Below are 114,791 nucleotides of genomic sequence, written 5' to 3'. Positions count from 1 at the left end.
GACCAGATAGTCGGCCAGCCGCAGGCTATGGTCGCGGCTTTCGATCTGGCATGGCCCACTAACGAAGACGAACGGCAGGTCGGAGGCGAACGTCACCGCGCCGACGGTCACGCGCCGGATAGGCGATGGCGCAAGCGTCATGACTGCGCCTTGACGAAACGTCGCACCATCTGACCTCGCCAAAGCCAGTACCCCGGGTGATAATTGAAGAAAAACCAACCGAACCCGCGAGATGCCAGCAGTGCAGGGATCGCCATCGGATCGTTTTGATCGCGCATTCCGCGATAAAAGTCAGTATCTGCCGCGTATCGATCGGATTCACTGCCGCCACCGGCAATACCGTAAGCGTTATCGTGTAATTGACAGCCCCGATTGCGATTATATTTGCGGTGATCCAAGAGGTGGCAATAGTTGCGTTCAGGCGGTTTTTCGTCAGTCGGCATGCGGGAAGTAGGCGGCGATCGTGACGATATTCAAGCGCAAAGTCTTTTACGTCGGCGGCTTCGATCCCCGCGGCGTGCGTTTTTATTACAATCTCGCCAAGGAACAGCTTGGCCGCTATGCCGACAAGACCGGTGAGACCGTCGCTATCTCGCGTCGCCGCAACGCCTCGCCGATCCGCAGCGACTGGACGATCCGCAACGATACCGCTGACGCGACCACCGACTATAGCTTCCTGCGGTGGGAGGACATCGTCCAGCAGGCGTGGATCCGCAATCCGGTCCAGCTCGGCCTGCGCGCCGCCCGTGTCTATGCCGGGTATTTCCGCCTGTTCGATTTCGCCACCGTCAGGAAGCTCGCCACCGGCCCGCTGGTGACGATGCTCTATCCGCCGATCCTCAGCATCCTGCTGCCCTTGCTGCTCGCGCTGCCGGTGTTCCTGATCGCGCTGCTCTGGCTGCCGTGGTGGCTCGCGCTCGGCCTTGGCCTCGTCATCGGCGGCGCGGGCGCGATCCCGCTGCTCGACGCAATCCGCGCGCCGTGGCTGCTGAGGTTCGCCGTGTTCAACGGCGAGTTCGGCGACGGCGAGGGCAGCCCAGCGCTCCAGGCACGGCTCGACGCGTTCGCCGACGAGATTGCGAAGGACCTGCACGGCGATCATGACGAGGTGCTGCTGGTCAGCCACAGCAACGGCTCGATCCTGGCGATGCTGCTGATGGCGCGGCTGCTCAAGCGCTATGACGGCATTCTGCCGGCGAACTTCGTGCTCGTCACCTATGGCCACTGCATCCCGCTGGTCGCCTGCCGCCGCGACGCGGTGCGGTTTCACGCGCGGCTTCGGTACCTGTCGCGCCAGGATTTCCGCTGGATCGACATCGGCTCGCCGCCCGACGGCGCGGCGTTCTTCGGGGCGAACCCGCTGCTGCTGGTCGGCCCGTCGCCGCGCCCGCGGATCGAGCTGCTCAGTCCGCGCTTCCACCGGTTCTACGAGCCCGAAACCTATCACAAGGGCTGGCGCAACAAATACGAGATTCATTTCGACTATCTGCGCGTCGGCGACCGCGTGAGCCCGCTCGATCTGCCCAGCCTCACCGCATCCGCGCGCGGCATCGAGGCGTCGGTCGTGGCGTTCCGGACGATCGCATGAGCGTTCGCTTCACGCCGCCCTATCCACAGCCGCACGCCACCAGATCCTCGCTGTTCAAGCGGTTCCTGCGCGGCTGGAATTCGTGGATCCACGTCCTGTTCGACAAGAGCTACACGATGAAGATGGGCGAGATGCATCTGCCCGCGCTGTCGTTCTACATCGCCAACGAGCTGCCGCTGGTCCGCCGTATCCTCGAGACCGATGCGGCAATATTTCCCAAGCACGCCTTTCTCCACGACCTGCTCGATCCGCTGATCGGCAATTCGGTGTTCTCGTCGAACGGGCAGGACTGGCGCGATCAGCGCGCGATGGTGAACCCCGCGTTCGGCCATACCGCGCTGAAGGGCGTGTTCCCGATGATGGCCGCGGCGGTCGACGATCTGCTCGCGACGATGCGCGGCCTCGACCTGGCGAAGCCGGTGGCGATCGATCCGCTGGCGACGCACATCGCCGCCGACGTGATCTTCCGCACGATGTTTTCGCAGCCACTCGATGCGGCCGGCGCGCGCGAAATCTTCGAGGCGTTCCACGAGTATCAGAAGCAGGCGCAGCGCAGCGCGATGCTGCGGCTCTATCGCCTGCCGGGGCTCGGCTATCTCGGCCGGGCGCGTCGCGCCGCCGCACGAATCCACGCGGTGTTCGCGGGGATCGTCGCCGAGCGCTACGCGGCAACGCATGCGCGCGGCGAACGCGGCGCGGACATCCTCCAGTCGCTGATCGATGCGCGCCATCCGCGGACCGGCGCAGCGTTCACCGAGCACGAGGTGATGGAGCAGGTCTCGACGATCTTCCTCGCCGGGCACGAGACTGCGGCGAGTGCGATCACCTGGGCGCTGTACCTGCTCGCGCGCGACCCGGCGTTGCAGGATGCGATCCGCGCGGAGGCGGGGGAGGGGCCGCTCACCTACGAGTCGCTGAAGTGCCTGAGCGTGACGCGCAACGTCTTCCGCGAGACGCTGCGGCTCTATCCGCCGCTGAGTTTCCTCGTGCGCAGCGTCACCTGTCCGGTCGACATGCGCGACAAGCATCTCGATCCCGGCGCGATGCTGGTCGTGTCGCCGTGGCTGGTCCAGCGCAACCGCGACAATTTCCCCGAGCCGCACGGCTTCGATCCCGATCGCTTCGACGATCCCACGCAAGCCGACGCGTGTCGCCACGCCTATCTCCCGTTCGGCAAGGGGCCGCGGGTGTGCATCGGCGCGGGGTTCGCACAACAGGAGGCGTTGCTGACGCTGGCGGGGATCGTCCGCACGTTCGATCTCGCGACGATCCCCGGCGACGATCCCGAACCGATCAGCCGCCTGACGCTGCGCGCGGGCAACGGCGTCCGGCTGAGGCTGACGCTGCGCTAATGATCGTCCTTCCGCTCAATCCGCCGCGATCGGACCCTTGGGAGGATCGGGGCGGCGGGTGAACCAGACCAGCACGATCAGCGCGAGGCATAGCCACGACGACAGTCGGAACAGGTCGGTCGACGCAAGCAGATACGCCTGCCCGACCAGCTGACGCGTGACGACGGCGGCGGATTGCACGTCGGTCAGCCCCATCCGTGCCAGCCCCTCGCGCGCCAGCTGATATGGCGAGCCCGCGCCGACCGCCTCCGACAAGCGGCTCTGGTGCAACGTCTCGCGTCGGTCCCACGCGGTGGTGATCAGCGACGCCGCGAAGCTACCCGCGGTGATGCGGACGAAGTTCGAGATGCCGGTCGCCGACGGCAGCCGCTCGGCGGGGATGCGGTCGAACGAGATCGTCAGCATCGAGAGGAAGAACGTGCTCATCGCGATCCCCTGGACCAGCATCGGCAGCATCAGGTCGTAGAAGCTCGCATAGGTCGTGTAGCCCGAGCGCAGATAATAGGAGTAGCCGAACGCTGCGAACGCCACGCTGGCGAGGATGCGCGCGTCGAACTTGCCCGCGAGCTTGGCGACGAACGGCGTCAGGATCACCGCGACCGCACCGCTGGGGGCGGCAACCAGTCCGGCCCAGGTCGCGGTATAGCCCATCTGCGTCTGCAACCAGAGCGGCAGCAACAGCGTGTTGGCGAAGAACACCGCATAACCGAGGCAGAACGCGGTCGTGCCGATCGCGAAATTGCGGTTCTTGAACAGCGTCAGGTTCACCGCGGGGTTGGCGTCGGTGAGCTCCCAGATCAGCCAGCCGACAAAGCCGATCGCGGCGACGATGGTGGCGATGACGATCCGGTCGGCGGCGAACCAGTCGTCGTTCTTGCCGAGATCGAGCACGATCTGGAGCGCACCGACCCACACAACCAGCAGGATCAGCCCGACCTGATCGATCGGCAGCTTTCGCGTCGGCGTGTCGCGTTTGCCCAGCTTGTTCCAGCAGATGAACGCGGTGAACACGCCGAACGGCACGTTGATCAGGAAAATCCAGCTCCAGTGATAGTTATCGGAGATGTAGCCGCCGAGGATCGGTCCCATGATCGGCGCGACGAGCGTCGTCATCGACCAGATCGCGAGCGCGGTGCCGCGTTTATGCGCGGGGAAGATCGCGATCAGCAGCGCCTGGCTGCCGGGGATCATCGGCCCCGAGACGGCGCCCTGGAGGACGCGGAAACCGATCAGCGAGGGCAGGTCCCACGCGATCCCGCACAGGAACGAGGCGATCGTGAAGAGCGCGACGGACACGCAGAACGTCCGCACCACGCCGAACCGGCCCATCAGCCATCCGGTGAGTGGCACCGCAACGCCGTTGGCGACGGCAAACGCGGTCACGATCCAGGTCGAGTTGTCGCTCGACACGCCGAGGTTGCCGGCGATCGTCGGCAGCGAGACGTTGGCGATCGTGGTGTCGAGCACCTGCATGAACGTGCCGAGCGCGAGCGCGAACGCGGTGAGCGCGAGCGATCCGCCGAGGAGCGGGGCAGGGCCGGTGGTGGAGGCGGCGGCCATCAGTTGGCGCTCCGGTCAGGGTACGCCACCCCAACTAGGCCACCACCCCGGCGGAGGCCGGGGCCCAGTTGGGGAACGTTGCTAAAGGAGGACAGCACTCCGTTACGACCACCTCTCCAACTGGGCCCCGGCCTGCGCCGGGGTGGTGCAGTATGTGAAGCCATTCCCAGCAAGAGACGTGTTCTCCCGCGAAGGCGGGAGCCCAGACTGGGCTCCCGCCTTCGCGGGAGAACAAGAAGGCGGGGGCCGAATGCAGGCCGGCACGCCACACCCTGATAACGCCCAAGCATCACCGGTTCGCCGCGATGATCTGCCGGATCTTCGCCTCGACCGCAGCATCGCCCGCGCCCGTCGCCAGCCCCTTATACGCCGCCACGGCAGGCCGCCCGACCATCGTCCCCGACTTGTCCGCCGTCGCGACGATCGCGTTCACCGACAGCCCGACCCGCAACGGGTTGCGCCGCAGCTCGCCCTTGTCGAGCGCGATCCGTACCGGCACGCGCTGGGTGATCTTGATCCAGTTTCCGCTCGCATTCTGCGGCGGGAGCAGCGCGAATGCGTTGCCGCTGCCTGCGCCCAGCCCAACGACGTGGCCATGATAGACCAGGTCGTCGCCGTACATATCCGCGGTCACCGTCGCTGCTTGCCCGATCCGCAGATCGCGCAACTGCGTCTCGCGGAAGTTCGCATCGACCCACACGCGGTCGAGCGGCACCACCGCCATCAACGGCATCCCCGCCGACACCTGCTGCCCGAGCTGCACAGTCCGCTGTGCCACCACGCCGTCGATCGGCGCGACCACATGCATGTGGCTCCGCGTGATCGCCGCGCGGCGATAGGCCGCGATCGCCGCCATCACCGCCGGGTTGTTCGACACGGTGGTGCCGGCAACGCCGCTACGCGACTGCGCCTGCTGGCTACGCGCGAGTTGCAGCGTCGCGCTCGCCACCTTCACCTGATCCGCCGCATGGCTCAGTTCCTCACCCGAGATCGCGCCCTCGGCCGCCGCGCCACGCCGCCGCGCGAGGTCGTTCCGCGCCCGCGCCAGCTCGGCTTCCGCCTGCACGACCGCGGCTCCGGTCTCGTTCACCTTCGAAAAATCCGACCGGGTCGACCGCACCGCCCGCGCCAATTCCGCCTCGGCCGAGGCGACACCGACATCCGCGGTCGCCGCATCAAGATCGATCAGCGGCTGGCCCGCCTTAACCACCTGCGTATTGTCGGCATGGATCGCGGTCACCTGTCCCGGATCGCGCGCGGTGATCGAGACGACGTCGCCCGCGACATACGCGTCGTCGGTCTCCTGCTCGGGCGCGGCGAGCAGGAAATGGAACACCGCCCACACGATCGCGCCGATCAGCACGACCACGCCGAGGATCGTCAGCGCACGCTTGCGACGCTGCGGATTGCCCGCAGGCGCAACAGGCTCGGCAGCGGGGAAGTCTGCGTATCGGTCATCGTGTCACACCCTGAAAATCGAAACCACCACCCAGCGCCAGCACCAGCTGGACGCGGTGTTGCGCAGAATTGGCGGCAAGATCGGCATCGGCCTGTTCGGCGGCGAGCAACCGCACGTCGTTGTCGACCAGATCGAGCCGGCTATCGAGTCCGCTCGACACGCGGATCGCGTTCAGCCGCCCGGTCTCGGCATAGCCGCGCACCACCTCGCGTTGTCGCTGTCGGTCGGCATCCAGTGCCCCGATCCGCGCGACCGCATCCGCCGCCTCGCGCACCGCACCGATCACGCGGTCGTTATAGTCCGCCGTCGCCAGATCGAGCGCCGCGGTCGCTCCCGCCAGATCCGCCTTCAACCGGCCGCTATCGAAGATCGGCAGGTGGATCGCCGGCCCGACGCCGACCGTCCCGGCATCGAGCGACACCAGATTGCCAAGCCCGATCGCCTGGAACCCTGCCATCGCCGCCAGATTCACGTTCGGATAAAAGGCGCGCCGTGCCACCTGACGTCCCGCCGCCGCCGCCTCGATCCGCGCCTGCGCCGCCGCGATATCGGCCCGCCGTACGAGCAGATCGGCGGGTACCGACGCCGGCAACGGCAATACCGCATCGAGCTTCAACGCGGTCGCACCGATCGTCGCCGGATAGTCCACCCCGCGTCCCGCCAGCGCCGCCAGAGCGTTCTTCGCGAGCACCTGCGCCGCCTGCGCGCGCACCAAAGCCTGTCGCGCCTGCGCCAGCAACGTCGTCGCCGCCTGCGCATCCAGCTTGCTGCCGAGCTTGTTGCGGATCCGCACGTTGACCAGCCGCAGCGTGTTCTCGCGCGTCGCGATCGTCCGCGTCGCGATCCCCGCCTGCGCCTCGGCGCGTTCGAGGTCGATATAGGTCTGCACCACCGCCCCCGACAGCGCCAGCCGCGCCGCCGCCAGATCGAGCGCGGCCGCGCGCACTGACGCGCGTGCGCCAACGATCGCAGCCTTCTGCCGCCCGAACAGATCGAGGTTCCACGACAGGTTCGCCGCCACCGTCCCGACGAACCGCGTCGACCCCGCATAGGGCGGCGGGATCGTGTAGCGCCCACTCAGCCGCGCATATTGTTCCTGCGCATCGAGCGTCACGTTCGGGCCGTTCTCCGCGCGGTTCGTCGACAAGACCGCCTGCGCCTGCGCGACCCGTGCGAGGGCGGCATCGAGCGACGGATTGCCCGCTACCGCATCGGTCACCAGCCGGTCGAGTTGGCGGTCGCCGAACCCGCGCCACCAATCGGCGGCGATGACCGGTGCAGCGGTCATCGCCGCCGCGTCCGACAGCCCAAGCGACGGCCCGGCAAGCGGCGCCACCGCGGTTTGCGACTCCGGGATCGCACATCCCGCCAGCGATCCCGCCAGCGTGGTGGCCAGCAACAGCCTCGTTCGGGTCATGCTTCTCGGTCCTCGATCGCTGCGGACTCGAGCGTCCCGCGCAGTTTCTGCATCAGCCCAATCATCGTTTCGACCTCGCTGCGATCCCAGTCCACCAACACGCGGTTCCAATAGGCTACCGCCCGATCGCGACAGTCCAGCGTCACGGCCGTCCCTTCCGGGGTGAGCATCAAATTCACGACGCGACGATCGTCGGTCGCTCGTGTGCGGGTGACCCAACCCTGCTGCTCCAGCGTATCGACCAGCCGGGTTGTCGCACCCCGATCGTGGGCCAGATCGCGCGCCAGATCCGCGCAAGTGTTCGCGCGACCGAACCAGATCGAGACCATTGCCGACCATTGCGTCACGCTTGGTCCCGCACCGGCGAACAGCGGCTCGAGCGCACCCTGCACTCCTTGATTGATACGCCGCGCGAGGAAGCCCAGCGAGCAATCCGGACCGAACGCCTCTGTCGTATAAAAATCCATGTAGTTGCCTTGGCAACCATTGCCGATGCAGTCAATCCACGTTGCCCGATACGGTAAGGATCACACCCTTGCACGTCCTTCCGCCCCGGCTATGGTACGGCAACGTTGCTGCCCGTTCCGGCAACCGTCTCACCGGCCTGATCGGGCACGCGGGGAGAGTAAGGCCTCGGTATCGGTGGGCGCCGCAGGGTGACCAGCCGTCGATCGCGAGCCCGACCCGCTCATCACCCGCACCACGAAGAGGCAATCCGTCCTATGACCGTGGAGAGTATGTTCATCGATTCCGGCGTGGTGGTCGCCGGCAAACTCGTTCTTGCCGGATGGACGGTGGCGGATGGCGATCCGGTCGCGATCCGCCTGGAGACGGCTGACGGTCGCGTCGGCGAGGCGGCGGTCGAATGCTGCGTAAGGTTCGACCGCGCCGACGTCGCCGCGATGTATGGCCGTCAATCGATCGACGTCGGCTATGTGATCGGCGTCGCGATCGAGCTGTTTGCCGGGCTGGACCTGTTCGAGTCGCGCCTCACGCTGACGGTGCTCGGCGCTGCCGGCAATACGGTCCATAGCCAGCCGTTCGCCGTGGCGAAGCTGGTGGTGGGGCCGGACGGTGTGGCGGCCGACCAGCGCTGGCCGATCGAGCTGATCGTCGACCACGGGCTGTTTGCGCCGGAGATCGCGCGCGCGGTGCGATGGGGGTGAATGGCGGTACCACGGTCGAAACCGCGCAGGTCTTCCTGGATAGCTGGGCACCGGTCGGCAACGGATTGATCCTCAGTGGCTGGATCGAGAATGCGGGAGCCCGACAGGTCGTGATCCTGACCGATACGCTCGATGCCGTGCGGGTCTCGGCCGACCTGGCAATTTTCGACAGACCCGATGTCGCCGAGGCAATGCAACGCCGCGGGAGCGTGGTCGAGACGACACACCACGGGTTCCTGACGACGATGCCCTTGGTCGATCGTGCGACGCGGCGGCTGTTCGTGCTGGCCGATCGCGGCGGCACGGCAACGCCGCTCGGTGCGCTCGCGCTGCGCGACGATCGGGTGGACAGCGTGGAGAACGCGCTGAACAATTTTGCGACCTATTTCGGTGGCACCGCGCTGCCCGCACCGGCGACGATGCTGCGCCATGCCGGACCCTTACTGACCGCGCGATCTGCCCATGCCGTCACGCACGAGGTGATACGGCTGTGCGAAGCGGCGGAGCCGCCTCGGCTGTCGGTGATCATCCCGCTATACGCACGGCCGTTCCTGCTGCGCGCGATCCTCGCCAACCAGTCCGCGTATCCCGCGGGCACAGAGTTCATCTACGTCAGCGACGATCCGCGCCAGCACCTGTTCGTCCGCAACTATCTGCACGATCGACGCAGCCTGATCGACCGGCCCACGACCCTGGTGATCAACGGCGGCAATTACGGATTTTCGGTCGCGAACGCGATCGGGGTTGGCGTTTCACGCGCGCCGCTACTGCTGTTCCAGAACTCCGATGTGTGGATCGAGGACGGGCAAGCGCTGACGGTGGCGGCCGCCGATCTGGATCAGGGTCGGTTCGGGATCGTCGGGTTTCGGCTGTTGTACGAGGACGATACGCTGCAACATGACGGTATGGTCCTGCGCAGGGGCCGCCATGTCCACGACCTGTTCGCCGCTGAGCATCCGGGCAAGGGACTGCCTCCCGTGCCCGTCGATCCGGGTAAGCCCGTGACGATCGCGGTGCCAGCGGTCACCGGGGCGATGATGATGATCGCACGCGACTGGTACGAGACGCTGGGCGGGTTCGATCCGGGCTATGTCCGCGGCGATTTCGAGGATGCCGATCTGTGCATGCGCTCGGTCGCAGGCGGTCGCCCGATCGGTCTGGTCCGGAGCGGCGGGATGCGGCATCTCGAACGTCAATCGCTCGTCCTCAGCGGCGGCGAGGCATTGCGCAGCGCGATCACCTATCTCAACTGCATCCGCTTCAACACGCGCTGGCAGCAGGAACTGGCGGCGTGACTATGCGGGTCCTGATCCTAGCGCATGGCCATCCGGCCTTCTCGACCGGCGGCGGCGAGCAGGCAGCGCATGCCCTCTATGCGCGGTTGCTCGGTCGCGACGACATCGCGCCGGTGCTGGTCGCACGCGCGCCGCGAAGCGCGATCGGCCACGATGCGTCGTTCGGCGCATTCGGCGCGAGCCCGACCGAAATCCTCGCCGATCCGCCTGGCCAGGAGCATTTCTCGCTCGAGAGCACGCATTTCACCGTGCTGGAGGCGATGGTCGGACAACTGCTCGAGCGGTTCCAACCCGACATCGTCCATATCGAGCACCTGGCGTATTGGAGCCTCGACGTCGTCGAACTGCTCGCCCGCGCGCGCGTCCCGGTCGTGCTGACGCTGCACGAGTTCCTGCTGATCTGTCACAATGACGGCCAGATGATCAAGACCGACGGCCGGCTCTGTCGCGACGAATCCCCCGTCGCGTGCTCGGCCTGCTTTCCGCATCACAGCGCCGGCGAATTCTATCTCCGCAAGGCGATGATCCTCCAGCGGCTGGCGCCCGTCGCGCGGTTCGTCTCGCCGAGTGCGTTTCTCGCCGACCGCTTCGTCGACTGGGGCCTCGATCGCGCGCGCATCACGGTGATCGACAACCCGCTGTCACCCGATCTGATCGCGCAAGGGGCAGCGGCCGATCCTGGACGATCGAACGATGGTGTGACGCGGATCGGCTTCTTCGGGCAGATCAATCCCTACAAGGGATTGGACGTGCTGCTCGAGGCGGTGTCGCAGATCCCGCCGGCGTTGCGCGGATCGCTCGCGGTCGGCATCCACGGCGCCAACCTCGATATTCAGGGCGATGATTTCCGGACGAGCGTTGCAGCGTTGCTCGATGCCAACGCCGATGTCGTGACCAACAAGGGGCGCTACGCCAACACCGACGTCGCCGCGTTCATGCGCCAGTATGACTGGATTGTCGTGCCCTCGATCTGGTGGGAGAACTCCCCGTCGTCATCCAGGAGGCGCTGATCGCGGGCCGGCCGATCCTGTGCAGCGCGATCGGCGGCATGGCGGAAAAGGTCGCGGGCGACGAGGCCGGCATCACCTTCCAGCCCGGCAACGCGTTCGATCTCGCGCGCACGCTCGTCGATATCGTCGAAGGCCGGATCGTCGCGCCCGACATGGCGGCGGCATATGCGGTCGAAGCGGAAGAGGCGCGGGTGACGCAGTATGTTTCGGTGTTCGCGACCACGCTCGATCCCAGGCGCGCGCTGGCGGAGTAAGGGCAGGGGCGGGATCGCTCCAGACCTGAGTGTCGCGCCACCTCACGATCCTCCCCCGCCAGGGGGAGGTGGCTGGCGCCTGCCAGACGGAGGGGGCGGAAGGCGACATCCGCTGTTGCGTGTCCTCCCCCTCCGTCACCTTCGGTGCCACCTCCCCCTGGCGGGGGAGGATTGAATTCCGCTCGCCCGGACACGCAAAAGGGCCGGGATTGCTCCCGGCCCTTTTCTGTCTCTAAGCGGCAGGACGGGAGTAAATCCCGTCCCCGTCGGTCGCGGTTACCCGCGCCGGCCGCGCTTTCGCCGTCTCGTGGCTAGCTTGCGCTAGCCACGTGCGGCTCAGGCGCCAGCAACCTCGGTCGTGTCGACCTTGATGCCCGCACCCATGGTCGACGAGATCGCGACCTTCTGGACGTACTTGCCCTTGGCGCCGGTCGGCTTGGCCTTGACCACCGCGTCGACCAGTGCGTCGAAGTTCGCGCGCAGGTCTTCCGCCGGGAACGACGCCTTGCCGATGCCCGAATGGATGATGCCGGCCTTCTCGACGCGGTATTCGATCTGGCCGCCCTTGGCTGCCTGAACGGCTGCCGCAACGTTCATCGTCACCGTGCCGAGCTTCGGGTTCGGCATCAGGCCCTTGGGACCCAGCACCTTACCGAGGCGACCGACGATGCCCATCATGTCCGGGGTCGCGATGCAGCGATCGAAATCGATCGTGCCACCCTGGATGATTTCCATCAGATCTTCTGCGCCAACGACGTCTGCGCCTGCTGCGAGGGCCTCTTCAGCCTTCGCGCCGCGGGCGAACACGCCGACGCGGACGGTCTTGCCGGTGCCCTTGGGCAGCGTGACGACGCCGCGGACCATCTGGTCTGCGTGACGCGGATCGACGCCCAGGTTCAGCGCGACTTCGATCGTCTCGTCGAACTTCGACGTGGCGCCCGACCGCGCGAGACCGATGGCCTCGTCGATGCCGTGCAGCTTGACGAGGTCGACCGTGACGGCCTTCTGCTTCTTGCTCAGCTTAGCCATGATATCAGCCCTCCACCACTTCGAGGCCCATTGCGCGGGCGCTGCCTTCGATGATCTTCGTCGCAGCGTCGATATCGTTGGCGTTGAGGTCCTTCATCTTCGTCGTGGCGATCTCGCTCAGCTGGCTGCGCTTGATCGTGCCAGCGACGACCTTGCCCGGCTCCTTCGAACCCGACTTGAGACCAGCGGCCTCTTTGATCAGGTACGATGCCGGCGGGGTCTTGGTCTCGAACGAGAACGAGCGATCCGCATAGACCGTGATGACGGTCGGGATCGGCATGCCCTTCTTCAGTTCGCTCGTGCCGGCGTTGAACGCCTTGCAGAACTCCATGATGTTCACGCCGCGCTGACCCAGCGCAGGCCCGATCGGCGGCGCGGGCTTTGCCTCGCCTGCAGGCACCTGCAGCTTGATGTATCCGGTAATCTTTTTAGCCATGTCACTCTCTTTATGTGAGCCTAGCGGTGATGGCGGCCGTCTCGCGACAGCCTCCCGCAATTCCAACAGTGAAGGTGGAAGCCGGCGCGCATAGCCGAAAACCCGCAAAGCGGCAACACCTGCCCTACCTTACTTCTCCTCCGCGTCTCCGCGCCTCCGCGCGAACCCCGAATCTTCTGCTCTTCGCGCCTTTGCGTAAACAGATCCGGCAGAGTGACACCCGATCCCCACACCCGTCTCCCAAATTAAATCTGTAGCGAAACCGTCACCCGACTGTCGCGACGCGCCCATAGGTGCCGCCTCGGGAGTGACGATCGATCGATCTCGCTAGGGGTTTTCAAGAATGACGATGTTTTCTCGTACCGCCGCACGGCTGTTATGCGGCGCTGTCGGCGTTGCCGTACTCGGTGTATCGCCCGCCTATGCGCAGTCGCTGGTCGCCAAGGACGCCGAGCCGGGTTCAACCGTTCCCGCACCGGCGCCGGAACCCGATCAGGCGACCACCTCCGCCGGCCAGGACGATACGATCGTCGTCACCGGCACCGCCACGCGCTCGGTCGCGCAGATCAGCGGCGTCGACATGCAGAAGATCCTCCCCGGCGTCAGCCCGCTAAAGGCGCTCCAGACATTGCCCGGCGTCACCTTCCTGACCGCCGATCCGTGGGGCAACAACGAGCAGAACATCTCGCTGTTCGTCCACGGCTTCAACGCGCAGCAGCTCGGCTACACGCTCGACGGCCTGCCGCTCGGCGACCAGAATTACGGCAATTACAACGGCCTGTCGCCGCAGCGTGCGATCATTTCGGAGAATGTCTCGCGCGTCACGCTGGCCAGCGGCGCGGGCGATCTCGGCACCGCGTCGACCAGCAACCTCGGCGGCACGATCGACACCTTCTCGAGCGACCCGCGCAAGGAGATGGGCGTCCAGGTCGACCAGACGCTCGGCAGCCATTCGACCTCGCGGCTGTTCGCGCGCGTCGACAGCGGCAATTTCGGGAACGGCAACAGCTTCTACATCTCGGGCTCGCGCCAGAAGGCGAAGGCGTGGGACTTCGATGGCATCCAGGGCGGCTATCAGGCCAATGCGAAGTTCGTCCACGACGATTCGAACGGCAAGCTGACGGTCTACGCGGCCTATTCGGACAAGACCGAGCCGAACGAGGACTCGACCGTCATCACCACCGCGACGCAAGGGACCGCGCCCTATGTCCGCCCGTTCATGTTCCCCAATTTCCAGGGCATGCTCAACTATCTGAACTCGGGCGCGTACAAGGCCGATGGGTCGAACTACCGCAACTATTACGGCGTCGCCGCGCGCACCGATTATCTCGGCTATATCAAATACGACTGGAACGTCAGCGACCGCGTCACCTTCTCGAACCAGGCCTATTATCATCACAATGACGGCGTCGGCATCATCGGCGGCCCGATCGATGTCGCCGGCCTGCCCAAGCTGTTCTCGTTCTATTACCCCGGCCAGAACCTCACGACCGTCTTCGGTGGCTCGGGTCTCGCGACGCGCACCACCGAATACCGCATCGCCCGCGGGGGCCTCGTCTCCACCGTCGGCATCGATCTCGGCGCGCATCACATCGAGTTCGGCGCCTGGTACGAGCATCAGAGCTCGTCCGCCTATCGCCGCTGGTATCCGTTCCCGGTCAACGATCCGACCACGCCCTACCAGCGCCCGCGCGACAATTTGACCCCGCTGATCACGCAATATCACAGCGAAGTCCGCGTCGACGAATATCAGGCGCACATCCGGGACAGCTGGAAGGTCTTGCCGAGCCTGACCATCCAGGGCGGCGTCAAGAGCACGTTCCAGAACGCGTCGCAGCGCGTGCCCGTTCAGCCGATCCCGGGCTCGTTCACCGGCTCGGTCGCGCTGCCGGTCGGCAAGATCGACACGCACAAATACTTCCTGCCGCAGCTCGGCGCGCTGTGGGACGCGACCGACAACGAGCAGGTGTTCGTCAACGTCCAGAAGAACATCCGCCAGTTCCAGACCAGTGCCGCCGCCGGGCTTTCGCCGTTCGCACTCGGTAGCCAGGCCGCGTTCGACCTGTTCAAGCAGGACGTCGAGCCCGAGACCAGCTGGACCTACGAGGGCGGCATCCGCTCGCATCACGCGCTGAACCTCGGCCCGATCACCGCGTTCGAGGGCCAGGTCAGCGTCTATCACGTCGACTTCAGCAACCGCCTGCTCGGCATCAGCCCGACACCCGTGGTCACCGCGGTGGTCAGCGGCGCGGCGATCCTCCAAAACGTCGGCGCGGTGAAGACCGACGGCATCGACATCGCCGGCACGCTTCGCTTCGGCCCGCATTTCTCGTTCTACGACGCGCTGTCGTACAACAACTCGCGCTACGAAGAGAATTACGTCAGCGGCACGACCACCGTCGCCACTGCGGGCAAGAAGGTGCCGGGCAGCCCCGACTGGCTCAACAAGTTCGTCGCCTCGGCCAATTACGGCATCTTCGACGCGCAACTGGTCGGCGACTACATCGGCAAGCGGTTCGCGACCTACACCAACGACCTGTCGGTCGCGTCCTACTTCACGCTGTCCGGCCGCATCGCCGCGCGCGTGCCACTGTCGGAGGGGCAGATCGTCAAGACCGCGACGGTCAGCCTCAACGTGACGAACATCACCAACAAGCGCGCCGCCTCGACGGTCAGCATCGGCGCGGCGAGCGGGACCTTCAACCAGTTCCCGGTCGCCCCCCGCCAGGTGTTCGGCACGATCAGCGTCGGCTTCTAAGCGCAGGCCTCAATCCTCCCCCGCCAGGGGGAGGTGGCACCGAAGGTGACGAAGGGGAGGGCACGGAACAAAGGTTTCGCCGCCCCCGCCGTCCGGCAAGCGCCAGCCACCTCTCCCAAGCGGGGAGGATTCGAAAGCGTCGCCGCAGCCGCACCGGATCGATCACCCCATGCCGGATGCGCACCCGGCATGCGGTACGTGACATGCACCGGCCAGTCGCGCGTCTGGATCACCGCCTGCTACGCACAACCGTCTGGCATAAGCCCGCTCTCCAGCATCAGCACAGTGCACCACCACACCCCACGACCACCGGCTTCGCCCCGAACCATGGCCACCTCGCCTAATCCTGCGAACGATGGCCTACATCGCCCGCGCCATTCTCCAACCGCTCTCGAGCCACTCGGCGCCCGACGCTCCGACGCGCTTGCAATGTAGGATTTCGAGGCAGACCCCCGTGGGATGCCACGCCCGTCCACCCCCGACCAGTTCACCCGCCGCCAGGCCGCGCAGAACGCCGCGTTCCTCGCCGCGCTCCGCCGCACCGGCAACGCTCGCGAAGCCGCCCGCGCGCTCGGCTATAACCGCTCCACCTTCACCAAGCGCCGCGCCATCCACCCCGCCTTCGCCGCAAAATGGGACGCCGCCCTAGCCCTAGCCAATGCCGCCCTGAATCTCCCCTCCCGCCTGCGGGAGGGGTCGGGGAGGGAGTGCCAAAAACGCCGCCCTCCCAACCGCATCCCCCACCACGACAAGAACCGCCAACGGCCGCCTCCAGCTCCGCCGCCCGCCCGCCAACCGCCTCGACCACGCCGCCGAGCAAGCCTTCCTCACAGCGCTCTCCGCCACCGCCAACATCCGCCTCTCGGCCGCCGCCGCCGGCTTCAGCCACTCCGCCTTCTACGCCCGCCGAAAAGCCAGTCCCGCCTTCGCCCGCGAGATGCGCCTCGCGCTGGAGGCCGGCTACGAACAGGTCGAGTCAGCGCTGCTCGCCGGCTCGCTACCCGGCGCGCACGACCACGACGAATGGCGCCACAACGATCCCCCACCGATCCCGCCGATGACCGCGAACCAGGCGCTGCAACTCCTCCACCTCCACGCCAAGACGGTCCACCTCCAGGAGGAACCGCCCCACATCAAGCGCCGCCGCGGAGAATCGAGCGAAGCCCACAGCTACCGCCTGACGGCAATGTACGAAGCCCGCCAAGCCTTGGATCGCGAAGCCTTCGACCTCGCCGAAGCCGCCCGCAACGAACGCGGCGAACCGACGCTGACCAACCCGTATCCGACGCCCAACCCGGTACGCCTGCCGGCGCTCGATCAGGTCACCGGCTGGAGCAAGGCCGACCCGACGAAGGTAGCGCATGATCCGGATGTTGCGCTGTTCGGCGGCTGGCGATTGAAAGACCGGACCTCGTAAAAACATCGAAATCCGTTCCAATAATTTCTTCAAAGCTTGGCGGATTTCGGTCTAGCATCCGCCCAATCGGATGGGGGCATCCGACGATATCGGGGGGATCATGCTCAAATCATGCCGTGCGTCGCTTGCGGCGCTCACCTTGCTACTGGCCGCGGCGTCGCCAGTTCACGCTCAGGAGAAGACGGGGCTCAAGCCCGGCTTCGTTCTCAAACCCGGCACGGCCCGGATCGTCCTGATGCGACCGTCGATCAAGGTCGGCGCGCAGTCGACCGGGGGGATGTTCGAGCCCAATGCGGACTGGACCGATCAGGCGAAGGAAAACCTCGCCGCGGCGCTTTCGAAGGCGCACACCGGGCTCGGCAACAGCGTCGTCGCCTATGCCGAGCCGATCGGCGGCAATCCTGCCAAGGTGGCGGAGTATCAGGAGCTGTTCGGCGCGGTCGCGTCGTCGGTGATCGAGTACCAGTTCTTCCGCGGCAATCGCCTGCCGACCAAGAAGCGCAAGGACCAGTTCGAATGGAGTCTCGGCCCCGATGTCCGTACGCTGCCCGGCCTCGACAAGGCGGACTATGCGCTATTCATCACCACGGAGGATCATTTCGGTTCGACCGGACGAAAGGTGTTGCAGCTGTTTGCAGCGATGGCCAACGTCGGCGTCACCGCGGGCGTACACAAGGGGTTCGCCGGGCTCGTCGACCTGCGCACCGGTGAGCTAGTCTGGCTGAACGCGGACATGCAGATGGGCGGCGACGTTCGCGACGCGCCGGGCGCCGACAAGCGCGTTCGGCAGTTGCTCCAGGGTTTTCCCGGCAAGCCGGTTGAAATTGCCTCTGCTACCGCAACTGCTCCTGCCGCAACGCCAACGCACTGAGATGCGGTGTTCGATGATCGGACTTCTGCTCGCCGGCGTGATGGCAACCGGCGCGGCTGCGGCGGACAAGCGCCTGCCACTGCCGACCTACGGTCAGGCCTATACGCCGACGACGGTCGACGAGCGGGGTATCTGGATGGAAGCCGACGAGGACGAGCGGAGGCTACGCGATTCTCCCTCGGTGATCCGCGATCCGGCACTCAACGCCTATGTTCGCGGCGTATTATGCCGCACCGTCGGCGAGGATCGCTGCAAGTCCGTCCGCATCTATATCGAGCAGGTGCCGGCCTTCAACGCGTCGATGAGCCCCAACGGAACGATGGTGGTGTGGACAGGGCTGTTGCTGCGCGTTCGCAACGAGGCCGAACTGGGATCGATCCTGGGTCACGAGTTCGGCCATTTCGAACTGCGCCATTCATTGAAGGATTATAAGAACCGTCGTCGCGGATCCGACCTGATGGCATGGGCTTCGGTCCTGCTGCGCAACAGCGGTGACATCCGCTACAGCACGGTCGGGCAGTTCTACGCGTTCGATCGCCAGCAGGAGCAGGACGCTGACATGATCGGCTTCCAATATCTCGCGCGGTCGCGCTATCCCTCGTCGGCGTCGGCGGATGTCTGGGATCATATAATGAGCGAAGCCGATGCGACCGCGATCGGTCGTAAGGGTAGGGCGCAGCACAAATACGTCGCAGGCTTCTTCGCGACCCATCCAACCAATCTGGCGCGCGCCACCTATCTCCGCGCGGCATCGATTGAGGCGGCCGATGTAAAGCCGGCATTGGCTGACGCGCATCATGACGCGATGACATCATGGCTACCGGTCTTCCTCAACGACCAGATCAAGCTCAACGATTTCGGCGGGAGCGAATACGTCCTTGCCAATCTCGCTGAAAGCGGCGGCTGGACCACGCCATTGCTTATCGCGCGCGGCGATCTTTACCGCGAGCGAGGCAACCCGCGCGATCTGGTCAGTGCAGCGCAATTCTATCAGGAGGCGATCGCGAAGGGCGACGCACCACCTGAGGCCTATCGCGGGCTTGGCCTGTCGCTGCTGCGCAGCCAGCAGGTCGTCGAGGGTCAGGCGGCGCTCGCGACCTATCTCCGCCTCAAGCCTGCCGCCACCGACGCCGCGCTCATCGCCACTCTGGTTTCACAATAGGGATGACCATGTCCAAGACTTTTGCCGTGCTTGCCGCGGTCGCATCGCTCGCCGTCGCCACGCCGGTCGCGGCGGGCAACAAGCTGATCCCCGCCGGCCAGCGCATCGCAGTCGCCAAGTCGGCGATGACCGTCATGCCCGGCGTCGAATGGAACAAGCTCGCTGAGCGTCCTGGTCGCAATTCGGAAAGCTGGACGCAGGACGGTGACGAACTTAACGAACTGACCTTCTATGGCGGCATCGAGTCCGGCAAACCGTTGTTCCGCGAGGTCGACAAGAAGAACCAGCCGCTCCCCAAAGTGTCGGCGACGATGCTGATCTCCGACATTCCGGTGCTGCTCGAGAACAGCTACCGGATCGCGCTGAGCGCCGCGTCAGTGAAGATCGACGGGATCTGGCCTATTGCGTTCGCCGGCACCAAGGGTGTCCGCTTCACCTACCATTTCTCGAAGCAGAACGAGACGTTGCAACGGCGTGGCGAGGCGCGGGGTGCGATGGTCGGCGGCAAACTGTATATGGTGACGTACGAGGCGCCGAGCCTATATTATTATGATCGTAGCGCGGCGGCTGCTCAGGCTGTGGCGGATAGCGTGCGGCTTTGAGGCGCTTAGCTGCGCAGGCTGGGCTTTGGTATGCACCGGGGCGTAGTTTGGAGTGCAACGTCTGCCTCTTTCCGTCATCCTGACGAAAGTCAGGACCCAGAGCCAAGCAGATTAGCGTTCCGTAACTCTAGATCCTGACTTTCGTCAGGATGACGGAACGAGAAGGGAATGTGTTTAGCATTCCCCAATGCGCGACGCGGGAGTAAATCCCGCGTCGTCGGCCGGGACTTGGGCCCGCCGGCCGGGCTGGCGCCGTCTCGCGATCAGCCCATGGCTGATCGCGTGCGGCTTGGCCTTACTTGCTTCTCTCGACCTGTTCGAATTCCAATTCCACCGGGGTCGCACGCCCGAAGATCGACACCGAAACCTTGACGCGGCTGCGGTCGAAGTCGAGTTCTTCCACAAGCCCGTTGAAGGTCGCGAACGGACCGTCGAGGACCTTGACCTGATCGCCGATCTCGTAGTCGACCTTGACCTTCTGCTTGGGCGCAGCGGCGGCTTCTTCCTTGCTGTTCAGCATCCGCGTGGCTTCCGCCTCGCTGATCGCCTGCGGCTTGCCCATGCTGCCGAGGAAGCCGGTGACCTTCGGCGTGTTCTTCACGAGGTGATACACGTCGTCGTTCATGTTCAGTTTGGCGAGCACATAGCCCGGCATGAACTTGCGCTCGACCGCGATCTTCTTGCCGCGACGGGCCTCGGTGGTGGTTTCGGTCGGGACTTCGATCTGCTCGACGAGCTGTTCGAGACCCATCCGGGTCGCCTCGGCCATGATCGAGTCGCGGACCTTGCCCTCGAAGCCCGAATAGGCGTGAATGATGTACCAGCGCGCCATGACGGAACCTTGCTTACTGAGCGAGTTTGAGAAGGGCGGAGACGATCGCTTGCAGGATCGAGTCGACGCCCAGGAAGAACAGCGCGAGGATCGTCGTCATGATCACCACCATCACGCCGGTCATGACCGTCTCGCGACGCGTCGGCCACGTGACCTTCGCGGTCTCGTTGCGGACCTGCTGGATGAATTCGAGGGGGACGTCTTCGCCACGATGTTCTTCGAACCCGCTGATTGAGAAACTGAGATGCGAGGCATAGACCCACTAGCCGCTCCCTGTGAAGGGCCGCGGCGGCAGGTCCGTCCTCGCTGTCGGAAGCGCGGCAGATAGCTGCCGTCAAAGGTGAAAGCAAGTGCGCGGCAGGAGAGGGGCGGGGCGACGTTCTGGGAGAGCGGTCGCATGGCCGGAGGCATAGCACGTGGGGGGAGAGGTGGCGCGTGGGCGAAGACGTGGCGCATGGCCGGAGAAGTGGCGGGGGAGAGCGCTTGGGTCACTCGATCCCCCGCACGATCGTCTTGCCGGTGCCGGTTTCACCGGCGGCTCCGCTCCCACGGTTTCTTTTTATCGTTCGGCTTGACGACGGCATGGCCGGTGTACGCGCAACGCGGACGAAAAAAAGGCCGGTACGAGACCGGCCATGAAAGTTTTTAGGAGAGGATGCCTGAAAGGCCTGATTGTTGTGCATCGCAGCACATCATAGAGCAATTGCGAAAATTGCATTACGAAATGCATTTTCTGCAATCGTGATGGGCGCGCGAAGGCACCGCGGGAAACGGTGCCGTTCGAAATCGAAATTTAAAGGGGGTGGCAGGAGTGCTCGGATTCGAACCGAGGGCCTTCGGTTTTGGAGACCGACGCTCTAACCAACTGAGCTACACTCCTACACGGACGCGCCCCTTACCCAGCGTTTTCGCGCAGGGCAAGCGCCTCGCGTGCAATTCGTCACCATTAAGAGTGATGCGTTGCGCGCGGTCGTGTTTGCCCGTTAACCGTACGCCGTATCGTGGGATGTAGGAAAGCGTAATCTTATGCGGGTAGGTTTGGGGATGCTGGCGCTGCCGGTCGCGGCGCTGCTGATGGGGGCGGGGCCAGTGCCGGCGCCGGTGCCGGTGCCGCAGGTGCCCGACCTCGGGCCGCAGCTCGAACGCTTCACCTATCCCTGGCCGGTCCAGACGATGGAAGTCGATATCGTCGGTGCGCCCGCACAGATGGCGTTCATGGATATCGCGCCGCAGCGTCCCAATGGCCGCACGGTCGTGCTGCTCCACGGCAAGAATTTCTGCGGCGCGACCTGGGGCAGCACGGCGCGCGCGCTGAGCGAGGTCGGCTACCGGGTGATCGTTCCCGACCAGATCGGCTTCTGCAAATCGTCCAAGCCCCGCGCGGCGCAGTATAGCTTCGAGATGCTCGCGACGTTCACCAAGCGGTTGCTCGAATCGCGCGGCATCACGCAGGCGACGATCGTCGGGCACTCGATGGGCGGCATGCTCGCGATGCGGTACGCCATTCTCTACCCGGCATCGGTCGAGAAGCTGGTGCTCGTCAATCCGCTCGGCCTGAAGGATCGCGGCGAGGAGGGCGTGCCCTATACCGACGTCGATACGCTCTGGGCGAACGAGAAGAAGACGAGCTACGCGTCGATCAAGGCGTATCAGCTCGAGAACTATTACCACGGCGTGTGGAAGCCGTCCTATGATCGCTGGGTCTGGATGCAGGCGGGCATGTACCAGGGGCAGGGCGTGATACAGTGGCGCTCGCGCAGGCCAAGACCAGCGAGATGATCAAGACGCAATCGGTCGCGCATGAGCTGTACCGGATCACGCCGTCGACCACCTTGATCGTCGGGACGCTGGACAAGACCGCGTTCGGCCGGGCGCAGGCCCCCGCGAACTTGCGCAAGTTTCTCGAACCGGTGCCAATGGTCGCACCGCGCGCGGTGAAGCAGATGCCGAATGCGAACCTAGTTATGCTGGAGGGGCTGGGTCACTCGCCGCAGGTCGAGGATTCCGCGCGATTCGAGAAGACGCTGCTAGCGGTGCTCGGGACGCGGCCGCGATAATCGGAACCTCTTGATCCTCCCCCGCCAGGGGGAGGTGGCTGGCGCTTGCCGGGCGGAGGGGAGACAACGTATGTTGAGTTTTCCTCCCCCTCCGTCACCTACGGTGCCACCTCCCCCTGGCGGGGGAGGATTGGGAAGAGTGGCTAACGCGGCGTGGCCATCAGTGGCTTCAAGGTCGGCATCCACCCCCAAGAAACCAATCACCTACCCGCCCCAAACCGATTCCGCCCCGTTGACCGCAACCGACTCCTGACCTATAGGCGCGACCTGTTCTTCGGGAGTGTTTCCCGCCGGGCATGCTTGAACATTGCTGGATGCATTCCAGGACCTGAGGGGCGCTCCCGCGTTCCTATGGTCCTTTTTGTATTCTCAGGCGCCTCATGGCTCCAGCAAAGTAACCACTTGAAAGGTGAAGGCTTCAATGCCGACGATCAACCAGCTGGTCCGCAAGGGCCGCGATCCGCAGAAGGCCAAGTCGAAGGTCCCTGCGATGGAAGCAAATCCGCAGAAGCGTGGCGTTTGCACGCGCGTCTACACGACGACCCCGAAGAAGCCGAACTCGGCTCTGCGCAAGGTGGCCAAGGTTCGCCTGACCAACCAGCGCGAAGTCATCAGCTACATCCCGGGCGAGGGCCACAATCTTCAGGAGCATTCGGTTGTCCTGATCCGTGGCGGTCGTGTCCGCGATCTTCCCGGTGTTCGCTATCACGTCCTGCGCGGCGTGCTCGATACACAGGGTGTGAAGGACCGGCGTCAGTCGCGTTCCAAGTACGGCGCCAAGCGTCCGAAGTAAGCCGGTCAGGTATCTGATCACTAAGGCTGAAGTTTAGAAGGAATACAAAATGGCACGTCGTCGTCGTCCCGAAAAGCGGGTCATCCTGCCTGATCCCAAGTTCGGGGATGAGGTTCTGTCGAAGTTCATGAACAGCGTCATGCTGGACGGCAAGAAGTCCGTCGCAGAGCTGATCGTGTACGGTGCATTCGAAACCGTCGAGAGCCGCGCAAAGCGCGATCCGATCGGCGTTTTCCACGATGCGCTGAACAACGTGAAGCCGGGCATCGAAGTCCGTTCGCGTCGCGTCGGTGGTGCAACGTACCAGGTGCCGGTCGAGGTTCGTCCCGAGCGTGCACAGGCGCTGGCGATTCGCTGGCTGATCGGTGCGGCGCGTTCGCGCAGCGAGAACACGATGGCCGCACGGCTGTCGGGTGAGCTGATGGATGCCGCCAACAACCGTGGCAACGCGGTTAAGAAGCGTGAAGATACGCACCGGATGGCCGAAGCCAACCGTGCATTCTCGCACTACCGCTGGTAACAGCGGGCTTCGTGCCGCTGGTAACAGCGGGCTTTGAAGCCTAGCATTGCTATCCGTGTGACGGGCGGTCTTTCGCCTGTCATGCAAACACCTATATATTGGGGAGCCGGCACGTTCGGCTCCCCATATCCTTAAGGAAGCACGATCATGGCCCGCAGCCATCCGCTCGACCGTTACCGCAACATCGGCATCATGGCGCACATCGACGCCGGTAAGACGACGACGACCGAGCGCATCCTCTATTACACCGGCAAGTCCTACAAGATCGGCGAAGTGCACGAAGGCACCGCGACGATGGATTGGATGGAGCAGGAGCAGGAGCGCGGGATCACGATCACGTCGGCTGCGACCACCTGCAAGTGGCGCGCCGAAGAAGGTAAGGGCGAAGAGCACCTTATCAACATCATCGATACGCCCGGCCACGTCGACTTCACGATCGAAGTCGAGCGTTCGCTCCGCGTGCTCGATGGTGCGGTTGCATGCTTCGACGGCGTTGCCGGCGTCGAGCCGCAGTCCGAGACCGTGTGGCGTCAGGCCGACAAGTACGGCGTGCCGCGCATGTGCTTCGTCAACAAGCTCGACCGCACCGGTGCCGATTTCTACTTCTGCGTGAACTCGATCATCGAGCGTCTCGGTGCGCGTCCGGCTGTGCTGTATCTTCCGATCGGCATGGAAGGCGGCTTCAAGGGCCTCGTCGATCTCGTCGAGAACCGCGCGATCATCTGGCTCGAAGAGAGCCTGGGCGCGAAGTTCGAATATGCCGAGATCCCTGCGGATCTGGTCGAGAAGGCCGCGAAGTATCGCAGCGAGCTGATCGAGATGGCCGTCGAGCAGGACGATGCCCTCATGGAGGCCTACCTCGAAGGCAACGAGCCGAGCGTCGCCGACCTCAAGAAGCTGATCCGCAAGGGTACGCTGAGCATGGCGTTCGTCCCCGTCGTTTGCGGTTCGGCGTTCAAGAACAAGGGCGTTCAGCCTTTGCTCGACGCTGTGGTCGACTATCTGCCTTCGCCGCTCGACGTTCCCGCGATCCAGGGTCTGAAGCTCGACGGCGTGACGCCGGACGAGCGTCCTTCGTCGGACGACGTTCCGTTCTCGGCACTGGCGTTCAAGATCATGAACGATCCGTTCGTCGGTACGCTGACCTTCGCCCGCATCTATTCGGGTAAGCTGGAGACCGCATCGCAGGTCACCAACTCGGTCAAGGACAAGAAGGAAAAGGTCGGTCGCATGCTGCTTATGCATGCGAACAGCCGTGAGGACATCCAGGAGGCTTTCGCTGGCGACATCGTCGCTCTCGCGGGTCTCAAGGATACCACGACCGGTGACACGCTCTGCGCGATGAACGCACCGATCATTCTCGAGCGGATGGAATTCCCCGAGCCCGTGATCGAGCTGTCGGTGGAGCCTAAGACCAAGGCCGACCAGGAGAAGATGGGTGTCGCGCTCAATCGTCTCGCACGGGAAGATCCTTCGTTCCGCGTTTCGTCGGACCCCGAGTCGGGTCAGACCATCATCAAGGGCATGGGCGAGCTCCATCTCGAGATCCTGGTCGATCGCATGAAGCGTGAGTTCAAGGTCGAGGCGAATGTCGGCGCTCCTCAGGTCGCATACCGCGAGTATCTGAAGAAGCCGGTCGACGTCGACTACACGCATAAGAAGCAGTCGGGTGGTACCGGCCAGTTCGGTCGCGTGAAAGTCAAGGTCACGCCGGGCGAGCGCGGTTCGGGCATCACGTTCAAGGACGAGATCAAGGGCGGCAACATTCCGAAGGAATATCTGCCTGCGATCGAGAAGGGCTTCCGCGAAACCGCCGCTTCGGGTTCGCTGGTCGGCTTCCCGATCATCGATTTCGAGATCGTGCTGTATGACGGCGCGTATCACGACGTCGACTCGTCGGCACTGGCGTTCGAAATCTGTGCACGTGGCGCGATGCGCGAAGTCGCACAGAAGTCGGGCATCACGCTGCTCGAGCCGGTCATGAAGGTCGAAGTCGTTACCCCGGAGGATTATCTGGGCGACGTCATCGGCGACATGAACAGCCGTCGTGGCCAGATCCAGGGCACCGACAGCCGCGGCAACGCACAGACGGTCGAGGCGATGGTGCCGCTGGCCAACATGTTCGGCTACGTGAACTCGCTCCGTTCGTTCACGCAGGGCCGCGCGAACTACTCGATGCAGTTCTCGCACTATGACGAAGTGCCGCAGAACGTTGCGGACGAGGTGAAGGCCAAGCTGGCGTAAGCCGAAGGCGCACGGAGCTAGGGCAACCTAGCTCCAAGACGCCGCAAGGCCGGCCGGCCTCGGGCTCGCCCGAGGTCCGACGGCACGGAATTCACTTCCGTGTCGGCCCCCTTCGCAAGGCAGGGGCTGGCGCAACGCTTTAACAGCCGCTATTGGGCCGCGTTCGCGCGGTTCCCGGGGTGGCACCGGAATACGAATCAGAAGGTAGGAAACAATGGCCAAGGCAAAATTTGAGCGGAACAAGCCGCATCTCAACATCGGCACCATCGGTCACGTCGATCATGGCAAGACGTCGCTCACCGCTGCGATCACGAAGGTTCTGGCAGAGACGACCGGCGGTACCGCCGTCGACTTCGCCAACATCGACAAGGCTCCCGAGGAGCGCGAGCGCGGCATCACGATCTCGACCGCACACGTCGAGTACGAGACGGCCAACCGTCACTATGCGCACGTCGATTGCCCGGGTCACGCCGATTATGTGAAGAACATGATCACCGGCGCAGCCCAGATGGACGGCGCGATCCTCGTCGTTTCGGCGACCGATGGCCCGATGCCACAGACCCGTGAGCACATCCTGCTCGCACGCCAGGTCGGCGTGCCCGCAATGGTCGTGTTCATGAACAAGGTCGATCTGGTCGACGACGAGGAAATCCTCGAGCTGGTCGAGATGGAGATCCGCGAGCTGCTCAGCTCGTACGACTTCCCGGGCGACGACATCCCCGTCATCAAGGGTTCGGCTACCTGCGCACTGTCGGGTTCGAACCAGAAGCTCGGCGCCGACGCCGTCACCGAGCTGATGCAGGCCGTCGACGACTACATCCCGCAGCCAGAGCGTCCGCTCGACAAGCCGTTCATGATGCCGATCGAGGACGTGTTCTCGATCTCGGGTCGTGGCACGGTCGTCACCGGCCGCGTCGAGACCGGCATCGTCAAGGTTGGTGAGGAAGTCGAGATCGTCGGCATCCACCCGACCGTCCGCAAGACCACGGTCACGGGCGTCGAGATGTTCCGCAAGCTGCTCGACCAGGGCCAGGCTGGCGATAACGTCGGCGCGCTGATCCGCGGCGTTGCACGCGACGAAGTCGAGCGTGGCCAGGTGCTCTGCAAGCCAGGCACGATCAAGCCGCACACCGACTTCAACTCGGAAGTGTACGTGCTGTCGAAGGAAGAGGGTGGCCGTCACACGCCGTTCTTCGCCAACTACCGCCCGCAGTTCTACTTCCGTACGACGGACGTGACCGGCACCGTCGAGCTGCCTGAGGGCACCGAGATGGTCATGCCAGGCGACAACGTGTCGCTCGGCATCAAGCTGATCGCGCCGATCGCCATGGACGTGGGCCAGCGCTTCACGATCCGTGAAGGCGGCCGTACCGTCGGTGCAGGCGTCGTCAGCCAGATCGACAAGTAAGCATCTTCTCCTTCGGGAGGTGATCGAAGAGCCCGGCTTCTCGCGAGAGAGGCCGGGCTTTTTCGTGTTGGGAGCCATTTCCACGCCAACGCGTGTCGCCGTTTTTGCCGCGATTGCAAGGATCCGACAATCGGCTAGTCTACGCTCGATAAAAGGGAACGAGCTCATGAGGGCGGAATGTCAGTGCGGTCGGCTCGCGGTCGAGCTTCCTGGCCCTACGCCCGCGGTGGTCGCTTGCCATTGTATCGCATGCCAGCGTCGGACCGGATCGCCGTTTGTCGTCCTTGCCTACTATCCGGCAGACCAGCTCACGATCGTCGGCGAAGGCAGGCGGTTCGAGCGAGCGACGGACGAGGGCAATCGCTTCGAGACGTTCTTTTGCGCTGAGTGCGGATCGACTGTCTACGCGCGGGCTGGCAAACACCCGTCGATGATCGGGGTTGCGGTTGGCGCAATAGCAGATCCTGCCTTTCGGGCTCCGGTTCGGTCTGTCTGGGAACAGTCGATGCACGATTGGGTGACGGTGCCGGGCGACGTTCAGCATTTTCCGCGAGGGCGTGGGTAACGGCGTTCGTTGTCGGCGATAGCAGTTCATGGCATAACGCCTGCGGAGAACGCGCAGATGGCTTCCATAAACATATCGCTGCCCGATCCGATGCGCGATTACGTGCAGGAGCGGATCGAACGCGGACAGTACGCCAGCGCTAGCGATTATTTCCGCGACCTGATCGCGCGTGACCAACTTGCCGTCGAGAATGAGGAGCGGTGGCTCCACGAGTTGGACTCGTCGATATCGGGTAGCCTGGCCGAAATGAATGCCGGCGGGGGTGTTGCGCTGGATGTCGCGTGTGATGAGGTGCTGGATGAGCTCAAGGGGGCACGCCGTCAGTCCCGCGCATGAAAGTCGTTTTGTCGTCGCATGCGATCGCGGATCTGAATAGAATCGGTCTGTATATCGCCGCTGACAATCCATCTCGCGCAGTCTCTTTCGTGGTCGAGTTGCGTGAGGTGGCGATGCGACTCGCCGACGTTCCGCTCGGTTTCCCACTGGTGCCGCGCTATGAAACGCACGGCATTCGCCGAAGGTCATGGAAGGGCTACGGCATCCTGTATTCGGCGTTGTCCGACCGGGTGTTCGTCCACCGCATCATCGGCCCCGGGCAGGATTACGACCGCGTGCTCAGCGTGATCTAATCGAGCAGGAGCGGGCAGCTATTTCCGTGAGTGCGCTTCCTGAGTCCTGAAAACCCGCACCCCCGGTTGCATTTCAACCGACTCTCCCGTAATGGCCCGCCTTCGGTTTAAACATCAACCAGCAAGAGCCCGGAAACGGGCCCGCTCTTTCGCATCGGTAGGGACTATGGACAGCAATATCCGCATTCGTCTGAAGGCGTTCGATCACCGTGTGCTCGATCAGGCCACTGGCGACATCGCCGACACCGCACGCCGCACCGGCGCGCTCATCCGCGGTCCGATTCCCCTTCCGACGCGCATCGAAAAGTTCACCGTGAACCGTGGCCCGCACATCGACAAGAAGTCGCGCGAGCAGTTCGAGGTGCGCACGTACAAGCGTATGCTGGATATCGTCCAGCCGACGCCGCAGACGGTCGATGCGCTGATGAAGCTGGACCTCGCCGCTGGCGTTGACGTCGAGATCAAGCTCGCCTAAGGGCTGGCGCGGCGCGGTCGACCGGTAACGGTCCCGCGCCGTTCGACATTGGGATACCGCCGTCGGTGAAAACCGACGGGGCAGCGTCCCCCGTCACGCTTCCGCATTCGCAGAAGCACCAGCCCGGGACGGGGGCACGTTTCGTATTTACCGGGTTGAACCGACTCCATTCAGGGCTTTTGCCGGGGATGGGGTCAGGTGGACGCATCATGGAGCTCGCTCCGGACATGGTCCGCAAGCCCCCGAGGAATAGTCCGACGGGGCCTCTGTCTAGGAAGGGACAAGATCATGCGTACTGGCGTGATCGCGAAGAAGATGGGGATGACCCGCCTGTTCCAGGAAGATGGTCGGCACGTGCCGGTCACCGTTCTGGCACTCGAAGGCAATCAGGTCGTTTCCGTTCGCGAAATGGATCGTGACGGCTACACTGCCGTCCAGCTTGGTGCAGGTGTCGCCAAGTCGAAGAATGTCGCAAAGCCGCAGCGCGGCCATTTCGGCAAGGCCGAAGTGGAGCCCAAGGCTGTCGTCCATGAGTTCCGCGTGAACGCAGACGGCCTGCTCGACGTCGGTGCCGAGATCTCGGCTGACCATTACGTCGCAGGCCAGATCGTCGATATCCAGGGCAAGACCCAGGGTAAGGGCTTCCAGGGTGGCATGAAGCGTTGGGGCTTCGGCGGTCTGCGGGCAACCCACGGCGTGTCGGTCTCGCACCGTTCGCTTGGTTCGACCGGTCAGCGCCAGGATCCGGGCAAGGTCTTCAAGAACAAGAAGATGGCCGGCCACATGGGCGACAAGTACCGCACCCAGCAGAACCTCGAGATCGTATCGACGGACGTCGAGCGTGGTCTCCTGTTCGTCAAGGGTTCGGTTCCTGGCTCAAAGGGCGGCTGGCTCTTCGTCAAGGACTCGGTGAAGGTCGCGCGCCACGCCGACGCACCGTTCCCCGCCGGTCTCAAGACCGCAAACAGCAACACCGCAGCAGACACGCCGGCCGAAACGACCGACGCACCTGCAGCCGACGGCCAGGAGGGCTGAGCGTGAAGATCAAGGTTTCATCTTTCGCCGGCACTGACGCAGCGGACATCGAGCTCAACGACGAGGTCTTCGGCCTCGATCCGCGCGCCGACATCCTGCACCGCGTCGTCACCTGGCAGCTCGAGAAGCGTCGCGAGACGGCTCGTGGCACCCGTGAGCGCGCAGACGTCGCTCGCACCGGCAAGAAGTTCGGTCGCCAGAAGGGCGGCGGTACGGCTCGTCACGGCGATCGTCGCGCACCTGTGTTCATCGGTGGTGGTAAGGCACACGGCGCACGCGTCCGTGACTTCAATCCGTCGCTGAACAAGAAGGTTCGCTCGCTCGGCCTGCGCATGGCTCTCAGCAGCCACGCCAAGGCGGGTTCGCTGGTCATCATGGACAGCCTGGCTGTCGAGGGTGGCAAGACCAAGACGCTGCAGGGCGATCTCGCAAAGCTCGGCTTCGGCAAGCGTGCGCTCGTCATCGACGGCGACATGGTCGACACCAGCTTCGCATTCGCTGCGGGCAACCTGTACGAAGTGAACGTGATGCCGGCTGCCGGCGCGAACGTTTACGACATCCTGAAGCATGACACGCTGGTGCTGACGCGCGCCGCTGTCGAAAAGCTGGAGGCGCGCTTCCATGGCTAAGAAGCAGAAGGCGGGCATCGATAATCGTCATTACGACGTTATTCTAGCCCCGCACATCACCGAGAAGACGACGACCCTGTCGGAGTTCAACGCGGTTGTGTTCAAGGTATCGAACGATGCCACGAAGCCCGAGATCAAGGCGGCCGTTGAGGCGCTGTTCGACGTGAACGTCGTCGGCGTGAACACGCTCGTCCAGAAGGGCAAGACCAAGAAGTGGAAGGGCACGAACTACTCGCGCTCCGACATGAAAAAGGCAATCGTGACGTTGAAGGACGGTCAGTCCATCGACGTGACGACGGGGATCTGAGGCCATGGCACTCAAGCATTATAATCCGACATCGCCGGCACGCCGCGGTCTCATCCTGGTCGACAAGTCGTCGCTCTGGAAGGGCCGCCCCGTCAAGGCGCTGACCGAAGGTAAGCACAAGACCGGCGGTCGTAACAACAAGGGCCATGTGACCTCGCGCGGCATCGCCGGCGGTCACAAGCAGAAGTACCGCTACATCGACTTCAAGCGTCGCAAGTGGGACGTCGAAGGCACCGTCGAGCGGATCGAGTATGATCCCAACCGCACCGCGTTCATCGCCCTGGTCAAGTACCCGGACGAGGAACTCGCCTACATCCTGGCGCCGCAGCGTCTGGCCGTCGGCGACAAGGTCCTCGCGGCCAAGAAGACCGACGTGAAGCCAGGCAATGCCATGGAACTCGGTCAGATGCCGGTCGGCACCATCGTCCACAACGTGGAGATGAAGCCGATGAAGGGTGGCCAGATCGCCCGTTCGGCCGGCACGTACGTGCAGGTCGTCGGTCGCGACAAGGGCATGGTGATGGTCCGCCTGAACTCGGGCGAGCAGCGCTACATCCGCAGCGATTGCATGGCGACGGTTGGCGCGGTCTCGAACCCCGACAACCAGAACCAGAACCTGGGCAAGGCAGGCCGTTCGCGCTGGATGGGTATCCGTCCTCTGACGCGCGGCGTCGCCAAGAACCCGGTCGACCATCCGCACGGCGGTGGTGAAGGCCGTACCTCGGGTGGTCGTCATCCGGTTACGCCTTGGGGCAAGCCGACGAAGGGTGCGCGCACGCGTCATAACAAGTCGACCGACAAGATGATCATCCGGTCGCGTCATTCGACGAAGAGGAAGGGCTAACATGGCTCGTTCAGTCTGGAAGGGCCCCTTCGTGGACCTTCATCTGCTCAAGAAGGCAGAAACCGCCCAGGACACCAACGCGCGTTCGCCGATCAAGACCTGGTCGCGTCGCTCGACGATCCTGCCGTCGTTCGTGGGTCTCACGTTCAACGTCTATAACGGCCGCAAGTTCGTGCCCGTCTCGGTCAACGAAGACATGGTCGGCATGAAGCTCGGTGAGTTCGCGCCCACGCGCTACTTCCCCGGCCACTCCGCCGACAAGAAGGGCAAGCGCTGATGTCTAAGCAAGTCAGCCCGCGCAAGGTCGCGGACAACGAGGCGCTTTCGGTCGGTACGCAGATCCGTGGTTCCGCGCAGAAGCTCGGCCTCGTGGCTGCGCTGATCCGTGGCAAGAAGGTCGGCGATGCGATGAACATCCTCGCCTTCTCGACCAAGGGCATGGCGATCGAAGCGCGCAAGGTGCTGGCCTCGGCCATCGCCAACGCCGAGAACAACCATAACCTCGACGTCGACGCGCTCGTCGTCGCCGAGGCTTCGGTCGGCAAGTCGATCACGATGAAGCGCTTCGCTACCCGCGGCCGCGGCAAGTCGACCCGCATTCTCAAGCCATTCAGCCGTCTGCGCATCGTCGTGCGCGAGCAGGAAGAAGCATAATGGGTCAGAAGAGCAACCCCATCGGTCTGCGTCTGCAGATCAACCGTACCTGGGATAGCCGCTGGTACGCCGAAGGCGCCGACTATGGTCGGCTCCTGCTCGAGGATCTCAAGATCCGCGCATTCATCATGAAGACGCTGCCGCAGGCCGCGATCTCCAAGGTGGTCATCGAGCGTCCGGCCAAGCTGGCCCGCATCTCCATCTTCGCTGCACGCCCCGGCGTGATCATCGGCAAGAAGGGTGCGGACATCGAGAAGCTGCGTTCGACGATCGGCAAGATGACGTCGTCGACCGTGTCGCTGAACATCGTCGAGATCCGCAAGCCGGAAGTCGATGCGCGTCTCGTCGCGCAGGGCATCGCCGATCAGCTCGAGCGTCGTATCGCCTTCCGTCGCGCCATGAAGCGTGCGGTCCAGTCGGCGATGCGTCTCGGTGCCGAAGGCATCCGGGTGAACTGCGGTGGCCGTCTTGGCGGCGCCGAGATCGCACGGTCGGAGAGCTATCGTGAGGGTCGGGTTCCGTTGCACACGCTGCGCGCGAACATCGATTATGCCGAGGCTACGGCGCACACGTCTTACGGCGTTTGCGGCGTGAAGGTCTGGGTCTTCAAGGGCGAGATTCTCGGCAACGATCCGACGTCGTACGACCGCATCATGATGGAGGCTCAGACCTCCGGTGTGCGGCCGCAGCGCGACGATCGTCGCTAAGGGGCAGGAACAGACATGCTGCAACCAAAAAGACCAAGTTCCGGAAGGCCTTCAAGGGCAAGATTTCGGGCGACGCCAAGAGTGGCTTCTCGCTCAATTTCGGCTCCTACGGCCTCAAGGCGATGGAACCCGACCGGATCACCGCACGCCAGATCGAGGCGGCCCGCCGCGCGATCACGCGTCACATGAAGCGCCAGGGGCGTTTGTGGATCCGCATCTTCCCAGACCTTCCGGTCTCGGGAAAGCCAGCCGAAGTCCGCATGGGTAAGGGCAAGGGCGCGCCGGAATACTGGGCCGCTCGCGTCAAGCCGGGTCGGATCCTGTTCGAGCTCGACGGCGTCGACGGCAAGATCGCCGCCGAGGCGTTCGAGCGGGCGGCCATGAAGCTGCCGATCAAGGTAAAGGTCGTTGCCCGCCTGGGCGACACCTCGCATCTGGGAGGCGAGTAAGATCATGGCTCGTATCGACGACATGAAAACCAAGAGCGACGACCAGCTGTCGGAGTCGCTCGGCGAACTAAAGCGCGAGCAGTTCAACCTGCGCTTCCAGGCCGCCACGAACCAGCTCGAAAAGCCGAGCCGCGTTCGTGAGGTCCGCCGCGACATCGCTCGCATCAAGACCCTGCAGGCTCAGCGCACCAGCGCTGAAGCCGCGAAGTAAGGAACGTATCATGCCGAAGCGCGTGCTGACCGGTCTGGTCGTGTCCGACAAGGGCGACAAGACGGTGGTCGTGAACGTCGAGCGTAAGGTGAAGCACCCGCTCTACGGGAAGATCATCCGTCGCTCGAAGAAGTATCATGCTCATGACGAGAGCAACGAGTTCAAGCAGGGCGAGACCGTGCGGATCGAAGAGACCGCACCGATTTCCAAGCTGAAGACCTGGAAGGTGATCGAGCGGGTCAACACCCACGCGACGCCGGAGCGGGCTTCGGCCGAGGGCTGAACTGGTACGCTCCAAGCCCCGTCATCCCAGCGAAAGCCGGGATCTCGTGGTGAGGGGCGATCTGCTCGAACCGGTTCCCGTCATCCTGACGAAAGTCAGGATCCAGAGCCAGGAGCGTAACGCTTCATAACTCTGGATCCCAGCTTTCGCTGGGATGGCGGTTTACATTGGAACCTTGTGTTCCATCGACGGAACGGCTAAGCGGCCGCTCCTCCCCGTTGCGGTTCGTCCGTGGCGGGGTGATTTTTTAGGCGGGGTTCGGTCGGTATCGACCCCAGAGACAGAGAAGGGATACGGATCCATGATCCAGATGCAGTCCAATCTCGACGTCGCTGACAACAGCGGCGCGAAGCGGGTGCAGTGCATCAAGGTGCTTGGGGGTTCCAAGCGTCGTGTTGCAGGCGTTGGCGACATCATCGTCGTCAGCATCAAGGAAGCGCAGCCACGTGGCCGTGTGAAGAAGGGCGACGTTCACCGCGCGGTGATCGTGCGTACCGCCAAGGATATCCGCCGTGCAGACGGTACGGTCATCCGCTTCGACGGCAATGCCGCGGTGCTGGTCAACAAGAACGAGGAGCCGATCGGCACCCGTATCTTCGGCCCAGTCGTTCGCGAGCTGCGCGGCAAGAAGCACATGAAGATCATCAGCCTCGCGCCGGAGGTGCTGTAATGGCGTCGCAGCGTATCAAGAAGGGTGACAAGGTCATCGTCCTGTCCGGCAAGGACAAGGGCAAGACCGGTGAAGTCACCGTCTCCATGCCGAAGACCGACAAGGTCGTCGTATCGGGCGTCAACATCGCCGTGCGCCACACCAAGCCGACTCAGGGTGACCCGCAGGGTGGCCTGATCCGCAAGGAAGCACCGATGCACGTTTCGAAGGTCGCGCACGTGACCGCCGACGGCAAGCCGACCCGCGTCCGCTTCGAGGAGCAGGACGGCAAGAAGGTCCGCGTCGCCGTCAAGACCGGGGAGAAGATCAATGGTTGATCAGAACACTGGCGAGCAGGCCGGCACCGAGGCCGTCTACGTCGCGCGCATGCGCAAGCTGTACGACGAGACGATCATCAAGGCGATGACCGAGAAGTTCGGTTACAAGAACGTCATGGAGATCCCGCGGCTCGACAAGATCGTGCTGAACATGGGCGTCGGCGAAGCCACGCAGGACAAGAAGAAGGTCGACCAGGCTGCTTCCGAAATGGAGCTGATCGCCGGCCAGAAGCCTGTCGTGACGAAGGCAAAGAAGTCGATCGCGCAGTTCAAGCTGCGTGAAGGTATGCCGATCGGCGTGAAGGTCACCCTTCGCCGCGAGCGCATGTACGAGTTCCTCGACCGTTTCATCACGATCGCTCTTCCCCGCGTCCGCGATTTTCGCGGTCTCAACCCGAAGAGCTTCGATGGCCGTGGCAACTATGCCTGCGGTATCAAGGAGCAGATCGTTTTCCCAGAAATCAGCTATGACCGGGTCGACAAGATCCGCGGCATGGATGTGATCGTGACGACGACCGCAAAGACCGACGACGAGGCTCGCGAGCTTCTCCGTCTGTTCGGTTTCCCGTTCCCGATCGAAGACGACGCTGCCGACGAGAAGAAGGCAGCTTAATCTAAGTCCCCCTCCCGCTTGCGGGAGGGGTCAGAGAGGGGCCTCGCGCCTAACGGGCGTTGGTCCTTCCCTCCCCAACCCCTCCCGCAAGCGGGAGGGGAGCTAGCAAAGAAAGAACTTAAGTCGATGGCGAAACTGAGTTCAGTCAACAAGAACGAGCGCCGCAAGCGCATGGTCAAGCAGTATGCCCCGAAGTACGCGGCACTGAAGGCAATCGCAGCGGACAAGACGCTCGACGACGGTGAGCGTCTGATCGCTCGCCTCAAGATGGCGGCACTGCCGCGCAACGCGAACCCGACCCGCATCCGTAACCGGTGCGAGCTGACCGGTCGCCCGCGCGCCTATTACCGCAAGTTCCGGCTCTGCCGTATTCAGCTGCGCGATCTGGCCAACAAGGGCCTCATCCCCGGCGTCACGAAGTCGAGCTGGTAAGGACTAAATCATGGCAGTGACCGATCCCCTGGGTGATTTGCTCACCCGTATCCGTAATGGCCAGCGCGCGAAGAAGGACTCCGTCCTCACGCCGGCGTCGAAGCTGCGCGTCCGCGTGCTCGACGTTCTGCAGCGCGAAGGCTATATCCGTGGCTACAGCGAAGAGCAGATGGGCCCCGCGGCCGGCCTTCGCATCGAACTGAAGTATTTCGAGGGCCAGCCTGCGATCAAGCATGTCGCACGCGTCTCGAAGCCCGGCCGTCGCGTCTATTCCGGCTCGCAGGAACTCCCGCGCGTCCGTAACGGCCTCGGCATCACCATCGTCTCGACGCCCCGCGGCGTGCTGTCGGATTCCGAAGCACGCGAGCAGAACGTCGGCGGCGAAGTCCTCGCGGAGGTGTTCTGATGAGCCGCATTGGTAAGAAGCCGGTCACCGTACCGGCGGGCATCACGCCGACCATCGAGAACAAGCAGCTGACCATGAAGGGCCCCAAGGGTACCCTCAAGATGCCGCTTCGCGACGAGATCAGCTACACGATCGAAGACGGCGGCATTTCGGTGCAGCCGGCCAACGACACCAAGCGCGCGCGCGCGTTCTGGGGCATGCAGCGGACCATGGTGCAGAACCTGGTCACCGGCGTGTCGGAAGGCTTCACCAAGAAGCTGCTGATCACCGGCGTCGGCTATCGTGCCGCCGCGCAGGGCCGCAACCTCAAGCTGCAGCTCGGCTACAGCCATGACGTCAACATCGACGTGCCGGAGGGGATCGAAGTCAAGACTCCCGACAACACGACGATCGAGATCTCGGGTTCGGACAAGCAGATGGTCGGTCAGCTGGCCGCGGAAATTCGTCAGTGGCGCAAGCCCGAGCCTTACAAGGGCAAGGGTATCAAGTACGACGGCGAGTTCATCTTCCGCAAGGAAGGGAAGAAGAAGTAATGACCAAGGGACTTTCTCTTTTCGCCAAGCGGCGTCGCCGCAACCGTACCGCGCTCCGCGCACGTGCAGGCACCCGTCCGCGGTTGTCGGTGCATCGCTCGGGCAAGCACATCTATGCCCAGGTGATCGACGATGCCGCCGGCACGACGGTCGCATCGGCCTCGACGCTGGAGAAGGACGTGCGCGGCACGTCCGGCGCCAACATCGACGCGGCGACTTCGGTCGGCAAGCGCGTCGCCGAGGCTGCCAAGGCAGCGGGCGTGACCCAGGTCGTGTTCGATCGCGGCGGCTTCCTCTACCACGGTCGCGTGAAGGCTCTTGCCGATGCCGCGCGCGAAGCCGGATTGGAGTTCTAAGACATGGCTGACGAAAACAACACGCCGGCAGTAATCGCTCCCGAGACGACCGCACAGGACGTCACGGCTCAGAACGTTCCGCAGAGCACTGGCTACCAGGGCAACAACGGTGGCGGTCGCGGTCGCGGCGGTCCCGGTGGCGGCGGCGGCGGTGGTCGTGGTGGCCCCGGTGGCAACCGCAGCGGGGGCCCAGGCGGCAACCGCGGTGGTCGCGACGGCGGTCGCGGTCGCGACAATCGTGGCGGTCGTCCCGGTGCGGACGATGGCGGCGAAGAGCTGATCGAGAAGCTGGTGCACATCAACCGCGTCTCGAAGACGGTCAAGGGCGGTAAGCGCTTCGGCTTCGCAGCACTCGTCGTCGTCGGCGACGGCAAGGGTCGTGCAGGCTTCGGTCATGGCAAGGCACGCGAAGTGCCGGAAGCCATCTCGAAGGCGACGGCTGCTGCCAAGAAGAAGATGGTTCGCGTTCCGTTGAAGGACGGTCGCACGCTGCATCATGACGGCAACGGTCACTTCGGTGCCGGCAAGGTCACGCTGCGGTCGGCGCCTCAGGGTACGGGCATCATCGCCGGTGGCCCGATGCGCGCAGTCTTCGAATCGCTGGGCGTTGCGGACGTTGTGACCAAGTCGGTCGGCACGTCGAACCCCTACAACATGATCCGCGCCACGTTCGAGGCCCTTGGCGAGCAGACCTCGCCCAAGGCCGTCGCACAGCGTCGCGGCAAGAAGATCGCCGACCTGCTCGGCCATGGTGGTTCGAAGACCGCCGAGGCCGATGCAGCTGCGATCACGGAGTAAGCGATCATGGCAACCATCAAGATCACGCAGACCGGTTCGCCGATCCGCCGCGAGAAGGATCAGCGCGCAACGCTGATCGGTCTCGGTCTCAACAAGATGCACAAGACCCGCGAGCTGGAAGACAGCCCAGAGGTCCGCGGCATGATCCGCAAGGTGCAGCACATGGTGTCCGTCGAAGGCTGAGCCTTCACGCTACCTAGTGACAAATACCGGGAAGGGGGCTAACGGCCCCCTTCCTCATTTCCGGATTCGAACCCGGCGATTTCAAACCAGCGCGTAACAAGCGAAAGCGAGTGCATTACCATGAAGCTCAACGAACTCCGCGATAACGAAGGTGCCCGTAAGTCCAAGATGCGCGTCGGACGCGGCATCGGCTCGGGCAAGGGCAAGACCGCAGGCCGCGGCCAGAAGGGCCAGAAGAGCCGCGAGGGCGTGTCCATCGCCGGTTTCGAAGGCGGCCAGATGCCACTGCACATGCGTCTGCCTAAGCGCGGCTTCAACAACATCTTCCGCAAGGACTTCGCAGAGGTCAACCTCGGCGCGATCCAGCTCGCGGTCGACGCCGGCAAGATCGAGGCTAACGCCACGCTCGACCACGACGCGCTGAAGGCCGCTGGCCTGGCACGCGGCGGCAAGGACGGCGTCCGCCTCCTCGCCAAGGGCGAGCTGACCACGGTCCTCTCGTTCACCGTCGACGGCGCCTCGAAGGGCGCGATCGAAGCGGTCGAGAAGATCGGCGGCAAGGTCGAGGTGATCCACTTCGTCCCCGCAGCCGAGAAGGCTGCCGCCAAGAAGGGCGTGAAGTACAAGGAGCGTGCGGCGCACAAGGCTTCGTTCAAGGCTTAAGCTGAACTGAAGGGGGCGGGTGCGAAAGCGCTGGCCCCCTTTTATTTGCCTGACCTGGCGTCTTCCCGTCTCCCACTTCTGACCTGCCGCCGTTCAGCGATTTCCCTTCCTCCGTTCGCCCTGAGCGAAGTCGAAGGGTACGTCACTCGGGGCAATGTCCTTCGACTTCGCTCAGGACGAACGGGTCATGGGACGACCGGAAGTAGCCTTAGCCATTAGACAAGCGCGCCCGTGCGCCTATATGAGCGGCGGGGGCGGTCACAACGCATCCCGCCTTCTTTGTTTCCAGGACGATCACACGCATGGCATCCGCAGCCGACCAGATGGCGCAAAGCATCAGCCTTTCGAAATTCGCGAAGGCGACCGACCTCAAGAAGCGGTTGTGGTTCACGATCGGTGCGCTGATCATTTTCCGCCTGCTCAGCTATGTCCCGCTGCCGGGTGTCGACCCGACCGCGCTTGGCCTGCTCTCGCAGCAGACGCAGGGCGGCGTGCTCGATTTCTTCAACACCTTCTCGGGTGGCTCGCTCAGCCGTATGTCGCTGATCGCGCTCGGTGTGATGCCCTACATCACCGCCTCGATCGTGGTGCAGCTCGCGACCTCGCTGTCGCCGACGCTCGCGGCCATCAAGAAGGACGGCGAATCGGGTCGCAAGCGGCTCAACCAGTATACGCGCTACGGCACCGTCGGCCTGACCGCAGTGCAGGGCTATTTCATCGCCGTCGGCCTTGAGACGCTCGGCGCGGCACAAGGTATCCAGGCGGTCATCGAGCCCGGCATGATGTTCCGCGTCGCCGCGGTCATCTCGCTGATCGGCGGTACGATGTTCCTGATGTGGCTTGGCGAGCAGATCACCAGCCGCGGGATCGGCAACGGCGTTTCGCTGATCATCATGGCCGGCATCGTCGCGCATCTGCCCGTCACGCTGGTCAACCTGCTCGAAGGCGGCCGCTCGGGCTCGCTCGATCCGATCAAGCTGATCGGCATCGTCGTCGCGGTGGTCGTGCTGATCCTCTTCATCTGCTTCATGGAGCGCGCGCAGCGCCGCATCCTGATCCAGTATCCAAAGCGCCAGACGCAGCGCGGCATGCAAGCCGATCGCAGCCATCTGCCGCTGAAGATCAACACCGCCGGTGTGATCCCGCCGATCTTCGCGTCGTCGCTGCTGCTGATGCCGCTGACGATCTCGCAGTTCGCCGGTCAGCGCGTTGCAGGTGAGTCGAAGTGGGGTGACTTCATCATCACCCTCAACCAGTATCTGCAGCACGGTTCGCCCGTGTACATGCTGCTCTACGGAGCCGGCATCATCTTCTTCTCGTTCTTCTACACCGCGGTCGTCTTCAACCCCGAGGAAACCGCCGACAATCTGAAGCGCAATGGCGGGTTCATTCCTGGCATCCGTCCGGGCAAGAACACCGAGAATTACTTCGATTATGTGCTGACGCGCATCACCGTGATCGGTGCGGCGTATCTGACGATCATCTGCCTGTTGCCAGAATATCTGGTGACCGCGTTGCAGATCCCGTTTTACCTGGGTGGCACCAGCCTGCTGATCGTCGTCAACGTGACGATGGACACGGTGACGCAGATCCAGTCGCACCTGCTGGCGCACCAGTATGGCGACCTGATCAAGAAGGCGAAGCTCAAGGGCAATCGACTTCGTTAAGCTGCCGGTCTAACGCGGTAAAAATCCTGCACGAACGAGGGGAGTGCGTTTCGTGAATATCATCCTTCTTGGACCGCCCGGCGCGGGCAAGGGCACCCAAGCCGCCACGCTCGTCAACGAGCGCGGCATGGTGCAGCTTTCGACCGGTGACATGCTGCGCGCAGCGGTCGCCGCCGGAACGCCGGTCGGCCTCCAGGCGAAGTCCGTCATGGAATCGGGCGGTCTCGTGTCTGACGAGATCGTGTCGGGCATCATCGGCGAGCGGCTCGACCAGCCGGACACCGCGAACGGCGTCATCTTCGACGGCTATCCCCGCACTGCGGCACAGGCGGAAGCGCTCGACGGTCTGCTGGCCGATCGTGGCCGTACGCTCGACTACGTCATCGAACTGGGCGTCGATGAAGCCGCATTGATCGACCGCGTCGTCGGCCGCTACACCTGCGCCAAGTGCGGCACGGGCTATCACGATCGTTACAAGAAGCCGGTCGTTGCCGGCGTCTGTGACGTCTGCGGCTCGACGGAGTTCAAGCGTCGTCCCGACGACAACGCGGAAACGGTTCACAACCGCATGGCCGAATACCGCGCGAAGACGGCACCGATCCTGCCGATCTACGACGCACGAGGCCTGGTCCACCGCGTCGACGGCATGGCCGACATCGCACATGTCGGCGCGGCGATCGCCTCGATCCTCGACAAGAAGTAGGCGTAAGTAAGCGTGTTCCCCGCGGAGGCGGGGGCCCAGACTGGGCCCCGCCTCCGCGGGGGAACACGGCATCGGGCGCGATGATCTTACGTCTCCCTCTCTTACGCTTTTCTGTTTCTCTCCCCCACTCCGTCATCCCGGCGAACGCCGGGACCCACGGTACGGCGGATCATGCGTTAGCTTGCAACCACCACCAACTCCGCAACCATGGGTCCCGGCGTTCGCCGGGATGACGGCGAGGGCCGGGACGTATCGCGGGGGTGCTTTGCTAGCTTGATCCCACAACGCGCGGCGGTACCACCTTCGTATTCGTATTCGTATTCGCGTTGCTCTTACCGTCGCCCGCGCCCCGATCAACATGACGCAATTGTCACCCGTCGGTCATCGCCCTGATCCCCACTCGATCCTAGAACCAACCCGTGGCCAGCAACGGTCGCACGCGTTTCCAGAGATCGGTGCCCGTCACTCCCGGGGGTACCGTGGGGGCCGGTGGGAAGACTTCTTTCCGCCGGCCTTTCCGTTTATGAGGGCAGGAGATAGTGACCGATTTCGGTGGCAGGGAAGGTGATAGCGCGTTGAGCCGCAAGATTTTGATCGTCGAGGACGATGCGTCGACATCCGCGTATCTTGCCAAGGGTTTAGCCGAAGCCGGGCATGCAATCGAAGCCTGCGCCGACGGCCGCGACGGCCTGTTCCTCGCCAGCGAGGGCATCTTCGACCTGATCATCGCCGACCGCATGCTGCCCGGCCTCGACGGCCTGTCGATGGTCAGCGCTATTCGTGCCGCCGGCATCGCCACGCCCGTCCTGATCCTGTCCGCGCTCGCTGCGGTCGATGACCGCGTCGATGGTCTCAAGGCCGGTGCCGACGATTACCTCTGCAAGCCGTTCTCCTTCGCCGAGCTCTCCGCCCGGATCGAGGCCATGCTCCGCCGCTCCGACCGCGCCGCAACCGAGCCGCAGAAGACCAAGCTCTCCGTCGGCGACCTGGAGATCGACCTGCTCGCTCGCGCCGTGTCGCGCGCAGGCCGCTCGATCCCGCTTGGTGCGCGCGAATTCAATCTGCTCGAATTTCTCGCGCGCCACGCCGGCCAGGTCGTGACGCGGACGATGATGCTCGAGAAGATCTGGAACTATCATTTCGACCCAGGTTCGAACGTCGTCGACGTCCATATCGGCCGCCTCCGTCGCAAGCTAGAGGACGGCTTCCCGACGCCGATCCTGCACACGGTGCGCGGCGCAGGCTACCGGCTCGCCGTTGAAAACTGACCCGGAGGAGTGATTCGCCTTTCGGTAACAGCCCGGATTGCGTTGCTCTCGATCGCGCTGGCGCTGGTGTCCAATCTGGCCCTTGTCGGCTTCGTCTGGAAGACCACCAGCGCCGATGCGATCGATGCGATTCGTCGCGAGACTACCGAGCAATCCGAAGCGTTGCGTGCAGTCTGGCGTAGCGGTGGGCTTCCCGCGGTCCGCCAGGCGATCGATGGTGCGGTTGTTCCCGGCGACGTTTCGCTCGTCCTCGCGGTGATCGACCCGGAGGGACGGGCGCTGGTGGGGATCGCGCCAGACCGGCTCGCTGTACCGCTCAAAACCACGCATTTCCGGATCGCGCGGCTCGGCGCCGACGAACTCTGGTCGGCGCGTGAGTCGGGCTATGCGCTTCACCCGCTGGGCGATTATTGGCTACTCACAGGGCGCAATCTCGACCTGATCGCCGCAGAGGAGCGTGCGATCGAACGCGCGCTCGCGGTTGCCGTGTTCCTTTCGCTCGCGCTTGGCGTGGTCGGGGGCCTCGTTCTCACGCGCTATGTCGGTCGCCGCCTCGACGGCATCGCCAAGGCGATCGAAGCGGCGGGCGAGGGCGACCTCTCGCGTCGCGTCGACATGGTCGCCGGCGGTGGCGACGCGTTCGATCGTCTGGCCGCGCGGCTGAACGTCATGCTCGGCAAGCTCGAAGGCGTGATGGCCGAATTGCGAGATCGTCACCGACAGCCTCGCGCACGACCTCCGTTCGCCCTTGGCGCGCCTGCGCACCAAGACCGAGCAGGCGGTGCTGATCGCCGATCCGGATGCGCGCGAGGCGGCGCTGGGCGGGCTGCTGGTCGAGACCGATCTCGTCATGCGGATGCTGACGATGGTGATCGAGATCAGCCGCTCGGGCTCGGTCTCGCGCGATCGCTTCATCGAGGTATCGCCGGCGAACTTGCTCGAAGAGATCGGCGAACTCTACGCCCCGGTCGCGGAAGACGCCGGCCTCGTCTTCACGATCGCGATCGACGACCGCCCGCCGCCGATGAAGCTGCACCGCGAGTTGATCAGTCAGGCGATCACCAACCTGATCGACAACGCGCTCCGCCACGGTGCCGGGGGCGGCGAGGTCACGCTGCGCATCGTCCACCGCACCGACGGCGTGGCGATCCAGGTCGAGGACCGCGGCCCCGGCATCGCCGCCGCCGACCGTGCGCAGGCGCTGAAGCGGTTCGGCCGCCTCGATAGCGCACGGTCCACGCCCGGCGCCGGCCTCGGCATGGCGCTGATCGAAGCGGTCGCGCGGCTCCACGACGGTCACTTCGAACTCGCCGACAACGCGCCGGGCCTCGTCGCAAGGATCGTCTTGCCCGTCTGATCCTCCCCTGCAAGGGGGAGGTGGCTGGCACTAGCCAGACGGAGGAGGAGGAATGGAGAACCTACGTTCCGTGTCCTCCCCCTCCGTCGCTTCGCGCCACCCCCCTGGCAGGGGAGGATCGTAAGCCGCAATCGGTTGACCGGAACCGCCCCGGAGGCGATGCCGTCAGGATGACGACACTCGCCTCCAACCGCCGCATCCTCGCCGCCAGCCTGGTCGGCACTGCGGTCGAGTTCTACGACTTCTACATCTACGCCACCGCCGCCGCGCTCGTATTCGGGCCGCTGTTTTTCTCGGGCCAATCCGACTCCGCGCAGTTGCTACTGAGCTATGCCACGTTCGGGCTCGCGTTCGTCGCTCGCCCGGTCGGCGCGATCGTGTTCGGGCATTTCGGTGACCGTGTTGGCCGGAAATCCACGCTTGTCGCATCGCTGTTGCTAATGGGCGGATCGACCGTCGGTATCGCCTTCCTGCCGACCTATGCGCAGGTCGGCTGGATCGCACCAGCGCTGCTCTGTTTGATGCGGCTGGGGCAGGGGTTAGGCCTCGGCGGCGAATGGGGCGGGGCGGCATTGCTCGCGGTCGAGAATGCGCCGCCGCACCGCAAGAATACCTGGGGCATGTTCCCGCCGCTCGGGGCGCCTGTCGGCTTTCTCGCCGCCAATGGGCTGTTCCTCATCATCGGGCTGGTACTCGACGAGGCGCAGTTCATTGCCTGGGGCTGGCGGATCCCGTTCCTGTTGAGCGCGATCCTCGTCGGGCTCGGTCTCTGGGTGCGCCTCAAGCTGACCGAGACGCCCGCCTTCCTCGAAGCGGAGGCGACCGAGGCGCTACCCAAGGTGCCGATCGCAACGCTGCTGACGAAGCATCTGCGCGCTACGCTGGCTGGCACATTCGGCGTCATTGCGTGCTTCGCACTGTTCTACCTCGCGACCGCATTCGCGCTTGGCTACGGGACGAAGACGCTCGGCTATTCTCGCGAGGCATTTCTGGCGGTCGAACTGGTCGCGATCTGGTTCCTGGCGGGCGGCGTGATCGTCGCGAGCGTGCTGGCGGACCGGCATTCCGCGGCACGGATGCTGGCGATCGGGTTTGCCGGATGCATCGGCGTCGGCGCGCTGATGGGGCCGATGCTGGGCTCGGGATCGCTGTTCACGGTGTGGCTGTGGCTGTCGGGCGCGCTGTTCGTGATGGGGTTCGCCTACGGACCGCTCGGCGGATGGCTGCCGAGCCTGTTCCCGGCGGGTGTGCGCTATACCGGGGTGTCGATGACGTTCAACTTGGGCGGCGTGCTCGGCGGTGCGCTCGCGCCGATCGTGGCGGAGGCGCTCGCGCCGCGCGGGTTGTGGCTGGTCGGCGGGTATCTGATGGCGGCGGGCGTGTTGAGTTTAGGCGGGCTGCTTATCCTGGGTCGCACGACCGACCACTAACTTGTTCTCTCGCGAAGGCGGGAGCCCAGACTGGGCTCCCGCCTTCGCGAGAGAACACGCTTTACGCTGAAACTGGCCGCAACAGCGTCAGTCGCGCCTTGCCGTGCACCCGCGTCGCGTCGACCTCGAAGCCGGCCAGTTCGACGACTTCGGCCTTGGCCGTCTCGAGGCTGATCCACGTCGCCGGCCCGACCCAACCCAGCCGCGACAGCTTGTCGAGCGCGACGAGTCCGGCACCGGTGTTGTACGGCGGGTCCATCAGGATCACGTCGAGCGGCGCCGGTGCGGGCCCAAGCGCCATCACCGACGCCGCACGGACATCGCCGCGGATCTCAAGCTTGGCGAGATTGCCCTTCAGCGCGTCGACCGCCAGCTTGTCCGATTCGACGAACATGCACGTCGCCGCCCCGCGCGACAGCGCCTCGATCCCGAGCGCGCCCGAGCCTGCGAACAGATCGGCGACCGCCAACCCCTCGAAGCTGCCAACGCGGCTGGTCAGCATCGAGAACAACGTCTCGCGCATCCGGTCTGCGGTCGGGCGGGTGGTGTCACCCTTGGGTGCGGCGATCTGGCGCCCGCGATACTGCCCTGCGATGATACGCATCAGCGTTTCCCTCCACGTGGTGCACGGGGCGGATGACCGCGCCCTCCCGACGGCCCCTTGCCGGGCGCCGTGGGGCGAGTCCCCGCTCGGGCCGTGCCGGCGCATCGCGCACCGGCCGTGGCTCGGCACCCGGACGTCCGGAAGCACTGCGCGCGGCACGTTTGTCTAGCGAACTGCGGCCGCGCGAGATCATCGGCCTGCGGACGGAAACCACGCTGCGGCTCCTGACGCTGCGGCGTATCGGCGCGACGTGGCGTCACGGTGCCCCCGGCGCCGACCCGAGACGGGGCTGCACGATCGCGCGGCGGCTTGGCAGCACGGAAATGCTTGATCTTCGGGCTGGTGCTGAGCTCCTCGCCGCGATCCGCCCGCTCCTGACGAACATAAGGCTTCGACATGTCGCCACTGGTCGGCCGGGCGTGATGCGTGCCCGTCGGCCGAGAGGCATTCCGCGTATCCGGCCGCGCCCAGGGATCGTTGACGTCCCCGCGCTGCATTGCGGCAGTTGGGCGAATCCGTTCGGGCCGTGCAGGTCGTAAGGGACGATCGGTCGGCACGGTGCCGCTGGAGAAGCCCGAACTCGCCGGCGCCGTGTAGGGGCTGCGGACCGGGGCACGTGCACCGCCGGGAGCTGGCCGCGCACCCGGTGTCGGCCTTGCACCCGTCGCAGGTCGCCCCGTCGGCGCAGGACGGGCGGCATTGCTGCCCCGCTGGCTCGAACGTGCGCCGATCCCGGCGCCCGCACCGGCACTCGCGCTGATCCCGATATTGGCGCGCGCGCCCGGACCCTCGGGCCGACCCTTCGCCAGCTCCTTCTGGAACGCGACGACGTCGTGCTGCAGCACTTCGCCGATCTGCCCCGGCGGCAGGTCGCCGAGCACAAACGGACCATAGCGCGTCCGGATCAGCCGCGAGACCTGCAACCCGAGATGCTCCAGAACGCGGCGGACTTCGCGGTTCTTGCCCTCGGTCAGGATCATCTCGATCCACACGTTCGCGCCGGTTCGACGCTCGATATTCGCGTTGATCGAGCCATAGCGCACGCCCTCGATCTCGATCCCCTCGATCAGTTCCTCGAGCTGCGGCTGCGTGATGTTGCCATACGCGCGCGCGCGATAGGCGCGCTCGACGCCGGTCGCGGGCAGTTCGAGCTGGCGTTTGAGGCCACCATCGGTGGTCATCAGCAACAGCCCCTCGGTGTTGAGATCGAGGCGACCGACCGGCACCAGCCGCGGTAGATCCTGTGGCAGGCGATCGTAGATCGTCGTGCGGCCGGCGGGATCGCGCTCGGTGACGATCAGTCCGGTCGGCTTGTGATACAGGAACAGCCGCGCTGCGCTGGGCGCCTCGACCGGATCGCCGTCGACCGTCACGCCTGCCAAGTTGCGCAGGATCGTCGCGGGTGTGTCGAGGGTAGAGCCGTTGAGCGCGACGCGCCCCTCGGCGATCATCCGCTCGATATCGCGGCGCGAGGCGATCCCGGCGCGGGCGAGCAGCTTGGCGATGCGGTCGCCCTTGATCGGTGTGGCAGGAGTTGCAGGCGCGTCGGGCGACGGGCTGGCAGTCGGGTTATCGTCTTTTGAAGTCGTCATGGCGCGGCCGATACTATGGATCGGCCGCCAGCGCGAAAATATTTGCGACCGTTCGTGCTGCGGTGCGTTAACACCCGCAAGCGTAACGACCTTTCGCGCGCGACCGGGGGCCTTTCGGCAATGTTGTTCGGCAAGAAAAAGCGGCAGATCGTCCGGCTCCTCGTCGTCGAGGACGAACCGCTGGTAGCGTTCGACACCGAGTATTTCCTCGCCGAAGCGAAGTTCACGATCGTGGCGACGATCGACCGGGTCGCGGATGCGTTGCCGATCCTGGCTAGCGACACAGTGATCGACTTGGTGCTGGTCGACGTGAATTTGGCGGACGGTTCGGGCATCGACGTCGCGCGCGCGGCGCACGCACGCGGCGTGCCGGTGATGTTCGTTACAGGGAGTTGCCCGATCGAGGCGACGACGCTCGCCGCCGGCTGCATGGCCAAGCCCTACGCACCGCGCGACCTGATCGCTGCGATCGAGGCGATCGAGGCGACGCGCGCTGGCAGCAAGCCCAAGCGCGTTCCGTACGGCTTCACGCTGTTCGAAGCGAAAGCCTGACGTTTCCCCCGCGCTCCATCGCCTGACGGGTAGCGCGGTTGCGATTTCCCGTTAGGGTCTCCCGCAAGCGAGTGGGAGCGTAAGTGCGATGGACGGAACCGAAGGCAAAAGCTGGAGTGACGGGTTTCGACCGTATGTCGAGAAGGCCCCGCTGGCCGCGCTCGCACTCGGCATATCGTCGGGCTTCCCCTATGCGATGATCGGCGCGACGCTGACCACCCGGCTGGCAGCGAGCGGCATCGACAAGAAGACGGTGACCGCGTTCAGTCTTGCGTTTCTCGTCTATAATTTGAAATTCCTGTGGGCCTGGGTCGTTGATGGCGTCCGCCTCCCGGTGATCGGGCGGCTCGGCCAGCGTGTTTCCTGGCTGATCATCACGGCCGCGCTAGTCGTCGCGGCTGTCGTCAACCTCGCGCTGATCGACCCAGCGGCCAGCATCGCCTCCACCGCAACCGCGGCGATCCTGGTCGGCGCGGCGGGCGCGACGTTCGACGTCGTGATCGACGCGTTCCGGATCGAGACGCTCGAACCGCGCCAATTGGGCGTCGGATCGGGGATGAGCCAATATGGCTGGCGGATCGGCTCAGCAGGCTCGGGCGCGCTGGCGCTGGTGGTCGCCGAACGCGCCGGCTGGAACGCCGCCTATCTGGCATGTGTGGTGTTCGCACTACCCGCGGTGTTGGCGGGCTTGGCGCTGGGCGAGCCCGAACGCCGCCGCCCGCCGATCGAACGGCGTGGTCTAGCCGAGGGGTTTCGCGCGATCTGGGGGCCGTTCGTCCAGTTTTTCTCGCGCGAGGGGGCGTTCATCGTCCTCGCCTTCATCCTGATCTTCAAGGTCGGCGACACGCTCGCCAATTTGACGTTGCGGCTGCTGTTCGACGACCTCGGCTTCACCGGCGACGAGATCGCGTTCTACGATGTCGGGATCGGCTTCATCGCGTATCTCGTCGGCATCTTCATCGGCGGCATTCTGTACGCGCGGATGGGGATGAAGCGATCGGTGCTTTGGTCGCTCGTGCTGATGGGCGTCTCGAACCTGTCGTTCGCTGCGTTAGCGGCGGCCGGGCACTCAAACTCCGGCATGGCGGCGGCGATCGGCTTCGAGAACGCGTCGAGCGGGTTTGGCGGCGTGGTCGTGATCGCCTATTTTTCCGCGCTGTGCGATCTACGCTTCACCGCGGCACAGTTTGCGCTGATCTCGGCAGCGGCAAGCATCGTCGGACGAGATCGTCACCGGCACGACCGCCGGTGCGCTGATCGAGGCGTTCGGCTATGTCGATTTCTACCTGCTGACGACGGTGCTCGCGGTACCAGGGATCGTGCTGTTCTGGTGGATGAGCCGGTCGGGGATGATCGACCGCTCGATCGGCAGCGCCGGCGTCGAGGGAGAGGGCGACGCGCGGGCTGGCGAGGCCGTTTAGCCTTACATCGTGACCGGTCGCCCCTCGTCGGCGAACGCGGCGGCGACGGCTGCGGCGCTGGCGAGGACGCCGTCGACACGGCGGACGCCGAGTAGATCGGTCGTCAGATAGCGGGCTGTCTCAGGGGCGGTCTCGACCCGCGCGAGGATCGACAGCATCGCCGACTCGGCTGGGGTCATCCGCGCGCAGCAGCATGGCGCGATCGCGATCGTTCCCGCCGACGTGCCCGCCAGGTCGGCCATCAGCGCGCGCAATAGTACCAGCGGACGACGAAAACTCTGCCCGAAAGCGGTGAACATCGTGTGCGCGGCGCGGGCGTCGGCGAGGCCATGCGCACCCATCCGCCGCATTGCGAACAAGGCGATTCGCGCATTTTCACAGGGCGGCAGTGGATGCGGCAGCAACGCCGTCGCGTTGGCGAGCAAATTGGTCGTGGCCGGCGTCGAACTGGGCGTCGAACTGGGGCGGGTATCGGTCATTCACGCGACTCCGTGGTGGTGTCCACAAACTCGCGCGTCCGTTATTGATAGTCAATAGCAATAAGAGCTCAGTCCGGCGGCTGGTCGTTCGTCGCGAGCACTTCACCGGCGAGATAGAGAGAACCGGCGATCAGGACGAGGTTTGCCTCTTCGCACCGCGCCGCGATCAGCTCGAGTGCAGCGGCCGGGGTGGACGACGTTTCAGCCGTTTTCCCGAAGCTTCGTGCAAGCGTTGCGAGTGTGTCGGGAGCGTGATGCGCGTGCCCCGGCACCGGGATGGCGACGACATGCCCGACAGACGGCGACAGAATGCCGATCACCGCCTCTGCATCCTTGTTGGCGAGCATCCCGAGTATCAGCGTGACCGGACGCCCCTTCGCCAGCGTTCGCAGCGCTCGCGCGACCGGTTTCGCGGCATTGGGGTTGTGCGCACCATCGAGCCATAGTTCGTTGCCCGTCGGGAGTCGTGCGAGCAGGGGGCCATCGGACAGGCGCTGCATCCTGGCTGGCCAATGCGCCCAGTCGGCGGCGGCGCGCATCGCGGCTTCGGAAACATGCAGCGCGCCCTGATGGCGGAGCATCGCGATCGCGAGCGCGAGGTTGCGGGACTGGTGCGCGCCGACGAGGCGGGGGCGGTTGGTGACGACCGAAAAGCCGGTATCCTCGTAGCGGACGGTCGAGCGTGCGGTCTCGCTCGTCCAGGCCGTGCCGCGCGCGTGGACGGGGGCACCCGCGGCGGCGGCTACCGCGGCGATCTTTGCGCGGAGGGCCTTGGGATAGTCCATCGTGACGAGCGGCACGCCGGACTTGGCGATGCCCGCTTTCTCGCCGGCGATCTCCAGCAGCGTGTCGCCGAGGAACGACTGGTGATCGATCCCGAGTGCGGCGATGCCGGTGACGACCGGGTTCGGGATGACATTGGTCGCATCGAGTCTGCCGCCGAGACCGACTTCGACGATGGTCGCTGCCGCTGGTGTGCGGGCGAAGGCGAGGAAGGCGGCGGCGGTGGTGACTTCGAAGAAGCTGGCTTGCAGGTCGGCGGCTTGGTCGAGGACTTCCGATAGCAAGGCTGCGAGCAGGTCGTCTTCGATCAGTTGCCCGGCGAGGCGGATGCGTTCGTTGAACCTTACCAGGTGTGGGGAGGAATAGACGTGGACGCTGTGTCCGGCGGCTTCGATGGCGGCGCGGAGGAAGGCGCAGGTCGACCCCTTGCCGTTGGTGCCGGCGACGTGGAACACCGGGGGAGATCGAGGTGCGGGTCGCCGAGACGGGCCAGCAGCGCGGTGATGCGCTCGAGGCCGAGGATATCGGCGCCGGGGGAGAGCGCGGTCAGCCGGTCGAGTTGTGCTTGCACTGCGGGGGACGAGGACACGGCGTGGTCGGGCATTCTTGGCTCCCTCTCCCCTCCGGGGAGGGCTGGGGTGAGGGGCAGTTCCGGGCGGCGTACTGCTTGGCTGCCCCTCACCCCGACCCTCTCCCCGGAGGGGAGAGGGAGTAGCGATTACGCTGCTTCGCGCGCGCTCAGATACCCGATGACCGTGCCGAGCTGTTCGCGCAGGTCCTTGCGGTGGACGACCATGTCGATCATCCCGTGCTCGAGATAATATTCCGACGTCTGGAAGTCCTCGGGCAGCTTCTCGCGGATCGTGCTCTCGATCACGCGCCGGCCGGTGAACGCCAGCGTCGCCTTGGGCTCGGCGATCTGGACGTCGCCGAGCATCGCGTAGGCCGCCATCACGCCGCCCGAGGTGGGATCGGTCAGCACGACGATGTACGGCAGGCCGGCATCGTGGAGCATCTGGATCGCGACGGTGCTGCGCGGCATTTGCATCAGGCTGAGGATGCCCTCCTGCATGCGCGCGCCGCCGCTCGCGGTGAAGATGACGTAGGGCACGCGGTCCTCGATCGCCGCCTCGACGCCGCGCACGAAGGCTTCGCCGACCGCGAGTCCCATCGAGCCGCCCATGAAGCCGAAGTCCTGCACGCCGACCACGACCCGGTGGCCGGCGATCGCACCGCATGCGTTGATCAGCGCGTCCTGCTCGCTGTTGTCGGTACGCGCGGCCTTGAGGCGATCGGTGTAGCGCTTCTGGTCGCGGAATTTCAGCGGATCCTCGGGCACTTTCGGTGCGGGAAGTTCGCTGCAGCTGCCCTCGTCGAACAGCTGCGCAAAGCGGATCTTCGGCCCGATGCGGTCGTGATGATCGCATTTCGGGCAGACGTACAGATTGTCCTCGAGCTCCTTGGTGAAGACCATCTGCCCGCAGCCCTTGCACTTGTGCCAGAGATTCTCGGGCGTCTCCCGCTTCGCGACGAAGGGCAGGACGTTGCGGACGCTGTTGAGCCAGCTCATGCGCCAATCTCCATAGGGGCGGTCTTTCGGGCCGAAGCGACAGCGTCGGCGAGAGACTTGATATAGGCGCGGACCGGCTCGGCCGCAGCGGCACCGTGCTGCGCGACCAGTTCGACGATCGCCGAGCCGACGACGACGCCGTCCGCGACCCGCGCGACGTTGGCCGCCTGCTCGGGCGTGCGGATGCCGAAGCCGACCGCGATGGGGATGTCGGTCTGGGCCTTGAGGCGAGCGACGGCGTCCTCGATCGAGGATTGCTGCGCCTGCTGGAGCCCGGTGATCCCCGCGACCGACACGTAATAGAGGAACCCGCTCGCGCCATCGAGCACGGTCGGCAGGCGGGCGGCGTCGGTGGTGGGCGTGGCGAGGCGGATCAGGTCGATCCCGGCGGCACGCAATTGCGGGCCGAGCGCATCGTCCTCTTCGGGCGGCACGTCGACGCAGATCACGCCGTCGACGCCAGCGTTGGCCGCCGCCTCGGCGAACCAGTCCGCGCCGCGCCGGAGCATCGGGTTGCCATAGCCCATCAGGACCAGCGGCACGTCGGGGTGGCGCGCGCGGAACGCGGTGGCGGTGGCCAAGATGTCGGCAGTGCGGGTTCCTTGCGCGAGGCTGCGGATGTTGGCGGCCTGGATCGCGGGGCCGTCGGCCATCGGATCGGTGAACGGCATACCGAGTTCGATCGCGTCCGCGCCGCCGGCGACGAGCGCGTCGAGGATCGGGCCGGTGGCCTCGGTGGTCGGATCACCCGCGGTGACGAATGCGACGAGCGCGGCGCGGCCGGCGGCGGCGGTGCGCGCAAAGGTGGCGGCGAGGCGGCTCACTTGCCCCCTCCCAAGCAATAGTCGTCGCTCGACGCATATCCCGAGCCACGCCAACACCCGTCACCCCAGCGAAAGCTGGGGTATTCCGGTTGACGACCACGGCACCCGCCCCATTGATACCCCAGCTTTCGCTGGGGTGACGGGTGGGGGAGGGGGACTGCCCGTCAATCGAGCTCATATCGCCACCCCGAGCGCTTCCGCCACGGTGAAGATGTCCTTGTCGCCGCGGCCGCACAGGTTCGCCAGGATGATCTGGTCCTGCCGCATCTCGCGTGCCTTCTTCGTCACCGTCGCGATCGCGTGCGATGGTTCGAGCGCGGGGATGATGCCTTCGGTGCGACAGAGCAGCTGGAACGCGTCGAGCGCCTCGGTGTCGGTCGCGCTGTCATACTGCACGCGGCCGATGTCGCGCAGCCAGGCATGCTCGGGGCCGATCCCTGGGTAATCCAAGCCGGCCGAGATCGAATGCGCCTCGGTGATCTGGCCGTCCTCGTCCTGCAACAGATACGTCTTGTTGCCGTGGAGCACGCCGGGGAAACCGCCCGCAAGGCTCGCCGCGTGCTGCTTGTCGAGGCCATGACCCGCTGCCTCGACGCCGAGCATCTGCACATCGGCATCGTCGAGGAACGGATGGAACAGTCCGATAGCGTTCGAGCCGCCACCGATCGCCGCGACCAGCATGTCTGGCAGACGACCGACGCGCGCGAGCATCTGCGCGCGCGCCTCGGTGCCGATTACGCTCTGGAAATCGCGGACCATCTCCGGATACGGGTGTGGGCCGGCGGCGGTGCCGATGATGTAGAAGGTGTCGTGGACGTTCGCGACCCAGTCGCGCATGCCCTCGTTCATCGCGTCCTTCAGCGTGTGCGCGCCGCTGGTCACGGGGCGGACTTCGGCGCCGAGCAGCTTCATGCGGAACACGTTGGGCGCCTGCCGCTCGACGTCCTTGGCGCCCATGTAGATCACGCAGGGCAGGCCGAAGCGCGCGCAGACCGTCGCGGTGGCGACGCCGTGCTGGCCCGCACCGGTCTCGGCGATGATCCGCGTCTTGCCCATGCGCATGGCGAGCAGGATCTGGCCGATGCAGTTGTTGATCTTGTGCGCGCCGGTGTGATTGAGCTCGTCGCGCTTGAACCACACTTGGGCTCCCATGCCTTCCGGAGCGGACTCGCGGAGCGCCTCGGTCAGGCGCTCGGCGTAATAGAGCGGGCTTGGGCGACCGACATAATGTTCGAGCAAATCGTCGAACTGCGCCTTGAAGGCGGGGTCGGCCTTGGCGGCGCGGTACGCCTCGTCGAGTTCGAGGACGAGCGGCATCAGCGTCTCGGCGACATAGCGGCCGCCGAAATCACCGAAATGGCCGCGCTCGTCGGGCTGGGCGCGGTAGGAGTTGGGGGCAAGGGTTGGAGCGTTCATGACTGGGCGTTTAGCACTTCGTAAATCGCTGTCACCCCTTCCGTTTTATTGGGCACCACCCCGGCGGAGGCCGGGCCCAATTGGGAAGGTCATAATCACGGCGGGAAGGGACTGTCACAGGCCTCCCCAATTGGGCCCCGGCCTTCGCCGGGGTGGTGCTAGCGCGTGGCGACAGCTTTCAGGAATGCCGCGACCCTGGTTTCGTCCTTGATACCGGGCTCGCTTTCAACCCCCGACGACACGTCGACGAGTTCGGCGCCGGTGCGGCGGATCGCCTCCGCCACGTTGGCCGGATCGAGCCCTCCCGACAGAGCCCAGGGCAGGGGATGTCTGAACCCGTCGAGCAGGTCCCAGTCGAACCGCAAGCCCATCCCGCCCGGCAATGCGGCCGAGTCCGGGGTCTTGGCGTCATAGAGTATCCGGTCGGCGACTCCGGTAAAGCCATGCGCCGCATCCAGATCGCCTCGCGTGCGCACCGCAACGGCGACCCACGTCTCGATTCTGAACTCCGCGCGGATCGCGGCGGCCCGCGCGGGCGTCACCTTGTGGAGTTGCAGCACGTCGAGCGCGGCCGATGCGACCGCCTGTTCGAGCATCTCGTCCTCGGGATCGACGAACACGCCGACCTTCGCGACGTGATCGGGTACGCGCGCCGCGAGTTCGGCGGCTTTCGCGAACGTCACGTGGCGTGGCGACGCGGGGAAGAACACGAACCCGACATGGCTCGCGCCGTGCTTGATCGCAGCGTCGAGCGTCGCGGGGTTGGAAAGGCCGCAGATCTTGGCGGTGGTCATGCTGGTTCCTAAAACCCTTCTCCCGATGGGAGAGGGATCAGAGCGTCGCGCCGATCGCGCGGGCGGCGGTGTCGGGGTCTTCTGCTTGCGTGATCGGACGGCCCACCACAAGGATGGAAGCCCCAGCATCAAGCGCCTGGCGCGGCGTGACGACGCGCTTCTGGTCGCCGATCTGGCCGTCGGGCAGGCGGACACCGGGGACCACGAAGAACCCCTTGGGCCAGATTGCCTTCGCCGCAGCAACCTCCGCGCCTGAGCAGACGATGCCGTCGACCCCGGCCTCGCACGCGAGTTCGGTCAGTCGCGTCACTTGGTCATGCGCATTTCCGCTAATGCCGGTGGCGGCGAGATCGGCTGCGTCGAGGCTGGTCAGCATCGTCACCGCGATCACCTTCGTGCCGATCGGCGCGGCTGCCTTGGCGTCCTCGAGCATCGCGCGGCCGCCGCTCGCATGGACGGTCAAGATCGCGGGTTCGAGCGGGCCGAGTGCCTGCACCGCCTTGGCGACGGTGTTGGGGATGTCGTGCAGCTTGAGATCGAGGAAGATCGGCAGGCCGAATTCCGCCATCGCATGCACGCCGGACTGGCCGTTCGCAGAGAAGAATTCGAGCCCGAGCTTGATCCCGCCGACATGATGGCGGACGCGCGCCGCGAGTGCCTTCGCGCGCGCCAGATCGGGCGTGTCGAGCGCGACGTAGATGCGGTTGCTCATTACGCGACGCCCGGCGGGACTGCGGTCGGCGCGCCGAGCGGCGCGATCGTTACCGGCGTTTCGGCGGGCACGAACGCCACCGGCTCGGGCCGCGGCGTGCGCAGTTCGAGCAGTTCGCGCTCGCAGGTCGACAGGCGCTGACGCAGGCGCCACCGGATCGCGTGATTGTAGATCATGGTCGGCACGAACCCGATCAGGAAGGTGACGAACAGCAGCAGCGGCAGGTTCACGTCCGCGATCAGCCCGCCCCAGAGCTGAATCTGGACGGCGTTCCAGTTGCTTATGGTGAACACCGCGGCGACGAACGCCAGCAGGCACCAGAACAGGATTTTCAGGAACTGCATGCGGCCACCTCTATGTCTTCGCCCGCAGCCGAAGCGGCGAGTGGCCCAGAGCTACCGCTAGATCGCGCGTTTGGCCAGCTTTAGCCGATTTCCGTCCGCAACTGCGCGATCAGCGGCAGGATCGCGGTCAGCCGCGGTTCCTCCTCGTCGAGGATCGCGAGAAACGCGGCGCGCTTGATCGCCGCGACCCGCCCGGGCTTCATCCGCACCGTCTGCGGCAACGTCGAGACGGTGATATCGATCATCCGCTCCGACCCGTGCAGCCGCCCCCATAGATAGTCGTTCTCGCGGTAGGCACGACTGAAGAACGCGCCGAACGTGCCGAACTGGATCCCCTTCAACGTCGCCTCGGCGCCGCCGGAGCGGATCGCGGTCGCGTCGTCGGGGGCGATCCGATCGACCTTGATCGGGTCGAACTCGTCGAGCCCCTCGCCCTGCAACAGCGGTAGCGTCGCGGTATCGAAATAGGGAAAGCCGAGATAGGCGAGCAGCAACGTCCGCCGTGCAGGCTTGGCGAGTGCCGCGAACGCCTCCGCCAGCCGCTGGTCGGTCGCCGCATCGAGCCGCTCGAGATCGAACGTCCGCCCGAGCGTCTCCAGCACCGCGGTCGCATCGCCCTTCATCGCGCGCACCGCATCGTGCATCCCGGCATGCATCTCGCCGCGCAGCCGATCGAGATACGGCGACAGCGATTCGTAGATCGCGTCTCGCATCGGTGCGAGTTCGGGTTCGTCGGCGGCGGTCTCGACCTCCGACAGGCGCCGCGCCATCAGCCGCAGCCGGCGGATGCGAAAGCCGATGTCGAAGGTTCGCAGGAATGCGATCGACGCGGGGCTGGCACCGTTCGCAAAGCCCGCCCCGAGCTGGTCCGCGCCCGTCGCTGCAACCTGCGCGACGATCGCGGCGCGGATCTGCGTCAGCCGCCGCGGACTATGATGGCGGCCCGCTTCGTACAGCAGCCCGGCCAGCGCCTCGATCACCGCGCTGCGTTTCAGATGCCCGTACGCGACGAAGCCATAGCCCGAACTTGCCGCCGCCGCCTTCTGCGCGCGCCGCCGCCATGCGATCAGCCTCGGCGCGGTCGGTCGGTCGAGGAACAGCGTGTGGCCGAACAGCGATTCGACGTCCGCCTCGACTTCCGGCCGGATCGCGGTGACGATCCCGCGCATCCGGTCGATCCGGCCTGAGCGTTCGGCGATCGCTTCCAGATTGTCGCGGATCGGTTGCTGGCGCGGGATGTCGCTGATCGCGCCGATGATCGTCTGAAAGAATCCAGGCGTGCCCTCGCCGCGGTTGAGCCGCAGCTTGATGCCGGGGGAGGGATCTATGTAGATGAACCGCCGGTCGATCTGGCGCCGCGCGGGGCGTTGCTTGAGCGCATCGAGTGCCGGGCGGAACGGCGCATTGGCGAGCACCGATCCGTCGATCAGCACTGCGCTCTCCGCCGCGTTCGCCGCAGTATGACGCGGCAGCACACGCGCGAGGAAGCGGCTGCGTTCCGGCCACGCGATCTTGCGCTGCTTCAGCACACCGTCGAGCTCTGCGACCGTAAACGGCGGGAATGCGCCCGGAAAGCTGGACGTCGCGCGCGCGGCGAAGGCGAGTTCCGCGCGCGGCGCCAGCGTATCGCACGCGCCGCCATTATCGGTGAAGTCGACCACCAGACGATGCTCGGTCTCGACCACCTCGGCGGGAGAATTGAGCTGCAACCGCTCTGGATGCCCCGAGAAATCGGTTACCGTCACGAACAGGTCGAGCGGCTGGCCCGGCGGCAGCAGTCGGGGGCCGCGCTCGCTCGCGCCCATCGCGTCGAACGCATCGAGCAGCAGGTTGGTAAAGGTCTTGCCCCCGAACGGCGGCTCGAACCAGCGCGACCGGATGAAGTGCGACAGCTTTGTCCGCACCTCCTCGCGCGTCGGCTCGTCGAGCGCCTCGACCTTGTCCGTGCTCCGTCCCGCCGCCATCCACGCGAGCGGCATCGCCCACGCCTTCGAGAACCGCGATTTCGGCGCCGCCTCGGTGTCGATCAGCGCCTCGACATCGGCAGACGTCATCCACAGGTCGGTCAGCGGATCGAGGCTCTGGCCCGTCGCGATCGCCTGCGCGAGGAAGATGCCGTTGATCCCGCCCGCGCTGGCGCCGGCGATGATGTCGGCGAGCACGCGCACGCGGATCGATGCGTGATCCTCGATCTCCTGCAGCAACGCGTGATACACGCCTTGGCTGCCCCCTTTGGCGCCTCGCCGTCGTGAAACGCCCGGCTCGCGCAGACGAGACGCCAGATCTCCTTGGTGATCCCGTGCATGTAGACTGCCAGGCTGATCCCGCCATAGCAGACGAGCGCCAGTCGCAGTTCCTTCTCGCGCATTCTACATCCTCGTCCGGGTGGCGATTATAGAGCCGGGTATAGAGCCGGGGCCTTGGGTTCCAGCATAGCCCAGATCGGCAGATGATCCGACGCCTTCCGCGCCGCGGGGCTCGCATGCACGCCGCATTCCACGACGTTGAGTTCACGCGAGACCATGATCCGGTCGAGCCGCGCGATCGCCCGCCGCGAATGGAAACTCGCCCCGGTCTCGGCAAACGCATAGTCGCGGCCGAAATCGCGCAGGCATCCGGCACCGGCGCTCCACTCGTTCAGATCACCCATCATCACCGTCGGATGCCGGTGCGCGCAGCTATCGACATGGTTCATGATCGCCGCCGCCTGCTTGCGCCGCCAAAGCCCTGACAGATCGAGATGCATCCCGAGCACACGGATCGTCCCGCCGGCGAGTTGCACGTCGGCCATCACCGCGCCGCGCGGCTCCAAAGCCGGCAGATGTAGCGGTTCGCTGGCAACGACGCGCGCCGATTTCCGGACAAGGATGACGTTGCCATGCCACCCCATGCTGAGCGCGCGGAGGCCAAAATCGACCGGTTTCCAGTCGCTGTGCTCCTCGAGCAGGTGATGCGGCAACACGCAGGCCTTCGCGCCGAAGCGGCGATCCGCCTCCTGCAGCGCGATCACGTCGGCGTCGATCTCGCGCAACACTTCGACCACGCGTTCGGGATTGCGCCGACGGTCGAGCCCGATGCCCTTGTGGATATTGTAGCTGGCGACCTTGATCATGCGTGGGGTCTATAACGTCGCTTTGGCGATCCGGGTTGCGCAATGGTCACCGATTGGACTGCAAATCCCGTCGACCGTGCTGGACGCGGGTCGGACTCTATCAGGCCGCGCGGGAATACGCGGCGGGCGCCTGATGCGGCAATCGTCAGCGAGCATAGCATTTCTGCATGCCGATCAGTCGGCCGCGACCATCCATGTGGGTCGCGTCGCCGGGAAAGGCGCGCATCGTCGCGCCCAGTTTGGCCAGTTCGTCCGGCGACAGCCAGCCCTGGATCCGGCCCTGCTGCACTGCCCAGCAATCGGCGGCGGCTTCGCCCGGACCAAAGATCTGGTGGGCACATTCGTGCGTGTACCAGAAGAGTTGCTGCGCACGCGGAAGGTTGAGAACGCGCGGGTGCAGGATGATCCGTCCCTTATAGGCGGCGGCAATGTCGTCGATCGGCTGGATCATCGTGTCGACCGGGCCACAGGTGGCGCGATAGCCCGCGAGCAACAACGCACCGGGCAGGATGAGACGCTGCGCGGGGGCGGGTTGCGGGACAAGCGCCAGCAACGACGCCGCAGCGCCTGCGAGAATGTTTTTGAACATGGGTATCCTGGCCCCGCGAAGCGCGAGGACGATAAAGAGTGGTGCGCGACGCGCGTTCGCGTTTCAGTCAGGGGAGAGGCGGATGTCGCCGGCCTGCGCGGCTACCCGAAATACAGGTAGATGATGCCGCCCCAGATCATCGCCGACGGCAATGCTGCGTAGCAAAGCCCTCTCATGACCGCGGTTTCCGGCAAGACTGTTCGCCGTCGTTTCGGGCGGACAGGCAAGACTTCTAAGGAAAACGCCGGGATAGTCGGAACCTGATCGGCCAAAGCATTGCCGAGCGGAGGCTTGCGTCCGAATGGGAACAGACTTTTCGTGAACGGCTTCATGCCCTGTCTCCGCCGATGTCGGTCAAATCGCGTCATCCGTGTCGTCGCCGGCAGCGACGCATGGGATGTTCCCGAACTCTTTGGCTTGGTGCGACTTAGCGCATCCATCGTGGCGGGGTGGTAGCGATAAATCGCCGAACCGAGCCGAACCTGTGTTGGTCGTACTTGATAAACGTATGTTAGCTGCTAAAGATGCATCAATTAAAATATAAACCTAGATTAAGAATCTTGATATCGGCCCAGTAAAGGGTGGATGATTAAAGCGATCAAAACATGTCTGAATTTTTAGATACTGGCGCTTGGCCAACAGATGACTCCCATAACACTTCGCTGATTTCCGCACCATTGTCAGCACTTGATCTACGCGATGGGCACATGGAAGCATTGGCCCGCTCCGATTCTGCGGCGCGTGTTCGGGAACGGATCGCGCATTATCCCGGTGCTGTCCGGATCCCGGCCAATGGCGTCGAACTCTACGTCGTTCGAAATTTCATCACGGTCGAGGAATGCCAGGCGCTGATTCGGCTCATCGATGCCGAGCGTGTACCGTCGCCCGTCGTCTCCGATGATCCGGTGCCGTCGTATCGGACCAGCGAAACCTGTTATCTTTATCCCGGACCCGATGCGGTGACGGTGGTCGAGAACATGCTCGACGATGTCACCGGGATCGAGCCAATATTTGGCGAAGCCTTGCAGGGTCAGCGCTATGCGGTCGGGCAAGAGTTCAAGCCGCATCACGACTTCTTCGATACTGGCCAGCATTACTGGCGGAACCAGGTGCCGATCGGCGGACAGCGGACATGGTCGGCAATGACGTTTCTCAACGAGCCGGCATTGGGCGGGCGGACGAACTTTCCGACCGCTGGCGTGGTGATCGCACCGAAGGCCGGCAATCTGGTGATCTGGAACAACATGGATGCGCTGGGCAGGCCGAATCCCGGATCGCTGCATCAGGGTATGCCGGTCGAGCAGGGCGTCAAATACGTGCTGACTAAATGGTATCGCGAGCGGCCCTGGTGCCAGTGACGTAGCGGCCCGGCAGCGGGATCGTTGTGATCCTCTCCGACGTGTGGAGGATCACGATGCGCTAGCCCGCCGCCGCGACCGGCACGGCGAAGACGCTGCGGAGCGGCCTGGTCTCGGGCAGGATGTAGACGATGCCGACGGTGCCGGTGAACAAGGGCTTGACCACGTCGTCGTAGAATTTGGCGGGTACGTTGACGCAGCCATACGAGATCCGGTTGTCGCTGGGTGTCGGCGATGCGAGTCGACCCGCACGGTTGTCGATCCGGCGGCCGACGATCACGCGGTGCATCGACAGCGCGGCGTCATAGTCGATCCACAGGATATCCTGCTCGAAATCGCGACCGAGCGAGGCCTTGAACCGGCCCGCAGGGGTGGTGCGTTCGGCCGGCGTAATCGTCGCGAGCTTGCGCTGGCCGATGCCGGGTACGCTCGCATCGCCGCGCGCCATGCCGAGCAAGGCTGGCGCCGTGCCGCGCAATCCACCGGTGGCGTCGAACGCGAACACGACGGCGTTCACCTTGTCGATGACGATGAACGGCAGGCTTTGGTTATCGCGCGATGCTGCAACCCAGTTCGCGGTGTCCCGCGCATCGTTCGACACTGTCTCGGTCCCGAATCGGGCGACGCTTTCGGCCGATACTGGTTGCGCCAAACCTTGGGATGTCGCCGCAAGTCCCATGAGGCCCGCCATAAGCGTTACGCACCAGTTCCTTTGAATAGCACCCCGACCGATCATCTTAATGACGCGCCTGCTTGCGCGGATAGTCGGGGACGGCCGGCGTATTCGGCGGGGTCGGTTGCACGAAGGGACGACCGGGGGTCGGCTGCACGGCCTGCGGCGTCACGGGGGTCTCGACGACGGGCAGCACGGTTTGCGGCGTGCCGGGGGTCTCGACGATGACCGTACCCGGACGGATGGGCGGCGGGAAACCCACGCCACCCTCGACGACCTCGATCGGCGGCGGCGACGGCACGCGGACCATCACGGGCGGAACGTCCAGGATCGGGCGAGTCGCGGTCGGCAGGTTTGGTACGGGTGTCGGGGTGACCACGACTGGCGGGGTTGGCGTTGGGGTTGGGGTTGGCGACGGTGCTGGTGCTGGTGCTGGTGCTGGTGCGGGAGCTGGAGCTGGAGCTGGGGCAGGCGCAGGCGCAGGAGCTGGAGCGGGCGCCGGTGCTGGAGCGGGCGCCGGAGCTGGAGCGGGCGCCGGTGCTGGAGCGGGCGCCGGAGCTGGAGCGGGCGCCGGTGCAGGAGCGGGCGCCGGCGCCGGTGCTGGAGCAGGCGCTGGTGCCGGAGCAGGCGCCGGTGCTGGAGCGGGCGCAGGTGCAGGAGCGGGCGCCGGTGCTGGAGCGGGCGCCGGTGCTGGAGCGGGCGCTGGTGCCGGAGCAGGCGCCGGTGCTGGAGCGGGCGCTGGTGCCGGAGCAGGCGCCGGTGCTGGAGCGGGCGCTGGTGCCGGAGCAGGCGCTGGTGCTGGAGCAGGCGCCGGTGCTGCAGCCGTAATCGTCCCGGTCGTCCGGAATCCGGCGACGCAGCACGAGCTCGCCAGCGCATACTGGTCCGCGTTCGCGCCGGTCAGTGTGTAGCCGCTGAAGCTCACCCCGATTCCGGTCCCCGCATCGGTGCTGTCGAACGTCGCGGTCGCATCGGTGCCGGCGACCAGCGATACGCCGGTCGGCGTCCCCGAGGTGTCGGTGGTGTTGAACCCGCTCAGCACCGCGGCATTGGTGCCGTCGGCGACCTTCTGCGCGGTCGGGAACAACAGCATGCGCTGGGTGATCGCCGCGCCTTCGGTCAGCACGAACTCGGTCGAGAAGTCGGTCGGCGTCGTGTACGAAACCGGGTTGTAGTTGATCGACACCGGCGCCGCGGTGACGGTGGTCGGCGGCGACAGCGCGGAGAACACGATCGTGCCGCCGTTGACGCCCGGACCGGTGCCGTCCGATCCTGCGATCAGCGTGAGGCCGACTGGCAGGCCCAGGCTCTGCGCGGGGATCGTCGTACCGCGGGTCAGCGTCACCGCCGCGTCGATCATCACGTCATGACCTGCGCACAGCGCGATGTTGCCGTCGGTAGTCGTGATCGCGTGGAACACCTGCACGTTGCGCCCGGCGTTGAGCAGGATGCTGCCGTTGGTCGTCGTCAGGTCGGCGTTGACGTTCACGTCGCGGCCGCAGCACGCGACGATGTTGCCGTTGGTCGCGGTGATCGGCGCGTTGATGTTGACGTCGCGAAACGCGTTCATCGTCAGCGTCGTCGGCACACCCGAGGCGGTCCAGGCAACCGCATCATTGACGAAGATGTCGCCATTGCCGGTGGTCGTGTCGCCCGCTGCGGGGATCGTGCTGATCGTGATGCTGGTCGTCACCAGCTGCGCCGACAGCGTCGCGCCCGAGATGTTGCCGCCTGCGCCGATCACGTAATCCTGCGGATCGATCAGCCATGTGCCGGTCAGGCCGCCCGGTGCGTAGGTCGAGACCTTGGCGCTGTCCGCCACGTTGACGGTCGCCGCCGACGTCTCGATGAAGCCGCCATTGCCGCCGACCGGTGCGCTCGCGTCGAGCGTGCCGGCCAGGCTGACGGTGCCGCTCTTCATGTCGCCGAGCAGGAGAATGGTGCCGCCGCGGTTCTGCAACGTGCGTGCCTCGACGACACCGGTGTTGTTGACCGCGGTGTGGAGCAGGTCGCCCGCACCCTGCGCGGTCATCACGACCTTGCCGCCGTCCGCGCGGATCAGCCCGCCGTTGCGGACCAGCGCGCCGACCGCGCCCTTGTCGACCGCGACGTTGAGTAGCCCGTCGCCCGCGACATCGAGCGTGATCGCCTCGCCGCCCGCGAGCACGACGGTGCCGAAGTTCGCCTTGATCGTGCCGCCATTGCCGACGTTCGCGCCGAGCAGCGCGACATAGCCGTTCTTCGCGGTGATCGTGCCGTCGTTCTGGACGCTCGCGCCGCTGGTGCCCGCAAAACTGTTCTTGCCCGCGAGGAAATCGGAGTCGGAGATGTTCAGCGTCGACGCGACCAGCCCACCGACGTTAACATTGGCGGACTGGCCGAACAGGATGCCGTTCGCGTTGACCAGGAACACTTTCCCGTTCGCCGACAGATTGCCGAGGATCACCGAAGGATCGGTGCCGAGCACGCGGTTCAGCGCGACCGAACTGCTGGTCGGCTGGTCGAAGACGACGCTCTTGCCCTTGCCGATCGAGAAGGACTGCCAGTTGATCGCCGTCCGGTCGCTGGTCTGCGTCACGGTCACCGACTTGCTGCCCGTCGCGATGCTCGCCTGGCCCGCAACCACTTCGCCCCCGGTCGGCAGCGTCTGCGCCTCGACCGGGCGCGCCGCCAGCGTGCCGGCGAGGCTGAACCCGATCAGCCAGGCGAACCGCGCGAGCCCGGTCGTGCCGAACAGGCCGCCACGCCGCGTGCGCGTGACCGATGGGGCGGGGCGGCTGGTGTTTCTGAGCGAAGAGGGAATGGGGGTCATGGGCGGTATCCTTGGTAGCGGCGGATGGCCGCAAAATTCGGGGGTGCGTGCGCGGTCAGAAAGTCTTCGAAACCTGGAACCAGGCGCGGCCCGACTTGTCGGGGGCCGACGTCGCGTCCTCATCGCCGAGTTTGCGCGCATAGGTCGCCTTGGCGGCGATACCGTACGGTCCCGCCCAGCTCAGCCCGGCGCCGTACGCGCTGCGCTTCGCGTGGTTCGATCCGTCGAAATACGGGTGCTTGACGTAATCGACCTCGCCGACGTCGACGAACCCGAACAGTTGGAGCGCGCCCGGTATGACCTGCGGCAGTGCCAGCCGCGCTTCGGCGGTTGCGACATAGCCCTGGTCGCCGTACGCCTCGCCCTCGGGATAGGCGCGGACAGCGTAGGCGCCGCCCAGTTCCATCCGCTCGGAGATGTCGAGGTTGCTGAACGCGATCTGCCCGCGCGCGGAGGCGAAGAACGACAGCGGCCCGGCGATCGTCTGCAACCTCGCGAAGCTGAACTGCAGCTTCCCGTAGCTACCGTCGGTACGCGCGGTCAGCGCATCGACCGAGCGCTCGTACGCGCCGCGAATGTCGAGATTGCCGACCGAATAGCTGAGCGAATATGCGCTCCAGCCGCCCCCGAGCAACGTGTCGTGCTCGTCGCCGCTGAGCCCTGCGGTGATCACCTGCGCGCGGCGATAGCTGGTAGTGTCGACGATCCCGATCTTGTCCTCGAACCATTTCGCGTCGCCGCCGATGGTCACGTACAGATTATTGTCGCGCGAGCGGATCAGCGGATAGCTCGCATAGACGCTGGCCACGTCGGCGTTACCGCTGCCGTCGAGGCTGTCGAATTCCTTGCCGAGCGAATATTCGAGATGCGCGAACGCGACGCCCAGCGTGACCTGCCCGATCGGCGCCTGGTAGGACGCGCGGCCATAAGCGAGCCCGGAAAACGAGGTCAGCGCACGCAGGCTCAGCACGTCGCCGGAACCGGTCGGGTTGTTCCAGTTGACCGAACCCCCGACGCGGTAGGCGCCGGTGTAGCGGTTGCCGGCATTGTCGGCCTCGACGCTGCCGGTGATGCTTTGGCCGGGGGTGATGTCGACCAGCAGGTCCGACGTGCCGACCGCGGTGCCGGGGCTCAGCGTCGACTTCACGCGCACGCCGGGAAGGTCCGACAACATCAGCAGGCGCCGTTCGAGCGGGGCGACCGCGACCGGATCGCCGACGTCGAGCCCGGCGAGGATACCGTTCGCGACGCTGTCAGCGAGCCGCGACTCGTTCTTGACGCCGACCGCGCCGAAGCGCCCTTCGATCACCGCGATCGTGACCGCGCCGCTCTGGACGTCCTGCTCGGGGAGATAGGCGTTCGCGACGAAATAGCCGCGGCTGGTGTAATAGGCGGTGATCCGCGCGGCGAGCGTCTTGAGCTCGGCGAGGTCGAGTTCGCTGTTAGGCGTGAACTGCGACGCGGCGAACAGGTCGGCCTCGGGGAACAGCGTCGCACCGGTCACGCGGAGCGACCGGACGAGCGTCTTCGGGCCACCCGTGGCGGCAACGACGGTCGGCGTCTTGCGCTCGAACCCGAAATCGGGCGCGGGCGTCGTATTCAGCGGAGTCGGCGGGATCTGCTGGAGCTGTCCACCGGCGCCGACGGGAACCTGCGCCTGCGCGGATTGTGCGGAAACCAGCAAGGCAGCCGGGCTCACAGCCGCAAGCGCGGCCGCCAATAGGGTCGACTTGTACATGAACACCTCGATAGTCACCGCGGATGGAAGGCACGGATCTCCCATCCGCAGCAGCGGGAGTCGTTCGAAAAGGGGTAGAGCGCCCGAAGCGAGGACGAAGCCTTAGCGGATGGCAGCGGATCGATCTGCGTCGAACCTCGCTGCCATCAAAAACCAAATGGTCAGGGCATTGTATCTCAAGCGTTCGACCGGTCGCGAGGATCGCACGGTATGATCGCTAAGTCTGCTTAACCTATGTAAGTCTGCCAAATAAAAATCAAGCTATTATCTTGAGATGTTAGTGTAAAACGTACAATCTGGGCCGCTTTAGACAGTTTGCCGATTGGTCTGGCTGCGCAAGACTGTAATCAAGACCGTCTATTAAGATTTAGATAACACTATTTCGCGTCCAAGCCACGACGTGACTCAGGATCGAACGCGGGATTCACTGGGCCGAATCCATCGATTCGTTCAGGTCTCTGTAGTTCGATCGTCGAGAACGGCTGGAGCTGGAGCCTGGGTCGGCAGAGCCGGCGACCGCGGCGCCGACATCAGGCGGACTAGGCCGTTCGGTAGTTGGAAGCGGGCACTTGTCGGCCTGGATGCAGATAATCCGACGAGAAACAGGCGACGTCGCGCAGCCCTTCCCAGTTCGAGAACACGACGTTGCGCCAGCTGCGCTCGATCAGGCCGGCGGCATGAAGCGTCTTCAGCATTCGGTTGACGTGAACCGCGGTCAGTCCCGTCGCCTGGCCGATCTGTTCTTGCGACATCGGCAACTCGTAGCCGGCGGCGGTATCGCCCCGCCAGGCGTCGCAACGGACCGCAAATTCGCACAGGAAATGCGCGACGCGGCGCAAGCCGTCTCGGGCGCCGATGTTGACGATCCATTCGCGGGCGATCGCATGGTTTATCGCCTGATGAATACCAAGCGCGTGGGCAACCGCCGGCCGGCTCGCGGAGAGTTGCTGCACCGCGGACAAAGGTATCATGGCGACGTCTACCGTCGTTAGCGCGCGCACGTTGTGATCGGTCGTCTGCAAGTATAAATGCTCGAGGCCGATAACATCACTGGGTATTGCAAGCGACACGATCTGGCAATTTCCCTCGCCATCGTCCTTTTGGCCGTAACAATAGCCATCCAATAGTACCGAAACGGTATCACACCGGTCACCCTGGCGTACGAGATATCCCGACGCCATGAATGTCTTTCGCGTAAACGGCAGATTTAGCACGTGATTCCGGTCGTCTTCGGCGAGCGAGACCCCGAGCGAAAGCCCGTCGATAAACTTGGAGAGCGTCGTATCGATGTCGCGGTGTCTCTAAAAACCAGAGTATCTGTCTGACATCCGGTTCGACGGCGTCACACTTGGTATTAATGGTCTTTAGCAGATGTGTGCGAGATCAAGGCGAACAATTATCAGTATCGAAAAGATTTTTTGTAAACTTATATTTGACCGTCAGTGCCAGGAATACTTGGCTCTTCCGTAAGGGTAAATGCGTTCCCCAGGCGCTACCAAGAGTTCTAGTGCCGGCAAGGGGGTTAGAGCCGCGTCGCTATGGGGGAGGGCGGTACACCGAACGCGCCCAGGCTCTTCTGCGCTACCGCTTACGGCAGCCGCGACCATCCCGCGCACGTCGGTGCGCGCGGGATGGTCGTGGGATGTTCGCTCAGCAACACGCCGCTATGCGCGGGGCGGCTCCGCGATCAGTTGGTGCGCGCTGGGCGCCCGTCGATCGCGATCGTGGTGGCACCGGATTGCGCGGGAACGGTCACGGTCGCGGTCAGAGCTTGGGCGTCGCCAATAAGGTTCAGGCGCTTGCCCTTCGCCATGGCGGTACCACCGCCGGTCCAGTTGTGGACGGTGACGGCGATCGATGTCCACCACGGCTTGAACCCGCCCTCGGGCTTGGCGAAGTCGATCGACAGGCCGGTGGGGGTGATCGTGCAGCGCACCGTCTGGCGGAAATAGCCGCGGCGGGTGTACGCCAGCGTGCGGCCATCGTCCTCGTAGAGCGTGCCCATGCAATCCGCGCCGGGATAGACGTCGAGCCGCAGCGGACCGTTCGGCGTTTCGCTCGTGCTCTGGACCAAGGGCTGGCGGGGCAGGATCGTGCCGGCGCGGACGAACACGGGCAGGTGATCGAGGCGCGGTGTTTCGGTCACGCGGTCGCCGAGCGCGCGCGCGGTCGGTACGGCTTGTGTCGCCGACTGGATCGGGCCGGCGGCGGCGGGCTCGGGCGTGCCGACGCGCTGTCCGGTCCAGTAATCATACCAGCCGCCCGCGGGGAGGCAGACGTCGTAGACCTGCGGCGACTCTGGCTTGGGCGGCGGCGCGATCAGCAGCGACTTGCCGAGGGTGAACGCCATCGACTGGTCGCAGGAAGCGGTCGCGGCGGCGGGATAATCGTAGAACACCGGGCGCATGATCGGATCGCCGAACCGCGCGTTCTGGTCCGCCAGCGCGTAGAAATACGGCATCAGGCGATAGCGCTCCTCGATGAAACGCCGTCGGATCGCGAGGTGGTCGGGGCCATCGACCCAGGGTTCCACGCGCGGCGTGCCGGTCGCCGAATGATTGCGGAACACCGGCGTGAACGCACCGATCTCGGTCCAGCGGGTGAGCAGGTCGGGGCTCGGGCCGCCCGCAAAGCCGCTGACGTCGGCGGCGCTGTAGCCGAAGCCCGACAGGCCGAGGTTGATGATCTGCTGCACCGAAAGCTTCAGATGATCCCAGGTCGCGCTGTTGTCGCCGGTCCAGGTGACCGCATAACGCTGCCCGCCGGCATAGCTCGCGCGGGTCATCACGAACGGGCGCTCGTCGGGACGCAGCTTGAGCAGGCCGTCATACGTCGCGCGCGTGTTGAGCATACCGTAGACGTTGTGCGCCTCGCGGTGATCGGTGATGCGCGCCGCGAAATCGTCGCTGTCGATGCGGTGGCGGGTGTCGAGCGGCATCGTCTTGGTCGGCGTCTCGAAGATCGCCGGCTCGTTCATGTCGTTCCAGAAGCCCGCGATCCCGGCATCGAGAAAGCCCTTGTATTGCGTGCCCCACCAGGTTCGCGCGGCGGTCTTGGTGAAGTCGGGGAATACCGACGGCCCCGGCCAGACCGGCGCGACATAGGGGGTGCCGTCCGCATTCTTGATGAACGCATCGGCCTTCATGCCGCTCTGGTACGGCGCATAGCCCTGCTCGACCGCGGCGATGTGGAGATCGGTGATCGCGACCAGCTTGATCCCGTCGGCCTTCATCTCGGTGGCGAGCTTGGGCAGATCGGGGAAGGTCTTGGCGTCGGTGGTGAACGGGCGGTTGCGATCCTGATAGCCGATGTCGAGCCAGATCACGTCAGTCGGCACGCGGTCGCTGCGCAGGCGGGCGGCGATCTGGCGGACCTCGTCGGCGCTGCCATAGCTGTAGCGCGACTGCTGATAGCCGAGCGCCCATTTCGGCGCGAGCGGGGCGTGGCCAGTCAGGTCGGCATAGCGTCGTGTGACTTCGGCCATAGAGGGGCCCGCAATGAAGTAATAGTCGATCGGGCCGTCTGGGCCGCCGAACGAGAGCGTCTCGGCATCGCGGTGGCCGAAGTCGAACCAGGTGCGATACGTGTTGTCGAGCAGGATGCCGTAGCTGCCGCCCGCACCGCCGGACCCGATGAAGAAGGGTATCGACTTGTAGATCGGATCGTCCGCGCTGCTGAACCCGAAGGCGTCGGTGTTCCAGTCGACGAAGCCGTGGCCGCGGCGGTCGAGGCCTTGGGTCTTGTCGCCAAGGCCGTAGAAATGCTCGGCGATCGGCAACGTCTTGGAGATCGCGAACGCCTTGCCGTCGGTCGTGACGGGGGCGGCATCGGCGGAGATGACCTTTCCGTCGAGCGTCTCGAAGGTGATCGCGCCGCCTGGACCGACACGCACGCGGACGCTGGCGGTGGCGAAGCCGTCGGGGGCTGCGGTCACCTTGGCGGTCTGCTTGCGGGTCGCCGCCGTCACCGCCCAGCTCGCATCCTCGGCGAACGCGCCGTTCTTGGCGACACGCACGCGGACGAGGCCATCGGTCATCGCGGTGATCCGCATGGTCGTCGCGCCCGCACGAACCTCGACGCCGTCATTGCGCGGGGTGAGCGTGGGGGCGGCGAGCGTGGTCGTCTGCGCCTGGACGGGCACGCTGCACAGGCCAGCGGTGGCGGCGAGCAGGAGGGCGATGCGTTTCATACGTGATCCTTGTGGTCCGCGGCGGCGCGGAGGCGAGAGGCGTGCGACCCGAAATTCGATGCGCAACGGGTCAGGAAGTCGTCGATCTTGGCCAAGTCGATGGGATCGATATCGGCGCCGGGCGCGATGAGCCGCGCGGTATCGGGAAAGGTGCCGTAGCCGGCGAACAGGCAGTGCCAGCTGATCACGGAATAATAGCGGCCGAGCCCGGCGCGATCGATCGCCACGACCATGTCGGCGCCGGTGAACCAGGTCGACATCAGCATCTTGAGGTCGTCGGACAGGGCTTCGATACCACGCGCTTCCGCCCAATAGCCGGTCGGATCGTCGTGGCGCTGGTTCAGCCGGTAGTGCGCGACGATGTAGTCGCGGACGCCGTCGTAGCGCGCGGCGATCCGCGCGTTGAACGCGGTGCGGGCTGCTTCGGTCGCGCCGCCCTGGTCGACCATGTCTAGGAACGCTTCCACGGTGGCGATGACCAGATGCAGCGCGGTTGCCTCGAGCGGTTCGAGGAAGCCTTGCGCCAGTCCGACCGCGAGCGCGTTGTGCGACCAGCTGTCACGGACGCGGCCTACGCGCATCTTGAGGTGGCGCGCTTCGCCGGTGTCGACGCCGATATGCGCGCGGAGTTCGGCCTCGGCCTGCGCTTCGGTCAGGTGGCGGCTGGAATAGACGTAGCCGTTGCCGTTTCGGCTGGTCAGCGGGATGTGCCACGCCCAGCCAGCCGACAGCGCAGTTGCGCGCGTCTGGCTGGGGATCGGCGCGCCGGGTGCGTGCGCGGTTGGCATCACCACCGCACGGTCGTTGAACAGTGCGTCGGCGTAGCTCACGAACGGTACGTCCAGCGCGCCGAAGATCGTGCTGCGAAACCCGCTGGCGTCGACGAAGATGTCGCCCGCGATGCGTTCGCCGTCGGTATCGATCAGCGCGGTGATGTCGCCGGTCGAGGCACGCTCAACGCTGGCGATACGGCGTTGGACGTGGACGACGCCCAGCGTTTCGGTCGCGTGTGCGGCGAGGAAGGCGCCGACCTTGTACGCGTCGAAGTGATAGCCGTAGCTGACCTCGAACGGGAAGTTTGCGGCGGGCTGCGGTGCGCAGTGCGCGGCGGCGAGGCGAGCGGGCAGGAGGAACCGGTCCGGATGTGCCTCGACATCGCGACCCGTCCGCCTTGCCCGCGCATTGTAGAAGAATTGCGGTGCAGTGTGGCCGTCGAGCGCGGTGGGGAAGGGGTGGAAATAGCGCTCATGCCCAGCGCGGTCGGACCAGCCTTCGAAGCCGATCCCGAGCTTGTAGGTCGCGTCGCACGCCGGCATCCACTCGGCTTCGGCGATGCCGAGCGTGTCGAAGAAATGCTTCAACTGCGGCGTGGAACCTTCGCCGACGCCGACGATGCCGATCTCCGGGCTTTCGACCAGTGTGACGCGGACGCCGCGATCGCGCCAGCGATGCGCGATCAGGCACGCGGTCATCCACCCGGCGGTGCCGCCGCCGAGGATGACGATGTGCTGGCCGAGCCCCTCGATCACCGTCGCAGGACCAGCCCGGACAGCGGTGGCAGCTTCGTCGTGTCGGCGCCGTCGGTGGCGAACAGCATGGCGCCGTCGGTGGCGATGCCGGTCGGCCAACCACGTGCGTCGTCGCCGAGATTGAACACGCAGAGCAGCGTCTCGTCGTCGGTCGTCCGCTCGAATGCGATCACCGCATCGTCGCTATGCACGATCCGCAGGCTGCCTAACCGCAACGCCGGATGCGCTTTCCGCGCGGCGATCAGCGTCCGAGTCCAGTGCAGCAGCGACGTCGCGTCCGCTTCCTGCGCGTCGACCGCGATCGCGCGGTGATCTTCCCCGAACGGCAGCCACGGCTCGGTGCTGCCGAACCCGAGATCGGGCGCCGCGCCGATCCACGGCATCGGCGTACGTGCGCCGTCTCGCGACAAGGTCAGCGGCCAGTTCGCGATCGCTTCCGGGTCGAGCAGGTCGTCGAACGCGATGTCGACCTGCGTCAGGCCGAGCTCCTCGCCCTGGTACAGGAAGATGTTCCCGCGCAGCGCGACCAGCAACAGGATCTTCATCCGTGCGAACGCGTCGCGCTGGTCGGGCGTCGTCCAGCGCGAGATCGCGCGCGGTGCGTCGTGGTTCTCGAACGCCCAGCTCGGCCAGCCAAGACCCGGCGTATCGGGCCAGTTGCCGACCGCATCGACGATCAGTTCGGGGGTCAGCCGGTCCGCGTACAGGAAGTCGAAGCCGTACGCGCTGTTGAGCCGGCCGTTGCCGCCGGTGAACAGCTTCATCTCGCGGTCGCTGTCGTCGCCGCCGACTTCGGCGACGGTGAACCCCGCACCATATTCGTCAAGCAGCGCACGGATCCGCTCGATGAACCCGACGATGTCCGGATGGCTCTGATTGTGCAGCTTCATCTGGAAGTCGAACGACCGGGTGCGCGCGCGATTGGTCGCGGGCGCGGGCGGATTGTCGGTCAGTGCCGGGTCGTGCATCGCGAAGTTGATCGCATCGAGGCGGAAGCCGTCGACTCCGCGATCCAGCCAGAACCGCGCCGTCGCGATCAGCTCGTCCTGCACCGCGGGATTATGCCCGTTGAGCTGCGGCTGATCCTTCAGGAAATTGTGCATGTAATATTGGCCGCGTCGCGCGTCCCAGGTCCAGGCCGGGCCGCCGAACACCGACTGCCAGTTCGACGGCGGGGTGCCGTCGGGCTTGGCATCCGCCCAGACGTACCAGTCCGCCTTGTCGCCGCTGCGCGAGGCGCGGCTCTGGCGGAACCAGTCATGCTCCTCCGAGGTGTGCGAATAGACCTGATCGATGATGATTTTGAGCCCGAGCGCATGCGCGCGCGCGATCAACGCATCGAAATCGGCGAGCGTGCCGAAGATCGGATCGACGTCGCGGTAATCCGACACGTCATAGCCGAAATCCGCCATCGGCGAGGTAAAGAACGGCGACAGCCACACCGCGTCGACACCAAGCGCGGCGACATAGTCGAGATGCGCGGTGATGCCGGCAAGGTCGCCGATCCCGTCGCCGTTCGAGTCGGCGAAACTGCGCGGATAGATCTGGTAGATCGTGGCGCCCTTCCACCAGGGCGTCGGGGTCTCGGAAGCGGTCATCGGTCTCGATCGTAAAAGGGTGTCGGCGTCGGGGATCATGCGGCCAAGCCCGCCGCGGCGGCGCAGTGCTGGGCGACGAACGCGGCATGATCCTGCATCTGGCCTGCCTCGCGTGCGTTCAGCTTGTCGATCGTGTCCATGAACTCGGCCAGATCGGCGGTCGATATCGCATCCGCCAGGGGATGATGGCCGCGCGGCACGATGCCTTGCCCGGCGAGCACCTGGAGCCAGCCGACTTCGGTGAACAGCTCCTCATGCTCGCGGACGATGTGCCCGCTGCCGCGCCACAATTCGATCTTCGCGGCGAGCGTGTCCGGCACCGCCATGTCGCGGCACTCGCGCCAGAACGGCGTGTCGTCGCGCGTCGTCGCCTTGTAGTGGAGGATGATGAAGTCGCGGATGCGCTCGTATTCGAAGTCGCTCTGGCGGTTGAACTCGGTGCGATCGGCGTCGGCGATGACGCGCCCCGGCAACAGCTTCAGCAGCCGCGCGATCGCCGACTGGATCAGGTGGATGCTGGTCGATTCGAGCGGTTCCATGAACCCGGCAGCGAGCCCGAGCGCGACGACGTTGCGGTTCCACATCTGCTTGCGGCGACCGGTGCGGAACGTGATCGTCCGCGGATCGGCCATCGCCGGCGTGTCGAGTCCGCTAAGCAACGTCGCGGTCGCCTCGTCCTCGCTCATATGCGCGCTGGAGAAGACGACGCCGTTACCGGTGCGATGCTGCAACGGGATCCGCCACTGCCAGCCCGCCGCATGCGCGGTCGAGCGCGTGTACGGCGTGAACGCCTTGCTCCGCGCCGATGGCACCGCGATCGCGCGGTCGCATGGCAGCCAGTGCGTCCAGTCCTCATACCCCGTGCCGAGCGCCTCTTCGATCAACAGCCCGCGAAAACCGGTGCAGTCGATATACAGGTCGGCGGCGACGGTCGTGCCGTTCTCCAGTACGAGCCCGGCGACATCCCCGCTTTCGCCGTCGCGCGTCACGCGGACGATCTTGCCTTCGATCCGGTTGACGCCGCGCGTCTCGGAATAGCGCCGCAGATACCGCGCATAGAGCCCGGCATCGAAATGATAGGCGTAGGGCATCGATGGCAGGACGCGCGACGTGCGGGCCGGACCGCGCTGCATCCGCTCGGCGAGCGCGGCGTGCGTGTTGAGCGAATAGGCGCTGAGATCGCCGGCGAGTCCGAGCGACCGTGCGCGCAGCCAATATTGGTGGAACGGCAGCAGGCCGACGTCGCGCCCGACATCGCCGAACGCGTGCATGTAACGGTGGCCCGGCTTGAACCAGTCGACGAACTCGATGCCGAGCTTGAACGTGCCGCCGGTCGCGCGGAGGAACGCATCCTCGTCGAGCCCGAGCGCATCGTTGAACAGGTGGATCTGCGGAATCGTCGCCTCGCCGACGCCGACCGTGCCGATGTCGTCGGACTCGATCAGGTCGATCTCGTAGCCCGTCTCCAGGAACCGCGCGAAGGTCGCCGCCGCCATCCAGCCGGCGGTACCGCCGCCGGCAATGGCTATGCGCAAGGGGTGGTCGGCCATGGTCTGCTTCCCGTTTTCAAACCGTTGTTTGCGCCACATGCGAGCGGATCGACTGCCGCGCTGCTGGACCGAGCCCTCGCTGAAAACCGTCCGTCACCCCGGACTAGTTCCGGGGTCCACCGTTCCGCAAACCCGAGGCCCTCGATTTTGCGGCGCCGTGGATGCCGGAACAAGCCCGGCATGACGGAGAACTGGTTAGCCAATCCGCGTGGCGTTTTTTCGCCCCGCGTCCCGGTCAGAACTTGTAGGTGATGCCCACGTAATAATCGCGGCCATAGCGCTGGTAATCGATCACTTGGCGCGCATCGCCGTTCTGGTAGGTCACGAACGGACGGTCGGTCAGGTTCTTCGCCTGCGCCAGGATCGCGAAGTTCGCGAGCGGACCGCTCTGGAACTCATACCCGATCTGCGCATCCAGGATGCCTTCCGATCGCGCGGTGCGATAGGTCGGCGTCGACGAGATACCCGCGACTTCGGCCAGGAAGGACGAGCGGTAGCGATAGTTCACACGCGCCTGGAAGCCGGCCTTCTCGAAATAGACCGTGCCGCTGCCCGTCAGCTTCGACAGGCCGGGCAGGGTGATCGCCTCGATCGGGTTGTTCGCGTACTTGATCTCGGACTCGGTGTAGTTGGCCGACACGAACATCCCGAACCCGTCGAGCGCCGATGTCAGGGCCTTGAACGGTAGCGAGAACGTCCCCTCGACGCCCAGCACGGTACCGCGACCGGTATTGGCGGGCGCGCTGACCACCCCTGTCTGCAAGCCGTTCGCGATCACGATCGCCTGCTGCGCCGGGCTCAGCGCGCCGAGCAGCGAACTGAAATCATACGCATAGCTGTTGTTCGGATCGACGAAGTCGGTGAGGTGCTTGAAATAGCCCGACAGCGCGACATAACCGCCGCCCGCGAAGTATTTCTCGAACGACAGATCGATGTTGGTCGACTGATAGGGCTTCAGATTGACGTTGCCGCCGGTCGAGGTGAACACCGGGTTCAGCCCCGGGTTGGTGTTGTTCGCCTGGATGTTGGCGACGTTGATGCCGACCGCCTGCGTGACGCGCTCTTGGTCGAGACGCGGACGGACCATCGTCTGCGAAGCACCGACCTTGACGAAGCCCAGCGGGATCAGCTCGACCGACATCGTCGCCGATGGCAGGACGTTGGTATACGTCACCTTCTGCGAGGCGGGGGCGATCGTCACCACGCCGTCGACGACGCTGGCGATCTGGCCGTCCGAACGCTGGTCGCTATGCACGACCTGCGCGCCGATCGTTCCCTTCAGCGGCTTGCCGCCGAGATCGCCGTCGAGCGTGATCTTGGCATAGCCGGTGTAGATGTTCTCGGTCACCGTGTTGTCGCGGACCAGCGAGTCCGGCCGGTTGTCGTACGAACTGGTGTAGACGTTGTTGTAGAGATACAGCGGATCGAGCGCGAGCGCAGCCGGTACGCCGAGATAGTCGAGCGGCACGGTGCCGATGACTGCCTCCGCCGGTACCGCCGCCGAAGTGGGCGTCCCGCTGGTGACGGTGCAGTTGGTGCCGGCGCCCTTCGGGCACAGGAAATACGACTTGTACGCGCTGGTCTTCTCGCGGCGGCTATAGTTGCCGCCCGCTTCCCAGCTCTTGACGATGCTGTCGTCGAACTCGCCGTTCAGGCTTGCGCGGAGCGACTTCAGGTCGTCCTTGAAGTTGGGATTGCCGAGGAAGCCGGCCTGCACCACGGCCTGCGTGCCGTTATAGCCCCAACCCTGCGGATCAGTCAGCTTGAAGATATTGGTGTCGGTATAATCGAGCGTCGGTACGATCTTGTACGTGCCGTTCGAATTCTGCGACACCTTGACCGTGTCGTCCGGACCGGTCGCCTGATAGCCGGCGCCGGTATAGGTCTCGAGCGTGAAGTCGGTGCGTGTCGCACGGCTCCAGCTGGCATCGACGTTGAGGTGGATCTTGTCGGTCAGCTTGAGATCGTTGTTCCAGCCGAACGAGAAATTCTCGGCCTTGCGCTGATTATAGTCGTTGCGCTGGATCGCGTGGACCTTGCTGAAGGTGATCTCGTCGGCGAACCCGTCCGAGACACCCGTGATATTGGTATTGGCGGTGCCGACATTGCTCGCGAGCGGGAACTCGATACCGCGCAGGCGCTGCGTTTCCTCGAAATGCGAATACAGCGCATCGAAGGTCGAGTGGAAGCTGTCGGACGGCTGCCACTCGATCGTCGCGACGCCGCCATAGCGCTTGAGTTCGTTCGACTGGACATAAGGCTTTGCGCCCTGGATGACGTAGGGATCGGTCGCGGTGCCGGTGCCGTTATAGCCCCAGGCATTGTAGCGCTCGTCCTGCGACGGGGTCTGCGTCGCCGACACGCCGATCGCGATGCCGAGCGTGTCGTTGGCGAACTTGTCGACATAGGTCGCCGATGCGCGATAGCCGTAGCGCGTGCCGTCGGGATTGAGCTTGTCGATGCCGTTCATCTGCGCGCGGGCGCTGACCGCGATGATACGGTGCGCCTGATCGAGCGGGCGCAGCATGCGCAGGTCGACCGTGCCGGCGATGCCCGCGGCGACCAGCGAGGCGTCGGCCGACTTGTAGACGTTGACGGTCTTGAAGAATTCCGACGGATATTGGTCGAACTCGACGCCGCGGTTGTCGCCGGTCGTCACCTGTTCGCGACCGTTGAGCAAGGTGGTCGAGAAATCGGGGCCGAGACCGCGGATCGACAGACGCTGGTCGCGTCCTTCGAGACGCTGTGCGGTCACGCCGGGCAGGCGCGCGAGCGAATCCGCGATCGACACGTCGGGCAGCTTGCCGACATCTTCGGCGGAAACCGAGTCGACGATCAGGACCGACTGGCGCTTGATCTTGGCGGAGGATTCGAGGCCGGCGCGGATACCGGTGACGACGATATCGCCACCGCCCGTCGCATCGTCCTGCGGCGCTGCGCTCTGCGTCACGGCATCCTGCGACGACGGCGGAACGGCGTCCGCCGGCTGCGGCGTCGGATCGGCGGCGGTGGTGACCGCGTCGACCTGCGCGGCGGCGGTCGGGTTGGCATTTGCGGTGCCGGGAGTCACGGTCGACGGGGCGGACTGTGCGAATGCGGCATGGCCCGGCAGGATCAGTGCGGCGGCGAGCGCGGTGGCGCTGACCCGCAGCGCAAGGCGCGTGTGCGCCGTCGAGCCGAACGTCGCGCGGGCGCGGTACGATTTGAAATTGCTCATGAAATCCCCTTCGGCGAGACGGGTCCCGCGCATCCTCAACTCTGTTTGTCAGTGTCCTCGACGTCGTGCGTGCGCGTCGATTGTCCTGGGGATGCTGTATCCCCGTCGGGGGCGTATCGAAAGAAACCAGCATACGTATTCACGGCCGCATCGGCGCCGCGGGCAATGCAAGCGACGCCGCGATCAGTCGTCGAACAGGAACAGGTTCAGGGTCAGCCGCCCCGCCAGCGGATCCGCACTCAGTACGACCTCAGGCGGCAGATACGCGCAGTGCAGCGTGTTTCCCGCATAGACGAGCGCGCGGTTGAAGACGGCCGGCTGTACCGCAATCCGTTCGTACATCGGCGTATCGCCGGCGATATACGCCGCATCGGGCAGGCCATGCGTTCGCACGTCGGCGTCGAGCGTCGCCCGGAACCGATCGAGCCGCGGGCCGTCGACGCTTTCATACCCCGTGGCGCGCTGGCGGTAGAACGCCGTCCCGCCTTGGTCGCCGTGACCGAGGAACAGCAGCACCGCGATCCGGCGTGGTTCGACCCCATCGAAATGCGGCAGGCGCTGGATCGGCGCGAGATCGGCGGGTGCGGTGGTGACGAGCGAATAATAGGCTTCCGAAATCGCCGGCGCGGGATCGAGGCCGAAATGCTCGGCGAGCAACGGCGCGATCCTGCGGCGCATCGTGTCCGCCAGGCGCGGCGGCACCGTGGCGCGGACGCCAGGATAATGTGGTCCGATGCTACCCATGCGCAGGCTCGCCGCATCTTCGCGCAACGCTTCCGGATCGGGCCAGAAATCGTCGATGACGATCAGCGGGTGGCGCTCGACGCCGTGGTGATGGAGGGTGATCTCGGGTGTACCAGTCATCGGCCTATCCATGCCGCCGTCGCCGCTGGAGGCAAGCCCGCAAAGGTCTCGTCACGTCAGCCGGTGCGATTCCTACCGGCCCGAACCCATGCGCGCTCAGCGTTCGGCGAGATGCTCGAGGAAATTGACGAGCTCGGTGCGACGGCTCGCTTCCTCGGCGAAGGCGCGATCGATCCCCAGTGCCCACCATAGCGCGCGGCGATCGGGGTCGTCGTGGAGCGCATCGAGCAGCGAGGCCTGCCGCTCGACCTCCGCTTCGTTTTCGGCAAGGCCAAGGTCGACGATGTCCGCCGACTGCCGACGTAGCGCCACGGCGATCTCGCCCGGAGCCAGTTCGGGATGATATTGCACGCCCCAGAATGTCCCGCCGTCATGGCGGATCTCGGCGGCCTGGACGGTCGTCACCGCGTTGCTGGCAAGCAGGATCGCATCGGCGGGAAGCGCCTCGACTTCGTCGCCATGGATCGCCGGCGCGTCCCAACTGGCGGGGCGGCCGGCGAGCAAGGGATGGTCGCGCCCGGCTGCCGTCGGCGTGATGCGGCGCGCGATCCCCGCTTCGAGCCGTTCGGGCATCTTGCGAACCTTGCCCCCGGCCGCGGCAACCGCGATCTGCAACCCGGCGCAAGATCCGAACGACGGTGTGTGCGACGCAAAGACGGTGCGCATGAACGCGATCTGGCGGCGGACTTCGGGGGTGTCGTCATAGACGTGCATCGGCGATCCGGTGATGAACACCGCGTCGAACGCGCGCAGTTCGCCCGCGTCGAAAACCCGGGCATCGTCATCGGCGGGGGCGACGATGGTGATCGCGGCACCGGGCCGGATCTGGCGCAACGTCGCGGCATAGGTCTCACCCGAACTCTTGCCCGCATGCCGCCGACGCGCCTCGCGCTCGTCGGCAGTTTCGCTTTCGGCCACCAGAAAATTCAGCAACGACAATCCTCTATCAAGCGTCTCTGCGGTGCCGAACGCGCGGCAACGCGTTTGGATGGCGGGTGGATGGCGGGAAACGTATAAATACAGGTCAGTATCGGTGTCGGTTTTGCGCGCTAGACGTTCTGTCTCCGTCGCCGCTGAAATGGATTTTACCGTAATGCCGAAGCCAATGCCCGCCGCCGCCGATCGTCGGGCCGTTCTCGAAGGAAACCGGACCCGCAAGATGGCGCGTTCGGCGCATGCCTATGTGCGCGGCAACACCGCCCAATTCTACGAATGGCTAGCAGCGTCGCCGGTCGCCCGACGCGTTCCCACCGGCCCGGCAATCTGGATCAGGCGGTGATCGGCAATCCGGCCCACGACCTGATCCGTCTCGGTCTGTCGCTGGCGACGGCGGCGCGCGGCTCGGACCTGCCAGGCGTGACGACCGCTCGGATGATCGAGGCGATGGTCGAGGGCTATGCCGCCGCGATCGACGATCCGAAGACGGACGATACAGGTCCCGAACCCGACGCCGTTCGCAGCGTTCGCAAACGCGCGCTCGGACGACGCTGGCGTCACCTTGCGAAGGAACGGCTCGAAGCGATCGAGCCTCAGATCCCGCTCGGCCGTAAATTCTGGGCGTTGGCGGATGACGAGCGCGCGGCGTTGACCGCGGTGTTCGACGATCCCGCCGTCGCCCGGATGATCCTGTCGCTCGATCGCAAGGATAAGGGGGCGGCGCGCGCGATCCGGCTGGTCGACGCCGCGTATTGGATGAAGGGGTGCAGTTCGCTGGGCCTGCTGCGCTTTGCCGCGATCCTCGAACTAAAGTCCGCCAAGGGGCGGTCGAGCTATGCGATCGTCGACCTGAAGGAAGCGGTCGCACCGATCGCGCCTCGGGCGGCGTCGTTGACGTCCGCCGATCCCATGCCAGCCGATAATGCGGAACGGGTCGCCGCCGCCGCCCGCGCGCTGTCACCGTATCTTGGTGCCCGAATGATCCCGGTACGGATGCTGGGCCGATCGTTCTTCATCCGCGAACTCGCGCCCCAGGACCTGAAGATCGAAGTCGATCAGTTCAGCCACGGCGAGGCGATCAAGGCGGGCCGTTATCTCGCCTTCGTGGTCGGCAAGGCTCATGCCCGGCAAATGGACGACGCGACCCGGCAGCGCTGGCTGGCGATGCTGGAGGCGGATCGGCGCGGTGCGATCGACGCCCCGACCTGGTTGTGGGACAGCGTGGTCTCGCTCGCCGGTGCGCACGAAGCGGGATATCTGGAGCATTGCCGTCGCTACGCGCTCGCAGCGTAGCGATGACGCGGTGTCGAGTGCTAACACCGCAGCATGGCCCGCGCACAAAAGCTGAAAGTCTATCGTACCGTGGCGGGGTTCCACGACGCGTATGTCGCCGCCGCCAGTCAGAAGGCGGCCCTGGCCGCATGGGGTAGCGACAAGGATCTGTTCGCGCGCGGTATCGCCGAGCAGGTCACGGATGACGCGCTGACGGCGGAACCGCTTGCGGCGCCGGGCACGGTCATCAAGCGCGCGCGGGGGACGGGCGCGGAAAATCTGGCAGTCGAGGTGGAGACACCGCAGGCACGTCGCACCGGACCGCAGGAACCGACACCGTCGAAGTCGGGTCCGAAGCCCAAACCTTCACCCAAGCCCAAGCCTTCACCCAAGCCATTACCCAAACCCAAACGCGATGCACTGGACGCCGCGGATGACGCGCTGGCGTCGCTCGAAACCGAGTATCGTCTGGCCATCAGGTCGATCGAACAGGAAGAGGCCGACCTTGCCCGTCGTCGTCGCGCGCTCGAGCGCATGCAGGACGCCGGGATGAAGGAAGCCGTCGCCGCGCGCGATGCAGCGCGCGAACACTATGACGCCGCGCGTGCCGCCTGGCTGCGAAGCCGTACCTGACCTGTCGTATCGTCACCGTTCCGACGTTGCGGCGATCCCGGGGCGGGCCTAGATGTCAGGGACTTAGCGACAATCGAGGCGGCCTTGACCGATACGACCGACAGCGCCGTCCAGGGCGTGCCGAAAATGACTGCCGATGCCGAGCGCATTGCTGCCGAGGTACTGGGGCAGGATGTCGGGACCGATCCGTTCGTCGCGGCGGTGCGCGCGACTCGGATGCCGATGATCATCACCAATCCGCGTCTCCCCGACAATCCCGTGGTGTTCGCCAATAACGCCTTCTGCCGGTTGAGCGGGTATACGCGTGAGGAGATTCTGGGGCGCAACTGCCGGTTCCTGCAGGGGCCGGCAACCGATCCCGCGACGGTCGCCAAAATCCGAGATGCGGTGCGGCGTGTCGAGTCGATCGAGATCGACATTCGCAATCAGCGCAAGGACGGAGAGCTTTTCTGGAACCGGCTGCTGATGGCGCCGGTCTACGACACCGAGGGCGTGCTGGCGTATTTCTTCGCCAGCCAGGTCGATGTGACGATCGAGCGCGAGAGGCTGCACGGTCTGGAAGTCAGCAACGCGTCGCTCATGGCGGAACTGACCGATCGACTGCGGCTGCAAAAGGAGCAGGAGCGCGAACTGGCGTTCACGCTGAAGGCGGCACGGTTCGGCACCTGGACGCTCGACATCGTCAGCCGCCAGCTGATCGCATCGGAAACCTGCAAGGAGATCTTCGGGCGTCCGATCGATCAGCCCTTCACCTATGATGAGCGGCTACAGGCGATCCATCCCGACGATCGGGAAAAAAGCGCGGCGGAGGTTCGTCGCTGCATCGCCGAGGGCAATGATTATGACGTGATCTACCGTATCTACCGGCAGGACGGTGAGGTGCGCTGGATCGCGTCACGCGGTCAGCCCTTCTACGATGCCAAGGGCGAGGCGTTGCGGATCGCCGGGGTGTCGACCGATATCACCGAGCATAAGCGCGACGAGATCATGCGCGCCGGGCTCGTCGAACTGGGGGACGTCTTTCGCGATACCGACCAGCCTGAGGACATCGCATTCGCCGCGGCGCGGATCATCGGCAAAACGCTGGAGGCAAGTCGCGCCGGCTTTGGCGAGATCGACTTGGCGGCGGAGACGGTGACGATCGTTCGTGACTGGAGTGCGCCCAATGTCGCGCCGTTGACGGGGACGTTCGCGCTACGCGCCTATGGTTCGTACATTGACGATCTGAAACGCGGCGAAGAAGTGTGCGTGGAGGATGCGCGGACCGATCCGAGGACCGTCACGACCGCAACCGCGCTCGAAGCACTCGACGCGCGGGCGATCATCAACATGCCGGTCATGGAGAATGGCCGTCTCGTGGCGATGCTGTACATCGCGTCTGCCGGCGCTCGGCGCTGGCGACCGGACGAGGTTGAGTTCATTCGCGAGGTCGCCGAACGGACGCGGATCGCTACCGAGCGCCGCCGCTCCGAACACGCCCTGAGTATGCTCGCCGCTTCGCTCGAGCAGCAGGTCGCGGCGCGGACGAGCGAATTGCAGACCGCGGAAGACGCGTTGCGCCAGTCGCAGAAGATGGAAGCGGTCGGCCAGCTGACTGGCGGCGTTGCGCATGATTTCAACAATCTTCTCACGGTGATCCGCTCCGCCACCGACCTCCTGAAACGCCCCGATCTCAGCGCCGAGCGACGCGAGCGGTATATCGATGCGATCTCCGATACCGCGGACCGTGCGGCAAAGCTGACCGGGCAGTTGCTCGCATTCGCACGCCGGCAGGCGTTGCAGCCTGAAGTGATCGACGTCGGACAGAGTCTGCGCGTGATCTCCGACATGCTCGGCACGCTGACGGGGTCGCGGATCGTCATCGCCATCGATCTTCCCGACACGCCGTGCTTCACGAATGTCGACCCCAGTCAGCTCGATACCGCGTTGGTGAATATGGCGGTCAACGCGCGCGACGCGATGGAGGGGGCCGGGCGGATCGATATCACGGTACGATCGGCGGGGCTCATTCCGGCGGTCCGCTCGCACCCGGCGGTCGAGGGGCGTTTTATCGCCATCGCAATGGCCGACAGCGGTTCGGGAATCGAACCCGACAAGCTTGAGCGTATCTTCGAGCCGTTCTTCACGACCAAGGGGGTTGGGCAGGGGACCGGACTGGGCCTTAGCCAGGTCTTCGGATTCGCCAAGCAATCGGGTGGCGACATCACGGTCGAGAGCGAGGTCGGCCGGGGCACGGTCTTCACGCTGTATCTTCCCCAGGTCGATCAGGGCGCGCCGGCCGAGGTCGACGATGTGGGCGAGGGCCTTGCCGATGGCCATGGCACGTGCGTGCTCGTGGTCGAGGACAACAGCGAAGTCGGGACCTTCACGACGCAGTCACTCGCCGAACTCGGGTACGTGACGGTCTGGGCGGCGGACGCTCAGGAGGCGCTTGCCGAACTCGCGGTCGACGCGACACGGTTCGATATCGTCTTTTCGGACGTAGTGATGCCTGGAATGAACGGCATCGAATTGGGCAAGGTGATCCGCGACCGCTACCCGACGCTGCCGGTGGTGCTGACCTCGGGCTACAGCAACGTGCTGGCGCAGGACGGTACGCACGGGTTCGAGCTGCTGCACAAACCCTATTCGGTCGAGCAGTTATCGCGGATTCTGAGCAAAGTCGTGGGCTGACCGGCTGTCGCGCACCGCTGGCAATAAGAGGATAGGCAAGGCGATTGGCGTGATCGGCATGCCGCGGACCCATGCCGACGACGCGGCCGCTTGAGCGTTTGCATGGGGCGCCGATAGTATAAACGTCACAAGCGCATAGTGCATGGTTACCTGGGATACATCCGGCCGCACGCTGGTTATGCGTCTGGGAAATATGGGTTTTGCGTCCGGTCGGAGCAAAGCCGCATGGTGCCCGAAGACAGGGGCTTATCATGGTTCAGCATCGTAGTTTCATCCGCGTCGCAGGCGTTCTCACCGTTGGCATCGGCGCGCTATCGTTGGCGGCATGCGTCAATCCGTCGGCCAAGATCGCGACCTCGCTGGAGGGCTATGGTTTCCAGCCGGCTCAGTCGCAGTGCGTCGGCGACCGGCTCGAGGCGAACCTGTCGCTTGGCCAGCTCCAGCAGCTCGGTCGTGCCGCCAAGGCATCGCGCGAAGGCGACACAACACCGGGCCGCCTGACCGCGAGCGATTTCATCCGCGTGTCCAGCCAGGTCAAGGATCCCAAGGTGCCGCTCGAAGTCGGCAAGGCCGCCGCGGCCTGCGGCATTCTGAGCGACCCCGCATCGCCGCTCTGATGCGATGATCGGCTGCGATGAATCGTTCGGTATCCGGATCGTTCGCGGATCGTAACGACGCCACCGACGTTACCGACACGCCTCGTCCCCGATCGAAGCATCTCTGATCGAAGTTTTCAAACCCTTCATCAACCCCATCATCAACCAAGGAGAATCATATGAACACCGACACCCTCGCAGGCGCAGCAACCGATTTCGGCGGCAAGGCCAAGGAAGCTCTCGGCACCGCGACCGGCGACACGTCGCTGAAGAGCGAAGGCGTTGCGGATCAGCTCGGCGGCACGGTCCAGAAGACCGTCGGCCAGGCCAAGGACGTCGTCGAAGAGAACATCCGTCCGCTGGTCGACTATGTCCGCCAGTTCTCGAAGGAGCGTCCGTTCACCGCAGCAGCGGTTGCCGGCGTTCTCGGTATCGCGCTGATCAACACGCTCCGCGGCAAGTAACCGCGTGGCCGGTGGGCGTGCCTGGCACGCCCACCGGTATTTTCGACCATCAGAGATGCGCAATAACGCGTCCTGTACGAGGTGTCAGGGGATGACCGAAGCCATCTATCGTCCGACCGTCGGCAAGACCGACGGTCCGCCTAGGCCACGCCCGATCGCCACCGCGCGCCGACTTGCCGCGGAAGCCATCGGCACGTTCTGGCTGGTACTGGGCGGATGCGGGGCTGCTGTCCTCGCCGCAGGTAGCGGCGTTCCCGGCACGATTGGGATGGCCGGTGTCGCTCTTGCCTTCGGTCTTACCGTCTTCACCATGGCATTTGCCGTCGGTTTCATTTCCGGCGGACATTTCAACCCAGCGGTCAGCGTGGGGCTGACCGTTGCCGGCCGCTTTCCAGCGCGCGACCTTCCCGGTTATATCGCAGCGCAGGTCATCGGCGGCATCCTCGGCAGCGCCGCGCTCGCTGCGCTGGCCTCCGGCACCGGCGGGTTCGATCTCGTCGCGAGCGGGTTCGCCGCCAACGGCTATGGCGCCCATTCGCCAGGCGGCTACAGCGCCGCGACCGCGTTTCTCAGTGAGGCAATCCTCACGGCCGGCTTCCTGACCGTCATCCTCGGCGCTACCGACGAGCGCTCGCCGGCGGCCTTCGCGCCGCTGTCGATCGGCCTCGCGCTGACGCTTATCCACCTGATTTCGATCCCGATCGACAACACGTCGGTCAATCCCGCGCGCAGCACCGGCCCCGCTCTGTTCGTTGGCGGCTGGGCGCTGTCGCAGCTGTGGCTGTTCTGGCTCGCACCGCTGACCGGCGCCGCGGTCGCTGGACTGCTTGGCCGCTGGCTGTTCGCGCATACCGATGAGGATCAGTCGCCCGGCCCGATCGGCGATACCCCGGTCGAAATGCTGGTCGGCGACGATCGCACCCCCGCGGAGGGAGGCCGCGTATGATGGATCACAGCGACTACGACACGGCGTTCGACGAAGCCCATCACGAGCCACGGTCCGAGGAGGAATGGGAGGGTTTGTGGAACACCGACGACCGCAACCGCGACACGCTCCGCAAGATCGAACTGGGGCTAGCCGTGATTGCCGCGGCGGTTGCGCTGGTCGTGATGCGCGGTGGCTGGCTACGCATGTCGTCGCGGGCGCGCCATGTCGTGCCATCCGCGGCCGATATCCACGTCAAGCTCCCACCGCCACGCTGATGCCCTTGCTTTGGGGGCGCGCGTACCAAGGGACGTGACGGATCGTAGGCGGTTGAGAGTTCCGCCTGCAGCGACGTAGACCTGACAAGCCGCATCGCAGGCAAAGAAAGCGGTTGCCAGCATCGTTGCCGGCAACCGCGTTTAAGGTCGTGAAACTCAGGCGGCGCTGCGTTCCGCCTGGTGCTCTTCGATGCGTACCGCGGTGTCGCCGGTGCTACGATCATTAGCCGCAGCGCCGGCAATCTCGATCCGCCGTGGCTTCATGGCCTCCGGAACCTCACGCTTAAGCGCAATACGCAACAACCCATTGTCAAAGCTCGCGCCCTGCACCTGGACGAAATCGGCCAGTTGAAAGCGTCGCTCGAACGCGCGCGTGGCGATGCCGCGATGGACGAAGCGGCCCTCGTCGCGGTCATCGGGCTTGCGTCCGCTGACGGTCAGCTGGTTGTTCTGCGCGACGATCTCAATGTCGTCGGGGCTGAACCCAGCCACGGCGAGCGTGATCCGATAGCTGTCCTCGCTCTCACGTTCGATGTCGAACGGCGGATAGCCGTCTACCGTCTCGGTTCGCGCAGTCGCCTCCAGCAGGTCGAACAGCCGGTCAAAACCGACAGTGGACCGGCGATACGGCGTAAAATCGAAGTTCGTCCTCATATCCAAATCCTCCACATGAGCAATCTGAGCATAAGGAGCACCGGGAGAGCCGGTGCCCTCAGTCACCGGACCAATCGCGTCCGGCGATGGCGAAGATAATTCACCCGATCGCCGCATCAAGATTGCGCTGCGATTTTTTGGAGCCGAATTTCGGACGTAGTTATCCCGCTGGGCGCGCAAGATCGGGATAGCGATCGAGGATCGCGCTGGCGACGCCGTTGGTCCAGCCGAAACCGTCCTGCACCGGATACTCGCCGCCGCCGCCGGGGGTGCGCTGCTCGATATTGTACTTCTCGAGCATCTTGCCGGTTTCGGCATAGGCCGCGCCGACCGTGCCGATCCAGCGCCGCGCAATGTCCTTGGCGAGGGCCGGTTCGCCATTCGCATCGAGCCCGGCGATCGCGACCCATTGCAGCGGCGCCCAGCCATTGGGTTCGTCCCATTGCTGGCCGGTCTTCAGCGTCGTGGTGCGCAGTCCGCCCTCCGCGACCAGCGATCGGCGCACGGTCGCCGCGACCGCTTTCGCCTGTGCGGGCGAGGCGAGCCCGACGAACAGCGGCTCGATCATCGCGGCGTTGATGCTGGCGGTCGGCTTGCGGGTCGACAGGTCCCAGTCGGCATAGCGCGTGGTCGTCGCCTGCCAGAGATAGCGGTCGATCGCCGTCTTGCGCCTGGTCGCCATCGTCGTGAACGCGGTGGCGCACGGCGTGTCGCCCGCGGTTTGGCAGCGTGCGGCGATCCGACGCTCCATCACCCATAAAAGACTGTTGAGATCGACGGGTACGATGTCGGTGGTGTGGATCGTCGTCAGTGATTGCGGATCGCGCAGCCATCGCGAGCTAAAGTCCCACCCGCTTTCCGCACCGGCGCGAAGATTGCGCTGGGTGTCGGCGGCAGGGCGAGGTGCAGCCTTCGCCGCGGTCGCGACGTCCTCGGCATAGGATTCGTCGCGTGGCGTATCGCGGTCGTCGTAATAGCGGTTGAGCACGCTGCCGTCGGGCATCCGCACCACGCGCAGGCAAGCGGGTTTGCCGGCGACGCAGGTCTCACCCTTCATCCAGAACGCGTGTTCCGCGCGCAGGGCCGCCAGCCGACGCTTCGCCACCGCCGGATCGGTGTTGGTCGAGAGATCGAGCATCATCGCGTAATAGGGCGGCTGCGAGCGGCTGAGATAATAGGTTCGCGTGCCGTTCGGGATATGGCCGTATCGCTCGATCAGGCTGGTGAAATCGTCGAGCATCGTCTCGACGAGCGGCTGCTGGCCATCGACCTTCAGCCCGAGCATGGTGAAATAGCTGTCCCAGTAATAGATTTCGCGGAAGCGTCCGCCGGGGACGACATAGGGCGCAGGCAACGGCAGCGCGGAACTGCCAGCGACCGGTGCAACGGGCTGGCGCACGAGTTGCGGCCAGAGCGTGCGGACATGCGACCGAAGATCGCCGGAACCGCGATCATTCTCGCCAGGGACGATGAAATTGGCGAGGATAAAGGCCTTCAGCGCCGGGCCTTCGGGCTTGGCCTGCGCATAGTCCGCCATGATCGAATCAGCAGCGCGCTTGGGTATCGCATCGACGAACGTCTTGCCGTCCGCGAACACATGGCCTTGCTGTACGGCCTGGAACAGCGGCCCGTACAGATCCGCCGGCGATCGGATCGCGGTGGAGGAAAGGCGCGCGGGGGCCGGACCAGACTGGGCGGGCGCCACTGCGGCGACCGAGGCCAATACGGCAAAACGGCTGATAGTCTTCATCACGTGCGATCATCCCGGTAGAGCGATCGATCCCGCCGACATGGCGGGATCGATCGCCGAAGCCCTTATCAGAATTTGCCGTAGCGCCGATCAGAACTTGAACGCGGCGCCAAACCGGATCGACCGACCGACGATCGGCCGGGCGAGGATCGTACCGCTGCCCTGCGATCCGAGCGTCCGCGGATTGCCCTCGGTCAGCCCGATCTCGTCGGTCAAATTGTCGCCGATCACCTGGAACTGGATCTGCGGGGTCAGATCGAGCGTGGCGCCTGCATCGAGCTTGTAATAGCTCGGCAGGACCTGCGCGTTCTGGACGTCGGAGAACCGGTCGCCGACATAGCCGATCGTCGCATACACGCCGGCCTTGGCGTCGCCGCCGAGCTCCAGATCATAGGCAGGGGTGACGCGCCACTGCCATTTCGGCTGCCGCTGGACTCGGTTGCCGGTCAGGTCGGTCAGGCCGCCATCGGTGAAGAAGTCACGGTATTTCGCGTCGAGATAGGTCGCCGATCCGCTGAGCGTGAAGCCGCCGAACGGCCGCAATTGCCCCTCGAACTCGACACCGGTCGCCTTAGCACCGCCAACCGATGCGATCGGTGCGCCGCTGGTGATGACCGTCGTCGCGAGCCCGTCGAAAGTGTTGTGGAACACCGTCGCATACAGATTGGCGATGCCGGTCGAGACCTTCACTCCGCCCTCATAGCTGTCGACCTGCGGTGCGACGTCGATGCCGTCGCGCAGATTGTCGAAGAACGGGAAGCTGTTGCCGCGGCTGTAGCGGACGAACGCGCCGATCTCGCGCGTCAGATCGTAATTGACGCCGCCGGTCCACGACCAGGCATCGCCGCGGTAGCGGATCGTGCGGAAGGTGCCGTTCAGCTGGGCGTCGCCATTGTCGTACAGCGTCAGCGGATTGCCGTCAGCGCCCGCCGCCGGGACCGTGCCGGCGAGGTTCTCAAGCGTGCCGTCGACCGAGTGGTGCTGATAGCGGACGCCGCCATCGACGCGCAGTTTCTCGGTGATCTGCAACTCGTCGACCGCATACCCGGCGACGTCCTCGCCGGTGTAGCGCGCGTTGACCTTGAACGTCGAACCGCCCGAAAAGCCGTCGCGCGTGACGATCCGGCCGTCCGCCAGCGTCAGGTTGAGCCGGCGTGCATTGGGTTCGGCGGTGAGCAGCATGCTGTTGCCGAGATTCCACCGGTCGCGCGACTTGTAGCGTGTGTAATAGATGCCGCCGGTCAGCGTGTTGCCGCCCGACTTCCACGCCAGCGCGAAATCGTTGACGAACGCCTGGATATGCTTCTCGACGCTCCACAGCCCAGCCTCGACGACCGCGGTGTTGGGCGATGCCGGGGCACCGCCGGTGGCGTAGGTGAGCGATCCGATCGTGCCGCCCTTGCCGGCAGCATAGGCGGCGGCGGTGATCGGCGGGGTGCCGCCGGGGACCAGCCCGATCGTGTTGGCATCGCCCTCCATCCAGCTCCCGCGATCGCGGATGGTGATGCCGCTGCCGAGGTCGTAGTCGAAATTGCCGCCGAGATTATAGGTCTTCGCGCTGCGGCCGTCCGCCAGATCGACGCGGCTGCCGTCGTTGCGCACACCGATCCGCGTGTCGCGTCCGACCAGCGTGCCGGTGCCGGCATCGAAGCCGGGATATTCGCGGATCTTGTTGCCGTCCTGGACGACCGGGATCGGCAGCAGCCACTGACCACGATCGTCGAGATAGCGGCCGAACAGCAGGATCGAGCCCTTGTCGAAATCATGGCGGATATTGCCGGTGATCTGGCCGCCGCGCTCCGCCTCGAACTGCGCATCGCGGATGCCCCGCGAAGTCGAGTAATAGCCGCCGACCATGTAGGTCGTGCTGTCGTCGATCGGACCCGAGACATAGCTGTCGACGCGGAACTCGCCGAAATCGGTGCCGCTGAGCTTGAGCAATCCGGCCGGCGTTTGCTTGCCCTCGCGCTGGACGAGGTTGACCGTGAGCCCGGGCTGGCCGTTCGAGAACAGTGCGCCGGTGCCGCCGCGGACCGCCTCGACGCGCTGGATCGTCTCGTCGATCCGGATCAGCTGCGTATTCTCGAGGAACGACAGCGTCGGCGGCGGGAAGAACGGCACGCCCTGCGTCTGGAAGGTGACGTATTCCGCATCGCCGCCCGACGGATAGCCGCGGACGAAGATGTTCGCGCCGGTCTTGCCGCCCGAGCTCTCGGTGCTGACGCCCGGTACGGCGCGCAGCACCTCGGCGGTGCTGGCGGTGCCGAGACGCTGCGCCATCGTGCTGTCGATCGTGGTCACTGCAAACGCCGCGCTCTGCCGCCGCGTGCCGCCGCCCGCGGTGCCGATCACGACGATATCCGCGGCGGGTTCCTCTGGCGCGGCCTGTACGGGCGACGGGTCGGGAGCGGGCTGAGCCGGCTCGGTCTGCGCCGCTGCGGGGATCGCGCCCGCCTGCTCCTGCGCCGCGACGATCAGGTACGCGCCGCTCGGCGTCAGGCGGTGGTCGAGGCCGGAGCCCTTCAGGATCGTCGTGAGCGCATCGCCGACCGCCATCCGGCCGTTCACCGCGCGCGCGGTCTTGCCGCGAACGAGGGTGGGCGCAAACAGGATCTGCTTGCCGCTCTGGCGTGAAAAGGCGAGCAGCGCGGTGCTCATGTCCTGCCGGGCGATGCGAACGCCGACCGCGGCCTGCGCGGTCGCGCCGATCGGGATGCCGCCTGCGCCGAACACCAATGCGGTCATCATCATGCCGCGCATCAGCACGGTCCTGCCTGTGGATGTCATGCAATCCTCCCTGTACGTGCGATCCCTCTGCCGGGGTCGATCTGAAGGTAAAGACGCAACGCTCCGAAAATACCGAACCTGTTCGATCCGTTTTCAGCGGTATTTTTTCGTCGCGATCCTGATGCGGCCATCGGCGCGGCGATCGACCGTCACCGGAAAGCCCAATTCCAGCGCATCGAGGAACGGCTGCACGTCACCGGTCCGGAACGATCCGCTGATCCGGACCGCACCGGCGCTGGCGTCGGCGATCGCGATCTGCGGCGTGCCATAGCGATTCATTTCGGCGACCGCGTGGCGCAGGCTCGTATCCTCGAACACGAGCCGCCCCTCGCTCCAGCTCGACAGCGCCAGCGCCATGCCGGGCACATGGCGCACCGATATGCCGGTGGTGGAGGCGGTCAGAACGTCGTCGGGCACCATCTTGACCGGCCTGACCTGGCCGCCGCTGGTCGCGACGCTCACCAATCCCTCGACCAGCGCGACCTGTACGGTGCCCGGATCGAGCCTCACGTCGAACGCGGTGCCATGCGCGGTGACCGCGTGCGATCCCGCGAAAACGACGAACGGTCGGGGCTGGTGCTTGGCCACCTCGAACAGCGCCTGGCCGCGTTCGAGCACGAGCCGCCGTTCGGAATCGCTATACGCGACGCGGACCCGGCTGTCGGTGTCGAGCGTCAGCCGCGATCCGTCGGTCAGCGTCACCATCAGGCGCTGGCCCGTTGCGGTGCGATAGGTCGGGGCGCTTGCGATCCGGCTCGCCGGCGCACCATCGTCGGCCAGCCGCAGCCACGCCAGCGGCGCGACCACCGCGGCACAGGCCGCCGCCGCCAGCAACCAGGGCGCGGTCCGGCGCGGGGCCCTGGGCGCACGGGCCAGTGCGACACGCGCCACCGTGGCATGGCGCAGCGCGAGCATGTCGGGATGATCCGCCAGCGCCGCGCTCGCCTCGCGCGCGTCGACGACCGCGTCGTATGCGACCTTGTGACCCGGCTGCGCGTGCCAATGGTCGAACTGCGCGCGCGTCGAATCATCCGATGCCGCATCCAGACGCTCGACCCATTCGGCAGCCTCGATCATCACGCGACCGTTCACGCGCGCCAGTCCTTCAGACGGTCCGCGACATGCGCGAGCGCGCGCGCCTGATGCTTTTCGGCGGCGCGAGTCGAGATGGCCATGGCATGCGCGACATCGGCCATCTTCAGTCCCTCCAGCATCCGCAGCACGAACACGTCGCGCGTGCGCTCGGGCAATTCGGCCAGCGCACGGCGCAGCGCATCGGCGACCTGCCTGCTTTCCAAGACGCGGTCGGGGAAAAGTCCGAACCTTCGAGTGAAAAATCGTCGATCGGATCCGACAGTCCTGCGCCGCGCACCTGATCGCGTCGCGCCTGATCCTTCAGGACATTGGCCGCCGTCACGAAGATGAAGCTGTCGCGCTGGCGGATGTCGTTGGGGTCGGTCAACCGGCTGAGGCGGAGGAACACCTCCTGCACGAGATCGGGAACGTCGTGCGGTGCCGACACGCGGCGATTGAAGTAGCGGCTGAGCGGACGGCTATATTTCTCCACCAATGCCCGCAGGATCGTCGTCCTGTCGCCCGGTTCGGACGATCGTTCCCTCTCCATCCCCATGTCATCGGTCTAAAGGGTCCGTATCGGCCGTCAACATCGACCGACGGGACGTCTTGCCTGTGCCTATCGATCCGACGCCCGGCTCCACCGACTCAGACCCAGGACCAATGCAAAGCACAAAGCTGCGCCCGACAGCGGCACCGACCACGCCATCGTCATCAGCCGCGCACCCTGCGCTTCAGTGAGCGGCGTGGCGATGGTCCAGCCGATCCGCGACAGGCCATGGCCGAGCAGCGCACCGCTAAGCCCACCGCCCGATTTCAGCGTGAGCAACAGCAACGCGACCGGAAGCCCTTCGAAGCGCATGCCGGTCTGGCGGTCTCCGTGATCGATCGCATCGGCGAGCGACGCCCAGATCATCATCTGCAACCCTGCATTACCGATTCCGAACAGCGCGATGCCGGCGATGGTCGATGCCGACCCGGTCGCGAACAGCGCCAAGCCGGCGGCGGTCGTGGCCAGCGCGAGAGCAAGCACGTGGGTTTGCCCGATGCGCCGGGCGATGCTCATCCAGCCGGGCAGCGCGACGAGTTGCGAGAGCGCCAGCGTGGTTAGCGCCGTGCCGGTCCAGCTCGCATCATGGACGATGCCCTTACCGATATAGGCGAAGGACCGGGCGAAGAAGGGCAGCGTCAGCGCCTGCGCGAAGCCAAGCGCGAGCAACAGCAACAACGGCCGGTTGCCGAGAACCCAGGCGAGCGGGGCACGGGGGCGGATATTTCCGGCACGACCCTCACTCGCGGCGCGGCAGCGGCCGAAACCCACAAGGTCGCTACATAGGTCAGCGCCGCACACCCGGTGACGACGAAAAGGGCATGGCCTCCCGCGGCGCGCGCCGGGTCGACGAATGTCCGCGCAAAATGCGCGACCGTGAGCGCCCCGAGACAACTGAACATGTAGCGCAGTCCCGACACCGTGGTCGCCGCACCTGGCGATCGTGCCATCCGCATCATCAGTGCGTTGTGCGCGACGTCGCAGACCGAATAGGCGGTGCGGAACAGCAGCACGATCGCGAGCGCCCAGACAAGGATCGCCGTCCCGCGCCAGCCCGGATCGACGAAGAACACCGCGAAAAATACGCCGACGACGGGCGCGCCGACGAACAGCAGCCGGCGATACAGGCCGAGCCGGTCTGCGGAACGATCGACCAGTCGACCAAGCAGCGGATCGCACAGGCCGTCCCAGACCAGGCCGACCATCACCACCAGGCCGGCAGCGGCGGGCGATACGCCCCAGCGTTCGGTCAGAACGAACAGCAGGAAGAAGTCCATCGTCGAGGCGAGGACGTTCTTGCCGAAGTTTCCGCTCGCATAGCCGACCAGCCGTGCCCGGTGGACCGGGCGTTCGACGACGTCCGTGGCAACTCTAGCGGCGGCGGCTTGCTCCATCCTTCGGGGTCTTAGCGCCGGTGTCTTGCAGTTGCGGGACATTTCGGACGGTCGTGATGGTCAGCGTGCCGCCGCGGAGCAGGTCCGCGTGCTGGACGCGGAAGTTCGGGAGGGGCCGTCCGTTAAGGCTGGCCCGCGTGATCCGACCGTTTACCGGGCCGGCGCGCTGGATCGTCAGCGTGCGGCCGTTGCCGAGATCGATCGTGCTTCGCGCGAACGCCGGGGTCGTCACGACGTACCACGGCTCGCCCGGCACTAGCGGATACAGGCCGAGCGTCGCGAACACGTACCACGCGGTCATCCCGCCGGCATCGTCGTCCATCCCGTCGGCAAAGCCCTGCGGCGACAGCGCGAAGCTGCGCCCGACGAACGGGACCGGCAGCTTGCCACTGTTGGTATAGGGGTGCGCGATCGGCTTGGTCAGGATCGTCTGGACGAGGTCGGCGGTCGCCTGCGGCTGGCCCAGCGCGGCGAACATCCAGGGCACCTGAATGTCGGGCTCGTTGGTCATGTTGAACAGCCCGGCATCGAAGAAGTGATGCAGTTCGCCGAGCAGCCGTTCGCGCCCGACCGTCGCGGTCATCCACGGCAGGTCGAAGATCGGCGCCCAGCGATATTGCCACAAGGTGCCCTGATACAGCCCGCGCGCTTTGACGATGTCACCATCCGCGCCCGGCGTCTGGAACACCGATCGCCACATCGGGCGGTAGCTTTGCGCCTTGGCGGTGAACGTGCGTTCGAGGTCTGTGCGACCGAGATCGCGTGCGAGTTCGGCGGTCGCCCAATCGTCATACGCGGCTTCGATCTGTTCGTCGGGCGTGCCGCGCTTGAGCGTGTCGCTGTCCGCCGCCATTCCCGCCAGCGCGGCGTCCGCGTCGAACGCGATGCCTTTGCGATGCATGTCGAGCAGCGCGATCCCGGCATGTTCGGTGCGGACCGTCAGGAAGGGTTCGTGGGGGTCGACCATTGCGCTTTACCGTTCGCATAGAGCGCGACCAGCGACTGCGCGATATCGGCGCTGCGCTCGGGCTGGAGCAGCGCGAGCAGCGGCATCTGGGTGCGGTAATTGTCCCAGAGCGACCAGTTGGCGTAGCGCGTCCGACCCTTCGGCGAGGTCTGCACCGCGCCGTCATTGTCGCGGTGGCGGCCGTCGGGATCGTCGATCGCGACCGGGGTTTCCATGACGCGGTAGAGCGAGGTGTAGAACAGCGCGCGCTCGTCTCGCGAGCCGCTCGGCACCACGCGGCCGAGGATGCGGTTCCAGGCGCTGCGCGTTTCGCCTGCGACGGCGGCGAGGGACTTGTTGCCGACCTCCGTGTTGCGGACCGATGCTGCGCCGCGTCCGTCGACGGTCGACAGGCCGGTACGGATTTCGATCGCGTCGCCCGCTTTGCCGGCGATGTGGAGCGTCGCCAGATCGTTCGCGCCGGCGGTCAGCGTCTGGTGGATCGGGCGTCCGTTGACGAGGATCCGGCTCGCGCTGTGGAGATGATAGGCACCCTGGTCGCAGACCGTGCCCGCGACGAGGTCGGCGCGGAGGTCGTCGCTGGCGAGGCTGCCCCAGCTAGCCGCCAGACGTTTCGAATAGCTGTGGCGCGGGTCGATCCGCAGGTCGACCGTGCCGGCGCGGGGCAGGGTGAAGCGAAGTACGCCGGCCCCCCGCGTTGCTGCCATCTCGGCCAGGATGCCGCCGTCGTAGCGGACGCGGTACGTCCCGGCGCGCGCGGTTTCGCTGGGTTTGTCGATCAGTGCCGGGCCGGTCTGGCCAGCATAGCGCAGCGAGATCATCAGGTCGCCGCCTGCGCCCCCGCAGCCGACTCCGACGCCGCGGGTATGTGAGAAGCCGAGCAATGTGGTCGCGGCATGGTCGTAGCCGGCGTGGTTGGCGGGGCTGGTGTCGGGGCCGAGCTGCATCATGCCGAACGGCGCGACGGCGGCGGGGGAGAGTTGGCCGAAGTCGGCGAGCGTGCCGACGAAGGGGGCGACTAGGTCTGCGGGGGTTTCTTGTGCGGTCAGGGCGGCGGGGGTCGCGAAGATGGCTGCGAACAGAAAACCAGCCTTACAACGGCGCCTCCCCGGCGAAGGCCGGGGCCCAGGAGGAAAGGTCGATGTAACCGAGCGCGGCCCTCCGTTGGCGACGTTTCCCAACTGGGCCCCGGCCTTCGCCGGGGTGGAGGCAGGGGTGTTCGTCGTGCTAGACAATGCGTGCCTGAAATATTCGCTCATGGATCGAGAGGATCGCGCGGATCTTGTCGTAGGGATAGCCGCGACGGTTGAAATTCCAGGTCGTACGCTGACAGGCGCCGCCCAACGGTCCCCGGCAGATAGCCCAGTTCCGTGCGGTTGCGGTCGGTGAAGGTCTGGCTTTCGATGTATTTGCTCTGCTCGGCGTCGGTCACGATCAGCGTCGGCTGATCGAGCGGGATGCCGAGCGCCACCATCCGCCGCGTCGCGTTGCGCAGGTTGGTGGTCGTGTGCCGCGCATAGGGCTCGAGGATCACGCGGTCGGCGGGGATACCGTAGCGCTCGATCAGGGCGCGGCGGATCTCGACGGCTTCGACGAACCGCGTGCCGCGCGGATGCACCGCGCTGCCCGAGACGAGGATGAACGGTGCGAGACCCTGGCGATAGCGTTGCGCGGCGAGCAGCGCGTGGAGCTTGCTGCGCGGGCTGAGTTTAGTGCTCGTATCTTCAGGACCGACGCCGGGGACGATCAGCAGCGAGTAGCGGAACGCCTTCCAATCGGTCCGCGCGGCAAGTGTGCGTGCGCCTGCATTCTCGCGCTGGTCGAGCGGTTCGAACCGCGTCGCCGCCGTCGCATCGTTGGCATCGAGCAACGCCACGGCCAACCGCACGCTCGCTGCGATCGTCGCGGGCGGCGCATCGGACGCGGCGCGCGCGGTATCGATCGCGACCTTCACGCTGTCGGCGAAGAACGGCGTGTCGGTTGCGAAGATCGGGCCGTCGATCTTGGGATAGCGGCCCGGCAAGCCGAGGCCGTAGACTCGCAGTACGACGTTCAGCGCTTCGAGCTCCTGGTCGATACCGACTGCAACCGGCAGATCCGCATTCGCTTTGATCGAACGCAGAGCGCCGGTCTTGGCCAGCCTTTCCGCCATCATCGCCCGGTCCTGATCGGTCCAGATCGTCGCCTCGATCACGCAGGCGGACACGTCACCGCAGGCGGCAATCCGTCGCGCCCGCGTGTCGAGCGTCGCTGGCGGCAACCGCCCCAGCGCGCCGAGCATCGGAAACAGCCGCTCCGACAAGGTGTCGACGACCGTATCGCTGACCGCCACCGGTGCGGACGTTTCCGCCCACACCGGAGCCGCCGCCGTCATCGCCAACGCCGCGAGTATCAAACGCAAGCCCGTCACCAGGACTTGCTGACCACGAGGCGGACGTTGCGACCGAAGATCGGGCGGCCGTAGATCGCATCCGCGGTACCTTGGCCGCTCAACTGATCGGTGCGCGTGTTGCCCTCGGTCAGGCCCTTCGCGTTGAACAGATTGTCGCCAACGACCTGCATCTGCCACGTGTCGTGCGTCAGCGTGAGCCCAGCGCCGACCGTCTGATACGAAGGCAGGGCAGTGTTGTTGAAGAAGTCGACATAGCGTTTGCCGGTATATTCGTAGCGGCCGTACAGCTGCACCGAGTTGCCCGCGACGTCGAAGTCGACCGAGGGTCGGATGTTGCCATAGATTTTGGGCTCGCGGACGATCTGGTTACCCTCGACGTCGCCCGCGCTCGCGCCGTTGGCGTTGACGAGGCTCTTATACTGCGGATCGCTGATCGTCAGCGCGCCGGTGACTGCGAAACCGTGCGGCAGCGCGAGGTTGCCGTCGATCTCGATGCCCTTGATCTCCGCCTTGCCGACGAACGGCACCGACTGGTCGTTGCGGCCGGTGACCGGGTCGAGCGCGACGAACGACGCGTTGAGCGGATTATAGCGCGTATAGAAGCCGATCAGGTACAGATACGACCGGCCGAATGCGGCCTTCAGCCCGACCTCATACTGGTTCGCCTTCGAGGTGATGATCGTCGGGTTGATCTGGTAGGTGACCTGCGTCGACGGCGGCGTTTCGAGATGCGACGCGCGGGCATAGGCGCCGAGATGCTGCGTGACGTCGTAGTTGATTCCGCCCGTCCAGTTGGTGATGCTCGGGCTCAGCTTCGAATTGATGATCTGGCCGGTGAACGCGCGGACCGCATTGTCGGCGAGCGTGGTCGGGTCGCCAAGGTTGGCGGAGGTCGTCGCGAAGGCATAGCCGTTGAAGCTGTACCGTTCGTGGCGGACACCGCCGTCGAGCGTCAGGCCCTTGGTCAGTTCCCAGGTGTCGTTGGCGTAGAGCGCGTACATCTTCGCGTCGGTGTTGCCGCGGTTGAGTGTGGTCGTATAGCGTAGCACGCCGTTGTCGGTGATCGAACCGACAGCCTGGCCCGCGGCGTTGTACGCGATCAGATCGAGCGTCCGCGGCTTGCCCTTCACCTCGAGCAGATAGTCCTGATACGCGACCTCGTTGGTCTCGCCGTACAGGCTGCCATACACGCCGACGCGCAGATCGTGCGTGCCGAACCCGGTTGCGATCGAGCGGGTGACGCTGAGATCGCCTTGCGTCGAATAGTATTTCGAGACGACGTCGCGGAACTGCGCGGGGACGACGAGGCCGGAGGCGGCGTTGGGGTCATAGACTTCGGCGCCGTTGGTGCCGGCGATCGCATAGCCGAGCCGGGTCACGCCCGCGCCAAACGCGGTCCGTGCCGCGCCGAGGTTGCTGGCGGCATAGGCGTTGGCGTCCGAGGGGTTGCTGGTCGAATACAGCGCGTTGAAATGGAGCTTGCCGACGCTGACGCCGCCCTTCGCCGCGACCTTCCAGCCGTCGTAATCCGCGTCGTACTGCACGCCGACGTTGCCGAACTGCGTGTGGCGACCATTGCCGAGATCGGCGTCGACGTTGCGCGTCGTGCCGTCGGCCTCGCGGAAACGGATGTTCGCGTTGCGCAGCGCAGGCGAGTTCATCGTGCCGCTGAAGAAGTCGATATACTGGTTGAGCGACTTGCTCGGATCGCGCGGGTCGGCGGTCGGGATCGGCAAATAGAACACGTTGTGATCGTTGAGGTAATTGCCGGACACGCGCAGCGATCCGTTGCTGAAGTCGTGCTTGATGTTGGCGCGGATCTGGCCGCCGCGATCGTTCGGGAAGCCGTTGTCGCGGTAGCCGTCGTGGCGGCGCAGGAACCCGCCGATCGCGTAATAGGTCGAGTCGTCGATCGGACCCGCCTGGTACGCGTCGAGCCGGTAGAGCCCGGTGTCGCCGAGCGTGACCTGTGCCTTGCCGCGCGTCGTGTCGGTGCCCGACACGGTGATGTTGTTGACGATCGCTGCGGCATAGCTCGCATAAACCGGAGCAGGGCCGCCGCGCACGACCTCGACGCGCTGCGTCATCAGGTCGAACCGGTTGATGCTGTCGCCGCGGAAGAAATTGCCGTCATTTTCGTGGAACAGCGGCAGTCCGTCCTGCTGGAACGTGACGAGGCCGCCGTCGCTCGGCAGGCCGCGCAGACGGATGATGTTCTGAACCTCGCCGCCGGTGTTCTCGACCGCGAACCCGGGCAGCTTACCGAGCAGGTCGGCGAAGTTGATCGGCGCAAGCTTCTGGATGTCGGCGTTGCTCAGCGAGTTGACCGCGTAGGAGACGTCGAAGCGGCGCTGTTGGCGAGCCGAGCCGGTGACGATGATGTCGCCGCCGCCGGCGTCAGGCGCCGCGGCGTCGGGTGCGGATGCGTCCGGGACCGCTTCGGCCGGGGGCGTGGCGGCAGGCGGCGTGGTGGGGGCGGTCTGGGCCCAGGCCGGCGACTGCGCGGCGATGCTCAACGCGAGAATGGCGCAACCCGTGCGCAAGCCAAATTTGGTCATCTGTTCGTCCCCAACCCTGTTCGTTGCCACGCCGCTGGACGTGGAATATGACGATTTTAATTAATTTCACGAAATAAACTAATCGACTATCGGGATCAGCGAGGGAGCAGGCAATGGCCTATGCCAAGCTGAGACTGGACGATGACGAGCGGCGGATCATGCAGGTCCTGCGCTCGGTCGGTGCACGATCGCGCAAGCAGCTCGCCGGCGATCTCGCGATGAGCGCGTCGAAGCTGACGCGGCTGTCGAGCAACCTCCTCGCACACGGACTGATCGAGGAATGTCCGAGTTCGGAGCCGGTGACGCCCGGTCGGCCCGCCGTGCCGCTGCGGATATCGCCCGACGCCGGCTACGCGGTCGGTGCGATGCTCCACCGCGGGCTGATGGAGGTGGCGCTCGTCGACTATGCGGGCGGGGTGATCGCACACAGCTCGCAACCGTTCGACGATCCCGATCCTTGCGTGTTCGCCGCACGCGTCACGGCTTCGATGCACGCCATGGCGATCGAGAACCGGCTGCTCGGGCGGCGACTGCTGGGCGTCGGGATCGGCGTTCCGGGCTCGTCGCTCTCGCCCGAGGGGAATCGGCGCTGGACCGTCGACAGCCTCGGGGCATGGCGTGGAATCGATCTGAAGACGCTGTTCGAGGAGCATATCGGTCACCGGATCTGGATCGAGAACGATGCCAATACCGCGGCGCTGGCGGAATATTATGTCGGCGGACTGATGCGGCGCTGCTCGACTGCGGTGGTGATCCTGCTCGGCCATGGGATCGGCGCGGGGATCATCGTCGAGGGGCGGATCCTGCGCGGCGCGATGGCGAGCGCGGGGGAGATCGGCTGTCTCTATCCCAACGACCGGCCACGCCCCTCGACGCTCGACCTGTTGATCACGTTGCGTGAAGCCGGTTGCGAGATCCATTCGCTGGTCGATTTCGAGGCGGTGGTCGCTGGGTATGAAGACGTCGTCGACGCCTGGGTCCGGCGCGCCGCCAGCCAGATCGCACCGATCATAAACTGGGGGCTTGCGTGGATCGATCCGGGCGAGTTCGTGATCTCAAGCCCGCTGCCGAACCGCATCCTGCGTGCGCTCGTCGAGCATATCGACTTCGGCGCGATGCACATCGGCGATCATGTCAGCGGCGTGCCGATCATCTCGGTGTCCACGCTGGAGGGTGCCGCCGCGACGATCGGTGCGGCACTCCTGCCTATCCACGCGACGGCGGTGGCGTGAGCCGCACCGGATCGGGCGTGTAGCCGAGTATGAAGGCGATCACGGTTTCGGCGGGCATCTCGCAGGGGCGTAGCACGGGCCGGTCCGCCAACCTGTAAAGGTTGAAACTGATCCGTGCCTTGCCGCCCAGTTCTTCGCCCCAGACCCAGCACCGCCGACGATCCGCCGAAAGGTCGACCGTGACGCCCCAGCGACAGCCAGCGAACAGACCCTCGCTATAGCCGGTCGGCAACCGGTCGAGCGCAGCGAGAAACGGATCCACCGGTGCCGCGTCAGAGCGTGTCGATCACGCCGCCATCGACGCGCATCGCCGCCCCCGTGGTGGCGGAGGCAAGCGGGGAGGCCAGATAGACGACCATGTTCGCGACCTCCTCGACCGTGGCGGCACGGCGGATGATCGAGCTTGGTCGATGCGTCTGGACGAATGTCGCGGCGACTTCGTCGATCGGCTTGCCGGTCTTGGCGCGTTCGTCCTCGAGCATCGCCTCGACGCCTTCGGACAAGGTCGGGCCGGGTAGCACCGAATTCACCGTCACGCCGGTGCCTGCCATCCGCTTGGCGAGGCCCCGTGCGAGCGCGACGTCGGCGGTCTTGCTGACGCCGTAGTGGATCATCTCGACGGAAATGTTGAAGGCGGATTCGGACGACAGCATCACCAGGCGCCCCCAGCCGTTCGCCGCCATGCCCGGCAGGTATGTACGGGCCAATCGGACGCCGGCCATCACGTTGACCTGCCAGTGCCGGTCCCAGGTCGCGTCGTCGACGTCGAAAAAGTCGGCGGGTTGGAAGATACCGAGATTGCTGACGACGATATCGGCGTGCGGCACCGCGGCGGCGAGCACGTCATGACCGTCGGCGTTGCCGAGGTCTGCGGCCACCCCGCGCGCATTGCCGCCGATCTTCTCGACCGCGGTATCGACCTTCGCCTGCGTACGGCCATTGACGATGACGGTCGCGCCCGCCCGTGCGAGCCCTTGCGCGATGCCGAAACCGATGCCTTCGGTAGAGCCGGTGACGAGCGCGGTCTTGCCGGTAAGATCAATGCGCATGACGGTGTCCTGTGGTCTGTGCGGGGTGGTGCTCCAATCCTCGAACGCGACGAAAGTGTCCGACTGTTCCGGCTGGGCCGTACTCGGTTCAGGCCGGTGTCAGCTCGATCATCACGACATCGTGATCGCGCATCGGCAGTTCGATCGTCGCCTTGCCATCGGCGCGGACCCGAAGCGTGCTGGTGGTCGGCAAATCCCGCGTCGCTGCCTGCAACTGCGCAAGCTGCGCCCCGGTCAGCGCCGCTGGCCTGCCCATTTCGAGATACGCGGTATAGGCATCGTTCTGGCGAAAGCCGGTGCGGCGTACCGTGACGCGGTACGATCCGGGCTTCAGGCTACCGAGCTTGATATCGAGCGGCGCCGCAGCGGCGGGAACGCGGACCTTGGTGAAGAACGGGCGATTGCTCACGGGCTGGTCGGGCAGGACGTCGCGCCATGCGAGCAGCTGGATCGTCCGCCCCTTGATCGCGGCGATGCTCTGGGCGTCGCCGGTCGGCACTTCACGGTCGCCCAGCTCGGCGAGGTATTTATAGGCGAACCACGTCGCTTTGCGCACGCCTTGCGGCGTCATCAGCCCGAAGCCGCCCTCGAACGGCTTGGCCTGCGGCCCTGGTTCCTCGAACAGGTCGCTGAACGTCCAGTAGCTCATGCCCTGCGCCAGCCCCTCGGTGCGCCGCAGCTTGGAGAGCACATAGGCCGCGCCGAGATAATCGTCGTGGATCGGATCGCGTGGATTGTAGCTGGTGCTCCATTCAGTGAAGAACAGCGGCAGTCCGGGGCGGCCGGCGGCATCGATCTGCGCGCGCACGGCGCGGACGTCCTTCACGACGGCATCGGGATCACGCGACAGCTTGTTGTCGCCTTCGCCCTTCTCGTCGAGAAAGCCGCCCTCGACGCCGTAGGTATGCGTGCTGACGAAATCGACCGGGAGCGCATTGGCTTTCGCATAAGCGAGGAATTCGGGCACCCAGCCAGCGCCTGCGGTCGCCGGCCCGCCGACGCGCAGCGCAGGGTCGATCGCCTTGATTGCGCGCACGGTGCGTTTGTAATAGTCGAAATAGGCGGCCTGGTCGGCGCCTTCCCAGAAGCCGGCGAGATTGGGTTCGTTCCAGAATTCGAAATACCAGCTGCGGACTTCCTTGGCGCCATAGCGGTCGATCATGTGGCGCGTGAATGCATCGACCAGTGCGGTCCATTTGTCCGGCTGGGGATGCGACGTGTTACCCTTCCAGTAGAAGATCGTCTGGTCGGACGTCTTCATCGCGTCGGGCGTGAAGCCGAGTTCGACGAACGGCTTGAGCCCCATGCCGAGCAGCCGGTCGTACAGCCGATCAAGCTTGCGCCAATCATAGACCGGCTTGCCGTTCACTTCGCGGTACACGCTCAACTGGTCCGCAAAGACGTTGTGGAAGCGGATATAGCGGAAGCGCAGGTCTTTCTGAACGAGCCCCAGCTGCGCCAGACTGTCCTCGCGTTGCAGCGTGCCGGGAAAATCGGCGCCGATGGAAAGCTCGGCCATGCGGTCGCGGGGCGTCGTCGGTGCCTGTACGTCGACCGCGATCGTACGCGCGGTGGCCGCGAAGACCGGGCTGGCGAGAATGACGCTGACTCCGAACGCCGTGGCGTATCCCCATTTCGGTATCGACACAGTGATCCTCTCGCTTTTATCGTCGCATCTTGGGCGATAGCGCTACCAAGTGCAACGCGGAGGATGACGGCATGACGTGGGAACCAACCGGACAGAGTCGTTCGTCGTCCGAAGTGCGTAACGGCCTCGCGCTGGATCGACGCAGCGTCATGATCGGTGGACTGGCGCTGCTCGGCTCCGCGCGCGCCGCGACGGCTGGCGCTGCGGAGGCGCGTGCCGTCGTCCCGCGGATCGTCCGTCTGTCGCCGGTACTCGACCGCATGATCGCGCCGAACGCGGTCATCGAGACGATCGCCACCGGGATTCGTTGGGCAGAGGGGCCGTTGTGGGTCGAAGCCGGCCAAGACTCGGGATCGTATCTGTTGTTCTCCGACCCCGCGGCCAATATCGTCCGGCGCTGGCGCAAGGGTGGCCGTGCGATGCCGTTCCTCGATCCGTCCGGCGCCGGTGGAACCGATCCCAAACGCGTCCGAGAGCCGGGCGCCAATGGTCTTGCGCTCGATCGTGCGGGCAAGCTTCTGATCGCGAACAGCGGCGGCCGCTCGATCGACCGCGTCGATCTGGTCACGCGCCGTCGCGAGGTGCTGATCGACCGGTATCGCGGCAAGCGCTTCAACAGCCCGAACGACCTGCACGTCGCGCGCGACGGTGCGATCTACTTCACCGATCCGCCTTATGGACTGGTCGACGGCGACGCCTCGCCGGACAAGGAGATGACGGTCAACGGCGTCTATCGCTGGACGCGGGACGGCGGTGTCGAGCTGCTCGACGGCGGACTGACGCGCCCCAACGGCATCGCGCTGTCACCCGACGAGCGGCGGCTCTACGTATCGGTATCGGACGAAACCGCGCCCCGGATCATGGTCTATGATCTGGATTCCGCGGGGCGGCCCGGTAACGCGCGGGTCTGGCTTGATGCGAAACCGATGCAGGCGCGCGGTGGCGCGGGTCTGCCTGATGGCATGAAGGTAGCGCGCGATGGCACGCTGGTGTGCTCGGTGCCGGGCGGGATGATGATCCTGACGCCCGAGGCCGAACCATTGGGGCTGATCTCGACCGGGGCGCCGATCGCGAACTGCGCGTTCGGCGAGCGGGGAGGGCGCTGTACCTGACTGCGAACGACCGCGTCCTGCGCGTGCCGCTGCGCCGCGGTTGGTGGGGGTGAGTCAGACCCTCCGAATCCCCCCGGGCGGGGGACGATCGGTCGGCGGCAGCGTGTATTTCATAGCAACCTGACATTCCGCCGACCGTCATCCTGACGAACGTCAGGACCCAGGGTTACGGAGGCCAGCGCTCATGGCTCTGGGTCCTGACGTTCGTCAGGATGACGGGCCTTCGGCTCCGGCAATCATTTCCGACCTGCGCCTACCGCCGCACGGGGAGCTTCGTGCCGAGCAGTACGAGGCGGCCGCCGGTGATGCCGAACCAGTGCGGTACGCCCGCCGGGATCAGCATGACGTCGCCCGGCTTCAACGTGCGCGTGGTGCCGCCGACGATGCGGTCGCCTTCGGTGAGGTCGGGCTTGACGGATTTTGCTGCCTCTAGCGTGCCACCCGATATCAGCGTCCCGGCACCGGCGATGACGATCGCGTATTCGGCCTGGTCCGGATGCACTGCCGGGCGTCCCGGGGTCTTCCAATATTCGAGCGCGGCCACCGTTTCGCCGTCGCGCACCAAGGGCTGCCACGCAAAGCCCTGTCCGGGTTTCATGGCTTTCGCCATCGCTGCGACCTGCGAGGTCACTTCGGCACCCGATGCGAAGGCAGTGGGATCCGTGGTCTGCGCCGTTGCAGCAACCGACACGAGGGCGAGGGCAACGGCCACCAGACGCGCGATCATGCGCGACCGTCCAGGCGGATGGTCCGCCCTTCGCGCGCGGAACGGTAGATCGCCTCGACGATGCGCATGTCGCGCAGGCCCTCTTCGCCCGACACGATCGGTTCGCGCCCGGTGCGGACGCAATCGACGAGGTGATCGAGTTGCCCCGCGAACTGCGTCTTGCCGGGGCCAGGCGGCGGCGTGACCGCGCGCTCGCGGCCGTCCTTGCCGACCCACATCTGGTTGCCGTCATAGCGCGTTGCCGGCTCGAGCTCGATCCGGCCGGCGTCGCCCATCAACAGGATGTGGTTCTGGTTGGCGCTGTACATCGACTGGCATCCGGCGATCGCGCCCGAGGGGAATTCCAACGTCCAGTCGATCATGTCCTCGACCTCGGTAAAGCGGGGATCGCGGCGGTCGGTGGATTCGCGGGCGGTCACCGCGACCGGTTCCTCGCCGGTCATGTAGCGTGCCGCCTGGAGGCTGTAGATGCCCATGTCCATCAGCGACCCGCCGCCCGACAACGCGCGCTTCAGCCGCCATTTCGACGGATCGCGCTGGACGAAGCCGTGCTCGGACCGGACATAACGGATTTTCCCCGCCGCACCGGTATGCGCCAAGCGCATCGCCTCGAGGTTATAGGCCTCGAAATGGCAGCGATAGCCGATCATCAGCTTGCGGTTCGCGGTCTTGCACGCGGCGATCATCGCCTCGCATTCCGCGACCGAGACCGCCATCGGCTTTTCGCACATCACGTGCTTGCCCGCCTTCGCCGCGCGGATCGTGTACTCGGCGTGCAGCGCATTGGGCAGGCAGACATAGACGATGTCGACATCCGGATTGTTTCGGATCGAGTCGAAATTGGCGTAGGAATAGACCGCGCTGGCGGGCAGGCCGTGCTCGGCGGCGACCCGCTTCGCCTTGACGGGATCGCCGCTGACCACGGCGGCCAGCCGGCTGTGCGTGCAATTGGCGAACTGGGGTATGATGACGTCGAGCCCGTACGAGCCGAGCCCGACGATCGCATAGCCGAGCTTGCGGTCGGGCCGCCCTGCGCCGCACGCCGCCGAACTCAGCGCAAGTGCGGCGGCGGACAGGATGATATCGCGTCGTGCAAAATCCATGAATAGAGCGTCCCGGCGTTTGGAAGGATAGGCGATCCGGACCCGTCAGAACCGCGCGCGCACGCCGATCCGGTAGAACCGGCCCAATGTGTCGTACAATGCCGGGTTCACGTCGAGCCCCGTATTGGTCTGTGGCGACGGTTCGGGATCGTGATCGAACAGATTGTCGACCTTGAAGAACATGCTGACCTGCTTGGTGACGTTCAGCGCGCCGCCGACGTCGAAGTAGAACGCGCCCTTCATCTTATTATAGTCGATCGTCGGGTTGTTCGCGGTCGATACCGGGCAGTTGCCGGGCTGGCAGACGACATATTGATGGCCGATCACGCCATCGCTGAACCAGCGCTGCTGCAGCGTGAGACTGAACTGATCATTGTCGTAGCTTTCGGTCGCGAGCCACTTCCAGTCGGGGGTCGCACCCGAATTGGCACCCGCCGTATCCACGGGAATGGTACCGGGCAGGCCGGGATCGGTCACGTACTTCATGACGTGGGTGGCAAGCGCCCGGACCGTGAAATTGCCGTCGATCCCGAGTGGTTTGCGCCACTGATAGCTGCCCTCGAGATCAAAGCCGTTGGTCTTGATCGACGCCAGGTTGAAGGACTGCACGTTGACGAAGTTCGGCCCGGCGGTGTTCTGAAGATTGAACGCGCTGCAGGTGTCCGTGTTGCCCTGGAAGCAAAGATTGACGATCTGCGCCGCGGTCAGGCTGGAGACGACGTCCTTCAGCTTGATCGTGTAATAGTCGAACGACAGGCTGAGCCCCGGCAACCATGTCGGCCGCGACAGGACGATGCCCGCCTCGGTGCTGCGCGCGATCTCGGGGCGGAGCGCCGAATTGCCGATCGTGTTCTGGATGATCAGCACCTGCGTGTTGCGGAACGGATCGGTGAAGTTGGGGACGGTCGTGGTGGTCGGCGCGGCGAACAGCTCCGACAGGTTCGGTGCGCGGACGTCGCGCGACGTCACCGCGCGCAGGCGGAAGCCGTCGAGCGGCGTCTCCCACGTGCCGCCTACCTTCCAGGCATAGACCACGCCCGAGGTCGAATAGCGCGTCGCGCGGCCGGCGGCGTTGACGTTCGCGCGGCCGAGCGTCTTCGAGTCGAGGATCGGCAGGTTCATCTCGAGGAAGCTTTCGAGGACGGTGTATTTGCCCGTGCCGTTTTTGTAGTTGCCCGCGTACCAGTTGCTGCCAATCGTCGAATTGAGGTTCGGATCGCTGGGGTACAGCGTCGAATTCGGGCTGATCGCGGACACGCCTGCGCCGTAAGGGTCGGCGTTGACGCGGTAGAATTCGCGGCGCCATTCGATACCCGCGGCCAGCGCCAACGGGCCTGCCCACAAGGTGATCGGCTCGCCCGAGATGCTGCCGGCGGCGGCATCCTGCGTCTGCTTGGTATGCTGGAACGGCCCCGCTGCGGGGGTGATATAGGCGAGCGCACCCGCCGACGGCGTGGTGCCGCCGAAGATGTTGATCGGCTGGCACCCGGCGGCGCGCGCGGCCGCATCGGCGCAGACGATCTGGCCGTTGATCCGCGTCGCGTTGATCGCCTGGTTGTAGCGTCCGGTCAGGCTGACATTGTCGACGTTGATGTCGGTGATGTTGATGCCGTGCTCGTACGATGCGTCATAGGTCCAGCTGGTACCCAGCAGATCGGACTTGCCCTTCAAGCCCCCGACGAAGCGATACTGACGACGATCGGTGTTGACCTGGATGTTCGGCAGGATCGCGTTGCTGAGGCCGTACTGGAAATTGGTGATGCCGTTCGCCGCACAGGCTGCCGAGATCGACGCGGGCAGATACGGGTTGGCGCACTGGATCGTCAGCCCGGTCTTGGATGCGCCAGGATTGGGCTGGTTGTGCGTCTTCACCTGCGCGACGTTGGCGGTCATGTAGACCTCCATGTCGGGCGCAACGTCGTAGCTGATGCGCGTATAGCCGTTGAGGCGCTGGATCGCGGATTGCAGCGACGTGCCCGATCCGACATGCCCCGACTGGTCGCCGCCGACGCAGAAGCCGACATAACAACCGGTGACGTTGCCCGCCGCGTTCTTCGCCGGCACGCCGTTCGAGCCGTAATTGAACGCGAACGGCTGGCCGTTGACGTCGAACGCGGTGCCTTGCAGCGGCCCGGCGCTGATCAGCCCGTATTTGGTGTATTGATAGGCCTGCCCATTGTCGCGGTAGAGAAGCTGCGGCGAGCCGTTGTTGCGGATGCCGGTGTCGACCAAGGTCGTCGCGCGGTACCAGTCGCGGCTGCCGGCGAGGTCCTCGCCGAAATTGCCGGGGCCGACGCCCTGCTCCTTCGAATATTCCCCGCTCAGGATGACGTGGAGCTTGTCGTTCGCGAAGCTCTTGCCGACCGCGGCCTGGAACAGCACCTGGCCGTCATCGCCGTACGTGGTCACGCCGGTCTGGACGTTGGCCTTGAACCCGGTGAACTTGGTGTCGGTGATGAAGTTGATCACGCCGCCGACCGCGTCCGAGCCATAGGATGCCGAGGCGCCGCCAGTGACGATATCGACGCGCTTGATCAGCAATTGGGGGAACTGGCTGATGTCGGGAACGCCGGTGACGTTGGCGCCGACGACGCGCTGGCCATCGAGCAAGGTCAGCGTGCGGATCGTGCCGAGGCCGCGCAGCGAGAACGAGCTCAACCCTTGCGATCCGCTCGACGTGCTGAAGGTGCCCGTGGTGGCACCGGTCGAGCCCTGCAGTGAGGGCAATTGCGCCACCGTCGTGAAGATGTTGGGTTGCGCGTTCTTGAGGATCTGCTCCTCGCCGATCACCGTCGTCGGCGTCGGCGCGTTGAAGCCGCTCGACGTGATGCGCGTGCCGGTGACGACAATGTCGCTAACCGAGGCGGGGGCCTGCGCGTCACCGGCAAGGCTGGCGGGGGCGGCTTGCGGCGCAACCGGATCGGGTGTCGGCTCGGCCTGATCACTGACCGGGGCAGGCGGCGGTGCGACGGTCTGGGCCGACACAGGCGTACAGGCCAGCACGGTCGCCAGCGCGACCAGGCTGGTAGCGATACCATCAAATCGTCCAAACGACAGTCGGTCGCGCGTCGCCATTGTCATCGATCCATCCCCTGTGCCCACGGTACGTGCCGGTGATCCGGCTTGTCAGTCCATCGTGTCTGCTGGGGTCTACCGCATCGCGACTGGCGCGGCATCTACGACCAAGGTCGCAATCCGCGCCCTATCGACGGAGCAGGGTCGGCGAGGGAAAGGGGGCTCAGGGACGGGCGGTATAGAGCGCGTGATGCGTCAGGATGAACAGCGTGCGGCCGTCCTCGCCGCCGAACAGCAATTGCAGTGGGCGGTCGGGCACGTCGATCCGTCCCTGCTCGCGGCCGTCCGCCGCGTAGACGAAGACCTGACCATTGGCGACGTAGACGCGACCGTCCGGCCCTGCCGCGACGCTTTCGCCGCCACGCGAGGCGAACGGTTTCAGGTCGGTGATCGCGCCACCGCTCCCAAGCAGCCCGCTATAGGTTCGATCCTCCGATCCGTTGACCAGGTACAGACGCTCGCCGACGCGTCCGGTGACGAGCCCGTAGGTGTCGAGCGTGTCGGAAAAGCGCCAGCCAAGATGATCGGCCGGTCCCTGTTGCCAGACCCGGTAGGCGGGCAGGGCGAGGCTGCCATCGGCCGATACGTATTCGAGCGGCTTGGCGACCCCGACATCGCGTGCAAACATCTCCGCCAGGGTCGTGAAGTGATCGCGCGTCGCGTCATATTGATCGCGGAACTCGCCATTGTTCCATACGCTCCCGGGGAGCACGACCCGCGCGTTGGCGTGGGGCCCGACCGGTGTCGGCGTGATGACCTTGATCGCCTGCGGAGCCTCGGGTCGGAGACCGTATACCGTCGCGGCCGGTCCCGCCGACGACAGCACCAGCAAGCCCCCTGATCGGTCCACCGCGAGATTGACGGGATCGAGCGGCGCATCCGCGACGATCGACAAACCCTCCGTCTCGGACCAGCCATGAATCCGGTGGAACTGGCGATCGACGAAGTACAGCTTGCCCTTCGCATCGACCGCGCCGCCGCCCAGCGAGTAGAAGCCGTCCGCAACCTTGCGGACGTCTGCCAAGGGCGGCGCGGCGGCGGGGATTGGTGCGGTCGTGACGTCGAGCACGGCAAACTCGCGTTCGCGCATCACGCGACCCTGCGTGATGTCGACGATCGCATTCTCGTACGGATATTTGCTCGCACGCAGATAGGTCCCGCAGCCGTTCGCGTCGCACGTCGAGAAGCCGCTTTCGGCATTCACATGGACATTGCGGAAACGAATGTCGGTCGATCCGTACAGAGTCACCGCCGCGGGGGCCGGTTCGAGCGACCGCGTCACGCGGTAGGCATGGAGGTTGGCGAACAGGATGTCGCGCGAATTGCGCACCTCCAGCGCGACCGCGGCGCGGCTTTCGCCGGCTTCCTCCTCGGTCTGCGGGGCGAGGAACTGCCAGTTGCGGACGCCGTCGAGGACGATCTCCGCCCGCCGGTGATGCTCGGCCGACATCTGGTACACATAGCCCGGCGTGCTCGTGTTCGAGACGTGGAGTCCAGCCTGCGCGTAGGTGTTCGGCGTCCACACGCCATTGAACGTGCCGCCGCCGCCATCCGTCACCCACAGGCTGGCATATTGCCCGTCCCAGCGCTTGGCCGGATCGAGGTCGGCGGTATGCGTCGCATTATAGGGATCGAAGCGAGTGCCGTCGGCGCGAAAGCTGCCATGCCCGCCGCCGAATTTGACGTCGTCGACCAGCGACTGTTCGCCGGCGCGCCATAGCAAGGCGGTCGCGCGCGGATTGCGTCCACCGGTCGACAGCCCGAGCCCGGAAACGATCGCCGCGCCCCTTTCGCGCTTTCGATCAAGGCATGGGCGCTACCGACGCCGCGATAGGCGGGGCTGTCCTCCGCGAGCACGATCTGCGTCAGGCTGGGGTGAAGGCCGATCAGGACAGTGTCGGCGCGCAGCTTCAACGTATCGGTGACGCGGTAGAAGCCGGCGGGGAAATACAGCACGCGGTGCGTATCGATCGCGCGCTGGAGCGCCGCGGTATCGTCGCTGGCATCGTCACCGCGGGCACCGAGATCCTTGACGCTCGTCCAGGCCGAGACCGGCGGCAATGCACGGATCGCCGGTTTGCGCGACGGCGCAGGCGAGGACAGCGGCTTCGGATCGAACCGTGTCGCAAAACGCCCCGTGGTACCCAGTGCGGGCAGGGTCAGTCCGGCGGTGAATTCGCCGACCCGGTATCGGGCCGTCGGGCCTGCCAATGTCCGACCGCTGTCGCGAAACTGCGCGAACACCGGTGTCGCGTTGGCCACGGCGTTGTCGAAACCGATCTGCGTATAGGCGCTGCTTTCGTTGCTGATGATGATCCCGGCCTTGGTCACGCCATCGAACCGGACGTCCTTGCCCCACAGCCAGTCGCCATAGCCGCGGTCGATCTCGATCCCGACGGGCGTGTTGCGGAACACCGTGTTGACCAAAGTGAGCCCCGCTTCGTGTTCGCGGATACCGGCGTCGCGCTGGCCGTCGAAGACCGAGTCGAGCAGCGTGTACTGCCAGGCGGGGGAGGTCTTTTCGGTCAGGATCCCGTACCGCCCGCCATAAAAGCGGAGGTCCTGGCCGAGATTGCCGACTTGGTAGATCCCGGCGAGCGCCGAACCGAGGTGGAAATCGATGTGGCTCAGAAACGCATGCTGTGCCGCATGCGCGCGGACCGCGGTGGCAGCGGGATTGCCGTCGCCGATCATGAAGTCGATATTGGACAGCGCCGAATAGAAGGTGCCCGAATTCGCATCTGCGATATCGGGCGCGAACGGAACGCTGGTCGGTGGCGGGACCGCCACGGGTGGGGCAGGGCGCGCGCCCGGCGGTGGCGGCAAGTTGCCGGTGAACATGACCATGCTGCCCACGCCACGCTGGAAACCGGGCGTCGCGCTGGCCAGCATGAGCACCGGACGCGTCTTGCCGACCCCGAACAGGCGGACGCCGGGACGCAGGTACAGGGTGCGGGTGATCCGGTAACGCCCGGCGGGAAGGAAGACGAGGCCGCCGGCGCCGCTGCCCTTGGTCGTCGCCGCGGCGGCATCGATCGCGCGCTGGATCGCCGGGCCGTCATCGGTGACTCCGTCGCCGCGGGCGACGACGGTGATCGCGCGCGGATCGCTGGGGGCGGTCGCGTAGACCGATCGCGACGGCACGGCGAGGGCGCTTGTGGAAACGCTCGCGAGCAGCAGCGCCGCTGCCACACGCGGCAGGGCCATG

108 protein-coding genes, 1 tRNA gene and 5 pseudogenes (1 of these 114 cut by a window edge) are annotated in these 114,791 nt (G+C 65.4%); 58 read left to right on the top strand and 56 right to left on the bottom strand.

What is annotated here, in order from left to right:
- A protein-coding gene (kdsA, locus tag QP164_RS10070) for a 3-deoxy-8-phosphooctulonate synthase (protein ID WP_333923043.1) crosses the window boundary here: on the bottom strand, positions 1 to 141 show its 5' portion. 699 nt of this gene lie to the left of the window's left edge; 141 of the gene's 840 nt are visible here — the first part of the coding sequence; it begins with the start codon at positions 139 to 141; its stop codon lies off the left edge, out of view.
- On the bottom strand, positions 138 to 443 hold the full coding sequence (locus QP164_RS10065; protein ID WP_333923042.1) for a hypothetical protein: 306 nt from the start codon (positions 441 to 443) through the stop codon (positions 138 to 140). The genes kdsA and QP164_RS10065 overlap by 4 nt, the downstream gene beginning before the upstream one ends.
- A gap of 20 nt (positions 444 to 463) precedes the next feature.
- Between QP164_RS10065 and QP164_RS10060 the strand changes: the two genes are divergently transcribed.
- Positions 464 to 1,588, top strand: a complete 1,125-nt coding sequence (locus QP164_RS10060) for a hypothetical protein (protein WP_333923041.1) — start codon at positions 464 to 466, stop codon at positions 1,586 to 1,588.
- Complete coding sequence (locus QP164_RS10055; protein ID WP_333923040.1) at positions 1,585 to 2,940, top strand: cytochrome P450; 1,356 nt, start codon at positions 1,585 to 1,587, stop codon at positions 2,938 to 2,940. Before QP164_RS10060 ends, QP164_RS10055 begins: the two co-directional genes overlap by 4 nt.
- Before the next feature lie 15 nt (positions 2,941 to 2,955).
- Here QP164_RS10055 and QP164_RS10050 read toward each other — a convergent pair whose 3' ends face one another.
- The 4 genes from QP164_RS10050 to QP164_RS10035 form a co-directional block, all read right to left on the bottom strand.
- Entirely contained in the window at positions 2,956 to 4,500 is a 1,545-nt protein-coding gene (locus QP164_RS10050) for a DHA2 family efflux MFS transporter permease subunit (protein ID WP_333923039.1), read from the bottom strand.
- Between the two features lie 289 nt (positions 4,501 to 4,789).
- A complete protein-coding gene (locus QP164_RS10045) occupies positions 4,790 to 5,884 on the bottom strand; it encodes an efflux RND transporter periplasmic adaptor subunit (RefSeq protein ID WP_333924231.1) in 1,095 nt (364 codons plus the stop codon).
- 70 nt (positions 5,885 to 5,954) lie between these two features.
- Positions 5,955 to 7,376, bottom strand: a complete 1,422-nt coding sequence (locus QP164_RS10040; protein WP_333923038.1) for an efflux transporter outer membrane subunit — start codon at positions 7,374 to 7,376, stop codon at positions 5,955 to 5,957.
- Positions 7,373 to 7,843 carry a MarR family winged helix-turn-helix transcriptional regulator gene (locus QP164_RS10035; RefSeq protein ID WP_333923037.1) on the bottom strand — a complete coding sequence of 157 codons (471 nt, stop codon included), beginning with the start codon at positions 7,841 to 7,843 and terminating at the stop codon, positions 7,373 to 7,375. The genes QP164_RS10040 and QP164_RS10035 overlap by 4 nt, the downstream gene beginning before the upstream one ends.
- A 255-nt stretch (positions 7,844 to 8,098) precedes the next feature.
- Between QP164_RS10035 and QP164_RS10030 the strand changes: the two genes are divergently transcribed.
- The 4 genes from QP164_RS10030 to QP164_RS10015 are packed head-to-tail and all read left to right on the top strand — an operon-like array spanning position 8,099 to position 11,101.
- On the top strand, positions 8,099 to 8,542 hold the full coding sequence (locus QP164_RS10030) for a hypothetical protein (RefSeq protein ID WP_333923036.1): 444 nt from the start codon (positions 8,099 to 8,101) through the stop codon (positions 8,540 to 8,542).
- Positions 8,539 to 9,837, top strand: coding sequence for a glycosyltransferase (locus QP164_RS10025; RefSeq protein WP_333923035.1), 1,299 nt, complete (start codon positions 8,539 to 8,541; stop codon positions 9,835 to 9,837). The genes QP164_RS10030 and QP164_RS10025 overlap by 4 nt, the downstream gene beginning before the upstream one ends.
- Before the next feature lie 2 nt (positions 9,838 to 9,839).
- Positions 9,840 to 10,847 carry a glycosyltransferase gene (locus QP164_RS10020; RefSeq protein ID WP_333924230.1) on the top strand — a complete coding sequence of 336 codons (1,008 nt, stop codon included), beginning with the start codon at positions 9,840 to 9,842 and terminating at the stop codon, positions 10,845 to 10,847.
- On the top strand, positions 10,811 to 11,101 hold the full coding sequence (locus QP164_RS10015; RefSeq protein ID WP_333923034.1) for a glycosyltransferase: 291 nt from the start codon (positions 10,811 to 10,813) through the stop codon (positions 11,099 to 11,101). The genes QP164_RS10020 and QP164_RS10015 overlap by 37 nt, the downstream gene beginning before the upstream one ends.
- A gap of 336 nt (positions 11,102 to 11,437) precedes the next feature.
- On the opposite strand, the gene rplA is transcribed toward QP164_RS10015, so the two are convergent.
- Both rplA and rplK read right to left on the bottom strand, forming a co-directional pair.
- The gene (rplA, locus tag QP164_RS10010) at positions 11,438 to 12,130 is read right to left on the bottom strand and encodes a 50S ribosomal protein L1 (protein WP_056047582.1); all 693 of its coding nucleotides are present in this window, start codon (positions 12,128 to 12,130) and stop codon (positions 11,438 to 11,440) included.
- Between the two features lie 4 nt (positions 12,131 to 12,134).
- On the bottom strand, positions 12,135 to 12,566 hold the full coding sequence (gene rplK, locus QP164_RS10005) for a 50S ribosomal protein L11 (RefSeq protein ID WP_056047586.1): 432 nt from the start codon (positions 12,564 to 12,566) through the stop codon (positions 12,135 to 12,137).
- A gap of 343 nt (positions 12,567 to 12,909) precedes the next feature.
- On the opposite strand from rplK, the gene QP164_RS10000 reads away from it, so the two are divergent.
- The 5 genes from QP164_RS10000 (at position 12,910) to QP164_RS09980 (ending at position 19,376) form a co-directional block, all read left to right on the top strand.
- Entirely contained in the window at positions 12,910 to 15,324 is a 2,415-nt protein-coding gene (locus QP164_RS10000) for a TonB-dependent receptor (RefSeq protein WP_333923033.1), read from the top strand.
- 937 nt (positions 15,325 to 16,261) lie between these two features.
- Positions 16,262 to 16,741: a hypothetical protein gene (locus QP164_RS09995; RefSeq protein WP_333923032.1), complete on the top strand. Its 480-nt coding sequence runs from the start codon at positions 16,262 to 16,264 to the stop codon at positions 16,739 to 16,741.
- A 100-nt stretch (positions 16,742 to 16,841) separates the two neighbouring features.
- Complete coding sequence (locus QP164_RS09990) at positions 16,842 to 17,612, top strand: hypothetical protein (RefSeq protein WP_333923031.1); 771 nt, start codon at positions 16,842 to 16,844, stop codon at positions 17,610 to 17,612.
- A gap of 13 nt (positions 17,613 to 17,625) precedes the next feature.
- Positions 17,626 to 18,774 (top strand): M48 family metallopeptidase, encoded by a 1,149-nt coding sequence (locus tag QP164_RS09985; RefSeq protein ID WP_333923030.1) that lies wholly within the window; start codon positions 17,626 to 17,628, stop codon positions 18,772 to 18,774.
- 8 nt (positions 18,775 to 18,782) lie between these two features.
- Complete coding sequence (locus QP164_RS09980; RefSeq protein WP_333923029.1) at positions 18,783 to 19,376, top strand: hypothetical protein; 594 nt, start codon at positions 18,783 to 18,785, stop codon at positions 19,374 to 19,376.
- 295 nt (positions 19,377 to 19,671) lie between these two features.
- Here the strand turns inward: QP164_RS09980 and nusG are convergent, their stop codons facing one another.
- The 3 genes from nusG to QP164_RS09965 all read right to left on the bottom strand — a co-directional run bounded on the left by nusG (position 19,672) and on the right by QP164_RS09965 (position 21,088).
- Entirely contained in the window at positions 19,672 to 20,208 is a 537-nt protein-coding gene (nusG, locus tag QP164_RS09975; RefSeq protein WP_055872668.1) for a transcription termination/antitermination protein NusG, read from the bottom strand.
- Between the two features lie 13 nt (positions 20,209 to 20,221).
- A complete protein-coding gene (gene secE, locus QP164_RS09970) occupies positions 20,222 to 20,440 on the bottom strand; it encodes a preprotein translocase subunit SecE (protein ID WP_333924229.1) in 219 nt (72 codons plus the stop codon).
- A 571-nt stretch (positions 20,441 to 21,011) separates the two neighbouring features.
- Positions 21,012 to 21,088: transfer RNA gene (locus QP164_RS09965), tRNA-Trp, on the bottom strand.
- Positions 21,089 to 21,234: 146 nt separating this feature from the next.
- On the opposite strand from QP164_RS09965, the gene QP164_RS09960 reads away from it, so the two are divergent.
- The 33 genes from QP164_RS09960 (at position 21,235) to QP164_RS09805 (ending at position 42,627) form a co-directional block, all read left to right on the top strand.
- Positions 21,235 to 21,987: an alpha/beta hydrolase gene (locus tag QP164_RS09960; RefSeq protein ID WP_333923028.1), complete on the top strand. Its 753-nt coding sequence runs from the start codon at positions 21,235 to 21,237 to the stop codon at positions 21,985 to 21,987.
- Positions 21,954 to 22,265 (top strand): alpha/beta fold hydrolase, encoded by a 312-nt coding sequence (locus tag QP164_RS09955; protein ID WP_333923027.1) that lies wholly within the window; start codon positions 21,954 to 21,956, stop codon positions 22,263 to 22,265. Before QP164_RS09960 ends, QP164_RS09955 begins: the two co-directional genes overlap by 34 nt.
- A 421-nt stretch (positions 22,266 to 22,686) precedes the next feature.
- Positions 22,687 to 23,058: a 30S ribosomal protein S12 gene (gene rpsL, locus QP164_RS09950; RefSeq protein ID WP_010164594.1), complete on the top strand. Its 372-nt coding sequence runs from the start codon at positions 22,687 to 22,689 to the stop codon at positions 23,056 to 23,058.
- A 49-nt stretch (positions 23,059 to 23,107) separates the two neighbouring features.
- The gene (rpsG, locus tag QP164_RS09945; protein WP_031393769.1) at positions 23,108 to 23,578 is read left to right on the top strand and encodes a 30S ribosomal protein S7; all 471 of its coding nucleotides are present in this window, start codon (positions 23,108 to 23,110) and stop codon (positions 23,576 to 23,578) included.
- Between the two features lie 147 nt (positions 23,579 to 23,725).
- Complete coding sequence (gene fusA, locus QP164_RS09940; protein WP_333923026.1) at positions 23,726 to 25,822, top strand: elongation factor G; 2,097 nt, start codon at positions 23,726 to 23,728, stop codon at positions 25,820 to 25,822.
- 214 nt (positions 25,823 to 26,036) lie between these two features.
- Entirely contained in the window at positions 26,037 to 27,230 is a 1,194-nt protein-coding gene (gene tuf, locus QP164_RS09935) for an elongation factor Tu (protein ID WP_031393767.1), read from the top strand.
- 166 nt (positions 27,231 to 27,396) lie between these two features.
- Entirely contained in the window at positions 27,397 to 27,795 is a 399-nt protein-coding gene (locus QP164_RS19860; protein WP_443027431.1) for a GFA family protein, read from the top strand.
- Between the two features lie 9 nt (positions 27,796 to 27,804).
- On the top strand, positions 27,805 to 28,131 hold the full coding sequence (locus tag QP164_RS09930) for a ribbon-helix-helix domain-containing protein (protein WP_333923025.1): 327 nt from the start codon (positions 27,805 to 27,807) through the stop codon (positions 28,129 to 28,131).
- Positions 28,128 to 28,424, top strand: a complete 297-nt coding sequence (locus QP164_RS09925; RefSeq protein ID WP_333923024.1) for a type II toxin-antitoxin system RelE/ParE family toxin — start codon at positions 28,128 to 28,130, stop codon at positions 28,422 to 28,424. The genes QP164_RS09930 and QP164_RS09925 overlap by 4 nt, the downstream gene beginning before the upstream one ends.
- 166 nt (positions 28,425 to 28,590) lie before the next feature.
- A complete protein-coding gene (rpsJ, locus tag QP164_RS09920; protein WP_007406109.1) occupies positions 28,591 to 28,899 on the top strand; it encodes a 30S ribosomal protein S10 in 309 nt (102 codons plus the stop codon).
- Between the two features lie 288 nt (positions 28,900 to 29,187).
- Positions 29,188 to 29,934, top strand: a complete 747-nt coding sequence (gene rplC, locus QP164_RS09915; RefSeq protein WP_056060507.1) for a 50S ribosomal protein L3 — start codon at positions 29,188 to 29,190, stop codon at positions 29,932 to 29,934.
- A gap of 2 nt (positions 29,935 to 29,936) precedes the next feature.
- The gene (rplD, locus tag QP164_RS09910) at positions 29,937 to 30,563 is read left to right on the top strand and encodes a 50S ribosomal protein L4 (protein WP_056047616.1); all 627 of its coding nucleotides are present in this window, start codon (positions 29,937 to 29,939) and stop codon (positions 30,561 to 30,563) included.
- Positions 30,556 to 30,870: a 50S ribosomal protein L23 gene (locus QP164_RS09905; RefSeq protein ID WP_056047618.1), complete on the top strand. Its 315-nt coding sequence runs from the start codon at positions 30,556 to 30,558 to the stop codon at positions 30,868 to 30,870. The genes rplD and QP164_RS09905 overlap by 8 nt, the downstream gene beginning before the upstream one ends.
- A gap of 4 nt (positions 30,871 to 30,874) precedes the next feature.
- Positions 30,875 to 31,714: a 50S ribosomal protein L2 gene (gene rplB, locus QP164_RS09900; protein WP_055872649.1), complete on the top strand. Its 840-nt coding sequence runs from the start codon at positions 30,875 to 30,877 to the stop codon at positions 31,712 to 31,714.
- A gap of 1 nt (position 31,715) precedes the next feature.
- On the top strand, positions 31,716 to 31,991 hold the full coding sequence (rpsS, locus tag QP164_RS09895) for a 30S ribosomal protein S19 (RefSeq protein WP_031393761.1): 276 nt from the start codon (positions 31,716 to 31,718) through the stop codon (positions 31,989 to 31,991).
- Positions 31,991 to 32,368 (top strand): 50S ribosomal protein L22, encoded by a 378-nt coding sequence (rplV, locus tag QP164_RS09890; RefSeq protein ID WP_056047621.1) that lies wholly within the window; start codon positions 31,991 to 31,993, stop codon positions 32,366 to 32,368. The genes rpsS and rplV overlap by 1 nt, the downstream gene beginning before the upstream one ends.
- The gene (gene rpsC / locus QP164_RS09885; RefSeq protein WP_055872646.1) at positions 32,368 to 33,075 is read left to right on the top strand and encodes a 30S ribosomal protein S3; all 708 of its coding nucleotides are present in this window, start codon (positions 32,368 to 32,370) and stop codon (positions 33,073 to 33,075) included. Before rplV ends, rpsC begins: the two co-directional genes overlap by 1 nt.
- 62 nt (positions 33,076 to 33,137) lie before the next feature.
- Positions 33,138 to 33,524 (top strand): 50S ribosomal protein L16, encoded by a 387-nt coding sequence (rplP, locus tag QP164_RS09880; protein WP_416365596.1) that lies wholly within the window; start codon positions 33,138 to 33,140, stop codon positions 33,522 to 33,524.
- A 4-nt stretch (positions 33,525 to 33,528) separates the two neighbouring features.
- Positions 33,529 to 33,735, top strand: a complete 207-nt coding sequence (gene rpmC, locus QP164_RS09875) for a 50S ribosomal protein L29 (protein ID WP_055872644.1) — start codon at positions 33,529 to 33,531, stop codon at positions 33,733 to 33,735.
- A gap of 10 nt (positions 33,736 to 33,745) precedes the next feature.
- Positions 33,746 to 34,018, top strand: coding sequence for a 30S ribosomal protein S17 (rpsQ, locus tag QP164_RS09870; protein WP_031393756.1), 273 nt, complete (start codon positions 33,746 to 33,748; stop codon positions 34,016 to 34,018).
- Between the two features lie 301 nt (positions 34,019 to 34,319).
- Positions 34,320 to 34,688 carry a 50S ribosomal protein L14 gene (rplN, locus tag QP164_RS09865; protein WP_031393755.1) on the top strand — a complete coding sequence of 123 codons (369 nt, stop codon included), beginning with the start codon at positions 34,320 to 34,322 and terminating at the stop codon, positions 34,686 to 34,688.
- Positions 34,688 to 35,005, top strand: a complete 318-nt coding sequence (gene rplX, locus QP164_RS09860) for a 50S ribosomal protein L24 (RefSeq protein ID WP_056047623.1) — start codon at positions 34,688 to 34,690, stop codon at positions 35,003 to 35,005. The genes rplN and rplX overlap by 1 nt, the downstream gene beginning before the upstream one ends.
- A complete protein-coding gene (gene rplE, locus QP164_RS09855) occupies positions 34,998 to 35,618 on the top strand; it encodes a 50S ribosomal protein L5 (RefSeq protein ID WP_333923023.1) in 621 nt (206 codons plus the stop codon). The genes rplX and rplE overlap by 8 nt, the downstream gene beginning before the upstream one ends.
- 126 nt (positions 35,619 to 35,744) lie before the next feature.
- The gene (gene rpsN, locus QP164_RS09850; protein ID WP_056015537.1) at positions 35,745 to 36,050 is read left to right on the top strand and encodes a 30S ribosomal protein S14; all 306 of its coding nucleotides are present in this window, start codon (positions 35,745 to 35,747) and stop codon (positions 36,048 to 36,050) included.
- Positions 36,051 to 36,060: 10 nt separating this feature from the next.
- A complete protein-coding gene (gene rpsH, locus QP164_RS09845) occupies positions 36,061 to 36,456 on the top strand; it encodes a 30S ribosomal protein S8 (protein WP_031393751.1) in 396 nt (131 codons plus the stop codon).
- Positions 36,456 to 36,989 carry a 50S ribosomal protein L6 gene (gene rplF / locus QP164_RS09840; protein ID WP_056047628.1) on the top strand — a complete coding sequence of 178 codons (534 nt, stop codon included), beginning with the start codon at positions 36,456 to 36,458 and terminating at the stop codon, positions 36,987 to 36,989. The genes rpsH and rplF overlap by 1 nt, the downstream gene beginning before the upstream one ends.
- Positions 36,989 to 37,345: a 50S ribosomal protein L18 gene (gene rplR, locus QP164_RS09835; protein ID WP_031393749.1), complete on the top strand. Its 357-nt coding sequence runs from the start codon at positions 36,989 to 36,991 to the stop codon at positions 37,343 to 37,345. Before rplF ends, rplR begins: the two co-directional genes overlap by 1 nt.
- A gap of 3 nt (positions 37,346 to 37,348) precedes the next feature.
- The gene (gene rpsE / locus QP164_RS09830; RefSeq protein ID WP_060524133.1) at positions 37,349 to 38,143 is read left to right on the top strand and encodes a 30S ribosomal protein S5; all 795 of its coding nucleotides are present in this window, start codon (positions 37,349 to 37,351) and stop codon (positions 38,141 to 38,143) included.
- A gap of 6 nt (positions 38,144 to 38,149) precedes the next feature.
- The gene (gene rpmD, locus QP164_RS09825) at positions 38,150 to 38,326 is read left to right on the top strand and encodes a 50S ribosomal protein L30 (protein ID WP_055872633.1); all 177 of its coding nucleotides are present in this window, start codon (positions 38,150 to 38,152) and stop codon (positions 38,324 to 38,326) included.
- Positions 38,327 to 38,446: 120 nt separating this feature from the next.
- The gene (rplO, locus tag QP164_RS09820; protein WP_056047631.1) at positions 38,447 to 38,989 is read left to right on the top strand and encodes a 50S ribosomal protein L15; all 543 of its coding nucleotides are present in this window, start codon (positions 38,447 to 38,449) and stop codon (positions 38,987 to 38,989) included.
- Between the two features lie 302 nt (positions 38,990 to 39,291).
- Entirely contained in the window at positions 39,292 to 40,656 is a 1,365-nt protein-coding gene (gene secY / locus QP164_RS09815; RefSeq protein ID WP_055872627.1) for a preprotein translocase subunit SecY, read from the top strand.
- Positions 40,657 to 40,708: 52 nt separating this feature from the next.
- Positions 40,709 to 41,359: an adenylate kinase gene (locus tag QP164_RS09810; protein ID WP_333923022.1), complete on the top strand. Its 651-nt coding sequence runs from the start codon at positions 40,709 to 40,711 to the stop codon at positions 41,357 to 41,359.
- A 575-nt stretch (positions 41,360 to 41,934) separates the two neighbouring features.
- On the top strand, positions 41,935 to 42,627 hold the full coding sequence (locus QP164_RS09805) for a winged helix-turn-helix domain-containing protein (RefSeq protein WP_132741525.1): 693 nt from the start codon (positions 41,935 to 41,937) through the stop codon (positions 42,625 to 42,627).
- A 414-nt stretch (positions 42,628 to 43,041) separates the two neighbouring features.
- Here QP164_RS09805 and QP164_RS09800 read toward each other — a convergent pair whose 3' ends face one another.
- Positions 43,042 to 43,344, bottom strand: coding sequence for a hypothetical protein (locus QP164_RS09800; RefSeq protein ID WP_333923021.1), 303 nt, complete (start codon positions 43,342 to 43,344; stop codon positions 43,042 to 43,044).
- A 31-nt stretch (positions 43,345 to 43,375) separates the two neighbouring features.
- Here QP164_RS09800 and QP164_RS09795 point away from each other — a divergent pair, with 31 nt between their 5' ends.
- Both QP164_RS09795 and QP164_RS09790 read left to right on the top strand, forming a co-directional pair.
- Positions 43,376 to 43,984, top strand: a complete 609-nt coding sequence (locus tag QP164_RS09795; RefSeq protein WP_333923020.1) for a sensor histidine kinase — start codon at positions 43,376 to 43,378, stop codon at positions 43,982 to 43,984.
- A 20-nt stretch (positions 43,985 to 44,004) separates the two neighbouring features.
- Entirely contained in the window at positions 44,005 to 45,414 is a 1,410-nt protein-coding gene (locus tag QP164_RS09790; protein ID WP_333923019.1) for an MFS transporter, read from the top strand.
- 61 nt (positions 45,415 to 45,475) lie between these two features.
- Here the strand turns inward: QP164_RS09790 and rsmD are convergent, their stop codons facing one another.
- Together rsmD and QP164_RS09780 are read right to left on the bottom strand one after the other, a co-directional pair.
- Positions 45,476 to 46,018, bottom strand: coding sequence for a 16S rRNA (guanine(966)-N(2))-methyltransferase RsmD (rsmD, locus tag QP164_RS09785; RefSeq protein ID WP_333923018.1), 543 nt, complete (start codon positions 46,016 to 46,018; stop codon positions 45,476 to 45,478).
- Positions 46,018 to 47,610: a pseudouridine synthase gene (locus QP164_RS09780; protein WP_333923017.1), complete on the bottom strand. Its 1,593-nt coding sequence runs from the start codon at positions 47,608 to 47,610 to the stop codon at positions 46,018 to 46,020. Before QP164_RS09780 ends, rsmD begins: the two co-directional genes overlap by 1 nt.
- 120 nt (positions 47,611 to 47,730) lie before the next feature.
- On the opposite strand from QP164_RS09780, the gene QP164_RS09775 reads away from it, so the two are divergent.
- Positions 47,731 to 48,162: a response regulator gene (locus QP164_RS09775; RefSeq protein WP_132898190.1), complete on the top strand. Its 432-nt coding sequence runs from the start codon at positions 47,731 to 47,733 to the stop codon at positions 48,160 to 48,162.
- An 88-nt stretch (positions 48,163 to 48,250) separates the two neighbouring features.
- Positions 48,251 to 49,583: pseudogene (locus QP164_RS09770) on the top strand (AmpG family muropeptide MFS transporter).
- A gap of 2 nt (positions 49,584 to 49,585) precedes the next feature.
- Here QP164_RS09770 and QP164_RS09765 read toward each other — a convergent pair.
- The 12 genes and pseudogenes from QP164_RS09765 to QP164_RS09710 all read right to left on the bottom strand — a co-directional run bounded on the left by QP164_RS09765 (position 49,586) and on the right by QP164_RS09710 (position 60,538).
- Positions 49,586 to 50,062 (bottom strand): DUF6628 family protein, encoded by a 477-nt coding sequence (locus QP164_RS09765; RefSeq protein WP_333923016.1) that lies wholly within the window; start codon positions 50,060 to 50,062, stop codon positions 49,586 to 49,588.
- 68 nt (positions 50,063 to 50,130) lie between these two features.
- Positions 50,131 to 51,449 (bottom strand): annotated as a pseudogene (locus QP164_RS09760) (bifunctional folylpolyglutamate synthase/dihydrofolate synthase).
- Positions 51,450 to 51,563: 114 nt separating this feature from the next.
- Positions 51,564 to 52,415, bottom strand: a complete 852-nt coding sequence (accD, locus tag QP164_RS09755; protein WP_333923015.1) for an acetyl-CoA carboxylase, carboxyltransferase subunit beta — start codon at positions 52,413 to 52,415, stop codon at positions 51,564 to 51,566.
- Positions 52,412 to 53,239: a tryptophan synthase subunit alpha gene (trpA, locus tag QP164_RS09750; RefSeq protein WP_333923014.1), complete on the bottom strand. Its 828-nt coding sequence runs from the start codon at positions 53,237 to 53,239 to the stop codon at positions 52,412 to 52,414. The genes accD and trpA overlap by 4 nt, the downstream gene beginning before the upstream one ends.
- Before the next feature lie 174 nt (positions 53,240 to 53,413).
- Positions 53,414 to 54,655 (bottom strand): tryptophan synthase subunit beta, encoded by a 1,242-nt coding sequence (trpB, locus tag QP164_RS09745; protein ID WP_132898051.1) that lies wholly within the window; start codon positions 54,653 to 54,655, stop codon positions 53,414 to 53,416.
- Between the two features lie 158 nt (positions 54,656 to 54,813).
- Entirely contained in the window at positions 54,814 to 55,449 is a 636-nt protein-coding gene (locus tag QP164_RS09740; protein WP_333923013.1) for a phosphoribosylanthranilate isomerase, read from the bottom strand.
- 37 nt (positions 55,450 to 55,486) lie between these two features.
- The gene (gene pyrF / locus QP164_RS09735; protein WP_333923012.1) at positions 55,487 to 56,161 is read right to left on the bottom strand and encodes an orotidine-5'-phosphate decarboxylase; all 675 of its coding nucleotides are present in this window, start codon (positions 56,159 to 56,161) and stop codon (positions 55,487 to 55,489) included.
- The gene (locus QP164_RS09730; protein ID WP_132898048.1) at positions 56,161 to 56,505 is read right to left on the bottom strand and encodes a DUF1049 domain-containing protein; all 345 of its coding nucleotides are present in this window, start codon (positions 56,503 to 56,505) and stop codon (positions 56,161 to 56,163) included. Before QP164_RS09730 ends, pyrF begins: the two co-directional genes overlap by 1 nt.
- A gap of 80 nt (positions 56,506 to 56,585) precedes the next feature.
- Positions 56,586 to 58,873, bottom strand: a pseudogene (locus tag QP164_RS09725) (patatin-like protein).
- Positions 58,874 to 58,897: 24 nt separating this feature from the next.
- Positions 58,898 to 59,617, bottom strand: coding sequence for an endonuclease/exonuclease/phosphatase family protein (locus tag QP164_RS09720; RefSeq protein ID WP_333923011.1), 720 nt, complete (start codon positions 59,615 to 59,617; stop codon positions 58,898 to 58,900).
- A gap of 145 nt (positions 59,618 to 59,762) precedes the next feature.
- Positions 59,763 to 60,206 (bottom strand): hypothetical protein, encoded by a 444-nt coding sequence (locus QP164_RS09715; protein ID WP_332754485.1) that lies wholly within the window; start codon positions 60,204 to 60,206, stop codon positions 59,763 to 59,765.
- Between the two features lie 101 nt (positions 60,207 to 60,307).
- The gene (locus tag QP164_RS09710) at positions 60,308 to 60,538 is read right to left on the bottom strand and encodes a hypothetical protein (protein WP_332754484.1); all 231 of its coding nucleotides are present in this window, start codon (positions 60,536 to 60,538) and stop codon (positions 60,308 to 60,310) included.
- A 375-nt stretch (positions 60,539 to 60,913) separates the two neighbouring features.
- On the opposite strand from QP164_RS09710, the gene QP164_RS09705 reads away from it, so the two are divergent.
- Positions 60,914 to 61,564, top strand: coding sequence for a prolyl hydroxylase family protein (locus QP164_RS09705; RefSeq protein ID WP_333923010.1), 651 nt, complete (start codon positions 60,914 to 60,916; stop codon positions 61,562 to 61,564).
- A gap of 61 nt (positions 61,565 to 61,625) precedes the next feature.
- On the opposite strand, the gene QP164_RS09700 is transcribed toward QP164_RS09705, so the two are convergent.
- The 11 genes from QP164_RS09700 to QP164_RS09650 form a co-directional block, all read right to left on the bottom strand.
- The gene (locus QP164_RS09700) at positions 61,626 to 62,165 is read right to left on the bottom strand and encodes a L,D-transpeptidase (protein WP_132741667.1); all 540 of its coding nucleotides are present in this window, start codon (positions 62,163 to 62,165) and stop codon (positions 61,626 to 61,628) included.
- A 136-nt stretch (positions 62,166 to 62,301) separates the two neighbouring features.
- Positions 62,302 to 65,049 carry a two-partner secretion domain-containing protein gene (locus QP164_RS09695; protein WP_333923009.1) on the bottom strand — a complete coding sequence of 916 codons (2,748 nt, stop codon included), beginning with the start codon at positions 65,047 to 65,049 and terminating at the stop codon, positions 62,302 to 62,304.
- 55 nt (positions 65,050 to 65,104) lie between these two features.
- On the bottom strand, positions 65,105 to 66,787 hold the full coding sequence (locus tag QP164_RS09690; protein ID WP_333923008.1) for a ShlB/FhaC/HecB family hemolysin secretion/activation protein: 1,683 nt from the start codon (positions 66,785 to 66,787) through the stop codon (positions 65,105 to 65,107).
- Between the two features lie 539 nt (positions 66,788 to 67,326).
- Positions 67,327 to 67,968 carry a Crp/Fnr family transcriptional regulator gene (locus tag QP164_RS09685; RefSeq protein ID WP_333923007.1) on the bottom strand — a complete coding sequence of 214 codons (642 nt, stop codon included), beginning with the start codon at positions 67,966 to 67,968 and terminating at the stop codon, positions 67,327 to 67,329.
- Between the two features lie 506 nt (positions 67,969 to 68,474).
- Positions 68,475 to 70,976, bottom strand: a complete 2,502-nt coding sequence (locus QP164_RS09680) for a glycoside hydrolase family 31 protein (RefSeq protein WP_333923006.1) — start codon at positions 70,974 to 70,976, stop codon at positions 68,475 to 68,477.
- Positions 70,973 to 72,505, bottom strand: a complete 1,533-nt coding sequence (locus tag QP164_RS09675) for a tryptophan halogenase family protein (RefSeq protein WP_333923005.1) — start codon at positions 72,503 to 72,505, stop codon at positions 70,973 to 70,975. The genes QP164_RS09680 and QP164_RS09675 overlap by 4 nt, the downstream gene beginning before the upstream one ends.
- Positions 72,502 to 74,103 (bottom strand): alpha-amylase family glycosyl hydrolase, encoded by a 1,602-nt coding sequence (locus tag QP164_RS09670; RefSeq protein WP_333923004.1) that lies wholly within the window; start codon positions 74,101 to 74,103, stop codon positions 72,502 to 72,504. Before QP164_RS09670 ends, QP164_RS09675 begins: the two co-directional genes overlap by 4 nt.
- A gap of 35 nt (positions 74,104 to 74,138) precedes the next feature.
- Positions 74,139 to 75,653, bottom strand: coding sequence for a tryptophan halogenase family protein (locus QP164_RS09665; RefSeq protein WP_333923003.1), 1,515 nt, complete (start codon positions 75,651 to 75,653; stop codon positions 74,139 to 74,141).
- A gap of 235 nt (positions 75,654 to 75,888) precedes the next feature.
- The gene (locus QP164_RS09660) at positions 75,889 to 78,870 is read right to left on the bottom strand and encodes a TonB-dependent receptor (RefSeq protein WP_333923002.1); all 2,982 of its coding nucleotides are present in this window, start codon (positions 78,868 to 78,870) and stop codon (positions 75,889 to 75,891) included.
- 183 nt (positions 78,871 to 79,053) lie between these two features.
- Positions 79,054 to 79,734, bottom strand: coding sequence for a DUF6445 family protein (locus tag QP164_RS09655; protein ID WP_333923001.1), 681 nt, complete (start codon positions 79,732 to 79,734; stop codon positions 79,054 to 79,056).
- Positions 79,735 to 79,830: 96 nt separating this feature from the next.
- On the bottom strand, positions 79,831 to 80,667 hold the full coding sequence (locus QP164_RS09650) for a type 1 glutamine amidotransferase (RefSeq protein ID WP_333923000.1): 837 nt from the start codon (positions 80,665 to 80,667) through the stop codon (positions 79,831 to 79,833).
- A gap of 55 nt (positions 80,668 to 80,722) precedes the next feature.
- On the opposite strand from QP164_RS09650, the pseudogene QP164_RS09645 reads away from it, so the two are divergent.
- From QP164_RS09645 to QP164_RS09615, 7 genes and pseudogenes are all read left to right on the top strand, one after another.
- Positions 80,723 to 81,963 (top strand): annotated as a pseudogene (locus QP164_RS09645) (DUF2252 family protein).
- 33 nt (positions 81,964 to 81,996) lie between these two features.
- A complete protein-coding gene (locus QP164_RS09640) occupies positions 81,997 to 82,575 on the top strand; it encodes a hypothetical protein (RefSeq protein ID WP_333922999.1) in 579 nt (192 codons plus the stop codon).
- A gap of 84 nt (positions 82,576 to 82,659) precedes the next feature.
- On the top strand, positions 82,660 to 85,248 hold the full coding sequence (locus QP164_RS09635; RefSeq protein WP_243643461.1) for a PAS domain-containing protein: 2,589 nt from the start codon (positions 82,660 to 82,662) through the stop codon (positions 85,246 to 85,248).
- A gap of 251 nt (positions 85,249 to 85,499) precedes the next feature.
- On the top strand, positions 85,500 to 85,865 hold the full coding sequence (locus QP164_RS09630; protein WP_132741577.1) for a hypothetical protein: 366 nt from the start codon (positions 85,500 to 85,502) through the stop codon (positions 85,863 to 85,865).
- Between the two features lie 158 nt (positions 85,866 to 86,023).
- The gene (locus QP164_RS09625) at positions 86,024 to 86,308 is read left to right on the top strand and encodes a CsbD family protein (protein WP_132741579.1); all 285 of its coding nucleotides are present in this window, start codon (positions 86,024 to 86,026) and stop codon (positions 86,306 to 86,308) included.
- Between the two features lie 91 nt (positions 86,309 to 86,399).
- Positions 86,400 to 87,254 (top strand): aquaporin Z, encoded by an 855-nt coding sequence (gene aqpZ, locus QP164_RS09620; RefSeq protein WP_132741581.1) that lies wholly within the window; start codon positions 86,400 to 86,402, stop codon positions 87,252 to 87,254.
- Positions 87,254 to 87,511 (top strand): hypothetical protein, encoded by a 258-nt coding sequence (locus tag QP164_RS09615; protein ID WP_333922998.1) that lies wholly within the window; start codon positions 87,254 to 87,256, stop codon positions 87,509 to 87,511. The genes aqpZ and QP164_RS09615 overlap by 1 nt, the downstream gene beginning before the upstream one ends.
- 156 nt (positions 87,512 to 87,667) lie before the next feature.
- Here QP164_RS09615 and QP164_RS09610 read toward each other — a convergent pair whose 3' ends face one another.
- From QP164_RS09610 to QP164_RS09555, 12 genes are all read right to left on the bottom strand, one after another.
- The gene (locus tag QP164_RS09610) at positions 87,668 to 88,165 is read right to left on the bottom strand and encodes an Hsp20 family protein (RefSeq protein WP_333924228.1); all 498 of its coding nucleotides are present in this window, start codon (positions 88,163 to 88,165) and stop codon (positions 87,668 to 87,670) included.
- Positions 88,166 to 88,325: 160 nt separating this feature from the next.
- On the bottom strand, positions 88,326 to 89,915 hold the full coding sequence (gene treF / locus QP164_RS09605) for an alpha,alpha-trehalase TreF (RefSeq protein WP_333922997.1): 1,590 nt from the start codon (positions 89,913 to 89,915) through the stop codon (positions 88,326 to 88,328).
- Positions 89,916 to 90,005: 90 nt separating this feature from the next.
- Positions 90,006 to 92,702, bottom strand: a complete 2,697-nt coding sequence (locus tag QP164_RS09600; RefSeq protein ID WP_333922996.1) for a TonB-dependent siderophore receptor — start codon at positions 92,700 to 92,702, stop codon at positions 90,006 to 90,008.
- 93 nt (positions 92,703 to 92,795) lie between these two features.
- Entirely contained in the window at positions 92,796 to 93,794 is a 999-nt protein-coding gene (locus QP164_RS09595; RefSeq protein ID WP_333922995.1) for a FecR family protein, read from the bottom strand.
- Positions 93,791 to 93,952: an RNA polymerase sigma factor gene (locus QP164_RS09590; RefSeq protein WP_333922994.1), complete on the bottom strand. Its 162-nt coding sequence runs from the start codon at positions 93,950 to 93,952 to the stop codon at positions 93,791 to 93,793. The genes QP164_RS09595 and QP164_RS09590 overlap by 4 nt, the downstream gene beginning before the upstream one ends.
- Positions 93,901 to 94,326, bottom strand: coding sequence for an RNA polymerase sigma factor (locus tag QP164_RS09585; RefSeq protein WP_333922993.1), 426 nt, complete (start codon positions 94,324 to 94,326; stop codon positions 93,901 to 93,903). Before QP164_RS09585 ends, QP164_RS09590 begins: the two co-directional genes overlap by 52 nt.
- Before the next feature lie 69 nt (positions 94,327 to 94,395).
- A complete protein-coding gene (locus QP164_RS09580) occupies positions 94,396 to 95,004 on the bottom strand; it encodes an MFS transporter (protein WP_333922992.1) in 609 nt (202 codons plus the stop codon).
- On the bottom strand, positions 94,965 to 95,720 hold the full coding sequence (locus QP164_RS09575) for an MFS transporter (RefSeq protein ID WP_333922991.1): 756 nt from the start codon (positions 95,718 to 95,720) through the stop codon (positions 94,965 to 94,967). Before QP164_RS09575 ends, QP164_RS09580 begins: the two co-directional genes overlap by 40 nt.
- Positions 95,698 to 96,687, bottom strand: coding sequence for a glycoside hydrolase domain-containing protein (locus tag QP164_RS09570; RefSeq protein ID WP_333922990.1), 990 nt, complete (start codon positions 96,685 to 96,687; stop codon positions 95,698 to 95,700). Before QP164_RS09570 ends, QP164_RS09575 begins: the two co-directional genes overlap by 23 nt.
- A complete protein-coding gene (locus tag QP164_RS09565) occupies positions 96,660 to 97,946 on the bottom strand; it encodes a glycoside hydrolase domain-containing protein (protein ID WP_333922989.1) in 1,287 nt (428 codons plus the stop codon). The genes QP164_RS09570 and QP164_RS09565 overlap by 28 nt, the downstream gene beginning before the upstream one ends.
- Complete coding sequence (locus tag QP164_RS09560) at positions 97,943 to 99,088, bottom strand: YdcF family protein (protein WP_333922988.1); 1,146 nt, start codon at positions 99,086 to 99,088, stop codon at positions 97,943 to 97,945. Before QP164_RS09560 ends, QP164_RS09565 begins: the two co-directional genes overlap by 4 nt.
- Before the next feature lie 5 nt (positions 99,089 to 99,093).
- Positions 99,094 to 101,637, bottom strand: a complete 2,544-nt coding sequence (locus QP164_RS09555) for a TonB-dependent receptor (RefSeq protein ID WP_333922987.1) — start codon at positions 101,635 to 101,637, stop codon at positions 99,094 to 99,096.
- Between the two features lie 113 nt (positions 101,638 to 101,750).
- Between QP164_RS09555 and QP164_RS09550 the strand changes: the two genes are divergently transcribed.
- Positions 101,751 to 102,869: an ROK family transcriptional regulator gene (locus tag QP164_RS09550; RefSeq protein ID WP_132898027.1), complete on the top strand. Its 1,119-nt coding sequence runs from the start codon at positions 101,751 to 101,753 to the stop codon at positions 102,867 to 102,869.
- Here the strand turns inward: QP164_RS09550 and QP164_RS09545 are convergent.
- From QP164_RS09545 to QP164_RS09535, 3 genes are all read right to left on the bottom strand, one after another.
- A complete protein-coding gene (locus tag QP164_RS09545) occupies positions 102,844 to 103,131 on the bottom strand; it encodes a hypothetical protein (RefSeq protein ID WP_333922986.1) in 288 nt (95 codons plus the stop codon). The genes QP164_RS09550 and QP164_RS09545 overlap by 26 nt on opposite strands.
- A gap of 10 nt (positions 103,132 to 103,141) precedes the next feature.
- On the bottom strand, positions 103,142 to 103,918 hold the full coding sequence (locus QP164_RS09540) for an SDR family NAD(P)-dependent oxidoreductase (protein ID WP_333922985.1): 777 nt from the start codon (positions 103,916 to 103,918) through the stop codon (positions 103,142 to 103,144).
- Positions 103,919 to 104,006: 88 nt separating this feature from the next.
- Positions 104,007 to 105,566 (bottom strand): GH39 family glycosyl hydrolase, encoded by a 1,560-nt coding sequence (locus QP164_RS09535; RefSeq protein WP_333922984.1) that lies wholly within the window; start codon positions 105,564 to 105,566, stop codon positions 104,007 to 104,009.
- Between the two features lie 71 nt (positions 105,567 to 105,637).
- On the opposite strand from QP164_RS09535, the gene QP164_RS09530 reads away from it, so the two are divergent.
- Positions 105,638 to 106,678 (top strand): SMP-30/gluconolactonase/LRE family protein, encoded by a 1,041-nt coding sequence (locus tag QP164_RS09530; RefSeq protein WP_333922983.1) that lies wholly within the window; start codon positions 105,638 to 105,640, stop codon positions 106,676 to 106,678.
- A gap of 253 nt (positions 106,679 to 106,931) precedes the next feature.
- Here the strand turns inward: QP164_RS09530 and QP164_RS09525 are convergent, their stop codons facing one another.
- The 4 genes and pseudogenes from QP164_RS09525 to QP164_RS09510 all read right to left on the bottom strand — a co-directional run bounded on the left by QP164_RS09525 (position 106,932) and on the right by QP164_RS09510 (position 114,790).
- Positions 106,932 to 107,405, bottom strand: a complete 474-nt coding sequence (locus QP164_RS09525; RefSeq protein WP_132898024.1) for a cupin domain-containing protein — start codon at positions 107,403 to 107,405, stop codon at positions 106,932 to 106,934.
- Positions 107,402 to 108,508, bottom strand: a complete 1,107-nt coding sequence (locus QP164_RS09520) for a Gfo/Idh/MocA family protein (protein ID WP_132898023.1) — start codon at positions 108,506 to 108,508, stop codon at positions 107,402 to 107,404. Before QP164_RS09520 ends, QP164_RS09525 begins: the two co-directional genes overlap by 4 nt.
- Before the next feature lie 45 nt (positions 108,509 to 108,553).
- Positions 108,554 to 111,583, bottom strand: coding sequence for a TonB-dependent receptor domain-containing protein (locus QP164_RS09515; RefSeq protein ID WP_333922982.1), 3,030 nt, complete (start codon positions 111,581 to 111,583; stop codon positions 108,554 to 108,556).
- Between the two features lie 163 nt (positions 111,584 to 111,746).
- A pseudogene (locus tag QP164_RS09510) lies at positions 111,747 to 114,790 on the bottom strand (glycosyl hydrolase family 28-related protein).
- Position 114,791 lies beyond the last annotated feature (1 nt).

This window comes from Sphingomonas sp. LR59 (assembly GCF_036855945.1).
GTDB lineage: Bacteria > Pseudomonadota > Alphaproteobacteria > Sphingomonadales > Sphingomonadaceae > Sphingomonas.
Note: the sequence above shows the minus strand (reverse complement) of the source record. Positions and strands in the feature narration are given on the sequence as shown.

Coding starts and splice junctions, on each gene's coding strand:
- QP164_RS09530 (WP_333922983.1), top strand. CDS start 105,638: ATGACGTGGGAACCAACCGGACAGAGTCGTTCGTCGTCCGAAGTGCGT.
- QP164_RS10030 (WP_333923036.1), top strand. CDS start 8,099: ATGACCGTGGAGAGTATGTTCATCGATTCCGGCGTGGTGGTCGCCGGC.
- fusA (WP_333923026.1), top strand. CDS start 23,726: ATGGCCCGCAGCCATCCGCTCGACCGTTACCGCAACATCGGCATCATG.
- QP164_RS09575 (WP_333922991.1), bottom strand. CDS start 95,720: ATGGAGCAAGCCGCCGCCGCTAGAGTTGCCACGGACGTCGTCGAACGC.
- QP164_RS09905 (WP_056047618.1), top strand. CDS start 30,556: ATGGCTAAGAAGCAGAAGGCGGGCATCGATAATCGTCATTACGACGTT.
- QP164_RS09765 (WP_333923016.1), bottom strand. CDS start 50,062: ATGACCGATACCCGCCCCAGTTCGACGCCCAGTTCGACGCCGGCCACG.
- QP164_RS09685 (WP_333923007.1), bottom strand. CDS start 67,968: ATGGCGTCGGGATATCTCGTACGCCAGGGTGACCGGTGTGATACCGTT.
- QP164_RS09550 (WP_132898027.1), top strand. CDS start 101,751: ATGGCCTATGCCAAGCTGAGACTGGACGATGACGAGCGGCGGATCATG.
- QP164_RS09995 (WP_333923032.1), top strand. CDS start 16,262: ATGCGCCTCGCGCTGGAGGCCGGCTACGAACAGGTCGAGTCAGCGCTG.
- tuf (WP_031393767.1), top strand. CDS start 26,037: ATGGCCAAGGCAAAATTTGAGCGGAACAAGCCGCATCTCAACATCGGC.
- QP164_RS09570 (WP_333922990.1), bottom strand. CDS start 96,687: ATGGTCGACCCCCACGAACCCTTCCTGACGGTCCGCACCGAACATGCC.
- rplE (WP_333923023.1), top strand. CDS start 34,998: ATGGTTGATCAGAACACTGGCGAGCAGGCCGGCACCGAGGCCGTCTAC.
- QP164_RS09630 (WP_132741577.1), top strand. CDS start 85,500: ATGGTTCAGCATCGTAGTTTCATCCGCGTCGCAGGCGTTCTCACCGTT.
- QP164_RS09695 (WP_333923009.1), bottom strand. CDS start 65,049: ATGACCCCCATTCCCTCTTCGCTCAGAAACACCAGCCGCCCCGCCCCA.
- QP164_RS09520 (WP_132898023.1), bottom strand. CDS start 108,508: ATGGATTTTGCACGACGCGATATCATCCTGTCCGCCGCCGCACTTGCG.
- rplX (WP_056047623.1), top strand. CDS start 34,688: ATGGCGTCGCAGCGTATCAAGAAGGGTGACAAGGTCATCGTCCTGTCC.
- QP164_RS09615 (WP_333922998.1), top strand. CDS start 87,254: ATGGATCACAGCGACTACGACACGGCGTTCGACGAAGCCCATCACGAG.
- QP164_RS09655 (WP_333923001.1), bottom strand. CDS start 79,734: ATGACTGGTACACCCGAGATCACCCTCCATCACCACGGCGTCGAGCGC.
- rplN (WP_031393755.1), top strand. CDS start 34,320: ATGATCCAGATGCAGTCCAATCTCGACGTCGCTGACAACAGCGGCGCG.
- nusG (WP_055872668.1), bottom strand. CDS start 20,208: ATGGCGCGCTGGTACATCATTCACGCCTATTCGGGCTTCGAGGGCAAG.
- rpsG (WP_031393769.1), top strand. CDS start 23,108: ATGGCACGTCGTCGTCGTCCCGAAAAGCGGGTCATCCTGCCTGATCCC.
- treF (WP_333922997.1), bottom strand. CDS start 89,915: ATGAAGACTATCAGCCGTTTTGCCGTATTGGCCTCGGTCGCCGCAGTG.
- rplV (WP_056047621.1), top strand. CDS start 31,991: ATGTCTAAGCAAGTCAGCCCGCGCAAGGTCGCGGACAACGAGGCGCTT.
- QP164_RS10055 (WP_333923040.1), top strand. CDS start 1,585: ATGAGCGTTCGCTTCACGCCGCCCTATCCACAGCCGCACGCCACCAGA.
- QP164_RS09585 (WP_333922993.1), bottom strand. CDS start 94,326: ATGGAGAGGGAACGATCGTCCGAACCGGGCGACAGGACGACGATCCTG.
- QP164_RS10035 (WP_333923037.1), bottom strand. CDS start 7,843: ATGGATTTTTATACGACAGAGGCGTTCGGTCCGGATTGCTCGCTGGGC.
- rplB (WP_055872649.1), top strand. CDS start 30,875: ATGGCACTCAAGCATTATAATCCGACATCGCCGGCACGCCGCGGTCTC.
- pyrF (WP_333923012.1), bottom strand. CDS start 56,161: ATGAGCAACCGCATCTACGTCGCGCTCGACACGCCCGATCTGGCGCGC.
- QP164_RS09925 (WP_333923024.1), top strand. CDS start 28,128: ATGAAAGTCGTTTTGTCGTCGCATGCGATCGCGGATCTGAATAGAATC.
- QP164_RS09540 (WP_333922985.1), bottom strand. CDS start 103,918: ATGCGCATTGATCTTACCGGCAAGACCGCGCTCGTCACCGGCTCTACC.
- rplR (WP_031393749.1), top strand. CDS start 36,989: ATGACCAAGGGACTTTCTCTTTTCGCCAAGCGGCGTCGCCGCAACCGT.
- rpsL (WP_010164594.1), top strand. CDS start 22,687: ATGCCGACGATCAACCAGCTGGTCCGCAAGGGCCGCGATCCGCAGAAG.
- rpmC (WP_055872644.1), top strand. CDS start 33,529: ATGGCTCGTATCGACGACATGAAAACCAAGAGCGACGACCAGCTGTCG.
- rpsC (WP_055872646.1), top strand. CDS start 32,368: ATGGGTCAGAAGAGCAACCCCATCGGTCTGCGTCTGCAGATCAACCGT.
- QP164_RS09555 (WP_333922987.1), bottom strand. CDS start 101,637: ATGACCAAATTTGGCTTGCGCACGGGTTGCGCCATTCTCGCGTTGAGC.
- rsmD (WP_333923018.1), bottom strand. CDS start 46,018: ATGCGTATCATCGCAGGGCAGTATCGCGGGCGCCAGATCGCCGCACCC.
- rpmD (WP_055872633.1), top strand. CDS start 38,150: ATGGCAACCATCAAGATCACGCAGACCGGTTCGCCGATCCGCCGCGAG.
- QP164_RS09625 (WP_132741579.1), top strand. CDS start 86,024: ATGAACACCGACACCCTCGCAGGCGCAGCAACCGATTTCGGCGGCAAG.
- QP164_RS09525 (WP_132898024.1), bottom strand. CDS start 107,405: ATGATCGCGCGTCTGGTGGCCGTTGCCCTCGCCCTCGTGTCGGTTGCT.
- QP164_RS09740 (WP_333923013.1), bottom strand. CDS start 55,449: ATGACCACCGCCAAGATCTGCGGCCTTTCCAACCCCGCGACGCTCGAC.
- QP164_RS10040 (WP_333923038.1), bottom strand. CDS start 7,376: ATGACCCGAACGAGGCTGTTGCTGGCCACCACGCTGGCGGGATCGCTG.
- accD (WP_333923015.1), bottom strand. CDS start 52,415: ATGAGCTGGCTCAACAGCGTCCGCAACGTCCTGCCCTTCGTCGCGAAG.
- QP164_RS09660 (WP_333923002.1), bottom strand. CDS start 78,870: ATGAGCAATTTCAAATCGTACCGCGCCCGCGCGACGTTCGGCTCGACG.
- rpsE (WP_060524133.1), top strand. CDS start 37,349: ATGGCTGACGAAAACAACACGCCGGCAGTAATCGCTCCCGAGACGACC.
- trpB (WP_132898051.1), bottom strand. CDS start 54,655: ATGAACGCTCCAACCCTTGCCCCCAACTCCTACCGCGCCCAGCCCGAC.
- QP164_RS09985 (WP_333923030.1), top strand. CDS start 17,626: ATGATCGGACTTCTGCTCGCCGGCGTGATGGCAACCGGCGCGGCTGCG.
- QP164_RS09670 (WP_333923004.1), bottom strand. CDS start 74,103: ATGACCGCTTCCGAGACCCCGACGCCCTGGTGGAAGGGCGCCACGATC.
- rplA (WP_056047582.1), bottom strand. CDS start 12,130: ATGGCTAAGCTGAGCAAGAAGCAGAAGGCCGTCACGGTCGACCTCGTC.
- rplF (WP_056047628.1), top strand. CDS start 36,456: ATGAGCCGCATTGGTAAGAAGCCGGTCACCGTACCGGCGGGCATCACG.
- QP164_RS09705 (WP_333923010.1), top strand. CDS start 60,914: ATGGAAGCATTGGCCCGCTCCGATTCTGCGGCGCGTGTTCGGGAACGG.
- QP164_RS09600 (WP_333922996.1), bottom strand. CDS start 92,702: ATGACATCCACAGGCAGGACCGTGCTGATGCGCGGCATGATGATGACC.
- QP164_RS09715 (WP_332754485.1), bottom strand. CDS start 60,206: ATGTTCAAAAACATTCTCGCAGGCGCTGCGGCGTCGTTGCTGGCGCTT.
- rpsQ (WP_031393756.1), top strand. CDS start 33,746: ATGCCGAAGCGCGTGCTGACCGGTCTGGTCGTGTCCGACAAGGGCGAC.
- QP164_RS09980 (WP_333923029.1), top strand. CDS start 18,783: ATGTCCAAGACTTTTGCCGTGCTTGCCGCGGTCGCATCGCTCGCCGTC.
- rplK (WP_056047586.1), bottom strand. CDS start 12,566: ATGGCTAAAAAGATTACCGGATACATCAAGCTGCAGGTGCCTGCAGGC.
- rpsS (WP_031393761.1), top strand. CDS start 31,716: ATGGCTCGTTCAGTCTGGAAGGGCCCCTTCGTGGACCTTCATCTGCTC.
- QP164_RS09960 (WP_333923028.1), top strand. CDS start 21,235: ATGCGGGTAGGTTTGGGGATGCTGGCGCTGCCGGTCGCGGCGCTGCTG.
- QP164_RS09775 (WP_132898190.1), top strand. CDS start 47,731: ATGTTGTTCGGCAAGAAAAAGCGGCAGATCGTCCGGCTCCTCGTCGTC.
- rpsH (WP_031393751.1), top strand. CDS start 36,061: ATGGCAGTGACCGATCCCCTGGGTGATTTGCTCACCCGTATCCGTAAT.
- QP164_RS10065 (WP_333923042.1), bottom strand. CDS start 443: ATGCCGACTGACGAAAAACCGCCTGAACGCAACTATTGCCACCTCTTG.
- rplO (WP_056047631.1), top strand. CDS start 38,447: ATGAAGCTCAACGAACTCCGCGATAACGAAGGTGCCCGTAAGTCCAAG.
- QP164_RS09610 (WP_333924228.1), bottom strand. CDS start 88,165: ATGAGGACGAACTTCGATTTTACGCCGTATCGCCGGTCCACTGTCGGT.
- QP164_RS09680 (WP_333923006.1), bottom strand. CDS start 70,976: ATGAAACGCATCGCCCTCCTGCTCGCCGCCACCGCTGGCCTGTGCAGC.
- QP164_RS10020 (WP_333924230.1), top strand. CDS start 9,840: ATGCGGGTCCTGATCCTAGCGCATGGCCATCCGGCCTTCTCGACCGGC.
- QP164_RS09640 (WP_333922999.1), top strand. CDS start 81,997: ATGGCCCGCGCACAAAAGCTGAAAGTCTATCGTACCGTGGCGGGGTTC.
- rplC (WP_056060507.1), top strand. CDS start 29,188: ATGCGTACTGGCGTGATCGCGAAGAAGATGGGGATGACCCGCCTGTTC.
- QP164_RS09720 (WP_333923011.1), bottom strand. CDS start 59,617: ATGATCAAGGTCGCCAGCTACAATATCCACAAGGGCATCGGGCTCGAC.
- rpsN (WP_056015537.1), top strand. CDS start 35,745: ATGGCGAAACTGAGTTCAGTCAACAAGAACGAGCGCCGCAAGCGCATG.
- aqpZ (WP_132741581.1), top strand. CDS start 86,400: ATGACCGAAGCCATCTATCGTCCGACCGTCGGCAAGACCGACGGTCCG.
- QP164_RS10000 (WP_333923033.1), top strand. CDS start 12,910: ATGACGATGTTTTCTCGTACCGCCGCACGGCTGTTATGCGGCGCTGTC.
- QP164_RS10050 (WP_333923039.1), bottom strand. CDS start 4,500: ATGGCCGCCGCCTCCACCACCGGCCCTGCCCCGCTCCTCGGCGGATCG.
- secY (WP_055872627.1), top strand. CDS start 39,292: ATGGCATCCGCAGCCGACCAGATGGCGCAAAGCATCAGCCTTTCGAAA.
- QP164_RS09565 (WP_333922989.1), bottom strand. CDS start 97,946: ATGAGCGAATATTTCAGGCACGCATTGTCTAGCACGACGAACACCCCT.
- QP164_RS09515 (WP_333922982.1), bottom strand. CDS start 111,583: ATGGCGACGCGCGACCGACTGTCGTTTGGACGATTTGATGGTATCGCT.
- QP164_RS09780 (WP_333923017.1), bottom strand. CDS start 47,610: ATGACGACTTCAAAAGACGATAACCCGACTGCCAGCCCGTCGCCCGAC.
- QP164_RS09665 (WP_333923003.1), bottom strand. CDS start 75,653: ATGGCCGACCACCCCTTGCGCATAGCCATTGCCGGCGGCGGTACCGCC.
- QP164_RS19860 (WP_443027431.1), top strand. CDS start 27,397: ATGAGGGCGGAATGTCAGTGCGGTCGGCTCGCGGTCGAGCTTCCTGGC.
- QP164_RS09990 (WP_333923031.1), top strand. CDS start 16,842: ATGCTCAAATCATGCCGTGCGTCGCTTGCGGCGCTCACCTTGCTACTG.
- rpsJ (WP_007406109.1), top strand. CDS start 28,591: ATGGACAGCAATATCCGCATTCGTCTGAAGGCGTTCGATCACCGTGTG.
- QP164_RS09710 (WP_332754484.1), bottom strand. CDS start 60,538: ATGAAGCCGTTCACGAAAAGTCTGTTCCCATTCGGACGCAAGCCTCCG.
- QP164_RS09730 (WP_132898048.1), bottom strand. CDS start 56,505: ATGCAGTTCCTGAAAATCCTGTTCTGGTGCCTGCTGGCGTTCGTCGCC.
- QP164_RS09690 (WP_333923008.1), bottom strand. CDS start 66,787: ATGTACAAGTCGACCCTATTGGCGGCCGCGCTTGCGGCTGTGAGCCCG.